This is a genomic window from Methylobacterium nodulans ORS 2060, assembly GCF_000022085.1.
Taxonomy (GTDB): Bacteria; Pseudomonadota; Alphaproteobacteria; order Rhizobiales; family Beijerinckiaceae; genus Methylobacterium; species Methylobacterium nodulans.
This window is the reverse complement of the sequence record NC_011894.1, coordinates 945,649-1,056,139: the sequence shown is the minus strand read 5'-3', so window position 1 is coordinate 1,056,139 and position 110,491 is coordinate 945,649. Positions and strand designations below refer to the sequence as shown.

108 protein-coding genes, 1 tRNA gene and 7 pseudogenes (2 of these 116 running past the window's edge) are annotated in these 110,491 nt (G+C 67.3%); 40 read left to right on the top strand and 76 right to left on the bottom strand.

What is annotated here, in order from left to right:
- From MNOD_RS46130 to MNOD_RS04735, 3 genes are all read right to left on the bottom strand, one after another.
- Window positions 1-301: the 5' portion of a hypothetical protein gene (locus tag MNOD_RS46130; protein WP_157091385.1), read on the bottom strand. It extends 5 nt beyond the left edge of the window; only the first 301 of its 306 coding nucleotides appear in the window; the start codon lies at window positions 299-301; its stop codon lies off the left edge, out of view.
- 590 nt (window positions 302-891) lie between these two features.
- Complete coding sequence (locus MNOD_RS46125; protein WP_157091384.1) at window positions 892-1,074, bottom strand: hypothetical protein; 183 nt, start codon at window positions 1,072-1,074, stop codon at window positions 892-894.
- 14 nt (window positions 1,075-1,088) lie between these two features.
- Window positions 1,089-1,487 carry a VOC family protein gene (locus MNOD_RS04735; RefSeq protein WP_015927693.1) on the bottom strand — a complete coding sequence of 133 codons (399 nt, stop codon included), beginning with the start codon at window positions 1,485-1,487 and terminating at the stop codon, window positions 1,089-1,091.
- A gap of 94 nt (window positions 1,488-1,581) precedes the next feature.
- Between MNOD_RS04735 and MNOD_RS04730 the strand changes: the two genes are divergently transcribed.
- The 6 genes from MNOD_RS04730 to MNOD_RS04705 all read left to right on the top strand — a co-directional run bounded on the left by MNOD_RS04730 (window position 1,582) and on the right by MNOD_RS04705 (window position 9,451).
- On the top strand, window positions 1,582-2,610 hold the full coding sequence (locus tag MNOD_RS04730; protein WP_015927692.1) for a Zn-dependent oxidoreductase: 1,029 nt from the start codon (window positions 1,582-1,584) through the stop codon (window positions 2,608-2,610).
- Window positions 2,611-2,693: 83 nt separating this feature from the next.
- A complete protein-coding gene (locus MNOD_RS04725) occupies window positions 2,694-3,713 on the top strand; it encodes a TRAP transporter substrate-binding protein (protein ID WP_015927691.1) in 1,020 nt (339 codons plus the stop codon).
- 74 nt (window positions 3,714-3,787) lie between these two features.
- Window positions 3,788-5,686 (top strand): TRAP transporter large permease, encoded by a 1,899-nt coding sequence (locus MNOD_RS04720; protein WP_015927690.1) that lies wholly within the window; start codon window positions 3,788-3,790, stop codon window positions 5,684-5,686.
- A 17-nt stretch (window positions 5,687-5,703) separates the two neighbouring features.
- Window positions 5,704-6,408 carry a GntR family transcriptional regulator gene (locus MNOD_RS04715; protein ID WP_015927689.1) on the top strand — a complete coding sequence of 235 codons (705 nt, stop codon included), beginning with the start codon at window positions 5,704-5,706 and terminating at the stop codon, window positions 6,406-6,408.
- 377 nt (window positions 6,409-6,785) lie between these two features.
- Entirely contained in the window at window positions 6,786-7,982 is a 1,197-nt protein-coding gene (uxuA, locus tag MNOD_RS04710) for a mannonate dehydratase (RefSeq protein ID WP_015927688.1), read from the top strand.
- Window positions 7,970-9,451: a mannitol dehydrogenase family protein gene (locus MNOD_RS04705; protein WP_015927687.1), complete on the top strand. Its 1,482-nt coding sequence runs from the start codon at window positions 7,970-7,972 to the stop codon at window positions 9,449-9,451. Before uxuA ends, MNOD_RS04705 begins: the two co-directional genes overlap by 13 nt.
- A gap of 224 nt (window positions 9,452-9,675) precedes the next feature.
- Here MNOD_RS04705 and MNOD_RS04700 read toward each other — a convergent pair whose 3' ends face one another.
- Entirely contained in the window at window positions 9,676-11,151 is a 1,476-nt protein-coding gene (locus MNOD_RS04700) for a LuxR C-terminal-related transcriptional regulator (protein ID WP_050783281.1), read from the bottom strand.
- A 384-nt stretch (window positions 11,152-11,535) separates the two neighbouring features.
- Between MNOD_RS04700 and MNOD_RS04695 the strand changes: the two genes are divergently transcribed.
- Together MNOD_RS04695 and MNOD_RS41260 are read left to right on the top strand one after the other, a co-directional pair.
- Complete coding sequence (locus MNOD_RS04695; RefSeq protein WP_015927685.1) at window positions 11,536-11,976, top strand: hypothetical protein; 441 nt, start codon at window positions 11,536-11,538, stop codon at window positions 11,974-11,976.
- Window positions 11,977-12,001: 25 nt separating this feature from the next.
- Window positions 12,002-12,412 carry a DUF3618 domain-containing protein gene (locus tag MNOD_RS41260; protein ID WP_015927684.1) on the top strand — a complete coding sequence of 137 codons (411 nt, stop codon included), beginning with the start codon at window positions 12,002-12,004 and terminating at the stop codon, window positions 12,410-12,412.
- 62 nt (window positions 12,413-12,474) lie between these two features.
- Here MNOD_RS41260 and MNOD_RS04685 read toward each other — a convergent pair whose 3' ends face one another.
- Window positions 12,475-13,551, bottom strand: coding sequence for a P1 family peptidase (locus tag MNOD_RS04685; RefSeq protein WP_015927683.1), 1,077 nt, complete (start codon window positions 13,549-13,551; stop codon window positions 12,475-12,477).
- 299 nt (window positions 13,552-13,850) lie between these two features.
- Here MNOD_RS04685 and MNOD_RS04680 point away from each other — a divergent pair, with 299 nt between their 5' ends.
- From MNOD_RS04680 to MNOD_RS04655, 6 genes are all read left to right on the top strand, one after another.
- Window positions 13,851-15,059, top strand: coding sequence for an efflux RND transporter periplasmic adaptor subunit (locus MNOD_RS04680; RefSeq protein ID WP_043748074.1), 1,209 nt, complete (start codon window positions 13,851-13,853; stop codon window positions 15,057-15,059).
- Window position 15,060: 1 nt separating this feature from the next.
- The gene (locus tag MNOD_RS04675; protein WP_015927681.1) at window positions 15,061-18,204 is read left to right on the top strand and encodes a multidrug efflux RND transporter permease subunit; all 3,144 of its coding nucleotides are present in this window, start codon (window positions 15,061-15,063) and stop codon (window positions 18,202-18,204) included.
- Window positions 18,205-18,591: 387 nt separating this feature from the next.
- Window positions 18,592-19,809 carry an ABC transporter substrate-binding protein gene (locus tag MNOD_RS04670; protein ID WP_015927680.1) on the top strand — a complete coding sequence of 406 codons (1,218 nt, stop codon included), beginning with the start codon at window positions 18,592-18,594 and terminating at the stop codon, window positions 19,807-19,809.
- A gap of 91 nt (window positions 19,810-19,900) precedes the next feature.
- Window positions 19,901-20,725: an aldo/keto reductase gene (locus MNOD_RS04665; protein ID WP_015927679.1), complete on the top strand. Its 825-nt coding sequence runs from the start codon at window positions 19,901-19,903 to the stop codon at window positions 20,723-20,725.
- A 176-nt stretch (window positions 20,726-20,901) separates the two neighbouring features.
- Window positions 20,902-21,168: a hypothetical protein gene (locus MNOD_RS04660; RefSeq protein WP_015927678.1), complete on the top strand. Its 267-nt coding sequence runs from the start codon at window positions 20,902-20,904 to the stop codon at window positions 21,166-21,168.
- An 88-nt stretch (window positions 21,169-21,256) separates the two neighbouring features.
- Window positions 21,257-21,694, top strand: a complete 438-nt coding sequence (locus tag MNOD_RS04655) for an acyl-CoA thioesterase (protein WP_015927677.1) — start codon at window positions 21,257-21,259, stop codon at window positions 21,692-21,694.
- Here MNOD_RS04655 and MNOD_RS04650 read toward each other — a convergent pair.
- The 8 genes from MNOD_RS04650 to MNOD_RS04615 all read right to left on the bottom strand — a co-directional run bounded on the left by MNOD_RS04650 (window position 21,650) and on the right by MNOD_RS04615 (window position 30,041).
- Entirely contained in the window at window positions 21,650-24,202 is a 2,553-nt protein-coding gene (locus tag MNOD_RS04650; RefSeq protein ID WP_015927676.1) for a sensor histidine kinase, read from the bottom strand. The genes MNOD_RS04655 and MNOD_RS04650 overlap by 45 nt on opposite strands.
- A gap of 6 nt (window positions 24,203-24,208) precedes the next feature.
- Window positions 24,209-24,502: an Rdx family protein gene (locus MNOD_RS04645; RefSeq protein WP_015927675.1), complete on the bottom strand. Its 294-nt coding sequence runs from the start codon at window positions 24,500-24,502 to the stop codon at window positions 24,209-24,211.
- Between the two features lie 53 nt (window positions 24,503-24,555).
- Complete coding sequence (gene crcB, locus MNOD_RS04640) at window positions 24,556-24,930, bottom strand: fluoride efflux transporter CrcB (RefSeq protein ID WP_015927674.1); 375 nt, start codon at window positions 24,928-24,930, stop codon at window positions 24,556-24,558.
- Between the two features lie 122 nt (window positions 24,931-25,052).
- Window positions 25,053-25,940 carry a methyltransferase domain-containing protein gene (locus tag MNOD_RS04635; protein WP_244424665.1) on the bottom strand — a complete coding sequence of 296 codons (888 nt, stop codon included), beginning with the start codon at window positions 25,938-25,940 and terminating at the stop codon, window positions 25,053-25,055.
- Window positions 25,937-27,013, bottom strand: coding sequence for a GNAT family N-acetyltransferase (locus MNOD_RS04630; protein WP_015927672.1), 1,077 nt, complete (start codon window positions 27,011-27,013; stop codon window positions 25,937-25,939). Before MNOD_RS04630 ends, MNOD_RS04635 begins: the two co-directional genes overlap by 4 nt.
- Window positions 26,949-28,031 (bottom strand): glycosyltransferase, encoded by a 1,083-nt coding sequence (locus tag MNOD_RS04625; RefSeq protein WP_015927671.1) that lies wholly within the window; start codon window positions 28,029-28,031, stop codon window positions 26,949-26,951. The genes MNOD_RS04630 and MNOD_RS04625 overlap by 65 nt, the downstream gene beginning before the upstream one ends.
- Window positions 28,032-28,136: 105 nt before the next feature.
- On the bottom strand, window positions 28,137-28,946 hold the full coding sequence (locus MNOD_RS04620) for a sugar phosphate nucleotidyltransferase (RefSeq protein ID WP_015927670.1): 810 nt from the start codon (window positions 28,944-28,946) through the stop codon (window positions 28,137-28,139).
- A gap of 3 nt (window positions 28,947-28,949) precedes the next feature.
- On the bottom strand, window positions 28,950-30,041 hold the full coding sequence (locus MNOD_RS04615) for a CgeB family protein (protein ID WP_015927669.1): 1,092 nt from the start codon (window positions 30,039-30,041) through the stop codon (window positions 28,950-28,952).
- 277 nt (window positions 30,042-30,318) lie between these two features.
- Between MNOD_RS04615 and MNOD_RS04610 the strand changes: the two genes are divergently transcribed.
- The 3 genes from MNOD_RS04610 to MNOD_RS04600 all read left to right on the top strand — a co-directional run bounded on the left by MNOD_RS04610 (window position 30,319) and on the right by MNOD_RS04600 (window position 32,301).
- Window positions 30,319-30,534 (top strand): hypothetical protein, encoded by a 216-nt coding sequence (locus MNOD_RS04610; protein ID WP_015927668.1) that lies wholly within the window; start codon window positions 30,319-30,321, stop codon window positions 30,532-30,534.
- Between the two features lie 130 nt (window positions 30,535-30,664).
- The gene (locus tag MNOD_RS04605) at window positions 30,665-31,579 is read left to right on the top strand and encodes a PhzF family phenazine biosynthesis protein (protein WP_015927667.1); all 915 of its coding nucleotides are present in this window, start codon (window positions 30,665-30,667) and stop codon (window positions 31,577-31,579) included.
- Window positions 31,576-32,301 carry an NUDIX hydrolase gene (locus MNOD_RS04600; RefSeq protein ID WP_015927666.1) on the top strand — a complete coding sequence of 242 codons (726 nt, stop codon included), beginning with the start codon at window positions 31,576-31,578 and terminating at the stop codon, window positions 32,299-32,301. The genes MNOD_RS04605 and MNOD_RS04600 overlap by 4 nt, the downstream gene beginning before the upstream one ends.
- Window positions 32,302-32,553: 252 nt before the next feature.
- Here the strand turns inward: MNOD_RS04600 and MNOD_RS04595 are convergent, their stop codons facing one another.
- Window positions 32,554-32,880 (bottom strand): hypothetical protein, encoded by a 327-nt coding sequence (locus MNOD_RS04595; RefSeq protein WP_015927665.1) that lies wholly within the window; start codon window positions 32,878-32,880, stop codon window positions 32,554-32,556.
- Between MNOD_RS04595 and MNOD_RS48605 the strand changes: the two genes are divergently transcribed.
- From MNOD_RS48605 to MNOD_RS46120, 4 genes are all read left to right on the top strand, one after another.
- On the top strand, window positions 32,879-33,175 hold the full coding sequence (locus MNOD_RS48605) for a hypothetical protein (protein WP_043748070.1): 297 nt from the start codon (window positions 32,879-32,881) through the stop codon (window positions 33,173-33,175). The genes MNOD_RS04595 and MNOD_RS48605 overlap by 2 nt on opposite strands.
- 111 nt (window positions 33,176-33,286) lie before the next feature.
- Entirely contained in the window at window positions 33,287-34,849 is a 1,563-nt protein-coding gene (locus tag MNOD_RS04585; protein WP_015927664.1) for a 2-isopropylmalate synthase, read from the top strand.
- Window positions 34,850-34,969: 120 nt separating this feature from the next.
- A tRNA-Lys gene (locus tag MNOD_RS04580) sits at window positions 34,970-35,045 on the top strand.
- A 298-nt stretch (window positions 35,046-35,343) separates the two neighbouring features.
- On the top strand, window positions 35,344-35,598 hold the full coding sequence (locus tag MNOD_RS46120; RefSeq protein WP_015927663.1) for a hypothetical protein: 255 nt from the start codon (window positions 35,344-35,346) through the stop codon (window positions 35,596-35,598).
- 75 nt (window positions 35,599-35,673) lie between these two features.
- Here the strand turns inward: MNOD_RS46120 and MNOD_RS50285 are convergent, their stop codons facing one another.
- Window positions 35,674-36,126: a CsbD family protein gene (locus MNOD_RS50285; RefSeq protein ID WP_341874482.1), complete on the bottom strand. Its 453-nt coding sequence runs from the start codon at window positions 36,124-36,126 to the stop codon at window positions 35,674-35,676.
- Window positions 36,127-36,397: 271 nt separating this feature from the next.
- On the opposite strand from MNOD_RS50285, the gene MNOD_RS04570 reads away from it, so the two are divergent.
- Entirely contained in the window at window positions 36,398-36,670 is a 273-nt protein-coding gene (locus MNOD_RS04570) for a hypothetical protein (protein ID WP_015927661.1), read from the top strand.
- A 175-nt stretch (window positions 36,671-36,845) separates the two neighbouring features.
- Window positions 36,846-38,141 carry a DUF1963 domain-containing protein gene (locus tag MNOD_RS04565; RefSeq protein ID WP_015927660.1) on the top strand — a complete coding sequence of 432 codons (1,296 nt, stop codon included), beginning with the start codon at window positions 36,846-36,848 and terminating at the stop codon, window positions 38,139-38,141.
- A 355-nt stretch (window positions 38,142-38,496) separates the two neighbouring features.
- On the opposite strand, the gene MNOD_RS04560 is transcribed toward MNOD_RS04565, so the two are convergent.
- A complete protein-coding gene (locus tag MNOD_RS04560) occupies window positions 38,497-39,387 on the bottom strand; it encodes a LysR substrate-binding domain-containing protein (protein ID WP_015927659.1) in 891 nt (296 codons plus the stop codon).
- A 368-nt stretch (window positions 39,388-39,755) separates the two neighbouring features.
- Between MNOD_RS04560 and MNOD_RS04555 the strand changes: the two genes are divergently transcribed.
- A complete protein-coding gene (locus MNOD_RS04555) occupies window positions 39,756-40,508 on the top strand; it encodes a sulfite exporter TauE/SafE family protein (RefSeq protein WP_015927658.1) in 753 nt (250 codons plus the stop codon).
- 175 nt (window positions 40,509-40,683) lie between these two features.
- Here MNOD_RS04555 and MNOD_RS04550 read toward each other — a convergent pair.
- Window positions 40,684-41,547 (bottom strand): annotated as a pseudogene (locus MNOD_RS04550) (transposase); the annotation flags it as partial.
- 110 nt (window positions 41,548-41,657) lie between these two features.
- Here MNOD_RS04550 and MNOD_RS50520 point away from each other — a divergent pair.
- Window positions 41,658-41,954: pseudogene (locus MNOD_RS50520) on the top strand (glycoside hydrolase family 15 protein); the annotation flags it as partial.
- Between the two features lie 326 nt (window positions 41,955-42,280).
- Here the strand turns inward: MNOD_RS50520 and MNOD_RS50515 are convergent.
- The 3 genes from MNOD_RS50515 to MNOD_RS04535 form a co-directional block, all read right to left on the bottom strand.
- A complete protein-coding gene (locus MNOD_RS50515; protein ID WP_425277496.1) occupies window positions 42,281-42,523 on the bottom strand; it encodes a Sir2 family NAD-dependent protein deacetylase in 243 nt (80 codons plus the stop codon).
- Window positions 42,520-42,969, bottom strand: a complete 450-nt coding sequence (locus MNOD_RS50510) for a Sir2 family NAD-dependent protein deacetylase (RefSeq protein WP_083786313.1) — start codon at window positions 42,967-42,969, stop codon at window positions 42,520-42,522. Before MNOD_RS50510 ends, MNOD_RS50515 begins: the two co-directional genes overlap by 4 nt.
- A 66-nt stretch (window positions 42,970-43,035) precedes the next feature.
- Window positions 43,036-43,764: a helix-turn-helix transcriptional regulator gene (locus MNOD_RS04535; protein WP_015927657.1), complete on the bottom strand. Its 729-nt coding sequence runs from the start codon at window positions 43,762-43,764 to the stop codon at window positions 43,036-43,038.
- 85 nt (window positions 43,765-43,849) lie between these two features.
- On the opposite strand from MNOD_RS04535, the gene MNOD_RS04530 reads away from it, so the two are divergent.
- Both MNOD_RS04530 and MNOD_RS04525 read left to right on the top strand, forming a co-directional pair.
- Window positions 43,850-44,707, top strand: coding sequence for an IS5-like element ISMno12 family transposase (locus tag MNOD_RS04530; protein ID WP_015927380.1), 858 nt, complete (start codon window positions 43,850-43,852; stop codon window positions 44,705-44,707).
- Between the two features lie 248 nt (window positions 44,708-44,955).
- Window positions 44,956-45,585: an acyl-homoserine-lactone synthase gene (locus tag MNOD_RS04525; protein ID WP_050783278.1), complete on the top strand. Its 630-nt coding sequence runs from the start codon at window positions 44,956-44,958 to the stop codon at window positions 45,583-45,585.
- Between the two features lie 19 nt (window positions 45,586-45,604).
- Here MNOD_RS04525 and MNOD_RS04520 read toward each other — a convergent pair whose 3' ends face one another.
- Entirely contained in the window at window positions 45,605-45,853 is a 249-nt protein-coding gene (locus MNOD_RS04520) for a hypothetical protein (RefSeq protein WP_015927655.1), read from the bottom strand.
- Here MNOD_RS04520 and MNOD_RS04515 point away from each other — a divergent pair.
- The gene (locus MNOD_RS04515) at window positions 45,847-46,149 is read left to right on the top strand and encodes a hypothetical protein (RefSeq protein ID WP_043748064.1); all 303 of its coding nucleotides are present in this window, start codon (window positions 45,847-45,849) and stop codon (window positions 46,147-46,149) included. The two genes, MNOD_RS04520 and MNOD_RS04515, sit on opposite strands and share 7 nt — an antisense overlap.
- 192 nt (window positions 46,150-46,341) lie before the next feature.
- Here MNOD_RS04515 and MNOD_RS50505 read toward each other — a convergent pair.
- The 5 genes and pseudogenes from MNOD_RS50505 to MNOD_RS49890 all read right to left on the bottom strand — a co-directional run.
- Window positions 46,342-46,536, bottom strand: a pseudogene (locus MNOD_RS50505) (helix-turn-helix domain-containing protein); the annotation flags it as partial.
- 87 nt (window positions 46,537-46,623) lie between these two features.
- Window positions 46,624-46,848 carry a hypothetical protein gene (locus MNOD_RS41245; protein ID WP_015927653.1) on the bottom strand — a complete coding sequence of 75 codons (225 nt, stop codon included), beginning with the start codon at window positions 46,846-46,848 and terminating at the stop codon, window positions 46,624-46,626.
- Between the two features lie 402 nt (window positions 46,849-47,250).
- Window positions 47,251-47,463, bottom strand: coding sequence for a LuxR C-terminal-related transcriptional regulator (locus MNOD_RS04500; RefSeq protein WP_015927652.1), 213 nt, complete (start codon window positions 47,461-47,463; stop codon window positions 47,251-47,253).
- A 430-nt stretch (window positions 47,464-47,893) separates the two neighbouring features.
- A pseudogene (locus tag MNOD_RS04495) lies at window positions 47,894-48,586 on the bottom strand (IS5 family transposase); the annotation flags it as partial.
- 74 nt (window positions 48,587-48,660) lie between these two features.
- Window positions 48,661-48,795: a hypothetical protein gene (locus MNOD_RS49890; protein WP_280113448.1), complete on the bottom strand. Its 135-nt coding sequence runs from the start codon at window positions 48,793-48,795 to the stop codon at window positions 48,661-48,663.
- Between the two features lie 300 nt (window positions 48,796-49,095).
- Here MNOD_RS49890 and MNOD_RS50500 point away from each other — a divergent pair, with 300 nt between their 5' ends.
- Complete coding sequence (locus tag MNOD_RS50500) at window positions 49,096-49,632, top strand: hypothetical protein (protein WP_015927649.1); 537 nt, start codon at window positions 49,096-49,098, stop codon at window positions 49,630-49,632.
- Between the two features lie 2 nt (window positions 49,633-49,634).
- Window positions 49,635-49,943: a hypothetical protein gene (locus MNOD_RS04485; RefSeq protein WP_015927648.1), complete on the top strand. Its 309-nt coding sequence runs from the start codon at window positions 49,635-49,637 to the stop codon at window positions 49,941-49,943.
- Between the two features lie 267 nt (window positions 49,944-50,210).
- Here MNOD_RS04485 and MNOD_RS04480 read toward each other — a convergent pair.
- Window positions 50,211-50,822 (bottom strand): annotated as a pseudogene (locus tag MNOD_RS04480) (potassium channel family protein); the annotation flags it as partial.
- Between the two features lie 166 nt (window positions 50,823-50,988).
- Here MNOD_RS04480 and MNOD_RS04475 point away from each other — a divergent pair.
- Complete coding sequence (locus tag MNOD_RS04475; RefSeq protein WP_015927380.1) at window positions 50,989-51,846, top strand: IS5-like element ISMno12 family transposase; 858 nt, start codon at window positions 50,989-50,991, stop codon at window positions 51,844-51,846.
- 268 nt (window positions 51,847-52,114) lie between these two features.
- Here MNOD_RS04475 and MNOD_RS04470 read toward each other — a convergent pair whose 3' ends face one another.
- The 15 genes from MNOD_RS04470 to MNOD_RS47910 all read right to left on the bottom strand — a co-directional run bounded on the left by MNOD_RS04470 (window position 52,115) and on the right by MNOD_RS47910 (window position 65,678).
- The gene (locus MNOD_RS04470; RefSeq protein ID WP_012631264.1) at window positions 52,115-53,497 is read right to left on the bottom strand and encodes an IS1182-like element ISMno9 family transposase; all 1,383 of its coding nucleotides are present in this window, start codon (window positions 53,495-53,497) and stop codon (window positions 52,115-52,117) included.
- Between the two features lie 221 nt (window positions 53,498-53,718).
- Window positions 53,719-54,222, bottom strand: coding sequence for a DUF2199 domain-containing protein (locus MNOD_RS04465; RefSeq protein ID WP_015927646.1), 504 nt, complete (start codon window positions 54,220-54,222; stop codon window positions 53,719-53,721).
- Window positions 54,222-54,890, bottom strand: coding sequence for a class I SAM-dependent methyltransferase (locus tag MNOD_RS04460; protein WP_015927645.1), 669 nt, complete (start codon window positions 54,888-54,890; stop codon window positions 54,222-54,224). Before MNOD_RS04460 ends, MNOD_RS04465 begins: the two co-directional genes overlap by 1 nt.
- A 55-nt stretch (window positions 54,891-54,945) precedes the next feature.
- Window positions 54,946-55,893, bottom strand: coding sequence for an HNH endonuclease (locus MNOD_RS04455; RefSeq protein WP_015927644.1), 948 nt, complete (start codon window positions 55,891-55,893; stop codon window positions 54,946-54,948).
- A complete protein-coding gene (locus MNOD_RS46110; protein ID WP_157091383.1) occupies window positions 55,890-56,447 on the bottom strand; it encodes a hypothetical protein in 558 nt (185 codons plus the stop codon). Before MNOD_RS46110 ends, MNOD_RS04455 begins: the two co-directional genes overlap by 4 nt.
- A gap of 699 nt (window positions 56,448-57,146) precedes the next feature.
- Entirely contained in the window at window positions 57,147-57,947 is an 801-nt protein-coding gene (locus MNOD_RS46105) for a hypothetical protein (RefSeq protein WP_157091382.1), read from the bottom strand.
- 296 nt (window positions 57,948-58,243) lie between these two features.
- On the bottom strand, window positions 58,244-58,387 hold the full coding sequence (locus tag MNOD_RS46100) for a hypothetical protein (protein WP_015927641.1): 144 nt from the start codon (window positions 58,385-58,387) through the stop codon (window positions 58,244-58,246).
- Window positions 58,388-58,577: 190 nt separating this feature from the next.
- Window positions 58,578-59,336, bottom strand: a complete 759-nt coding sequence (locus MNOD_RS04450) for a hypothetical protein (protein ID WP_015927639.1) — start codon at window positions 59,334-59,336, stop codon at window positions 58,578-58,580.
- A 45-nt stretch (window positions 59,337-59,381) separates the two neighbouring features.
- Entirely contained in the window at window positions 59,382-60,302 is a 921-nt protein-coding gene (locus MNOD_RS04445) for a site-specific integrase (protein ID WP_244424663.1), read from the bottom strand.
- 65 nt (window positions 60,303-60,367) lie between these two features.
- On the bottom strand, window positions 60,368-61,516 hold the full coding sequence (locus MNOD_RS41240; protein ID WP_015927637.1) for a hypothetical protein: 1,149 nt from the start codon (window positions 61,514-61,516) through the stop codon (window positions 60,368-60,370).
- 816 nt (window positions 61,517-62,332) lie between these two features.
- Window positions 62,333-63,613, bottom strand: a complete 1,281-nt coding sequence (locus MNOD_RS04435) for a reverse transcriptase family protein (protein ID WP_015927636.1) — start codon at window positions 63,611-63,613, stop codon at window positions 62,333-62,335.
- Window positions 63,614-63,642: 29 nt separating this feature from the next.
- On the bottom strand, window positions 63,643-63,900 hold the full coding sequence (locus MNOD_RS04430) for a helix-turn-helix transcriptional regulator (RefSeq protein WP_157091381.1): 258 nt from the start codon (window positions 63,898-63,900) through the stop codon (window positions 63,643-63,645).
- Between the two features lie 120 nt (window positions 63,901-64,020).
- Window positions 64,021-64,281, bottom strand: coding sequence for a helix-turn-helix transcriptional regulator (locus MNOD_RS41235; protein ID WP_015927634.1), 261 nt, complete (start codon window positions 64,279-64,281; stop codon window positions 64,021-64,023).
- Between the two features lie 247 nt (window positions 64,282-64,528).
- Complete coding sequence (locus tag MNOD_RS04420) at window positions 64,529-65,551, bottom strand: tyrosine-type recombinase/integrase (protein ID WP_198157581.1); 1,023 nt, start codon at window positions 65,549-65,551, stop codon at window positions 64,529-64,531.
- Window positions 65,523-65,678, bottom strand: a complete 156-nt coding sequence (locus MNOD_RS47910; protein WP_198157580.1) for a hypothetical protein — start codon at window positions 65,676-65,678, stop codon at window positions 65,523-65,525. Before MNOD_RS47910 ends, MNOD_RS04420 begins: the two co-directional genes overlap by 29 nt.
- Window positions 65,679-66,278: 600 nt before the next feature.
- Here MNOD_RS47910 and MNOD_RS45645 point away from each other — a divergent pair.
- The 3 genes from MNOD_RS45645 (at window position 66,279) to MNOD_RS04405 (ending at window position 67,558) form a co-directional block, all read left to right on the top strand.
- Window positions 66,279-66,587 carry a hypothetical protein gene (locus tag MNOD_RS45645; RefSeq protein WP_244424839.1) on the top strand — a complete coding sequence of 103 codons (309 nt, stop codon included), beginning with the start codon at window positions 66,279-66,281 and terminating at the stop codon, window positions 66,585-66,587.
- 25 nt (window positions 66,588-66,612) lie between these two features.
- A complete protein-coding gene (locus tag MNOD_RS47905; RefSeq protein ID WP_015927633.1) occupies window positions 66,613-67,173 on the top strand; it encodes a hypothetical protein in 561 nt (186 codons plus the stop codon).
- A 94-nt stretch (window positions 67,174-67,267) separates the two neighbouring features.
- Window positions 67,268-67,558, top strand: a complete 291-nt coding sequence (locus tag MNOD_RS04405) for a hypothetical protein (RefSeq protein ID WP_015927632.1) — start codon at window positions 67,268-67,270, stop codon at window positions 67,556-67,558.
- Window positions 67,559-67,679: 121 nt separating this feature from the next.
- Here the strand turns inward: MNOD_RS04405 and MNOD_RS04400 are convergent, their stop codons facing one another.
- Both MNOD_RS04400 and MNOD_RS04395 read right to left on the bottom strand, forming a co-directional pair.
- Window positions 67,680-68,021, bottom strand: coding sequence for a cupin domain-containing protein (locus MNOD_RS04400; RefSeq protein WP_244424661.1), 342 nt, complete (start codon window positions 68,019-68,021; stop codon window positions 67,680-67,682).
- A gap of 42 nt (window positions 68,022-68,063) precedes the next feature.
- A complete protein-coding gene (locus MNOD_RS04395) occupies window positions 68,064-69,446 on the bottom strand; it encodes an NAD(P)/FAD-dependent oxidoreductase (protein ID WP_015927630.1) in 1,383 nt (460 codons plus the stop codon).
- Between the two features lie 153 nt (window positions 69,447-69,599).
- On the opposite strand from MNOD_RS04395, the gene MNOD_RS04390 reads away from it, so the two are divergent.
- Window positions 69,600-71,060 carry a PucR family transcriptional regulator gene (locus tag MNOD_RS04390; RefSeq protein WP_015927629.1) on the top strand — a complete coding sequence of 487 codons (1,461 nt, stop codon included), beginning with the start codon at window positions 69,600-69,602 and terminating at the stop codon, window positions 71,058-71,060.
- A gap of 101 nt (window positions 71,061-71,161) precedes the next feature.
- Complete coding sequence (locus tag MNOD_RS04385; RefSeq protein WP_015927628.1) at window positions 71,162-72,568, top strand: amino acid permease; 1,407 nt, start codon at window positions 71,162-71,164, stop codon at window positions 72,566-72,568.
- A gap of 190 nt (window positions 72,569-72,758) precedes the next feature.
- On the opposite strand, the gene MNOD_RS04380 is transcribed toward MNOD_RS04385, so the two are convergent.
- A complete protein-coding gene (locus MNOD_RS04380; RefSeq protein ID WP_015927627.1) occupies window positions 72,759-73,109 on the bottom strand; it encodes a hypothetical protein in 351 nt (116 codons plus the stop codon).
- A gap of 2 nt (window positions 73,110-73,111) precedes the next feature.
- Window positions 73,112-73,365, bottom strand: a pseudogene (locus MNOD_RS04375) (hypothetical protein).
- Between the two features lie 93 nt (window positions 73,366-73,458).
- Between MNOD_RS04375 and MNOD_RS04370 the strand changes: the two are divergent.
- On the top strand, window positions 73,459-74,793 hold the full coding sequence (locus MNOD_RS04370) for an IS1182-like element ISMno8 family transposase (protein WP_012631188.1): 1,335 nt from the start codon (window positions 73,459-73,461) through the stop codon (window positions 74,791-74,793).
- Between the two features lie 824 nt (window positions 74,794-75,617).
- On the opposite strand, the gene MNOD_RS04365 is transcribed toward MNOD_RS04370, so the two are convergent.
- The 14 genes from MNOD_RS04365 to MNOD_RS04300 form a co-directional block, all read right to left on the bottom strand.
- A complete protein-coding gene (locus tag MNOD_RS04365) occupies window positions 75,618-76,385 on the bottom strand; it encodes a LamB/YcsF family protein (RefSeq protein ID WP_015927626.1) in 768 nt (255 codons plus the stop codon).
- An 81-nt stretch (window positions 76,386-76,466) separates the two neighbouring features.
- Window positions 76,467-76,868 carry an acetyl-CoA carboxylase biotin carboxyl carrier protein gene (locus MNOD_RS04360; RefSeq protein WP_015927625.1) on the bottom strand — a complete coding sequence of 134 codons (402 nt, stop codon included), beginning with the start codon at window positions 76,866-76,868 and terminating at the stop codon, window positions 76,467-76,469.
- A 41-nt stretch (window positions 76,869-76,909) separates the two neighbouring features.
- The gene (locus MNOD_RS04355; RefSeq protein WP_015927624.1) at window positions 76,910-77,899 is read right to left on the bottom strand and encodes a 5-oxoprolinase subunit C family protein; all 990 of its coding nucleotides are present in this window, start codon (window positions 77,897-77,899) and stop codon (window positions 76,910-76,912) included.
- Window positions 77,896-78,561, bottom strand: a complete 666-nt coding sequence (gene pxpB, locus MNOD_RS04350; RefSeq protein WP_015927623.1) for a 5-oxoprolinase subunit PxpB — start codon at window positions 78,559-78,561, stop codon at window positions 77,896-77,898. The genes MNOD_RS04355 and pxpB overlap by 4 nt, the downstream gene beginning before the upstream one ends.
- Entirely contained in the window at window positions 78,551-79,903 is a 1,353-nt protein-coding gene (accC, locus tag MNOD_RS04345; RefSeq protein ID WP_015927622.1) for an acetyl-CoA carboxylase biotin carboxylase subunit, read from the bottom strand. The genes pxpB and accC overlap by 11 nt, the downstream gene beginning before the upstream one ends.
- A gap of 32 nt (window positions 79,904-79,935) precedes the next feature.
- Window positions 79,936-80,361, bottom strand: coding sequence for an acetyl-CoA carboxylase biotin carboxyl carrier protein (locus MNOD_RS04340; RefSeq protein ID WP_015927621.1), 426 nt, complete (start codon window positions 80,359-80,361; stop codon window positions 79,936-79,938).
- Window positions 80,362-80,403: 42 nt separating this feature from the next.
- A complete protein-coding gene (locus tag MNOD_RS04335; protein ID WP_015927620.1) occupies window positions 80,404-81,792 on the bottom strand; it encodes an MFS transporter in 1,389 nt (462 codons plus the stop codon).
- A gap of 279 nt (window positions 81,793-82,071) precedes the next feature.
- Window positions 82,072-83,328: a Glu/Leu/Phe/Val family dehydrogenase gene (locus MNOD_RS04330; protein ID WP_015927619.1), complete on the bottom strand. Its 1,257-nt coding sequence runs from the start codon at window positions 83,326-83,328 to the stop codon at window positions 82,072-82,074.
- Window positions 83,329-83,395: 67 nt separating this feature from the next.
- Complete coding sequence (locus MNOD_RS04325; RefSeq protein WP_015927618.1) at window positions 83,396-84,124, bottom strand: amino acid ABC transporter ATP-binding protein; 729 nt, start codon at window positions 84,122-84,124, stop codon at window positions 83,396-83,398.
- Window positions 84,121-84,831 (bottom strand): amino acid ABC transporter permease, encoded by a 711-nt coding sequence (locus MNOD_RS04320; protein WP_015927617.1) that lies wholly within the window; start codon window positions 84,829-84,831, stop codon window positions 84,121-84,123. Before MNOD_RS04320 ends, MNOD_RS04325 begins: the two co-directional genes overlap by 4 nt.
- 2 nt (window positions 84,832-84,833) lie before the next feature.
- Complete coding sequence (locus MNOD_RS04315) at window positions 84,834-85,532, bottom strand: amino acid ABC transporter permease (protein ID WP_015927616.1); 699 nt, start codon at window positions 85,530-85,532, stop codon at window positions 84,834-84,836.
- A 151-nt stretch (window positions 85,533-85,683) separates the two neighbouring features.
- The gene (locus MNOD_RS04310; RefSeq protein ID WP_015927615.1) at window positions 85,684-86,487 is read right to left on the bottom strand and encodes an ABC transporter substrate-binding protein; all 804 of its coding nucleotides are present in this window, start codon (window positions 86,485-86,487) and stop codon (window positions 85,684-85,686) included.
- A 26-nt stretch (window positions 86,488-86,513) separates the two neighbouring features.
- On the bottom strand, window positions 86,514-87,722 hold the full coding sequence (locus MNOD_RS04305; RefSeq protein ID WP_015927614.1) for an aminotransferase class I/II-fold pyridoxal phosphate-dependent enzyme: 1,209 nt from the start codon (window positions 87,720-87,722) through the stop codon (window positions 86,514-86,516).
- 17 nt (window positions 87,723-87,739) lie between these two features.
- On the bottom strand, window positions 87,740-88,411 hold the full coding sequence (locus MNOD_RS04300; RefSeq protein WP_015927613.1) for an RraA family protein: 672 nt from the start codon (window positions 88,409-88,411) through the stop codon (window positions 87,740-87,742).
- Window positions 88,412-88,524: 113 nt separating this feature from the next.
- On the opposite strand from MNOD_RS04300, the gene MNOD_RS04295 reads away from it, so the two are divergent.
- A complete protein-coding gene (locus tag MNOD_RS04295) occupies window positions 88,525-89,427 on the top strand; it encodes a LysR family transcriptional regulator (RefSeq protein ID WP_015927612.1) in 903 nt (300 codons plus the stop codon).
- 108 nt (window positions 89,428-89,535) lie between these two features.
- Here MNOD_RS04295 and MNOD_RS04290 read toward each other — a convergent pair whose 3' ends face one another.
- The 8 genes and pseudogenes from MNOD_RS04290 to MNOD_RS04260 form a co-directional block, all read right to left on the bottom strand.
- The gene (locus tag MNOD_RS04290; protein ID WP_015927611.1) at window positions 89,536-90,255 is read right to left on the bottom strand and encodes a maleate cis-trans isomerase family protein; all 720 of its coding nucleotides are present in this window, start codon (window positions 90,253-90,255) and stop codon (window positions 89,536-89,538) included.
- Window positions 90,256-90,265: 10 nt separating this feature from the next.
- Window positions 90,266-91,516 carry an MFS transporter gene (locus MNOD_RS04285; RefSeq protein WP_244424764.1) on the bottom strand — a complete coding sequence of 417 codons (1,251 nt, stop codon included), beginning with the start codon at window positions 91,514-91,516 and terminating at the stop codon, window positions 90,266-90,268.
- A 761-nt stretch (window positions 91,517-92,277) separates the two neighbouring features.
- Complete coding sequence (locus tag MNOD_RS04280; protein WP_015927609.1) at window positions 92,278-93,486, bottom strand: IS91-like element ISMno23 family transposase; 1,209 nt, start codon at window positions 93,484-93,486, stop codon at window positions 92,278-92,280.
- A gap of 12 nt (window positions 93,487-93,498) precedes the next feature.
- A pseudogene (locus MNOD_RS50495) lies at window positions 93,499-94,375 on the bottom strand (tyrosine-type recombinase/integrase).
- A gap of 210 nt (window positions 94,376-94,585) precedes the next feature.
- Window positions 94,586-94,762, bottom strand: a complete 177-nt coding sequence (locus MNOD_RS49885) for a hypothetical protein (RefSeq protein ID WP_280113447.1) — start codon at window positions 94,760-94,762, stop codon at window positions 94,586-94,588.
- A complete protein-coding gene (locus tag MNOD_RS04270; RefSeq protein ID WP_015927608.1) occupies window positions 94,704-95,495 on the bottom strand; it encodes a hypothetical protein in 792 nt (263 codons plus the stop codon). Before MNOD_RS04270 ends, MNOD_RS49885 begins: the two co-directional genes overlap by 59 nt.
- Window positions 95,496-95,502: 7 nt before the next feature.
- Window positions 95,503-96,072, bottom strand: coding sequence for a hypothetical protein (locus MNOD_RS46085; protein WP_157091379.1), 570 nt, complete (start codon window positions 96,070-96,072; stop codon window positions 95,503-95,505).
- A complete protein-coding gene (locus MNOD_RS04260) occupies window positions 96,069-97,034 on the bottom strand; it encodes a DUF927 domain-containing protein (RefSeq protein WP_198157579.1) in 966 nt (321 codons plus the stop codon). The genes MNOD_RS46085 and MNOD_RS04260 overlap by 4 nt, the downstream gene beginning before the upstream one ends.
- 162 nt (window positions 97,035-97,196) lie before the next feature.
- Here MNOD_RS04260 and MNOD_RS04255 point away from each other — a divergent pair, with 162 nt between their 5' ends.
- Window positions 97,197-98,243, top strand: a complete 1,047-nt coding sequence (locus tag MNOD_RS04255; RefSeq protein WP_012631168.1) for an IS110-like element ISMno22 family transposase — start codon at window positions 97,197-97,199, stop codon at window positions 98,241-98,243.
- Window positions 98,244-98,415: 172 nt separating this feature from the next.
- On the opposite strand, the gene MNOD_RS04250 is transcribed toward MNOD_RS04255, so the two are convergent.
- Window positions 98,416-98,946 carry a DUF5681 domain-containing protein gene (locus tag MNOD_RS04250; protein ID WP_015927606.1) on the bottom strand — a complete coding sequence of 177 codons (531 nt, stop codon included), beginning with the start codon at window positions 98,944-98,946 and terminating at the stop codon, window positions 98,416-98,418.
- 102 nt (window positions 98,947-99,048) lie between these two features.
- Window positions 99,049-100,443, bottom strand: coding sequence for a site-specific DNA-methyltransferase (locus tag MNOD_RS04245; RefSeq protein ID WP_015927605.1), 1,395 nt, complete (start codon window positions 100,441-100,443; stop codon window positions 99,049-99,051).
- Window positions 100,444-101,384: 941 nt separating this feature from the next.
- Between MNOD_RS04245 and MNOD_RS04240 the strand changes: the two genes are divergently transcribed.
- Window positions 101,385-102,296, top strand: a complete 912-nt coding sequence (locus tag MNOD_RS04240) for an IS110 family transposase (protein ID WP_015927603.1) — start codon at window positions 101,385-101,387, stop codon at window positions 102,294-102,296.
- Window positions 102,297-102,547: 251 nt separating this feature from the next.
- Here the strand turns inward: MNOD_RS04240 and MNOD_RS04235 are convergent, their stop codons facing one another.
- The 6 genes from MNOD_RS04235 to MNOD_RS41230 form a co-directional block, all read right to left on the bottom strand.
- On the bottom strand, window positions 102,548-103,984 hold the full coding sequence (locus MNOD_RS04235; RefSeq protein WP_015927602.1) for a mannose-1-phosphate guanylyltransferase/mannose-6-phosphate isomerase: 1,437 nt from the start codon (window positions 103,982-103,984) through the stop codon (window positions 102,548-102,550).
- Window positions 103,985-104,218: 234 nt separating this feature from the next.
- Window positions 104,219-105,319: a DegT/DnrJ/EryC1/StrS family aminotransferase gene (locus MNOD_RS04230; protein WP_015927601.1), complete on the bottom strand. Its 1,101-nt coding sequence runs from the start codon at window positions 105,317-105,319 to the stop codon at window positions 104,219-104,221.
- Window positions 105,283-106,242, bottom strand: coding sequence for an NAD-dependent epimerase/dehydratase family protein (locus MNOD_RS04225; RefSeq protein WP_015927600.1), 960 nt, complete (start codon window positions 106,240-106,242; stop codon window positions 105,283-105,285). Before MNOD_RS04225 ends, MNOD_RS04230 begins: the two co-directional genes overlap by 37 nt.
- A gap of 871 nt (window positions 106,243-107,113) precedes the next feature.
- Entirely contained in the window at window positions 107,114-107,791 is a 678-nt protein-coding gene (locus MNOD_RS04220; protein ID WP_015927585.1) for a sugar transferase, read from the bottom strand.
- Between the two features lie 492 nt (window positions 107,792-108,283).
- The gene (locus MNOD_RS04215; RefSeq protein ID WP_157091377.1) at window positions 108,284-109,483 is read right to left on the bottom strand and encodes a glycosyltransferase family 4 protein; all 1,200 of its coding nucleotides are present in this window, start codon (window positions 109,481-109,483) and stop codon (window positions 108,284-108,286) included.
- Between the two features lie 114 nt (window positions 109,484-109,597).
- Window positions 109,598-110,491 carry the end of an acyltransferase family protein gene (locus MNOD_RS41230; protein ID WP_015927598.1) on the bottom strand. It continues 1,194 nt past the right edge of the window, so 894 of the gene's 2,088 nt are visible here — the last part of the coding sequence; its start codon lies beyond the right edge, outside the window; it ends in the stop codon at window positions 109,598-109,600.

Sequence of the window (110,491 nt, the reverse complement as noted above, 5' to 3'; positions counted from 1 at the left end):
TCGGACGAATAGGGTCCTGAGCCGGCTGCTGTGGAGATGTCGAGGGCGTTGGCCAGGTCGTATCTCTGCTTAAACCGCCTGGGCAGGATGTGAATGCTGCATCTTGCTCTTTTTTGTTGGCGATTTCATCATCAATTTTCTTGATCTCCCATTGAGCGAGATATGCTTGCATTCTAATCAGTGCGCGCTCCGAACTGTCCCGGGGGATAATCTGACCGGACTCGGCTTTTGCCAGAAAATCAGCCAGTTCTGCTCGTCGTTCTTCAGGCGTCTTGGTGCTGCACACACGCTTGAGCCGCATGTCATTCTCAGATGTCTCAGCCACGGCCGAACCCCCCAAACCGGAAAGCCCCGATACTGCCCCGGCTTGTGCCGTGGGACGGTCCAGAGGTGCTTCGTCAGGTACAGGCAGCTTACGCCTGTCCGACAACGCATGCGCGGTGCAGTCATTAAGATCGGGGGCCGCGGTTTGGTCTGCGGTCCTCGCGGATCACTCAAGCGCTGATCAGGGGCTCAGGAACCCTGCCTTGGGCCAAAGTACCACCGCTGCCATCGGCTCATGAGCCAATGCCAGAGAAAGCCGGCCACCGCGCCCGCAACCATCCAGATCGTAACGGCTGCTGCATCCAGTGGGGCAGACCACCACAACATCGCCGCTGTCCACAGTACGGCGAAGGCAAACGAGATCAATCTTAGTCGGGCTTGATCACTCATCTCGCCACTCCGCAAATCGTGGGAGCTTACGGAGAAGGGCCGCTTGCGCTGTGTGGCGGAGCACATTCGCTCGCCAGCGGTTGGGATGGCCGGCGACAGGCCGGCGACCTGCGGCTCCATGCGAGGACGGTGGGGGAGGGGGCGTCGAGGGTGGGTGAGTCGGACATGGCGGGACGCTTACCCACGGGCGAGCCTGCGCTCCAACTCCCGCTGATCGTCGTCCACTACGCCGGCCAGGTCGTTGCGGTGCATCCGCCAGTTGTGCGCTGCCGATTGCCGCACGAAATTATCCGCCATTCTGCTTCGCTCTTCGAGCTTCGCAGGATTGGCGTGCTTCTTCCCGCGAAGCAGATTGAGCACGGGGGCGACCCGCCTCAGGCGGGAAGGGTGGAGGCCTCGTATTGCGCGGCGAACTCCGCCGTGGGCGGGATCGGCCTGATCACGTCGATGAGCACGCCGTTCGGGTCCCTGGTGATGAAATGCCGCTGGCCGAAGGGCTCGTCGCGCAAGGGCACGAGGATCGGCAGCCCCGCCTCCTGGACGTCCCGATAGACCGCATCGGGCTCCTCGACCTCGAAATTGAGGATGAGCCCGGCGACGCGGCCCCGGCCGGTCTCGGGAATGGTCTCGTGGCGGCCGTCGAGATCCGATTCACCGGAACGGATCCCGCTCCAGGGTCTCGATTTTTCGCATGGTCTGCGACGAGCCGGTGTCCACTGCGTCGGGCAATGCCCTGACGCACCGACATCGCCTTTCCGCGAAGCGGCCCCCATGTGGGCCTGCGTGGCATCACCGGGCCGGCAATCCTCATTGACGGATGGCACGCCGGCCGGTACTTGTCGACTAGTCAACAAGAATCACGGGGGGATGGGCTTGGTCGCGATCTCGGTTCAGGCACCGCATGTCCTCGTCGTCGCCGAGGCGCCGCTTCCCGGCAGGCCGGGGCCGGGGGAGGTGCTGTTGAGGGTGGAGCGCGCCGGCATCTGCGGCTCGGACATCCATATCCTCCACGGCTCGAATCCCTTCGCCCGCTACCCGCGCGTGATCGGGCACGAATTCGCCGGCACGATCGAGGCGGTCGGCGCCGATGTCTCGGGGCTGGCGGTCGGCCAGCGGGTCGTCGTCGACCCGGTCGTGGCCTGCGGCCACTGCTATCCCTGCCGCGCCCGGCGCCCCAATGTCTGCGCCAATCTCCAGGTATTCGGCGTCCACCTGGACGGCGGCTTCCGCGATCGCCTGATAGTGCCCGCCGCCAACTGCGTGGCCGTGCCGGAGGGGCTGAATGCGGACGTCGCCGCCCTCGCGGAGCCGCTCTCGATCGCCGCCAACGTGCTGTCGCGGACCGGGATCACGGCGGACGACACGGTGCTGATCTATGGCGCCGGCACGGTGGGCATCACCGTGCTCCAGGTCGCCAAGCTGCACGGGGCACGCTGCATCGTCGCTGATATCGACGAGGCGCGTCTCGCCGGGGCCGAGCGGTTCGGGGCCGACGCCGTCATCCAGTCGGCCCGCGAGAGCGTCGCCGAGCGGGTGGCCGCCGAGAACGACGGCCTCGGGCCGAGCGTCGTCATCGACGGGGCCGGCGTGCCGGCGCTGCTGGCGGAGGCCTGCCGGGTCGCGAGCCCGGCCGGGCGAATCGGGCTGCTCGGCTTCTCGCCGTCACCCTGCCCGGTCAGCCAGCAGGAGATCGTCAAGAAGGAACTGACCCTGGTCGGATCCCGGCTGAACCGGCGGCTTCTGCCGGCCGTGGTCGGCTGGCTCGCCAGCGGCCGCCTGTCGCCCGCCGCCATGATCACGCAGACCTTCCCGGCGCGCGAGGCGCGGGCGGCCTTCGATCTGATCGAACGGCATCCGGAGCGCACCCTCAAGGTGCAGCTCGACTTCACGGATTGATGCGACCGGCGGCACGGCTCGGCGCATGGGAAGATCTCGGCACTGCCGCGGGAGGCGGCGGGCCACACGAACGGGAGGAGCGGATGGTGACGCAAGGAGGGATCTCGCGCCGTGGGGTCACGGCCGGGCTGCTGGCGGCTGGCCTCATCGGGGGCGGGGCCTTACCCGTCAGGGCGCAGCGGGCCAAGTACCGGCTGCGCTACGGCACGGCCTTCCCGGCCGATCATCCGGGCGCCGTCCGCATCCGCGAGGCAGCCGAGGCGATCGCCACGGCCACGAACGGCGAAGTCAACCTCCAGGTCTATCCGAACAGCCAGCTCGGCGGCGAGGCCGACATGTTCTCGCAGGTGCGCTCCGGCGCCCTCGACTTCATGTCGACCTCGGGCGTGAACCAGACCGTGCTCCCGGTCGGCGGCATCAACGCGGTCGCCTTCGCCTTCGACGACTACGCCAAGGTCTGGGCCGCCATGGACGGGGACCTCGGCGCCTATGTGCGGGCGCAATTCGCCAAGATCGGCCTGCACGTCTTCGACAAGATGCTGGACAATGGCTACCGCAACATCACGACGGCGGCAAAGCCCATCGCCGGGCCCGACGACCTGAAGGGGCTCAAGATCCGCGTCCCGGGCAACCAGCTCTGGGTGACGATGTTCGACGCCCTCGGAGCCGCCCCGACGCCGATCAATTTCGGCGAGCTCTACGCGGCCCTGCAGACGCACATCGTCGACGGGCAGGAGAACCCGCTCGCCCTGATCTCCAGCGCCAAGCTCTACGAGGTGCAGAAGCACATCGCGCTGACCGGCCACATCTGGGACGGCCACCACGTCTTCACCAATGCCCGCCGGTGGGCGGCGATGCCGGAGGCGATCCGGGCGAGCATCACCAAGGGCCTGACCGAGGCCGCCCTGAAGGAGCGCGAGGACATCCTGCGCCTCAACGAGGAGCTCATCGCCTCCATCACCAAGGCCGGCGTCACCTTCAGCAAGCCGGACAAGCAGCCCTTCCGCGAGGTGCTGAAGAAGGCCGGCTTCTACGCCGACTGGAAGGGCCGATTCGGCGCCGAGCCGTGGGCGCTCCTGGAGAAATACGCCGGCCCGCTCTGAGCGGGTCGCCCTCAAGCGCCGCTCGGCCGCCGGCGTCGTCCGGCGGCCGTTTTCAGGTCCGGACTGGAACGCCCATGCAGAGCGAGATCTCCGAATTCGGCAAGGCCGATAGCGCTGCGGACCAGGAGTCGAGGCCCGTCCATCCCGGCACGCGCCTCTTCCAGGCCGTCGACACGGGCCTTGCCCGGCTCACCGAGGCGGCGGCCGCCCTCCTGGTGCTGGCCGAGGTGCTGCTGCTCGGCACCAGCACGGCGGCCCGCTACCTGTTCGCCCGCCCCTTCGCGTGGTCGGACGAGCTCGCCTCCATGCTGTTCCTGTGGCTCGCCATGCTCGGCGCCGTGATCGCGCTGCGGCGCGGCGAGCATATGCGGCTCACCGCCTTCGTCCGCGGCATGCGGCCCGAGCACCGGGCCTGGCTCGATGCCCTCGCGCTGATGCTGGTCTCGGCGCTGCTGCTCGCGCTCGTGATGCCGAGCTTTGAGCATTACGAGGAGCGGGCCGTCGGCCTCACCCCCGTCCTGCAGATCGGCGAGGGCTGGCGGAGCGGCGCGATGCTGGTCGGCGCGGTGCTGATGCTGTTCACCGCCGTCGACACGCTCATCCGGCACGCGACCTGGACGCAGATCGGGCTCGCCCTGGTGGGGGTCGCGGCCGCCTTCGGGGCCCTCCTGTGGCTGGCGCCGGTATTCGAGGATCTCGGCAATCTCAGCCTGCTCGTCTTCTTCCTGCTGTTCGTCGTCGTCTCGATGGCGACCGGCATGCCGATCGCCTTCGCGTTCCTGATCGGAACCGTGAGCTACATCGCCTTCGCCACCACGATCCCGCTTTCGATCGTGCCGAGCCGGATGGAGGAGGGCATGAGCCATCTCATCCTGCTCGCCGTGCCGCTCTTCGTGCTCCTCGGCGCCCTGATGGAGATCTCGGGCCTCGCTCAGGGCATGATCGCGTTCCTGGTCTCGCTGATCGGGCACCTGCGCGGCGGGCTGCAATACGTGCTCCTCGGCGCGATGTACCTCGTCTCCGGCATCTCGGGCGCGAAGGCGGCCGACATGGCGGCCGTGGCGCCGGCCCTGTTTCCGGAGATGAGGAAGCGCGGCAACCACGACGGCGACCTCACCTCGCTCCTCTCGGCCTCCGCGGTGATGTCGGAGACGATCCCGCCCTCGATCGTGCTGATCACGGTCGGCTCGGTCACCGGCGTATCGATCGCGGCTTTGTTCACCGGCGGCCTGATGCCGGCCTTCGTGGGGATGCTGGCCCTCTGCGTCGTGGTCTGGTGGCAGAGCCGCAGCGAGGATCTGTCCTCGGCGCGCCGCTTCACCTGGGGCGAGAAGGGCCGGCTCCTGCTGATCGCGCTTCCGGGCCTCGGCCTGCCGGTGCTGATCCGCACCGCCGTCGTCGAGGGCGTGGCGACCGCCACCGAGGTCTCGACCATCGGCGTCCTCTACTCGGTCCTAGTCGGGGTCCTGGTCTACCGCCGGTTCGACTGGCGCCGGATCTACCCGATCCTGATCGACACCGCCTCCCTGTCCGGCGCGATCCTGCTTGTGGTCGGGGCCGCCACTGCGATGGCCTGGGCGCTGACCCAGTCCGGATTCTCGCAGCAGCTCGTCGCGCTCATGGCGCTGGTGCCGGGCGGCCAGGTCGGCTTCCTCCTCGTCTCGGCCCTCGCCTTCATCGTGCTGGGCAGCGTGCTGGAGGGGGTGCCGGCGATCGTGCTGTTCGGCCCCTTGCTTTTCCCGATCGCCCGCCAGATGGGGGTCAACGAGGTCCACTACGCCATGATCGCGGTCTTCGCGATGGGCTTCGGCCTGTTCACTCCGCCCTTCGGGGTCGGCTTCTATCTCGCCTGTGCCATCGGGCGCGTCTCGCCCGACGTGGCGATCAAGCGGGCCTGGCCGCACTTGGCGGCGCTCCTCGTGGCGCTGATCCTCATCGTGCTGATACCCTGGATCTCGATCGGGTTCCTGTGAGACGGGGGCTCTCAACGATGCGTGCGACCTATCGATCGGCGCCGGAGCGGGACGAGGCCATCGTCCCGCCGGACCGGCGCACGATCCATGAGATCCTCCGGCGGGACATCGTCGCGCTTCGCCTGCGCCCGGGCGAAAGGCTGTCGGAGAACGAACTCGCGGCCCGGTTCGGGACGAGCCGCGGTCCCGTCCGCGAGGCCCTGATCCGGCTGGTCGAGGACGGCCTGATCGAGGTTCTGCCGCAGCGCGGCAGCTTCGTCAGCCGGATCGCGCTGAGCGCCATGGAGCGCGCGCGCTTCGTCCGCGAGGCCCTGGAGGTCGCGATCGTGCGGCGGGCGGCCGAGCGCGGCATCCCGCCCGCGACCCGCGCCCTCGCCGAAGTTCTCCTCGACGAGCAGGCGGAGTGCCGCGACGATCCCGAGCGCTTCACCGAATCCGACGATCGTTTCCACCGTGCTTTCGCGGAGGGTACGGGCCTCGCCAGCGTCTGGGCGATCATCGAACGCGAGAAGGCGCAGTTCGACCGCATCCGCTATCTCAGCCTGCCGGCGGTGACGCCGGTTGATATCCTCATCGGACAGCACCGTGCCATCCTGGCTGCCGTTCTGGCCCGCGACCCGGCGGCGGCCGAGGAGGCCATGCGCGGCCACATGGCTGAGGTGCTCAAGGTGGCCCACGACCTCGCGCGGCGTCATCCCGATCTCATCCAGGCCGACCTCTAGAGCATGTCCGGGCGAAGTGGACAGCGGCTCTCTGGATACAGCTTTCGGTTGATCCGTTCGGAGACAAGAGGGCGCGGGAAGCGCGGGATCCCCTCTCCCGTGCGGGAGAGGGGTAGGGGTGAGGGTCCCGGACGGTCCAGACATCAAGCGGGACGCGTGGTGCTGGCAGCGCGCCGGTTCAGTCTTCTTGCTGAACCACCTGGGCCCTCCCGCGCGATCTTCGATCGCCTGCCCCTCTCCCGCACGGGAGAGGGGTTCCCCGCGCATCCTTGTCCCAGAAGGAATCAACCGGAAACCGTGTGATTCTCCTGCATTCTGCGCCGGACCGAGGTCTGCTCCGCCGCAGAATGCTCTCAAAGCGGAGCGCGAAAGGCTTCATGGAACAGACTTGGCGTTGGTTCGGCCCCGACGATTGCGTCCGCCTCGCGGATGCCCGTCAGGCCGGTGCGACCGGCATCGTCACGGCCCTGCATCACATCCCCTACGGCGAGGTCTGGAGCATCGCGGAGATCGAGCGGCGCAAGGCCGAGATCGGCGCCGATCCGAGCCTCGGGCTGCGCTGGAGCGTGGTCGAGAGCCTGCCCGTCCACGAGCGCATCAAGCTCGGCGAAGGCGATCTCGAGCCCCTGTTTGCGGCCTACCGCGCCTCCTTGCGCAACCTGGCGGCCTGCGGGATCACCACAATCTGCTACAACTTCATGCCGGTTCTCGACTGGACGCGGACGGAGCTGGCCCATCCGCTCCCGGGCGGCGGCACGGCCCTGCGCTTCAACGCGCATGAATTCGCGGCCTTCGACTGCTTCATGCTCGCCCGTCCCGGGGCCGAGGCCGACCATCCGCCGGAGGCACTCGCCCGGGGCAGGGCCTGGTTTACGCGCAGCAGCGAGGCGGACCGGGCAAAACTTCTCGCCACCATCATGGCCGGCCTGCCCGGCGCCTTCGACCGCTACGACATCGCGGGCCTGCGGCGCATGCTCGACCGCTATCGCGGCATCGACACGAACACCCTACGGGGCAACCTCGCGGCCTTCCTGCGCGCGGTGATCCCCACCGCCGCGGAGGTCGGCATCCGCATGGCGATCCACCCGGACGACCCGCCGCGGCCGCTGATGGGCCTGCCCCGCATCGTCTCGAACGCCGACGACCTCGCTTTCATCACGGGAGCGGTCGATGCGGAGGCGAACGGCATCACGCTCTGCTCGGGCTCGCTCGGGGCCGGCCCGGCGAACGACGTGCCCGCCCTGGCGCGCCGCTTCGCACACCGCATCCACTTCGCGCATCTGCGCAACGTCGCCAAGGAGCCCGACGGCTCGTTCATGGAGGCTGACCATCTCGGCGGCGACACCGACATGGTGGCGCTGATCGACGCCCTGCTCGCCGAGCAGGAGCGCCGCCGCGCGGCGGGCGATCCGCGCTGGCGCATCCCGATGCGCCCGGACCACGGCCATGCCCTCCTGAGCGACATCGGCCAGGGGGCTTTCCCGGGCTACACCGCGGTCGGCCGCCTGAAGGGCCTGGCCGAGCTGCGCGGCGTGATGACGGCGCTCGCGAGCCTGCGGGGATGGGAACTGTGACGGCGCCGCGTCTGTCGCGGGCGACGCTCGATCGCCTGCCCGCTTGCTGCGGCCGGCCGGGCTACGATGTCGGCAGTGTCGGGATCGGGATCGTCCATCTCGGGATCGGGGCCTTCCACCGCGCCCACCAGGCCGTCTATGTCGACGACCGCCTCGCCGCGGGCGAGACCGGCTGGGGCATCTGCGGCGTGAGCCTGCGCTCCCCCGATACCGCGGAAGCCCTGGTGCCGCAGGACGGGCTCTACACCGTCGCGACCCGCTCCGGCGAGGGCGAGCGGCTGCGGGTCGTGGGCTCGGTCCGGCGGGTCCTGGTTGCTCCCCGCGAGCCCGCGACCGTGATCGCGGCCCTGACCGATCCGGGCGTCCGGATCGTCAGCCTCACGGTGACGGAGAAGGGGTATTGCCACGACCCCGCCACCGGACTGCTCCAGGCGGATCATCCCGACATCGCGGCCGACCTCGCCGCCCCGCATCACCCGAAGAGCCTGCCCGGCCTCCTCGTCGAGGCGCTCGACCGGCGCCGCCGCGCCGGGACCGAGCCGTTCACGGTGCTGTGCTGCGACAACCTGCCGAAGAACGGCCACACCGTCGCGGGCGTCCTGTCCGGCTTCGCCCGCCTGCGGGATCCGGGCCTCGCGGCCTTCATCGAGGATCGCGTCGCCTGCCCCTCGACCGTGGTCGACCGCATCGTCCCGGCCACCACCGAGGCCGACCGCGCGGAGGTCGCGGCGGCCCTCGGGCTGCGCGACGCCTGGCCGGTGATGGCCGAACCGTTTTCGCAATGGGTGATCGAGGAAAACTTCGCCCTGGGGCGTCCGCGCTTCGAGGAGGCGGGAGCGCAACTCGTCGCCGACGTGGCCCCGTTCGAGCTGATGAAGCTCAGGCTCCTCAATGCGAGCCATTCGGCCCTCGCTTATCTCGGCTATCTCGCCGGGTTCGAGACGATTTCCGACGTGATGGCGGAGCCCGATTGCGCGCGCTTCGCCACGGCGCTGATGCGCGAGGAGGTGCGGCCGACGTTGCGCATGCCCGCCGGGGTGGATCTGCCGGCCTACGAGCGCTCGCTGCTCGCGCGCTTCGCCAACCCGGCCCTCCGGCACCGCACCTGGCAGATCGCGATGGACGGGTCCCAGAAGCTGCCGCAGCGCCTGCTCGGCACGGTCCGTGACCGCCTCGCCGCCGGGGCGCCGTTCCCGCGCCTCGCGCTCGCGGTCGCGGCCTGGATGCGCTACGTCACCGGCCAGGACGAGCACGGGCGGGCGATCGACGTCCGCGATCCTCTCAGCCAACGCCTTCGCCGGCTGGCCGACGATGCGGGTCCCGTCGCGGACCGGCTGGCACCGGCGCTTCTCGGGGTGCGGGAGGTGTTCGGCGATGACCTGCCGGTTCATCCGGTCTTCGTGAGAGCGGTCACGGATGCACTCGATGCACTCTTCCGGCACGGTGCCCGCGCCGCCCTTGCGGCGTGAGGGTCGCGTCCGATCCTCCGCGTCGGGGCGCGGCCCGAGACGATGATACCAACGGTCATTTTCAATGACCGTTGGGACGGAATCCTTCACCGGATTGTGGGACACCTCGGCGAAGGATGCTGAGAGCCATTCCCGGCCTGATTGCATCAGGCCAGCAGCTCTAAGCTCTTGATTTGACCCGCTCCCTTGCGCCGAACCGGCCTCCTCTTCGGCGGGAGGCGCCCCTAGGCAACGCTCTTTCCTGACACGATCGGCACGGCCGGCACGGCGGCGGCTGGGCTCGCAGGCTGCATGCCGGCCGCCGCTGCGATGAGGATCGCTTCCGACAGGGTCTGGGCGCCGAGCGCTTCCATCACATGGGCCCGGTGGATCTCCACCGTGCGCGGGCTCAGACTCAGCGCCCGGCCGATCGTCTTGTTGGTCCCTCCTGCGAGGAGCCCCTCCAGCACCTCGCGCTCGCGGGCGGACAGGCCGGCGATCCGGGCCCTGGCCGCGTCGCGCAGGCGCCCACGCTCGGCATCGGCGCGGATCTCCGCCAGGGCGGTCGCGACCGCGGCCAGCAGCGCATCCGACGCATAGGGCTTCTCCAGGTAGTCGATCGCCCCGGCCTTCATGGCGGAGACCCCGAATCCGACATCGCCGCCGCTGGCGCCGAGGACGACCACGGGCAGGTTGATCCGCTTCGCCTTCAACTCCTTGGGCACCGTGAAGCCGTCGGCGTGGCGGTCCACATCGAGAACGACGCAGCCCGGCATGAGCGAGGAGGCGATATCCAGACAGGCCTGCCCGCTCGAGAAGACCTGGATTTCGTAGCCTGCGGGCTGGAGGTGCCCGACCAGGGCGCGCCGGGAGCCGTCATCGGCGGCGATGACGTAGACGCGCGACCCCGTATCGCCCGTGACGTCCTGAGCGATTCCGCCGGCCCGCCGGATGCGCCCGTCTCCGCTCGGGATCGGAAAGAAGGTGTCGCGGATCCGGCGCACCGCGCCGTCCGAGGAGCGGACGATGCGGTATTCCATGACCAGGGTCTCGCCGTGGCCGACCCTCTCCAGAGCCCTGCGCGCCTTGTCGCGATCGTCCGGATGGACGGCTCCGAGCCAGTGCTCGATGTCCGGCAGCATCTCCGTCGGCCTTTCCCACACCTGCACGAAAGCAGGGCTGAGGTATTCCAGCCGCATGGTCTCCAGATCGGCCAGCCAGAGGACATTGGCCGAGTGCTCGGCGAAGCGGCGGAAACGCTCCTCACTCTCGCGCAGCGCATCTTCGGCCCGCTTGCGCGCCGTGGTCTCGATCAGGATGACCAATATGCCCGCGATCGTTCCCGTCTCGTCGCGCAGAGGGCTGTAGGAGAGGGTGAACCACACGTCCTCGAGACGGCCGGAGCGGGTGAGCGGATAGAGCCTGTTCTCGTAGGTCAGCGTCTCGCCCGCCCACACCCGGTCGTAGATGGGTTTGTTGATGTGCCAGACCTCGGGCCAGCAGTCGCGGGTCGGCTGACCCAAGCCCGCCGGGTGCTTGAGGCCCATCAGGTCGCGGTAGCCGTCGTTGTAGATCTGGATGAGGAGAGGCCCCCAGAGCGCGATCATGGGAAAGCCGCTGGGAAGCAGGAGATCGACCGTACTCTTCAGGCTCTGCGGCCAGCGCCCGATCGGACCGAGCGGCGTCGCGGCCCAGTCATGGGCGCGGAGGCGCTCGGCCATCTCGCCGTTGCCGGGCGGCCAAGATGCCGTCTCTGATGCTGCCCCGGTCATCAGCCGAAACTACGACAGACGCGACTATGAGGCACTCCGAATCGGAGAGGCAGATTGTGCATGGCGCGCAAGAAGACAACGCCGGCGGGATGATTCGGCAGAACTCGCCCGGTCGCGGCGCTCCGATGAGAGCCCATCGGCGATCGGGCTCGCGGGATCGGTATCGTGGTCCTGAAGTCTGCGACAGGGTCCGAAGCGCTCCCCGCCGAAGTGGATACCGGTTCGGCGAAGAGCGCTCTAGTGAAGTCTCGCATCCAGACACCCCGCGGAACCGCCGCGGGCGCCTGCGGTTTGTCCGAGGCCGCGCTCGCGCCGGGTCGAGGAGAAGCCGCGATGCTCAACGATGAGGGCTTGGGTGGAGGTCCCGGGGGACAGGACCGGGATTGGGACGGCAGCTTCGCCGGGCGCATCGTCGAGCAGGCGCATGGTTACGTCGCGAAGCGCAAGGCCGACGCGGTCAGGGCCGTCTCGGACGTCGCTGCCGCCATCCGGGACAGCGGGTCGGGCCTCGGCCACTCGCCCCACCTGAGGGCCCTGTTCGACAACGCCGCCGACGGGGTGGACGAGTTCGCCGAGGGCATCGCCCGGCGCACGCTCGGCGAGATCTACGACGAGGTCGACGCGGCCGCTCGCCGGCGTCCCGGCATCACGCTCGCCGTGGCGGCTCTGGCGGGCTTCGCCCTGTTCCGCCTCCTCCAAGCCGCCGGCACCCGGCCGATCCCGCGCTCGCGCGCGCTCGTGCCGACCGGGGTGTCTCCTGCCTCGGACACCTGAACCCGAACCACGGAGCGGGCACCGGATGAGCAACTCGACCGAGAAGATGGAGCGCGAGGTCGAGGAGACCCGCGCACGGCTGGACCGCACCCTCGATACCCTGCAGTCCCGCCTGACCGTGCCCGGCCTTGCCGAGGACCTTGTCGGCACGCCTGCGCCCGCCAGGGCGATGAACGCGAACGCGCAGCGCCTGCTCGACACCGTGAAGGAGAACGTGCTGCCCGCCCTCCTGATCGGTGCCGGTCTCGGCCTCCTTCTCTACGATGCCCTGCGGCAGGAAGCGGAGCGGCGCCGGCTGCGCGTCGCCTCGTCGGAATCCGCCCCGGACGCCCACCTGCCCGAGAACCGTCCGGCCCGGACGGACGAGCGGCTCGACGATGCGCTGGAGGAGAGCTTCCCCGGCAGCGATCCGGTCTCGGTGCGCATCACCCGGTAGGCCGCTGAGGCCACGGCCGCCCTCCGGCGGGGCCGCGCCACGAGATCCGATCCGGCGCTCGCTTATCGGTTGGCCGGATGTCCGGACGGAGAACCGGCTGCCGGAGAACCGGCGCCCACCTCTCCCGGACATCCTGTCGGTCCGAGCCCCCCGAAACGATCGCGCCAGGCCGGCAGGGCGCCGGGGAAGGGGAGGGCGGTGGCGGCATGGACGCCGATCGCCACCGCGCGGGCGAGGGTTCGCGCGGCGGCCTCTCCGAGCCGGGCGAGGTCGCCCACCGGCTCCGCAAGGGGCACCCGGCCGGTCGCGACGGCGAAGACCACGTCGCCATCAAGGGGCGTGTGCACCGGCAGGATCGCCCGGGCGAGGCCGTCCTGGGCCATCACGGCGAGACGGCGCGCCGCCGCCTTGGTCAGGACCGCATCGGTCGCGACGACGGCGAGCGTGGTGTTGGCGCCCGGAAGCCCCGGGGCGGGCCAGGCGAAGGCCTCGGGCGGCACGCGCGGCGCCGGCCCGTAGCCGCCGAACTCGTCCCCGATCTCGAAGGGCCCCGCCCAGAAATGCGGGCCGTCCCCCACCGTGACGCGCCCGAAGGCATTGACCACCACGAGGGCCGCCACCCGGGCGCCCGTGCCCTCGACGCGAGAAGAGGCCGAGCCGAGGCCGCCCTTGAGGTTGGCGGTGCGGGCGCCGAAGCCCGCCCCCACCGAGCCGAGGGCGACCGGCTCGGCCGTGGCGGCGGCGGCGGCGGAAAAGCCGAGCTCGCGATAGGGCGGGTAGCGGCCCCAATCCTTGTCGCCGCCGTTCAGGAGGTCGAACAGGATCGCCCCCGGCACGATCGGCACGCGCACGGGCCCGACGGCAAAGCCCCGCCCCGCCTCGGCGAGCCAAGCCGTGACGCCCGACGCCGCGTCGAGGCCGAAGGCCGAGCCGCCCGAGAGGACGAGGGCGTCGACCCCCGGCACGGTCCGCTCCGGATCGAGGAGATCGGTCTCCCGCGTGCCCGGCCCGCCGCCGCGCACGTCGACTGCGGCCGTGGCGGGCGCATCGAACAGGAGGGCGGTCACGCCGCTTGCGATCCGCGGATCCTGCGCGTGCCCGACGCGGATGCCCGCGATATCGGTGAGGCTGTTCCTCATGGCCCGCTGCGCCCCATGATCGCCTGCGACATCGATCCCATGCCCCGACCGGAACGGCCCGTGGCCCGCGCCGTTCCTGAAGTTGTCGCGTGACAAGCCGACCACATTGCGGGACGATCGATCAGGCGTGACCGCACGGCTGCCGGACACGCCGTGCATAGCTCGGCCAACAAAGCAGAAACAGTGGGGGCTTAGAAGGCCCCACCATGCGGCACGTTCCGGACTCTGTTTCCCTGCCTCCGAGAGCCGAGGGCACGATGCGTCGGCCGGCGGCCCCTCAGGAGGATCATGCGCGTGCGATGACAGGAGGACAGGGCGGCTCCCCTCGCGGATCCCGGCGCGGCTGGATGATCCTCGCTCTCCTCGTCCTCGCGGGGGCGGGCGGGACCTATGCGTGGCAGCGCGAGCGCGCCGCGACCCCGCCGGCCCGCGAGGTGAAGGCGCCGGCGCCCGTGCCGGTGGCGCTCGCGCGGGTGGAGCGGGGGCCCTTCCCGGTGGTGCTTGGGAGCCTCGGCACGGCGCAGGCCTACAACACGGTCCAGGTGCGCAGCCGCGTCGACGGCGAGATCCTGAGAGTCGCCTTCAAGGAGGGGCAGGTCGTGCACAAGGGCGACCTCCTGGTCCAGGTCGATCCGCGCCCCTTCCAGGCGACCCTCGATCAGGCGAAGGCGAAGAAGGCGCAGGACGAGGCGAACCTGCGCAATGCCAAGGCCGACCTGGAGCGTTACACCAAGCTCGGCGCCTACGCGTCGCGCCAGCAGACCGAGACGCAGGCCGCCCTGGTGGCGCAGCTCACCGCCCAGGTCGCCTCCGACCAGGCTGCCATCGACAATGCCGAGACCCAGCTCGGCTACACCACGATCCGCGCGCCCCTCGACGGCGTGACCGGCTTCCGGCAGGTCGACCTCGGCAACATCGTCAACGCGTCGACCCAGACCGGCATCGTCACCATCACCCAGGTCGAGCCGATCTCCGTCGTCTACACCTCCCCCGAGGAGGAGCTTCAGCCGATCGCCAAGGCCTTCGCGGCCGGCCCGGTGCCGGTCGAGGCCTGGACCAGCGACGGGCAGACGAAGCTCTCCGAGGGCACGCTCAGCGTCATCAACAATCAGGTCGACACGGCGACCGGCACCATCCGGCTCAAGGCCACCTTCGCCAATGCGGACCACGCCCTCTGGCCGGGCCTGTCGGTCTCGACCCGGATGCGGGTGGGCGTGGTGCAGGACGCGGTCACGATCCCGGACGACGCCGTCCAGCACGGGCCGAAGGGCCTCTACGCGTTCGTGGTCGACGATGCGCACAGGGCGCACCAGCAGGCGATCGCGGTCGGGCCCTCCCATGCGGGCCGCACCCTGGTGCGCACGGGCCTCTCGCCGGGGCAGATTGTGATTGGGCAAGGCCAGTCCCGCGTGCAGGACGGAAGCCTCGTGGCCGAGAACCGGCCGGCCGAGCCTGGGCAGGCCTGGCTGGAGGAGCAGGCCCGGACGGCGACGGCGGAGGCGCCCTGACATGAAGGGTGGCATCTCGGCCTATTTCATCCGCTTCCCCGTCGCGACCTCGCTCGTCATGGCGGGGATCCTGTTCGTCGGGATCGTGGCCTATCCGCTGCTCGGCGTCGCGCCGCTGCCGCAGGTCGATTTCCCGACCATCCAGGTGACGGCGCAGCTCCCCGGCGCGAGCCCCGAGACCATGGCCTCCTCGGTGGCCCAGCCCCTGGAGCGCCAGTTCGCGCAGATCCCCGGCCTCAGCCAGATGACGTCGACGAGCTCGCTCGGCGTCTCGATCGTCTCGGTGCAGTTCGACCTCAACCGCAACATCGATGCGGCGGCGAACGACATCCAGGCGGCGATCAACGCGGCGGGCGGGCAATTGCCGAAGAACCTGCCGAACCCGCCCACCTACCGGAAGGTGAACCCGGCCGATTCGCCGATCCTGATCCTCTCGGCGAGCTCCGACACGCTGCCCCTCACCGAGGTCAACGACGCCATCGACGTGCAGCTCGCGCAGCGCATCAGCCAGATCTCGGGCGTGGCGCAGGTGCTGATCGGCGGCCAGCAGAAGCCGGCCGTGCGCATCCAGGTCGATCCGGCCAAGCTCGTCGCCAAGAACCTGTCGCTCGAAGACATCCGCATCCCGCTCTCGATCACCACGGTCAACAGCCCGAAGGGCAACTTCGACGGCGCGACGCGCAGCTTCACGGTCTATGCCAACGACCAGCTCACCGAGGCCAAGGACTGGAACAACGTCATCGTCGCCTACCGCAACGGCGCCCCCTTGCGGGTGCGCGACATCGGCCAGGCGGTGGCGGGGCCGGAGGACGCCAAGCAGGCGGCCTGGACCAACGGCCAGCGCGGGGTGTTCCTGGTCATCTTCAAGCAGCCCGGCGCCAACGTCATCGACACCGTCGACCGGATCAAGGCGGAGCTGCCGCGCCTGCGCGCGGCACTGCCGGCCGGCATCAAGGTCGACCTGATGAGCGACCGCACCACGACGATCCGCGCCTCCGTCGAGGACGTGCAGTTCACCCTCATGCTGACGATCGGCCTCGTCGTGATGGTGATCTTCATCTTCCTGCGCAGCCTGTGGGCGACGGTGATCCCGAGCGTCACGGTGCCGCTCTCGCTGCTCGGCGCCTGCGCGCTGATGTGGATGATGGGCTACACCCTCGACAACCTCTCGCTGATGGCGCTGACCATCTCGGTCGGCTTCGTGGTCGACGACGCCATCGTGGTGCTGGAGAACATCTCCCGCTACATCGAGAAGGGCATGAAGCCCCGCGAGGCGGCGTTCAAGGGGGCGGGCGAGATCGGCTTCACCATCGTGTCGATCAGCGTCTCGCTGGTGGCGGTGCTGATCCCGCTGCTGCTCATGGGCGGCATCATCGGGCGCCTTTTTCGCGAATTCGCCGTGACGCTGTCGATGGCGATCGGGGTCTCGGCCTTCGTGTCGCTCTCGCTCACGCCGATGATGGCCTCGCGCTTCCTGAAAGACCATGCCGAGGAGCGGCACGGGCGCCTCTACCGGTTCAGCGAGCGCATCTTCAAGGGCATGGTCGACGCCTATGCCCGCCTCCTCGATGTGGCCCTGCGCCACCGCTTCCTGACGCTCCTCAGCTTCCTCGGCACCGTGGCGCTCACGGTCCACCTGTTCATGATCATCCCGAAGGGGTTTTTTCCGCAGCAGGATACGGGCCTCATCACCGGCATCACGGAAGCCGGCCAGGACATTTCCTTTGCGGCCATGAAGCAGCGCCAGGAGGAGGTCGGCCGGGTGATCCAGGCCGATCCGGACGTGGCGAGCATCGCCATGGCGGTCGGCGGCGGCGGCCAGGCGCTCAACATCGGGCGCATGTACATCACGCTCAAGCCCCGGGACGAGCGCCGGGCCGATGCCTTCCAGATCATCAACCGGCTGCGCCCGCAGCTCGACAAGCTGATGGGCGTCAAGGTCTTCCTGCAGGCCGCGCAGGACGTGCGCATGGGCGCGCGCGCCTCGCGGACGCAGTTCGAGTACACCCTGCAGGACCCGAACCTCGATGAGCTCAACACCTGGTCGCCGCGGGTCCTGGAGAAGCTGAAGACCTTGCCGGAGCTGCGCGACGTCGCCACCGACCAGCAGACCAGCGGCACGACGCTGGTGCTGAAGATCGACCGCGACGCCGCCTCCCGCTACGGCATCACGCCCCAGCTCATCGACGACACCCTCTACGACGCGATCGGCCAGCGCCAGATCGCCCAGTATTTCACGCAGCTCAACAGCTACCACGTGATCCTGGAGATCCTGCCGGCCCTCCAGGGCACGCCCGACACCTTGCGCAATATCTACGTGAAGTCGCCGACGACGGGCGGGCAGGTGCCGCTCGCGGCCTTCGCCTCCTGGAGCACGGACCCGGTCCGGCCGCTCTCGATCAGCCATCAGGGCCAGTTCCCGGCGGTGACGATCAGCTTCAACCTCGCGCCGAACGTGGCGCTGGGGCAGGCGACCGCAGCGATCCAGCAGGCGAGCCGGGAACTCAACGTGCCGGCGACCCTGGTCGGCGGCTTCCAGGGCACCGCCCAGGCCTTCCAGCAATCGCTCGGCACCGTACCGCTCCTGATCGTGGCGGCCCTGATCGTGGTCTACCTGATCCTCGGCGTGCTCTACGAGAGCTACATCCACCCGCTGACGATCCTCTCGACGCTGCCCTCAGCGGGGGTGGGCGCGCTCGCCATGCTGCTCGGCTTCGGCTTCGACTTCAGCCTGATCGGGCTGATCGGGATCATCCTGCTGATCGGCATCGTGAAGAAGAACGGGATCATGATGGTGGACTTCGCCATCGTGGCGGAGCGGGCCGAGCACCTCTCCTCCGAGGAGGCGATCCGCCGGGCGGCACTGCTGCGCTTCCGCCCGATCCTGATGACCACAATGGCGGCGCTCCTCGGCGGCCTCCCGCTGATGTTCGGCACGGGCACCGGCGCGGAGATCCGCCAGCCGCTCGGCTACGCCATGGTCGGCGGCCTCGCGGTGAGCCAGGTGCTCACCCTGTTCACGACGCCGGTGATCTACGTCTATCTCGACCGGCTGGCGAATTTCCTCGCGCGCAGGACCCCGCCCAAGGCCGAGGAGGCGGAGGATCCCTACCGCCGGCGGCGGAAGCTGCAGGCGGCGGAGTGATGCCAGCGGGCAGGGTTTCGACCGCAGGCCGCGTGAGCACATCGGTCCTCGATCGAAGCTGACATGCGTGGAGGCGACCACCTCATCTCCCAAGATGCTGTGGATGGGATCACCGGTCCGGGGTGCGTGCCGGCTGATGCCGGCCAAAGGCTGCGGCTGCGCCGCAGCTCAGTATGAGGACGGGGCGGCTTCTACGCACCGCGGTTTCGATTGAGGAGCGGTGTGGTCTCCAGGATCGTTGGATCCATGTCCCGGCGGAGCCGGGACGGAGGCGGCGGCGCACCGGAACGACCCTCCAGCCCCGCGAAATCCGTCGACGCTCCGGCGGCGTCCTGACATACGGTGCCTTGCCGCGCTCGCGCGGTCCCCTCGCCTTGGAGATGCCCGATGTCGTTTCGTCCGTTGCGTCAGGCCCTTGAGGCCGGCTTCGCGTGCCTGCTGGCCCTAACGGCGCCCGCCCTCGCGCAGGACGCGGCCACTCCCGTCAAGGTCGGTGTGCTCAGCGACATGAGCGGACCCTTCGCGGATCAGGCGGGCGCCGGCTCCGTGGTCGCGGCCCAGCTCGCCGCGGAGGACTTCGCCAAGGAGGCGGGCGAGATCAAGGTCGAGGTCGTCTCGGCCGACCACCAGAACAAGCCCGATACCGGGCTCGCCATCGCCCGCAAGTGGCTCGACCAGGAGGGCGTCTCGACCATCGTCGACCTGCCGAACTCCGCTGTCGCCCTCGCGGTCGCCAATCTCATGCGCGAGCGCCACCGGGTGGCGCTGGCATCGAGCTCGATGACCTCGGACCTCACCGGCAAGGCCTGCGCGCCGACCACCGTGCAATGGGTCTCCGATACCTGGGCTCAAGGCTCCGCCACCGCCCACGCCATCGCCGAGCGCGGCCTGAAATCCTGGTACTTCCTCACCGTCGATTATGCGCTCGGCCAAGCCCTGGAGCGCGACGCCACGACGGCACTCAAGGCGATCGGCGGCACGGTCAAGGGCTCGACCAAGCACCCGCTCAATGCCGGCGATTTCGCCTCGCCGCTGCTCGCCGCGCAGGGCTCGGGCGCGCAGGTGCTGGCGCTCGCCAATACGGGCGCCGACATGATCAACGCGGTCAAGCAGGCGGCCGAGTTCGGGCTGATGCCCGACATGCGCATCGCCGCCCTGTTCCTGCAGATCTCGGACATCCATGCGCTCGGCCTCAAGGCCGCGCAGGGTCTGCAATTCACCAGCGCCTTCTACTGGGATCGCACGGATGGGACGCGCGCCTTCGCCAAGCGCTTCGCCGAGCGCATGAACGGCCGCATGCCGACCGAGAACCATGCGGGCGTCTATTCGGCGACGCTCGCCTATCTGCGCGGCGTGCGCGCCGCCGCCACGATCGAGGGCGAGAAGGTGCTTGCCGCGCTGCGCGAGAAGCCAATCGACGACCCGCTCTTCGGCACCGTGACCATCCGTCAGGACGGCCGCGCGGTCCACGACGTCTTCCTGTTCGAGGTGAAGTCGCCGGCCGAGTCGAAGGGCCCGTGGGACTACTACAAGCTCCTCGCCACCGTGCCGGGCAACAAGGCGTTCCGGCCCATGGCCGAGGGCGGCTGCCCGCTGGTGAAGTAGGCCGCACGCCTCGACAGACAAAAAGGGCGCTCCCAGATCAGGCGGGAGCGGCGCCCCGATCTAGCGCCGCGACCGCACGAGGACCGCCCCGATGATGCAGCCGACCCTGACGCTCAACGACGGGAAGCGCATCCCGCAGCTCGGCTTCGGCGTCTGGAAGCTTGCCGACGAGAAGGCCCCGGAGATCGTCGGCCTCGCCCTCGAGGTCGGCTACCGCTCCATCGACACGGCGGCGGCCTACGGCAACGAGGCCGGCGTCGGCCGCGCCATCGCTGCGAGCGGGATTCCCCGCGAGGAGATCGTCGTCACCACGAAGCTCTGGAACGATGCCCACGGCTACGACGAGGCGCTGCGCGCCTTCGACGCCTCGCTCAAGCGCCTCCGCCTCGACGAGGTCGATCTCTACCTCGTGCACTGGCCGGTGCCGCAGCAAAACGCCTATGTGGAGACATGGCGGGCGCTGATGCGCCTGCGCGAGGAGGGCCGCGCGCGCTCGATTGGCGTCTCGAACTTCACGGTCGCGCAGCTGAGGCGCATCATCGACGAGACCGGCTCGACGCCTTCCGTCAACCAGATCGAGCTGCATCCCCGCTTCCAGCAGCGGGAGCTGCGGGCCTTCCACGCGCAGGCCGGCATCGTGACGGAAGCCTGGAGCCCGCTCGGCCAGGGCGCGGCCCTGCAGGACCCCGTGATCCAGGCGATCGCCGGCAAGCACGGCCGCACGCCCGCGCAGGTCGTCCTCCGCTGGCACCTCGACCTCGGCCATGTCGTCATCCCCAAATCCGAGACCCCGGCCCGCATCCGCGAGAACGCCGACATCTTCGGCTTCGCCCTCGACGACGACGACCGCGCGGCGATCGCGGGCCTCGACGCGCTAGGCGGCCGCATCGGCCCGGACCCGGAAACCTTCGGCTAGAGCATTGTCCGACGAAGTGGATCCCGGTTCGTCGCAGACAACGCGGCAAACTCAGGGACTTAGGGCGACATCCGTTCACGGCGGAACGGATGTCGCCCTAAGGGCCGAACCACCTCCCGCCTCGCGCGTTCCTGCCCCTCACCGCAACCTGCGACGATGACGGGAGAGGATTCGTCATGCGAACCTACGCGCTCGCCTTCACCGACGTGCTCTTCGCCTGCGTGCCCGACGACCACGACATCGATAGGGTGATCGAGGAGGAGGGATGCGTCGGCTGCGCAGAGATCGATCCGGGCGAGGTGCAGGTGGTGCGGGGCCTCGTCCTGACCGGCCGGCCCACCGAAGCGGACGAGGTCGTCTGGTGCGCCGGGCCGGATGGCGAGCTGATCGACGAACGAGGGCAGCCCTTCGCCTATGCGGTGCGGCGCCGGCTCGCCCGTTGACACGCGGCTGCGGCCGCGCTCCGGTGGGCCGCGTCCTCCTGATCGCCCTGCCGATGCATCCCAGCCCGACCCTGCGCCCGAGGCCCGCATGACGGACCGGCCACCCCCCGAGACCCGCGCCGCCTATCGGCGCTTCGTGCCGATCCTCACCCGCTGGGGCGACAACGACGTCTACGGCCACGTCAACAACGTGGTCTACTACGCCTTCTTCGACACCGCCGTGAACCAGGTGCTGATCGAGGAGGGCGCCCTCGACATCGCCGCGAGCCCGGTGATCGGCCTCGTGGTCGAGACGGGGTGCCGCTACTTCCGCTCCATCACCTTTCCGGACCGGGTGACGGCCGGGATCCGGGTGGCGCATCAGGGGCGCTCCAGCGTGCGCTACGAGGTCGGGCTGTTCCGCGAGGACGAGGACGCCGCCGCCGCGCAGGGCCATTTCGTGCACGTCTATGTCGACCGCGCGAGCCAGCGTCCGGTGCCGCTACCCGACATGCTCCGGGCGGTCCTGGCGCCGCTCAGCGTGTGAGGCGGGGGGCTGCGCCTCCTCCGCCTCCGCCCCGGAGGGCTCCTCACTCTGCGCGCCCGCCTCCCCGAGGGGCGCGCGGATCGTGCAGATCACGCCCTCCGGCGCGTAGTCGAGCGTCACCGACCCGGCGAGCTCGCGCGCAAGGCTCTGGCCGATCAGGCGCGAACCGAAGCCTGTCCGCTCCGGCGGCGTCACCGGCGGCCCGTCGCTCTCGCGCCAGCACAGGGTCAGCTCTCCGTCGGCAACGGACCACGTGATCGAGACCTGCCCCTGGATGATCGAGAGGGCGCCATACTTCACCGCGTTGGTGCCGAGTTCGTGCAGCGCCATCGCGATCGACAGCGCCATGCGGGGCGGCAGCCGCAGGGGAGGGCCCGAGATGCTGAAACGGGCGCGCCGGCCCCGCGGCCCCTCCAGGGGCGCGACCGCCCCGGCCACCACCTCGGCGAGCTCCGCCCCCTCCCAGCTCTCGCGGGTGAGCACGTCATGCGCGCGGGCGAGTGCGACCAACCGGGCGACGAAGGCCTCCCGCGCATCCTCCGCCTCCTTGCCGCGCAGCCGCCGCAGGCTCTGCATGGCGATCGACTGCACGGTGGCGAGCGTGTTCTTCACCCGGTGATTCAGCTCGTGGAGCAGCAGCCTCAGGTGGTCCTCGGCGCGCTTGCGCTCGGTCACGTCCTGGTGGATCCCGATGACCCGGCGCGGCCGGCCCGCGGCGTCCCGCTGCACCACGGCCTCGGCGCTGACCCACCGCACCGAGCCGTCCGCCGTCCGCACCCGGAACTCCGTGCGGTACTCGCCCTCGCCCGCCACCAGCGCCGCGAAGGCGGCATCGAGCGCCGGCCGGTCGGCCGGATCGACCGTGTCGATCCAGCCCTCGCGCGCGGGCGTCAGCGCCATGATCTCCGCCGAGCGGGCCGAGAGCCGGTTCTGGCCGGTCGCGAGATCGACCTCCCAGGTGCCGAGCTGGCCGGCCGCCAGGGCGAGGCGAAGCCGCTCCTCGCTCTCGCGCAGGGCGGCCTCGGCGAGCTTCGCCTCGGTGATGTCGACGTTGCACCCCGTATAGCCGAGGAAGCGCTGCCGGTCGTCGAGCCGCGGCACGCCCTCGCAGAGCAGCCAGCGGATGGCCCCGTGCTTGTCGAACACCCGCGTCTCGGCCCGGAACGGCCGGCGCGCCGCGAAGGCCGCCTGGAAGATCGCCTCGAACCCGGTGATGTCCTCCGGATGGACGATCTCCCTCCAGCGCTCACCCACGAGCGCCTCCGCCCGGCGGCCGAACATGTACTCGTAGTGCATGTTGACGAAGGTCGTCTCGCCGGTCTCGTCGGTCATCCAGATCAGGGCGGGAGCGGAATCCGCCATGTGGCGGAAGCGCGCCTCGCTCTCGCGCAGGGCGGCGAGGCCGCGGCTCTGCTCCTCCAGTGCCTGGTCGCGCTCGGCGATGCGGCTGCGCAGGCTGTGCGAGGCATCCGCCAGCACGTCGGCGAGCTGGCGGATCTCCCGGATCGGCGTCGAGACCCGCGGCACGGGCTGGCCGAGCGCCAGGGCGTCGCCCGCCGCCGCGAGCTGGCGCAGGGGCTCGGCCACCCGCGACCACAGCCGCACGGCGAGCACCGAGGAGACCGCGAGCGCGAGCAGGCCGAAGCCGGAGAAAGCCATCACCCAGCGCCGCACGGACGCCTCGACCATCGCCATCGGGATGCTGGCGGAGGCCGTCCAGCCGGTGATGCGGGTGCGCGTCTCCACGAACAGCACCGGGCGGCGCTGGCGGTCGGTCCCCTCCCACAGGCCCGGCATGCCCGTCTCGCGCCCGCGCAGGGCCTCCAGCATCGGCCGGCCGGCCAATTCCGCGTGATCCTGCGAATGCGCGAGCAGAAGGCCGCTCCGGTCGATGATGCTGGTGGTCCAGCCGGCGGTCAGGTCGCGCAGCAGGATCTGGTGCAGGCGCTCGACCGGGACCATCATGCTCAGCACGAAGGCCGCTCTGCCGTCGATCATCACCGGCACCGCGACCGCGTAGGTCGGCGGCCGGCCCGGCGCGCCCGGCTGCACCCCGGTCACCAGCGGACGCTGAGCCGTGAGCACGTCCGCGTCGTAGGGCTCGCGGCCCTGCGGCAGCGGCGCCCCCGGCGGCAGCGCGGTGTTGACCACCTGCGTGCCGTCCGGCCGGCGCAGCGACAGCATCAGGTGGAGCGCCTCGCTCACCGCCCGCGCCTCGCCCTCGAAGCTCGCGACCTCCTGGCCGCGCAGGCGCGGCGAGGTGGCGAGCGTCTGCAGCACCGAGATCAGGCCGGCCGTGTCGCGGTCGATGGTCAGCGCGATGCCGCGCACGGTCTCGCGGGCATCCTGCTCGAAGCGCGCCCGCTCCAGGCCGGCATAGCGGCCGAGCAGGATCGCCGTGAACAGGAGGCCCGGCCCGATCAGCGCGATGGCGAGCGCCACGAGATAGACCTGCGTGGACAGCCCGCGCTCGCGCAGGCGGTTCACCCGCTCGCGGATGCCGCCCACGCCGCCTCAGCCCCGGTCGACATGGCCGAGATCGCGACCCGGCTCGACGACGTCGCGCACCCGCTGCTTGAGCGTCTTGACGTCCGGAAATCCGCCATCGCGGACGCGCTCCCAGATCAGCACGTCTCCGCAGGTGATGGAGAAGGCCCCGCCGGTGGCGGGAATGAGGGCGACCTCGCCGAGGCCGTCCTTGAAGGTCGAGAGCAGCTCCTGCGCCATCCAGCCGGCCCGCAGGAGCCAGCCGCACTGCGTGCAGTAGGTGATGGCGACCCGGGGCTTGCCGGCGGAGGCATTGGTCATGGCGTCCGCGACTCCGGCCCGATCGGGCCGGCTTGTCAACAGCGCAGCGCCGGTCAGCCGAATTGCCGGATCACCGCGAGGCTTGCGCCGACGCCCGCGATGCCCGCCGCCACCGAGCCCAGCACGTAGAGGGCCGCCGCCGCGAAGGCCCCGCGCTCCATCAGCAGGAAGGCTTCGAGCGAGAAGGTCGAGAAGGTGGTGAAGCCGCCGAGGATGCCCGTGGTGAGGAACAGGCGCCATGCCTGCGGCATGCCGCCCCGCACCGCGAACCAGCCGGTGAGAAGGCCCATCGCGAGCGAGCCCGCGATGTTGATGATCATGGTGCCGGCCGGGAAGGAGCCGCCGAGGCGGGCGGCGGCGAGGTTGACCCCGTGCCGCAGCGCGCCGCCGAGGCCGGCGCCCACGAAGACCACCAATGTGTTCAGCATCGTCCATCCGTCGCGTCGGGAGCCGGGCCACCATCCCGATGCGCAGGCCCGCCGTGAAGCCCTTCCGGGACACGATACCCAACGAACCGGCGATGCGCCGCGCAGGCCGCGCCGCGGGCGCGTCAGCCGAGACGGCGCAGGTGGAAGCTCCGCCCGTCCCAGGTCGCGAAATCCGCCGTGCCGTCGCGCTTGAGCGCAAAGCCGTGCTCCCGCGACAGCCGCGCCGCGTCCCGGCGGTCGCGGGCGAGGTCGCCCCGGTAGGAGAAGTTGAGGATGACGAAATCGCCGCGCGGGCGCAGGACGCGGGCGGCCTCGCGGACGTAGCCGCGCAGAACCGCCTCCCCGGCCTGCACGAGGTAGGGGAGGCAGTCGACGGCGAGCAGGAGATCCGCGGAGCCGGTGGCGACCGGCGCGAGGTCGCGTCCGGTGCCGAGATGGAAGGCGACGTTCGGCAGCCCCGCACAGCGCGCGCGGGCCGCCGCGATCATCGCCGGCGCGATGTCGAGGCCGACGACCTGCGCCACGCGCGGGGCCAGCGCGGCGGCGATGCGCCCGATTCCGCAGCCGAGATCGACCACCCGCCTGCCGGGGCCGAGCAGCCCCCAGGCGTCGAGCCGCGCCACGATCTCCTGCGTCGCCGCGCGCAGGAGGTCGGCATTGCCGAGGGCGTAGAGGGCGACGCTGCCCTCCGGCGAAATCTGCGCCGCCCGGTCGAAGGCGCGGGCCAGCGCCGCCACCACATCGGTGCCGTCCTCGCCCGAGAGGCCGTGGTCGATCCCGCCGAGCACTGCCTGCACCGTGCCCCAGGCCTGCGGGCTGGCACGCCAGACGGCGAGGGCTTCGGCGATCCGTTCGCGGCCTGCGCCCTCCGCCCGATCGGCGGCGCCGGCCAGCGCCGCCTCGACCGCTCCGGCGCTCTCGGCCGCCGCCGCGATATGCATCAGGGCGACGGAGGCGGGCACCTCGCCGCCGGCGAGCCGCGCGAGCCAGCTTCCGGGATCGCGGCTCACGGCGCCCACCGCAGGCTCCGGCGCCGGTTCCAGATGTCCACGGCGCCCCATTCGTACTTGTAGGGCTCCTGGCCCCGCAGGAAGTGGAAGGAGCGCGCCCCGTCGCGGCGCGCCCCGTCGAGGGCGGCGGCCATCACGCTCACGCCGGGGCTCTCGAACCGGAAGGCCGGATCGAAGCCGCTGAGATAGGCATAGACCCGGTGGCGATCGCGCAGGGCGTAGAGCACCGCGGCGGTCCCGCCCGCGAGGCGCACCGCGTGAAAGCGCACCAGGCCCGCGGCCGCAAGCCGCGGCACCGCCGCCCGGTGGAAGTCCCGCACCGCCTCCTCGGCGAGCACGCCCGGCTCGCCCTGGCTCTCCCAGCGGGCCGCATGGAGCGCGACGAGCCGCTCGAACAGGGCGGTGGCGCCGGCCGCATCGGTCGCATCGAGCGACTCGAACCCACCCCGACGGGCGGAGCGGTTTCGCGCGAGGCTGATCTTCCGGCGTTTGACCGTGGGGCAGAGATCCGCGAGGCTCCCTGCCCCCGGCGGCAGCGGCAGCACCGGGCAGGCGACCTGGTCGGCGACCGTCTCGCGGGCTCCCGCCGGCACCGGGAGGCGCCAGGCGGCGGCATCGGGCGCCAGATCCTCCAGCTCCCAGACGGCGAAGGCCGCCCGCTCCGCGGCGACGCCCGCCGCCAGCGCCGCGGCCGCGCCTGCCGCAGCCGGATCGAGGAGGATGTCGAGGTGGTCGCTCGCGCCGATCCCGAGCGGCAGCAGGCGCCGGCCGCCGGCCCCGTCCTCGATATAGGCCGGGGCGAGCCCGACGAGCCGGCCGTCGCCCGCCCGGACCGCGACCGTGAGCAGCCGGCCGGGCCGGAAGCCGCACCACCACGGGATCAGCCAGGCGGGCGACTGGAAGGGTGTGGCCGAGGGGGTCCGCCGATAGAGATCCCACCAGGCGGGTTCGAGCCGCAGCAGATCTGCCGTCTCGCGCAGCACCGAGATCGCGAACCCGCCCGGCCCGTCACGCGGCGCCGGCAAGGCCTGAGACGGGAAGCGGCCGGTCTCCGCCGCGGGCAAGCTGGTCATAGGCAGCGAGATATCCCTCGATCATGGGCCTAAGCCCGAAGCGTGATGCCGCGGTCCGGCGGCAGGTTTCGGGGTCGATCCGGTCGGCCGCGCGGATCGCCTCGGCCATGGCGGCGGGCGTCTCGACGAGGAATCCGGTGCGTCCCGGCTCCACGACCTCGGCGAGCGCCCCGGCCGGATAGGCGATCACCGGCGCGCCGCAGGCCATCGCCTCGCGGGCGACGAGCGAGCTCGTCTCGGGCAGGCGCGCGGGCAGGAGCAGGCAGCGCGCCGCATTGAGGAGCCGGCGCTTGCGGCGGAAGCCGGCCGGGCCGAGATAGCGCCGCTGCCGGTCGAGGCGCGGTGCGACGGCCCGGGCGAAGAAATCCTGATGGGCCGGATAGGGGAAGAGCTCGCCTGCCACCGCGAGCGCGCAGCCGGCCCGGTGGGCGGCGTCGAGCGCGAGATCGACCCCCTTTTCCGGCGCGATCCGGCCGAGGAACAGGGCGAAGCGCCCCCGCGGGCCGGTCGTCGCGCGCAGGGCCTCGACCGGCACCCCGTTCGGGATCGGATCGAGGAGGGGCAGGCCCGGGGGGGCGCTCCGGTGCTGGTGGGCGGAGACGCAAGTCAGGACGGTGCGCGGCCGGGCCGGGTGGAGCGCGGCCGGCGCGTACCAGGAGAAGGGCGCGTGCAGGGTCGCGAGGACCGGCGGCCCCGGCGGCGGCAGATAGGCGTGAAAATCGATGCCGTGCATGTGGACGACGTCGATTTCCGGATGGTCCCGCAGGGCCGCCGCCACGGCCTCGGCGTGGCGAAGCCGGGCGGCGGCGATCGCCGCCTCGTCGAGCACGCCCGTCTCCCGCGGCACCACGATCAGCTCGCCCGCCGGGCGCGAGCCCGCGCAGGCGACGACCAGGGAGCGGTGGCCCGCCGCCACGAGGGCGGCGTCGAGGGCGGTCAGCACCTGCTCGGCCCCGCCCGCCGCATCCGGCCCCACCGGGGCGAGCGGATAGGCGACGTGGAGGATGGTGAGCGGCATCGGCGAGAGCATTTTCCGACGAAGTGGATGCCGGTTCGTCGCAGACAATGCGACAGACCCGAAAGAGCGAGAGCAGAAGCCGTTCACGGTGGAACGGCTTCTGCTCTAGTCGCGCGCGAGGGCGTGGAGCGCCGGATGGCCGCCCGGCCAGCCGAGGCCGACGCGCGCGCCGCCGTCGGGGCCGGTCTGCCGCGCGGCGGCCTCGGCGAGGAGCCCGATCGCCGCCCGGTAGCCGTGCAGGGTCCCGACATCCACATAGGCCGCGCCCGCCCGCAGGCCGATCGCCCGCCCGCCCGCCGCCAGATAGGCATTGACGAGGGTGCCGATATACTCGTCGCGGCGTTCCCGCTGCAGCCAGAGGCGATGGAGGTCGTGCAGGGTGCGGCCCGGCATCTTGAACGCGCCCCAGATCCAGGACGAGGCGGCATCCGCCCGCTTCACCTGGATCTCCCGCACGGCATCGCCGTCGAGCACCACGGCATCGAAGAATTCCGGCCGCTCGACCGGGAAGAGCAGGAAGGACAGCACATCGTCGGGCAGCTGCGCCAGCGCATCGGCCGGGAACCACACCGTGTCCGGCAGGCCCACGATCACGGGCTCGGCCGAAGCCACCAGCGGCACGGCGCGGAAGATCGCATCGCAGAGGCCCGCCGCGCCGGGCTGGACCATGTAGGCGATCGGCGCGTCGGCATAGGTGGCGCCGTAATATTCGAGGATGTCGGACTTGCCGGGCGAGATCACGAAGCAGAGCTTGTCGGCCCCGCCCCGGATCATCCGCTCGACGAGGTATTCGCTGACCGCGCAGGGGCGCTCGACGCCGTGGTCGAGGCGGCTGCCGACGGGAAGCAGCTCCTTCGAGAAGGCGAGCGGCTGGATGCGGCTGCCGCGGCCCGCCGCCGGAACGATGCCCCACATAGGTCAGACCTCCGCCGAGAGGGCGCCGCGCGCGGGCGCCGAGCTTTCCAGGGCCGCGATCAGCGTTCCGGCCCGCCGGGCCGAGCTGTGCTCGTCGAGGGTGCGCTCGCGGGCGGCCTTCGCGAGGGCGAGCCGGGTGCCCTCGTCCATGTCGAGGGCAGCGACCGCCTCCGCGGTGGTCCGGGCCACCACGATCTCGCGGCCGGGGGTGAAGAAGGCGTCGAGCCCCTCCCAGGCATCGGTGATCAGGGGCGTGCCGCAGGCGGCGGCCTCGAACAGGCGGCCGGACGGGCACCAGCCCATCGCCGCCATCGCCTGCCGGGTGACGTTGAGCGTGAACCGCGACGAGGAGAAGAAGGCCGGGTGCTCCGAGGGCGGCAGGTGACGCACGAAGAAGATGTTGCGCGCCCAGGGAAAATCCGCCGGGTACTGCGCCCCGCCGATGAGGAAGCGCTGCGCCGGCCGCTGCCGGGCCGGCTCCACGAGCAGGCGCTCCACCCCGGCCTGCCGGTCGGCCGCGTAGGTGCCGAGATAGGAGAGATCGCTGGCGTAATGGGGCGCCGGCAGGGTCGGCCGGTGCGCGTCCGGGTCGACATGGCCGTAGAGGGGCAGCACCCGCGCCGCCCCGAGCCGCGTGCGCAGCGCCTCGAGGGCGCCGCCGCCCGTGTAGCTGAGCACGAGGTCGAAGTCGGAGAGGCCCCGCGGCCCGAGATACGGCACGGTCTCGCCGGCCGCGAGCCGGGCGAGCGTCACCGGCGTGTCGAGGTCGTAGAAGACGCGCATCGCCGCGCCCTGCACGAGCTCGGTCGCCGCCACCGCGTCGGGGCAGTAGGAGGTGACGATCGCGGCGTCGCTCTTCCGGACGGCCCGCTCGGCCTGCGCCCGCAACTCGGGCGTCCAGTCCGGGTAGAGGACGAGCTCGCCGCCCGGCAAGGTGTGGAGGTCCCGGTTCTCGGCATAGTAGGGGACGTCGCGCTCGAAGAAGACGACGCGGTGGCCCCGGTCCGCGAGCGCGCGGCACAACCCCCGCCAGAGCGTCGCGTGGCCATTGCCCCAGGACGACGAGACGGTGAGTCCGAACACGACGATCCGCATCAGGCCTCCGCCTCCGCGCCGGGATCGCGTCCCGCCCGGGACCCAACCCACATACTTCAGGTGAGTTCCTGCCCGAGGTGAGTTCCCGAACGGGCAAGCCCCTGGAGCGCTCCCCGCCGAAGTGGAGGCCGGTTCGGCGTCAGGGAGCGCGTCACATCAAGGCTTGAGAGCCGCCGACCTGATGCAATCAGGTCGGGAACGGCTCTAACCGCGCGATGGCGGTTGCCTCCGGGCGGGTTTTGGCCGAGAGCGCTGGGATCGATCGGAGGACAAAGCCGTGTGGGAAGCCGAGGTGATGGACGGGCCGGAAACGGCCGAGGGACTGATCTGGGTCCGGGCTCCGCGGGATTTCCCGAACGGCCTCGACGAACTCGTCGGTGGCCCCGTCTCGATCGGCGGCGCCGACCGGAGCATCCTGGACGTGGTGGAGCCCGAGGACGGGCGCATGCTCCGCAAGGGCGACAGGCTCGGGCTGATCCTGGATCCGGCCTGAGGGCGGGGATCCGGGACGGGCGGCGCCAACGCGCCTGCACGCCGAAGGCGCGTGTGCGTTTTTTGCCCGCACCCCTTGCGCATGGACGCAGCTGCGTATTGCGTCGCAGCATGCTTTGGGAGATCGCGCGATGACCGCACGCCGCTTCGTGACCCTCGATGTCTTCACCGAGCGCCCGCTCGCCGGCAATCCGCTCGCCGTGGTGCTCGACGCGGAGGGGCTCGACGCCGCCGCCATGCAGGCCATCGCCCGCGAGTTCAACCTGTCCGAGACGGTCTTCGTGCTGCCCCCGCGGGATGCCCGCCACCGGGCGCATCTGCGCATCTTCACCCCCGCGCAGGAACTGCCCTTCGCCGGGCATCCGACGGTCGGCACCGCCGTGCTGCTCGGCCTGCACGACCGGCGCGCCGGGGTCGCGGACGCGGTCGCGTTCGGGCTGGAGGAGAAGGTCGGCGTCGTGCCCTGCGTGGTCGAGCCCGGCGAGGGCCGGGGCCGCGCGCGCTTCCGGCTGCCGCGCCTGCCCGAGATCTGGGGCGAGGCCGAGGGGCTCGGGCCCGAGCCGGCGCCGGTGGCGTCTAGCCTCGGCCTCGAGGTCCAGGACATCGGCTTCGCGCGCCACTGGCCGAGCCGGCACAGCGCGGGCACGCCGTTCGACCTCGTGCCGGTGCGCTCCCTCGACGCCTTGGGGCGGGCCCGGCCGAATGCCGAGGCGCTGGACCGGGCCTTCGGCCCGGGCGCGAAGGTCTTCCTCTATACGGGCGATACGGGAGATTCCGGCCATTCCTTCCGGGCGCGTATGTTCGCGCCCTCCGTCGGCGTCGCGGAGGATCCGGCGACGGGCAGCGCGGTGGCGGCCTTCGCGGGCGCGCTGATGCAGTTCGAGCCCCTGGGGGAGGGCACGCACGACTTCGTCATCGCGCAAGGGCACGAGATGGGACGTCCGAGCGAGATCGCGCTCCAGATGGTGATCGCCGAGGGGGCGCTGCGCGCCGCGGAGGTCGGCGGCAGCGCCGTGGTGGTGACCGAGGGCGAGATCCGGGTGTGAGAAACGGGGTCAGCCTGACGCGGGCAGAGCGCGTCTCGGCCGCGCTTCGCCCCTACGACTGGGCCTGGGCGCGGGAGAACCGGGCGCGGATCGCGGCGCATTGGGCGGAGCGCCTCGTCGCCAAGCCCGCCATGTTCAACGGGCGCGTGATGCTGGCGAGCGCCGTGACAATCCGCGACGGGACGGCCGAGGCCCGGCTGTTCGAATCGGACTTCGCCACCCTGATGGCCTTCCGGGATTTCGGCTTCCCCGATCCGTCCGTGGCCAACATCTTCGCGGCGGTGGCGCCGCGAAGCCGCGACGGCGCCTATCTGCTCGGCCGCATGAACGGGCACACGGCCAATGCGGGGCAGGTCTACTTCGCCTGCGGCACGCCGGATCCCTCGGACGTGCGGGACCACGGTATCGTCGATCTGGAGGCGAGCGCGCTGCGGGAGCTGGAGGAGGAGACGGGCCTCGTGCCGCCGCAGGGGGCGGACGAGGGCTGGATCCTCGTGCGCGACAGGGGCTATCTGGCTTTCATCCGGCCGATGGCGATGGCGGAGGAGGCAGGCCCGCTGATCGCCCGGGCGCAGGCCCACCTCGCCGGGGAGGCGGTGCCGGAACTCTCCGGCATCGTGGCGGTGCACGGCCCGCAGGACATCGATCCCGCGGTGATGCCGGTCTACGCGCAGGTCTTCCTGCACGACGCCTTCCGGCAAGGGGCGGTTGCCCCCGGCTGACGCCTCTCCGGCCCGTTCGGGGGCGCGTCAGATCGCGGATGTCGGGCCCGCCGCGAGGGGCTCGGGCCCGAGCCGGCGCCACATGGCACGACGCTGCGCATCTAGGCTGGGTGTCGGTCTCGCCGAGCGCCGCCGGAAAGGCCCCGGCGCGAGGCGGCCGGCCCGCCGGCCGCCATCAGACAGGAGTCGGGCCGAGGCGGGGAATGCATCCCTCCGAATGCATCCCTCCAAGCTGGAAGGCCACGGCCGGCCTCACGGGTAGCCGTAGCGGGCCCGGGCGGCGGCGTGCAGGTGCAGGGCCTCGGCCTCGCGCCCGGCCGAGCAGGCGGCAGCGGCGCGGGCGAGATCGGCCGAGAAGCGCTTTCCGACGGGTTCGTTGAGATTGCCGGTGGCGACGTCGCTGTCGACGATGGCCTGGGTGCGGGCGATGGCCGGGCCGCAGCCGGCGCCGCCGGGTGGAATCGCGGGTGCCGCCGCGACGGGCGCCACGGAGGCGGCGGGCGGCGGCGTGTTCGGCTTGCAGGCGGCGAGGCTCAGCGCGAGCAGCAGGGCGGCGGCGAGGCCGGATTGCGGGGACATGGACGCTCTCCTGGCGGCAGGTCTGCGGCCGAGCTTGTGGCAAGGCGGGTACGGGGGTCAATGGACAGCCGCGGCTCCGGCCGAACCGGGGGCGCTCCGGCGGGTCGGCGGCGCGCCCCGGCGGCTTGCCATCCCGGCGCCCCGCCGGTACACAGGGCCGGATCAGGCGACCTGCCTTGAGGAGACCCGAGCCGTGGCGCATGCCGGCTCCCCGCTGCTGCCGACGAAGACCGCCCTGCGGGCGGCGCGGTCGCGCGCGCTCCTCCTTCCCGGTCTTCTCCTTACCCGCCCCTGAGGGCCGTCCGGGCGTGCGCCTGGGCCTTCAGGGGGCGCGCGATCATCCCGATATTCCCTGCGACCGCGCCGCCCGAGGGCCGCGCTGGGTCATCCAAGGACGGATTCCATCATGACCGAGACTGCCGCCTCCTCCGCCGAGCGCGTCCTGATCTTCGACACCACCTTGCGCGACGGCGAGCAGTGCCCCGGCGCCACCATGACCTTCGAGGAGAAGCTCGCGGTGGCCGAGATGCTCGACGGCATGGGCGTCGACATCATCGAGGCGGGCTTCCCGATCGCCTCGAACGGCGACTTCGACGCGGTGGCCGAGATCGCCCGGCGCACGAAAACCTCGGTGGTCGCGGGTCTCGCCCGGGCGATTTCCGCCGACATCGCCCGGGCCGGCGAGGCGGTGCGGCTGGCCAAGCGCGGACGCATCCACACCTTCGTGTCGACCTCGCCCATCCACCTCGCCCACCAGATGCGCAAGAGCGAGGAGGAGGTTCTGGAGATCATCCAGAAGACCGTGGCCCAGGCCCGCGACCTCGTGGAGGACGTGGAATGGTCGGCCATGGACGCGACGCGCACGCCGATCGACTATCTCTGCCGGTGCGTCGAGATGGCGATCAAGATGGGAGCGACGACCATCAACCTGCCGGACACGGTGGGCTACGCCACGCCCGACGAGTACCGCGCGATGTTCCGCAGCGTGCGCGAGCGGGTGCCGAACGCCGACAGGGCGATCTTCTCGGTCCACTGCCACAACGACCTCGGGCTGGCGATCGCGAACTCGCTCGCCGGCATCGAGGGCGGGGCGCGTCAGGTCGAGTGCACCATCAACGGCATCGGCGAGCGGGCGGGGAACGCGGCGTTGGAGGAGGTGGTGATGGCGCTGCGCACCCGCGCGGACGTACTGCCCTACACGACCGGCATCGACACGACGCAGATCATGCGGGCCTCGAAGCTGGTCGCCGCCGCGACGCACTTCCCCGTGCAGTACAACAAGGCGGTCGTCGGCCGGAACGCCTTCGCGCATGAGAGCGGCATCCACCAGGACGGGATGCTCAAGAATCAGTCCACCTACGAGATCATGACGCCGGAATCGGTCGGCGTGCAGAAGACCTCGCTGGTGATGGGCAAGCATTCGGGCCGGGCGGCTTTCCGCTCGAAGCTGGAGGAACTGGGATATCGCCTGTCCGACAACCAGTTCCAGGACGCGTTCGAGCGGTTCAAAGCGCTCGCCGACCGCAAGAAGAATGTCTACGACGAGGATATCGAGGCGCTGGTCGACGAGAACCTGGCGACCGCGCACGACCGCATCCGCCTTTTGTCGCTGACTGTGATCGCCGGGACGCGGGGACCGCAACGGGCGACGATGCGGCTCGATATCGACGGGCGCCAAGCGACCGAGGAGGCGGACGGCAACGGCCCGGTGGACGCGGTCTTCAACGCGATCCACGCCCTGGTGCCGCACGAGGCGAAGCTCGAACTCTACGACGTGCATGCGGTCACGGAGGGCACGGACGCGCAGGCCGAGGTCTCGGTGCGCCTGCGCCAGGGTGAGCGCAGCGTGACGGCGCGGGGTGCCGATCCGGACACGCTGGTCGCCTCGGCCAAGGCCTATCTCGCTGCGCTCAACAAGCTCCTGGCTGGCGCGAACCGCCTGCATGCCCAGCATGCGGCGGCCGAATAGCCGCCAAAAAACCGCGTCGCGGGTCGGATCCGGGGCTGGACAGGTCGGATCTGACCCGCTACATCCCCGCTCGCGATCGGGACGGTTGGTGGCCGCCCGGCGCCGCTTCCCGGAAGCGATGGGTGCATAGCTCAGTTGGTAGAGCAGCTGACTCTTAATCAGCGGGTCCTAGGTTCGAGCCCTAGTGCACCCACCAATCAAATCAAACACTTAGCGGGAAGATCGGCTTAGCCTCTCAGGCCGTGTCCGCACTGTGTCCGCAATCAGCGCCGTTTGCGCGAGCCCGCGCACCTGCCCATACTGGGGCCATGTCACGCGCGCGATCCCCCGCACCCTCAGCTGACCTGTTCGGCTACGTGAGGTCTGGTCCCGCAACGCGGAAGCCGGGGCTGGCTCGCAGCTCTGTCCCTGCCAGTCCGCAGCAGGTGGGCGAGTTGTCTGATGCCGAGCTTGCACGCTGGGCAGTGGCTCTCATTGTGGAGCTGGAGCGGCGGATGTCAGGAGGGAAAGGGCAGGGGGCCCGACCTGAGCTCGACAAAGCTCTTGAGCGACTGGCTCCGACCCTGAAGCGTCTCACGCCGCGCAAGGCCGGGTCGCCGGTCGGGGTGGATGAGCCCATGGCGCTCCTGAACGGCAAGCGCAACGCGATCCGGGCGGCGCTCGCGGCAGGCGTGAAGCCGACCCAAGTGGCCAAGCATTTCGGCCTCTCGCTGGCCCAGGTGCGCAAGGTCGCGTCCGACCCTGGTTAAGGGCGAAGGCGGCCGGGATCACGAGAGGCCGTGTGACGAATGCGGGAGATGCCTCTTGGGCCGGGAGCCTCCGAGTCAGCGACCTCGGAGCGTGTCTTTGATGCCGCCTACCGTGCTCTGAGCCTTGCCCTCCGCCTTGTCGAGCTTGCCTTCCGCCTGCAGCTTGGCATCGCCGAGCACGTTGCCGACGCCCTCCTTCAGAGAGCCTTTGGCCTGCTCAGCCGACCCTGCGATCCGGTCCCGGTCCACGCCGGGCGCTGAGGTCCGCGTCGAACGATTCCGGGCAAAGCCGAAGTACCAGGCGGCTCCGCCGAGCACGATGAGGAGCAGCACGATCCAGAGCCAGGTCATGCTGCCGCCCGATGAAGCCGGCGCGGTGTCTTGGGCGAGGGAAGGGGAGGCCGCCAGCATCGATAGGGCGGCGGGCACGAGGAGAAAGAACGACCGCATGGCGAGCTCCGTTTGAGATCCTGAGGAGGTGAGCCTCTCGCCAGCAACAATGCTCAAGTTGGCAGCGGGTTCGGCCAACCCGGTCGCGCACCCGAGCGCTGCCTCCTGGTCAGCTCACGAAGCTTGGCCGTTGTGCAATTGATTGCAACGGTAAAGCTCAGCCGTACGGCCTCACTCAAGACCCACCGCCCTCTCAGCCGCCGTCTTCTCGCTGGACGGACGAGCGTCTGCAATGCGCAGAGCAACGAACGCGGAGTGGTGCGCATCGGGCGCGCTCCCCACGTGCAAGAGCATGACATGCGAACAGACCCCTGATTCCAAATGCGCGTGCGGTCCCGAGGAGCGCGCAATGCGCGCGGAGATCGCCTATTGCCTGCTGGAGCGCGCCTACCAGACTTTGGCGCTTGCCTTCGAGCGCGCGGCGCCAGGCCGGTTCGCATGCCTGAATCGGGCGGTCATGCGCGACGTTGCGGCCGACCTGCGTGAGATCCAACAAACACTCCCTAATGGATTTGGGGCCGAGACTGCGCTCGCGGACATCGCGGCTGACTTACGCGAGACGCTTCTCGCTGCTGAGGCGATCGTCTGCGTGCCGCAGGACCGAGATGGGAAGGCATCGTAGTTGCCGAAGGTCTGCCAACGTCTTGAGAGGCAGACCCTCCGCAAGACGGACGTTGAACTTCTGGACAGCGCGCGCCGCCGAACGTGCGCCCATGGCAACCCCTCGGCTCACCGCGCGACCCATCAAAAAACTAACGGTCTCGCGTCAGCTTAGTGGCGACGCTTCGAGACTGCCCATGCCTGATCGGCTTCGCCCGCTCATCCTGTCCCGCCGCCCGCGCGAGATTGGCCTGCCTTGGGTCCGCTACCCGAGCTGGTTCGGCGGCAAGCCGCGCCTTGGTGACCGCCCCTGGCCGCGCTGCGCTACCTCTGGCCGGCCGATGTACTTTCTCGCTCAGATCGATCTGGAAGAGATCGCGGGCTGCATCGGGTCCTCCGCTTTGCCGGCAGCCGGTGCGCTTGCCTTCTTCATCGGCGAGGCGCCCAGTGGACCGGAAGCGGGCGTGATCTATGTGCCCCATCCACGGGTGGCCGCCCCGACGGAGCCGCCCCCTGACGCACCCGCCGTCTTCGATCTGGGCGGAGACATCTTCCCCGAAAACGCGGCCCCATCCGCACCGCGCCTCTTCCCCCACTGGCCCCTCGAAATCTCGGCGCTACCCTTGGACGAAGATGGGTCGATTGATGCCGATGCGGTGACGGCGCGATGGCAGCGTCGGCAGTACTTCTTCACCGCTCGCGAAGCCTGGACAGTGCTCGGCGAGGCTGCCGCCCACCCCGCTTGGTGGCATACTGCGCAACTCTTCGCAGCGCACCTGCGTGCAGCGCACCATCATTGGCCCTCGAGAGTGGAGCGGCAACGCGCTTCCGTAGTCAGGGCCCGTGCCGACCTGGAAAAGGTCCGGCCCAAGCCGACCTTCAGCGCGGTTCTGGGCCGCATCTTCGGGCGGCGATCAGCTCTACCGAGCCCTGATGTTGAGAAGGCCGAGAAGGAGCTTGCCCGCTGCGAGAAGCGGCTCGCCGGGTTCGAGCAACTCACGCCTGCCTTTGAGCGCTTCGTCGCGGATGTCTCCGCCTGGGCGGGAGAGCACAGGCCCTGGCAGTCCATGTCGGCCGAGGCTGTCATGCAGCTGAAGACCTCCTTTGATCGCTCACGAAAAGAGTTCGACGAGGTCACGCGCTATCGGGTGCCCCACTCCGTCGCAGACCTCGCGACGCAGACCCTGCTGGCGCTGATGGTCGCCGAGGATGAGCGCGACTTTGCCCTGCTGCCGGGTGCCATACGCACGCTCATCAACGAGAAGTACCGTCTTCCGACGGACGCCTGGCACCAGATGTTCGGCCAGGGCGTCAGCATCCAGGATAATGCCAGGCTCGAGAACGAGGGCAGCGTGCTGCTGCTGCAGCTGGTGTACGACGACATGATGGCGTGGCGCTTTGGCGACATGGGCGCCTACCAGTTCTGGATTCCCCCGCAGGACCTTGCGACGGGAAACTGGCGAGCTACACGTCTCACTTTCGAGTGTCACTGAGGCACGTCGACTGTAAGAGGGACGCACTGGATGACGTTTCGTGCAGGTGTCCTCTCTCCCACGGGCGCTCAGATACTTCATCACTGGCAAGCAGGCGAACAAGCCGAACGCGAACTCGTGACCCCTTTCAGACGTTCGCGGAGTGCGTGAGGAATGTCCGGTTGCGAGCGTTTTCCGGACATTTGATTTCCTGACACAGATGGCTGAGGGGCTGGAGTGCCGCGCAGGACGCAATCCGCCTGGAAGGTTTTCCGTCGTTTTCTTTACATAGATGCGAGGGCGGTTTGGACCGGGGTTCCGGACCAGGCCACCGGCTGAAACAGCGACCGCCCAGCAGCGCTCCAGAAGCCGTGAATTATGCACCGCTGCGGGTCAGGTGCCGCACAAGTTGCTGGGCGTGCGCCGGCAGTGCCGAGACGCTGCGGGCACAAAGGGTCAGGTGCCGGAGCGCCCACGCATCGCTGAGCGGAACCGACCGGATTGCTCCCCGCTCGCCGGATCGTTGCGCGGCCGCTTCGGGGACGACCGCCACGCCCACCCCGCTCTCGACCATCCGGCACACCGCCTCGAACCCGCCCACGCGCACCCGGAACTTGAGCGCGTGTCCGGCCCTGGCCGCGTGGCTGGCAAGATGGGCCTGGAGCGCGCTGCCGTGCCCCAAGCCCACGAAGGGCTCGTCCAGCACCTCCCGGAACGCAATCTTGCTGCGGCCGGCAAGGGCGTGACCGGCCGGCACCACGAGGACAAGCTGATCGGTTCGGAACGGCAAAACCTCCAAGGCGCCAAGATCAACCGTGTCGGCGACGATGCCGAAGTCGGCGAGCCCGCCCGCGATGGCAGCGACGATCTCGCGGCTCGGCCGCTCCTCCAGATCGACGTCGAGCTCGGGGTGGTCCGCGAGGAAGGAGGCCAAGGCATCGGGCAGGAACTCGGCCAAGGCGGCGGTGTTCGACAGCACCCGCACGTGGCCGCGCAGGCCTTTGGCGTACTGCCCCAGTTCGCCCCGCATCTGCTCAAGCTGGCCCAGCACAACGCGGGCATGGTGGGCGACCGCTTGGCCCGCCGGCGTCGGTCGCACCCCGCGGGGCCGGCGTTCCAACAAGGGCACGCCTCCGGTCATCTCCATGCCGCGGATGCGCTCGCTCGCGGAGCCGAGTGCCATCCCGGCCCGCTCGGCCCCACGCGTGATGCTCTCCGCTTCGACCACATGCAGGAACAGACGCAGGTCGGTAAGATCGAAGCGCATCCCTGATTGTCCAGCCTCAGCAGCGCGAGGGCAAGTGCCTTCGGCTCAGCCGAAGGCAGGCCCTGCTCACTTCCGCATTGTCGTATGCCAGCCCTCCTCTCAAAGTGGGTTCATGGCACAGGACACACGAGCGACGATCATCGGCGGAGGGGGCCTTCTTGAGGCAGCTGCCGTCGCACTGGCGGGACTGACCGCTCTCGCCGCGCTGGCTGAGCACAGGACCGACCGGACCTCTTGCTCCGCTCCGATCCCTGCAAATTTCGAGCAGCGAACGGCTCCCGTCGAGCGCCCGCCCGGCGTGGACGCAATGCTCCGGGATATGCGCCTCCACGACTGATCTCTCATTACCTTCGCCAGCACGTCTAGCCATGCTTTTCAGCTTTGAGTTTTCCCCCATCGCCGTTGCAACGCTCACGTTCCTGCTCGCCGGCTTCGTCAAGGGCGTGATCGGGCTCGGCCTGCCGACCGTCGCAATGGGGCTGCTCAGCACCGTGATGGCACCGGCCCAGGCGGCCTCGCTCCTGATCGTGCCCTCGTTCGTCACCAACGTCTGGCAGCTCGCGACCGGGCCGCGCTTCGGCGCGCTGGCGCGCCGGCTCTGGCCCATGATGGCCGGCGTCGTCGTGGGCACGCTGGCCGGGACTGGGTTCATGCAGGGCAGCCACGCCGGACAGGCTGCCATCGCGCTTGGCGTGGCGCTGATGGCTTACGCCGTGCTCGGCCTCACCGCCATGCGCTTCGCGGTGCCGCCACGGGCGGAGCGGTGGCTGGGTCCGGTGATCGGCGCTGTGACCGGGCTGATGACAGCCGCCACGGGCGTGTTCGTGATCCCGGCGGTGCCCTACCTCGGGGCGCTCGGGCTGCCGAAGGACGAGCTGATCCAGGCGCTCGGGCTGTCGTTCACGGTGTCCACTGTGGCGCTCGCCGCTGCTCTCGCGGGAGGTGGCTCGTTCGAGACCGGCACGGCTGGCGCTTCGGCGCTCGCACTCGCGCCGGCACTCATCGGCATGTCCGTGGGCGGATGGATGCGGGGCCGGGTCAGCGAGCGGATGTTCCGGCGGTGCTTCTTCCTCGGCCTGCTCGCGCTCGGTGCCCATCTGGCCTCGCGGGCGCTGATCTGAACACGGCTTTGCTGCCGTGCAGGCAACAGTCCGAGCCTCTGCCGCTTCCGGTGCGAGCGTTCATCCTAGGATGGCGGTGCGAAGGACTGCTGAGGGTCGAGGCTGTGTGAGAACGCGGCTTTTGTCGGGGCGGGCCGCAGAGGGGTAGTCGTGTAACGCCTCGCGAGCGTGGCGGTCAGATCCGGATCGCCGTCATCAGCGGTCCGACCCCGAAGATCTGGATCATCCGCTTCATGTTGTAGGCCAGAACCTGAAGGCTCATCTCGGTCCTGACCTTCGCCAGTGTTCGGGTCAGGAAGTGAGTGGCTCCCATCCAGGCCTCGATGGTGCCGAACGGGTGCTCCACGGTCTGGCGACGGATCTTCATCGCATCCGGCATTCGGTCGAGCCTGTCCTGCATCGCGTCAAGCACACCCTCGTGCACCCACCGCTTGATCCGCCGCGCCGGGTCTGCGGTGCAGCGGGGTTTGAGCGCGCAGGTGGGGCAGGCCGTCAGGTTGCGGTAGTGATCAATCTCATCCCGGCGATCGGATCGGGCGGGACCTCTGGTCAGGTGCTGACCGGCAGGACACGTGGAGTGGTCCTTCTCGGCATCGTAGACGAAGTCCTGCCCGGTGAAGAGACCGCGTTTGGCGTTGCCGGAGGTCAACGTCTTGGGCACGCACGGCAGCACACCGGTGCCTTCACAAGCCAGCACCTGATCGCCGTTGAGGTAGCCCCGATCGGCCAGCGCCGTGAGCGTGCTGCATCCGGTCGCCTCCTGTGCCATGAGGCCCATCGGCGCGAGCTGAGCCCGGTCGCTCCCGAGGTTGGTCACGGCATGAGCCACGATCAGGTGGTGCTCGGCATCCACTGCCGCTTGAACGTTGTAGCCGACGATACCTGTGCCCTTGCCGCTGGTGGCCATCGAGCGCGCATCGGGATCGGTCAGCGAGACCTGCTGGTCGGGCGCAGCCTCGACCCGCTGACGAATCGCCTGCAGAGCCTGCATCTGCTCGCGCAGGCTTGCGATCTTCTCGTTGAGCCGCGCGGTACGCGCTCATGCGCCTAGTTTTACAGTTGCAGGCGGCTTTTTGCCCGGTCAGTGTGACGTCAGCCCCGTGAGGCCACCGCCCTCAACGCCCAACGAAAACACCGCCTGCAACTGTAGTGCTAGGCTACACGGACGCGGCGACGGCCTTCATCGCCTGGGTCGAGAAGCGGGCGCGCGAGCAGAAGCAGGGCGAACGGCTGCAGGTCCTCTACGCTCTCGATGGCAACCATGATGCGGCCGAGGAGGAGCTCGACCATCTCGCTGGGTATCGTGGGTCGCGGCCCATGCGGATCGGCAACGCCGCCGCCGAGCAACTCCAGCTCGACATCTACGGCGAACTGACGGATGCGGTTTATCTCGCCGACAAGTACGGCGTGCCGGCCAGCATCGACACTTGGCACGGCGTGGCGCGTGCCCTCGACTGGGTCTGCCAGAACTGGGACCAACCGGACGAGGGCATCTGGGAGGTGCACCGTCCTCAAGATGATGGGCGTCTGATCCCGTCGTTACAGGGCGTGGGTAATTACTTGGACCGGAAAGACTCTTCCAAGGGATACGTTCCTGGGAACGTCTGGTGGGTTCACAAAGACATCAACGCCTCCAAGCAGAATTCACGATCGAGCACTTCGTTTTCCTATGCTCTAAAGTCGCGGGCCTTTCTCGTCCCGAGACCCCAGTCCCATAAGATCGACCGCCTTCTCTTCGATCGCCCCCACCATCTCAGAGGCGCGGCCGTGCATCACGAGGTTGACTGGCGGTCCTCGATCACCGGGGACCCGGGCATGGAGGCCCGCGTCTCGCTTTTGAGGTTCGAGAGGATCGCGAACACCTTCGTCATCGCCGCATACGACCCGATGTCGATCACCTGTCCGGAGGTGCCCATCACGAGGAGCACATCGTTCTCAGTGAGCCGCATCAGGGCCTTGTTCATCGTCCGGTAGGCGGGCGCGTTCTCGTGGAAGAAGACGACGTTCGGCTTCACGCCCCGCTTCGAGCGACAGCGCTCGACCGGGCAGGTGTCGACCTCCGGGTCCCAGGCCGGGTAGCCCGATTTCGAACCGCTGGCCGCAGGCGAGGCAGTGCATGCTGGTGAGATGGCCGTGAACGTGGAGCACGTCCTCGCATCCACCCCCGCTCCAGCAGGTCATCGATGTTCAGCGTGATCTGCGTCATCCGCTTGCCGAAGTAGGATTGGAGACGCGCCAGCATGCGGTGGGCAGCGTTCGGTTCAACCTCGGCCAGTTGCGCCCGCTGGGCATTGTAAAAGCGGTGGACGACCTCGAAGTTCTTCTTGAAGGCCAAGATGTTTGCGGCCTGGTCGACATTGTGGTTCTCCCACAATCCGTCGCTGTCGCGAAAAGTCTGGATCCAGGAACAGGATGAGATGTCGGCGTCTGTAAAGACAACGAGCTTGGGTAAAGTGGACATCGCAATGCATCTTCAAAGGATGTACTGATTATACCGCTCCTCTGGCCTACTCGGCGAATTCTAACTTCATTTTATCAGACCCAGATGGAAAGCTGTCTTGACCGTGTGAGTTATATTCTTGGCGCCAAGCCGCTTACGCGCCATGTTGAGGTGATGGATGACCGTCCGGTGCGTGAGCCCGAGTTCGTGGGCCGCAACCTTCATCGGCTCGCCATTCGCGACCGCCTGGAGGCAGCGCGCCTGGACGTCGGTGAGGAGCTTCGGACGGGTCTCGGCCGAGAACCGGGGCGCCGTGATAAGCAGGCGCGCGTGGAACTGAAGCGCCATCATCGTCATCATGCTGGTGAGATAGTCGGTCTGCCGCGCGAGCGCTTCCGTCTCCGACTCGTCGGTGGCCATGGTGAAGGCCGACCAGCGCCCGCTCGGCCCGAGGATCGGGATAGTGATTCCCGCCCGGATGCCGTAGGAGCGCGCGTCATCGTAGAGCCGCAAAACATTCTCCGGTATCTCGATCGGCGGCCCCAGTGACCCCCACCGAAATGGTTGAGATTGTTCACGGGATGCTAAGACACACGGATCAATTTGCTCATAATTATTCGCAAAATAGTGTTCTACCCACGGCGGCGCATATGTGCTCGTGATCTCGTGCTCCTGTGCATCGGTCATGCTGAGATAGGCTATCCAACGATAGCCCATGCGGTCGGCCATACGGCTTGCCGCACCGACAAGTCCACCCTCGTCGGAGGCCGCATGGATTTCGTCAACGAACCTCTGGAAACCGAACCTGTCTTCCATCTCCCATCCCCAGCCTACCCCTCAAGCTTAGGGCTTAGAGTCCGTTGGGAAAGGGTGGCCAAGAGAAAATGCGGGATGATAGAGCATGTCTGCTCGTCTCGAATGGATGAATGGCCCCTCCTTGGTCTGGACCGCTGCAAATCGGCCGCGCTATGATCGTCGCAGCCAGAGATACCCGAGTGATATGACGAACGACGAGTGGCTCACCCTGGAGCCACTGCTTCCTGTCGCGGAGGGGATCGGGCGGCCCCGGACCTATCCTATTCGGGACATCATGAACGGCATCCGCTACGTGCAGCGGTACGGCATTCCCTGGGATGCCATGCCAAAGGATCTGCCGCCCGCCAGTCTCTGCTACGATTACTGGCGGTTGCTCACCGATGGCGGCCACATGGACCGGATCAACCATCATCTCGTGATGAGGGATCGTGAGAAGTCCGGGAAAGAAGCCAGTCCAACGCTGGCGATTGTGGATGCCCAGGCGGTGAAGTGTGACGCCCCGCAAGGCGAGCGCGGGTACGATGCGGCGAAACAAGTGCTGGGGCGCAAGCGGCATCTGGCGGTCGACAGCGACGGACGCCTGCTTGCGGTGATGATCACTCCGGCCAACGTTCAGGATCAAGAGGGCGGGATCCCGCTCGTCAAGCGCTTGGTTCGTCTCTGTCCCTGGATCAAGACAATCGTGGTGGACGGTGGGTACAAGGCCCGTTTCATTGAGGCGGTTCAGGCTGGCACGAGCCGTGTCGTGGAAGTGGTCGTACGGCCGCAATTTGGGAAGGGCTTTGTGCTTCTGCCGAAACGATGGCGGATTGAGCAAAGCATCGGCGCTCTCACGGTGTCGCGCCGTCTCAAGCTGGATTACGATACGCTGCTTCACATCTCGGCGGCGGCTATGCTTTTCGCCTCTATAACTCGGCTTCTCGCGTCAATCACTATGAAATGACCCTTTCCCAACGGACTCTTAGAGCAACTTCCCCCCTTCAGTACACGAAAAGCACTGCTAGACAAGCCAGCCTCCATCGAGTCAACAATTTGACGCATTCCGAAGCAGGGACGGTTTAAGAAGCGTGCTGATCTACAGCAGCAGCTCGGACTGTCAAATTTGACAACTTCCCGACTAGGATTCTTTCGGGTAATAGACTGACTCTGTTGCAGGGCAGTAAACCCTAAAAGGCACCAACCATGCACGCAATGGCTCTCACGCGCCACGCGTTTGGCGCGAACTTTGATCTCGTGACGGAGATGCATCGTCTTCGCGCAAGAATTTTCAAGGGCCGTCTAGACTGGGATGTTGCCGTCGCGGGCGATATGGAGATCGACCGCTATGATGCCCTTGAAGCGACCTACCTTCTGCTCCTGACGCCCGCGCGGAAGATTGCCGGGCACGTTCGATTCCTTCCGACAACGGGCCCGAACATGCTCGCCGACACGTTCCCGGACCTTCTCGACGGGGGTCCGGCGCCCAAGGCGGACGAAATTGTCGAGAGTTCGCGGTTCTGTATCGACGGCGAACTCGCCTCGCCCTGTGGCGAGAATGGGATTGCCCCAGAGACGCCCGCGCTGTTCGCCTTGATGCTCGAATGGAGCCTCATGCACCGCAAGCGATATGTCGCCACGGTCACGGATGCCGCGGTGGAGCGCATTCTGCGGCGTTGTGGCTGGCCTCTAGAGCGTCTCGGTGGTGTGCACAAGATCGGCAACTCCCGGGCCTTGGCGGGCCTCCTGCCGGTCACTGCGGGGCATCTGGCTGCCGTGCGCAAGGCGGCAGGGCTGACCGGTCCGTTGCTGCTGTCCGAGAACGACCACGCGCAGGCAGCCTAAGCACTGGGCACTCGGGCGGCTAATCGGCCGCCCGCGCCCCCACGAACTCCAGATGGAAGGCGAGCGCCGTCAGCCAGTGCGTGAAGCCATAGATCATGCCCCGACGCTGCTTAGAGGAGTTGTGGATCGCGTCCCAGCGTCCGGGCAGATCCTGCTTGGCCAGGAACCGCCGGATACCGCTCGCCTCGAACGCCTCCCAGTCCTGCCCTTCGATCTCCACGAAGTGTTGCAGGTCGGTAATGCGGATACCCTGGTCGCGGTATGCCATTAGCCCTCGCAGTCGAACCGGAGCCCGAAGGCGAACAGGGTCAGCGGCGGATCCTGCGGATGTTCGTGCCGAAGGAGGAGGTCTCGAAGCTCGCCCGGATCGAGACGGCCTTCGCGGCGGCCAAGCGCGGGTTTGAGATCCGGGACGTCGTCGCCAAGGGCTCCAGGGACGCGCTGCGGACCATCCAGGGCCTTGTCTACCGTTTCCCGTCCGAGGACGCCTCAGCGGTGAAGACCCAATCATACGCCATGGGGTTGTCGATCCATTCGCCCTCGATCTGGTGCCGTTTCTGGTAGGAGGCGGCGATGGACCGTGCCCAGGAACTCGTCCCAGGCTTCCCGATCGTCCTGGAACGCTGCGACCCAGGTCACGTTCTGGACGTGATCCAGGAGGGTGTGTCCGATCTCGTGGTTGAGTAGGTGCTGGTTGTTCCGGAACCGGTCTCGGACAACGATCTCACCAGTCTTGCGGTGAATTCTGCCGCCGAGGAGGATCTGGACCAGGTCGACCAGCCGCCAGCGCACGACGCCGTGGATGGCGGGCGTTGGCCCCTGCTCGACCAAGGCCCGAAGCGCCGCGCGCTGATCGGCGCTCAGGCGGGGACGGGCACCGGGAGCCTTGCCGTCAATCAGCCCGTCCGGGCCCTGCGCGTTGAAGGCCATGACCCAGTCGCGTACCGTCCTCTCCCTCACATTCATCCGAGACACGGTGATCATCACCGTCTCCCCCTACGCAAGCTCCATCGGCCGCGCTCGATCCGGCTGTCGAACCTACTCCGGATCGGACTCGACTGGCGCTTCGACGCTCTCCCTCAGGCCGCTCTTGCGCATCAGGGTGAGCATCGCCTCAAGCTCGCCCTTGGTGACGATCGCGTAGCCCTGGTCGTTGAGGAAGTCGAGGAGCGCCTGAGGCTCTTCGAGGTTCGGAATCTTGAACTGGTCGGGCAACTCGGCCCAGGGGCGCAGCAGCGGGTGGGTGCGCGCGGTGATCGACATCTCTGGCCCGTAGAGCCGCCCTGTTCGAAGCGGGCCTGCATCCAGGCTTCGTGCTGGCGCTTGGCCCAGGCGGTGCAGAGTTCGAGATAGCGGGCCTTCTCGATCTCGACGCTCGGGGCCTCGTCGGGCTCCGGCGCGTGGAGGGCGGAGATCTCGACCTCGAAGTCGTCCTCGGGGTTGACCTTCATGAAGGCGGAGACGACCGCCTCGGCCTCTTCGAGATCCCAGGTGAGCGGGATCATGTAGAGGTGGCGCTCGCCCATCTCGCGATGCACGAGGCAGATGGTCTGGGGCACGCGCGAGTTGCTGAACGAGGCCCACGACGACGACGTGATCTTCAATCAGGCCCGGGATTGATCGACAGCAGAAGCGGAGGACGATCTCCTCCGCTTCTTTTTGCACTCACGCGATCAAGCGTTTGCGCAGCGCATTGGCCACCGCGTGCGTTCGATCCGCCGCCTTAAGCTTCTCCTTCGCAGAGCCCAACATCGACTCAACTTGCGCGAAGTCGAGTTCGAGGTCGGCGGCGATCTCCTCGTCAGTCATGCCGTTGCATGCCCGCTGGAGCACCGCGACCTCCGGCTTGGTCAGATTGCCTTCGTGGCTCTGCGCCATTCTGGATCCTCCCGAACGCAAGCGACGTCGTGGCTATCGGAACATCGTCGAATGGCAATACGCCCGACGATCACGGCGTTTGTGTGTCATGATCTACGAAGCAGTCATTCGTTTTAGTTTCGAGGCGAGAGCAGGTTCGTGGCATAAATTTCAAGTATTCGTGGTGAGATTGCGAGATAACGGATCGCACCGGCATTCATACTTGAGGAGTTTACCCATTTGTCTGACGTGAACAACACCATCGATGTGGCCGAGGACGCCCCGGCCAAGCCCGAGACCTCTCTGTCCCTCACCGACATCGCCAACGCCGTGCAGGTCATCGACTTCGCGGCCGACGCGGGTGCCTTTCGTGGTTGGAGGAGCCTTTCCCTTATGCCACACGACAGAAGACAGCCGAGAAAGGACTTGACGAGCAAGGGCGCGATCAAACAACAACCCATCTGCGCGGCAGAACCGCGAAGCCTGTGGCGGTGTCGGATCGCTTGATGATCGCGATGGTCCAGACGCCCTGGCCCTGAAGCGCCGCGCGCAGCTTGTCACCCGCATAGCCGCCATCGGCGAAGATCTGGCGCAGCCAGGGACAGCGGTGACGGATCGCCGTCAGCAGGAGCGGTGCTCCGTCGCGATCCTGCACGTCGGCCCCATGAACGAGGACGACGAGCATCAGCCCGAGCGTGTCGGTCACGATGTGGCGCTTACGGCCCTTGATCGTCTTGCCCACATCGAAACCCGCCAGCCCTCCGCTCTCGCGGGTCTTCACACTCTGGCTGTCGATGACGCCCGCGGTGGGGCTGGCTTCCCGCCCTTCCAACTCCCGCGTGCTCAGGACCAAAAGGTGGTTGATCGTCTCCCAGAGACGGCTGTCCCGCCAGCTTTAGAAGTAGCCCTGCACCGTGGATCGGGGCGGAAAATCCTTGGGCAGCATCCGCCATTGGCAGCCGCCGGAGGCGATGTAGAGAATGGCGTCCATCACCGCCCGGAGATCGGTCTTGCGCGGCCGCCCTCCCGGCTTGGGTGGGGGCAGAAGAGGGGCGATCACCGCCCATTCCCGATCCGTCATGTCACTCGGATAACGGGCCGACGAACGCCGATGGTGGTGGCGTGCTGCATCATCCCAGGCCATCCGATCCTCCGCCTTCCGATCGGGCGGAGGAATCACAACCCATTGAGATCACTCAACTCCTTTTCGGCCCGGCTCTAAGACGCCTCGATCGGTCCCGTGTGCTGCGCGAGGCGTTTGCCGACGTGCAGCAGCGCAATCTCGATCAGCGTCACCGCCTCCTTATCATTCTCCTCGCGCGCGAACCCGTGCGCGAGGATCAGCGTTTCCACCAACCCGTCCAGACTGTCTGGAACGGTTGTGGGAGTCATCGTTCTGGTTGTAATCGGACCAAGAGATCCTCGGAAGGTTGCATTCATTGCACCTACTCACCCCCAGTTGCTACGCAGTAAGTACGTACCAGGATCGAATAGCGGTCAACACTGTGCGGGGGTGCTCAGGGTTGTCATTTTTGACACTCACCCGGCCCCGTATCAAAGTGAATACAGTCAAGACAGTGCGGGGGGGCGCTCAGGGTTGTCATTTTTGACACTCCCCCGGGTCCCAGTTCGAAGCGAATAGCAGTCAAGACCGTGCGGGGGTATCCGGGGGTTGTCATTTTTGACACTCATCCGGCCCGCTTCCAAGAGAATTTGCCTGCATCGGCCCCGCGGTTCAGTCGCCGCTGCCATGTCACGCCGACGAGCGCGTCCTGGCTGAACCTGGTCGAGTGCTGGTTCGCGCTGCTGAGCCGGCGCCGTCTGGAGCGGGGCGTGTTCACCAGTACGGCGGACCTGGAGACGGCGATCCAGGGCTACATCGCCGAGACGAACGCTCATCCCAAGCCGTTCGTGTGGACCAAAACCGCCGACGAGGTTCTGGCCAACGTGGCGCGTTTCACCGAGACCCTGATCCGCGAACACCCGGACCTCTACGCGGCCTACAAGGCAACCGGGACAGGCGGCATGCCCAAGATCGGCGTGAAGGCCCGGAACGAGGCCGACATCATCCGGATCGTCGGCGAGACCGAGGTCAGCCGGATGGGGCTTCGCGAGTGGGAGATAGTGAGCCAGGAGGAAGGCTGGCGGAAGGTCGAGAGGATCCCAATCCCCGTCCTGACAGAGGAGTGATCATGATGCGCATCTTCGTGACCTGCAACGACCAGCCGCTACGGTTCGAGCCCCCGGACGAGCGGCCCCAGAACGAGTTCGAAGGGCGAATGGAGACGATGGCGGCCGAGGGCTTTGAGGACCTCGCCCAGGCCATGGCCTACGCCCACATGCACGTGGGCTACGCGATCGGGGGCAGCGACATCCCGGTGCACCTGAACCTCGATCAGTCCGATTTCGTCTCGCCGCCGAACGTCTCCTTCCAAGAGAGTGGAGAGGGGATCTGGGAGATGAAGATCGGGCCGCTGCTGTACGTCGCCAAGCTGCGGTAGGCCGACCATGCCGGATGAAGTTCGAGAACACCTCGTCACCGAGTTCGGAACGGCCACCGTCGTCGACGCCAGCCACGTTACTGGCCCCGAGCGGCATCCAGACGCGGTTGGTCAGGCGTGGGCGATCAGCCACGCCCAAGGCGAGGACCGTCCCTGGCGGTGTCGTCGCTTTGAGATCATGCCTACGGGAAACGTGCGGATGACACGCTTCGGCGAGTACCGCACCCGCCGCCTTGTCCTGGCGGCCTACAACCGGCTCGCCCAGGCGCAAATCATCACTACGACCGAGATCAGCCGGCCGCCCGTGCCCTTCAGGGTAACGTCGCCGTAGCCTGTGGTCGTGAGCGACGTCACCGTGAAGTAGAGCGCGTCGATGTAGTTGCCGATGGCCGGGTTGGTCCGGTGCTGGCTCGCGTAGACGATGCCCGTCATGATGAAGATGAACACGACGAGGTTCACGAGCGCGATGATCACCTCCTCATTGCGGCGGAAGTACGCGAAGTCGGCGCGCAGCCGGTCGAGCAACTGGTAGGTGCGCAGCGTGCGCAGGATGCGCAGGATGCGCAGGAAGCCCACACCCTCGCCGACGATCGGCGCCAGGAAGGATGTGATCGCCGCGATGTCCGCCTAGGTCGTGGGCCGCAGGAACTCGCGCCAGCGATGCTGGCTGATCGCCAGGCGTGAGAGGAAGTCGGCGAGGACAGCGACGCCGATCACCACGTCCAGCCCCTCCACCAGCGGCTGACGCGGCAGGAACGAGGACACGACGATGAACAGCAGGGTGGCAAGGTCGAAGACCAGCAGGGCGTAGCGGAAGCGGTGCGCCTGATCCGTGTCGCCCTCGTAGAGTTCCTTGAGGCGTGCGGTCAGCGGGCTCATGCGTCCAGGTGCACCTAAGCGTTGCCGTGGCTGAGTGCCTTTTCCAGTAACGCAAACGGCTGAGCCAGCGCTCCCTTCGCATCAGATGCGGAGGCCTGGGCGGCTCAGTCCACACTTAGAGTCCGTTGGGAAAGGGTGGCCAAGAGAAAATGCGGGATGATAGAGCATGTCTGCTCGTCTCGAATGGATGAATGGCCCCTCCTTGGTCTGGACCGCTGCAAATCGGCCGCGCTATGATCGTCGCAGCCAGAGATACCCGAGTGATATGACGAACGACGAGTGGCTCACCCTGGAGCCACTGCTTCCTGTCGCGGAGGGGATCGGGCGGCCCCGGACCTATCCTATTCGGGACATCATGAACGGCATCCGCTACGTGCAGCGGTACGGCATTCCCTGGGATGCCATGCCAAAGGATCTGCCGCCCGCCAGTCTCTGCTACGATTACTGGCGGTTGCTCACCGATGGCGGCCACATGGACCGGATCAACCATCATCTCGTGATGAGGGATCGTGAGAAGTCCGGGAAAGAAGCCAGTCCAACGCTGGCGATTGTGGATGCCCAGGCGGTGAAGTGTGACGCCCCGCAAGGCGAGCGCGGGTACGATGCGGCGAAACAAGTGCTGGGGCGCAAGCGGCATCTGGCGGTCGACAGCGACGGACGCCTGCTTGCGGTGATGATCACTCCGGCCAACGTTCAGGATCAAGAGGGCGGGATCCCGCTCGTCAAGCGCTTGGTTCGTCTCTGTCCCTGGATCAAGACAATCGTGGTGGACGGTGGGTACAAGGCCCGTTTCATTGAGGCGGTTCAGGCTGGCACGAGCCGTGTCGTGGAAGTGGTCGTACGGCCGCAATTTGGGAAGGGCTTTGTGCTTCTGCCGAAACGATGGCGGATTGAGCAAAGCATCGGCGCTCTCACGGTGTCGCGCCGTCTCAAGCTGGATTACGATACGCTGCTTCACATCTCGGCGGCGGCTATGCTTTTCGCCTCTATAACTCGGCTTCTCGCGTCAATCACTATGAAATGACCCTTTCCCAACGGACTCTTAGAGCCGTGCCCGTTTCGGTTGAAACGGAGGCTCTGGTTCCAGAAGCCCACCTTATGCGAATGGCCGAGGGCCCGACGCGAAGTGCGCGGGTCCTCGAAAGGTCAGCTATCGGGTGACGAGCGGCCCCTACGGCGGCCCCGACCGAAGGTCCGGAAGTGGCGGATTTCGTTGAAAAACTCGCGGGCGATCTGGATCGAGCACCGATCGGCTGAGCGAGCCGATCCAACATGAGGGGGATCCCGGCCGATCAGGCCGGGCTCAGCTGCTGTAGCGGGATCAGCTGGGCGAGCTTCCTGAGGTTCTGGGCCGCTGCGGCGAGGTGGAACTCGTCCCGGGCCCCGTTCGGACCCCGCAGCCGCAGCCGATCCAGCTTCAGGATTCGCTTGAGGTGGGCGAACAACATCTCGACCTTCTTGCGCTCGCGCCGCGAGGTGCGGCCCTCCTCCGAGGCGCAGATGTCGCGCGCCATCTGCCGGGCGCCTTCGTGGATCGAGCGCGGGATCTTGCGGGCGGGTGTGGTGGGGCAGCATCGTGGCTTCAGCGCGCAGGCGTCGCAGTCGCGCTTGCTGGCCCGGTAGCGCATCATGCCATCGTCGTCGACGAGCGGGAACGGCGTCCGATAGACCTTCTGGCGTGGCCGCAATGGGTGGCCGGCCGGGCAGGTGTAGGCATCGGCTGCAGGGTCGTAGGTGAAGGCTGACCGGCTGAAGGTGCCATCGCGGCGCTCGGACTTGTCGAAGACGGGGATGTGCGGCTCGATCCCGCGCTCGTGCACGAGCCAAGCGAGCTGCTCGGCCGACCCGTAGGCACTGTCGGCCGCAAGCCGGGCCGGCCACAGCCCGAAGCGGTCCTGCGCGCGCGCGATCATGGTGCGGGCTGCCCCGACCTCCGCCTGCCGGATGGCGCGGCTGGCCTCGACATCGACGATCACGGCGTGGTCGAGGTCGATCAGGTAGTTGGTGGCGTAGGCGAAGAAGGCATGGCCCTTCAGCGCGCCCGTCCACTGCGCCGCCGGGTCGGAGCGGGAGACGAACTTCGGCTGGACCTCGCTCGCTGCTCCCCAGGCGGCTTCGTCGAGGGTGTCGAGGTACTCGCGCACCGACCGGCGGATCCGGGCGAGATCGTTCCAGTCGACGGCCTCGGAGGCGTCTGCGGAGCGCTGCTTGTTGGCATCGGCCCGGATCAGGCTGGCATCGACCGCGAAGCCCTCGCCACCGACCAGCCCCTCCTCGATGCAGCGCTGCACGGTGGTCTCGAACACCTCGCGCAGCAGGTCGCTGTCACGGAAACGACCGTGTCGGTTCTTGGAGAAGGTCGAGTGGTCGGGCACCGCGCCATCCAACCCGAGCCGGCAGAACCAGCGGTAGGCGAGGTTGAGATGCACCTCCTCGCACAGACGGCGCTCGGAGCGGATGCCGAAGCAGTAGCCGACGAGCAGCATGCGAACCATCAGCTCGGGATCGACCGAAGGCCGACCCGTGGTGCTGTAGAAGGGACGCAGGTGCGCGCGTAGGCCCGACAGGTCGACGAAGCGGTCGATGGCGCGCAGGAGATGGTCGGCGGGTACGTGGGTATCGAGCGAGAACTCGTAAAACAGGGCGCCCTGCTCGACTTGCCGAGGTCCCATCATCTGCTTCGATCTCCGTCTTTCGACAGGAGTGAATCACCCCGCGACTACCGCCGCAACAGCGGAGTTTTTCAACAGAATCGGCGCGAAGCGGCCCCTAATCCCAACAGCAGCCCTGCGGTGCGGCCATCCGGCGGCTCGTCGGCTCTACACGTTTGTGGATGGAAAGGGGCGCAACACGAGCAAAGATAGCTCCGAGCCCCACCTGCTCCGCAGAGGGAGGATCAGTGGCGATGCATGAGTGTCGCCACGATCTCCTGCACGCGGTTCATACTGATGCCCTCGCGCTGCTCGCGGGCGAGTGGGTGGTCACTGGGCTCCAACTCGACCAAAGGCCTGAGCCCACCTGCCCGGAAATGCACCGCAGCCTTGAGTTCGAGGCTGCGCGGGTATGGGCGAACGTTGGTGCTGAGCCAGCCAAAGCGCGGCGGTTCGTCCTCGATCACCTCCGCATCCCACAGCTCCGCGGCTCGCCGCATGCTCGCTTCGGAGAAGGACACCCACACACCAAAGACCAGGCGCTCGCTTCTGCCGTGGATCGGCAGCTCAAGGCAGCCGCGGATGAAGTGGTACTCGCCCGCAATCGTGCACAGGTCCGCGGTAAGGACCCCGCTTGTGCGCTCCTCGGCCGACAGGCCGTACCAGTAGTCGGGCGCATCCGCCGCGAAATCCAGAGGCAAAGTGCTGTATTGTTCCCCACAGCAGGCGCAGGTCCAAGCGTGCTGCATCAGCCTGCTCCCTCCGCTCGCTGGATGCGGTCGTTCTCGCGATTCTCACCCGACGCTGCTACGGCGGAGGGTCGAACTGCAATGGCATTGAGCCAGCGTTCCGCGGCACGGCCGGGACGCACATCCTCAGAGGTCCAGACCTCCTCAATCTGAACGGGCGCACTCCTGAGAGCACACCGGAGCGTCTCCTCAGTGTGGTCCACGAAGAGGCGGCCATCGGCCCTCCGCTCCCCGACACCCAACTTGAACGACATGTACCAGGTTCCGCCGGGTCGCAGAGCTTCGGCAAGGCGCGACGCTACTTCCGCGAAATCACTGGAGGGCACGTGCAGCAGTGATGCACAAGCCCAGATCCCGTCAAACTCGTCGCGCCAGAAGATCCCCTCGAAGCGCATTGCGTAGACCGCTGCTCGATCGGCCACCCGCTTACGAGCTAGGGCCACCATCTCCTCAGACGCATCGAGGGCGATCACCTCGTAACCGCGCTGTGCGAAGGCGATGGTGTCACGCCCCGGTCCGCAGCCGGCATCCAGGATGCGTCCGCCTGGCCGGATGCGGCGCAAGAACCGGTCGTACAGGGGAGAGAGATCAAGCTCAGCCGTCTGGCCCGCGAAGGCCGCCGCATGCCGGTCGTAGTAGGCGATCGTGTGCGCAACGGGATCAGCCATGAGCGTCGACCTCCTCTGGCTGCCACTCATGCACCAGAGCATCCGAAGCGATGCGCTATCGGGCCTGGAGAAAGGAGGTGCGCGCCTCGGCATCCACACCGGTCTGTAGGATGATCGTCTCGCGTAGTGGATGGTGGCTGTCCACCAGCCAATTGTTGCGCTCGCGCAGCCGCTCGACCAGAGCTGGGGCCGGAACTGCAGCAAACTTGCCCTGCTCGCCGCGGTTGCAGCATCGGCAGGCCAGGACGAGGTTCCAGATCCCGTCCGCATCCGGCATCTTGCCGCGAGCCTTTAGGATCCAGGGAAAGAAGTGGTCCACTTCAGCGGTATCGAGTGTCATCTCGGACCTGCAATAGAAGCACCGCCCACGCTGGTAGCCGTTCAGGGCAGCCCGCACACCCGTTAGGTTCACACGCCGCACACGCTCGACGTAGAGCATGTTCTGAGCGGGATCGGCTTGCACCGCGACACCTGCCCGGGGCAGGTCGAGCGACCAAGCGGTCTCCACCAGCCGCCAACGCGCCTCTGCCTCGGCAGCCAAATCCTCTCGATGAATGGTCGCGGTCAATCGGCGCAACTCATCCGTGAGCCGGATTGCGCCTCCGCCTCGCTGCGACTTCCGTTCGTCCTTGAAGAAAGCCACGGGGATCGCACCCGTGCCAACGACATGAAAGGCGTCAAGCACGTTGTTGAAGCCGAGGCGGATGGTGGTCTCGATGAGCTTGTCTTCGGCCAGATCGCCACGGTTGAAGGCTCGGCACGCGTCGAGAAACTTGCTCGATGGAGATGTGGCCTGCTTGTCGACTTGGCGCAGATGCTCGCACAGATGCCGCGCATAGGGAGGGGCAAGGTCCTCGATCAGCACTCCATCGCTTGAGCGGTCGGCCAATTCCAGCAGGGTCTTGGCCAGAGCGAACTTGTACGAGGCGACGTTGCGCCCGAATAGCACCACCGCACGCCAGTTGGCGTCGAGCGTCGGCGCCTTGACGAGGAAATCGGTCATACCGGCTCGGCTCCGATCGTCAGTGCTGGCGTGCATGCACTGTATTGAGCTGCCGGCGCGCGGCCAGTTCGCCAGAAATGCCAGCCGAGGAGGTCGCTCTCGAGTTCGCGCAAAACGTGCTTCGGCGTGTTCTCTGGCAGGAATAAGTAAGCCAGCCACGGCTCTGGTGTGGGCCAAAGTGCAGCAGCGTGTGCTGCGGCTCTCGCAGCCAGAGCCGACGTTTCTCCGATATAGAGCGGCTCCTCAGCCGTGCGGGCATAGATGCAGTACACGGCTGGCCCGGTTGGCAGGGAGATGGCCTTCGTGAGCCGGCGCCGCTCCCACCAAGCTGACTCCAAAGGACCGGCCGTGCCCTGTAGAGCAGGATGATCGACCGAGAAACCGTTGGTTGCGCTGCCCGGAACAGGGACTGCCCTGCGCCCCGGCGTACGCACGCCAGAGCTGCCTCTACGAACGATCCAGCGGTTCGTTGGGCGTTCGTAGCCGGGGTAGAAGCGGCCGTAGTTGGCCTCGACGGATGTTCCTGTTTCGACGCGGTGCCGCCAGAGCAGCATGTCCTCAGTGCCCCGACGAACTTGCACATCGCCCTCGACCACGGCGCAGGAGCACTCAAACCGAGCGCCGTCCATCGTTCGCAGTAGCCAGAGATGGGGGGCCGCTGTATGAGGATCGTTGAAGGGACATACGGTAGCGTTCACTCCCCCTGCAAGCGACAGCAGTCGCTCCCGCAAGCTTCGTCCGGTCTGCCCGACATAGACGAGCCGAAGTGGGTCCCCACCCTGGTACCGGACGCGGTAAACCCCCGGCAGCGCCGGGGCGGTGCTGCGAATAGGCGAGCGTTCCAGCGCAGCCCAAGGTGTCCAGGCCAGACCGCACCATCTCTCATTTAGGAGCCCGCACGACATCCCGGTTCCGGTAGACACCTGAAGAGGAATTGGACAGGACGCAAGGTTGAGAAATCCCCTCCACCCCAGCCGCATAGCACACCCGGCAGGTAGGTAGCAGAAAGCGGCAATCTATAGGAAGTCCCCGGCTTGAGGCCAAAGCTCGTTGCCGCTCTCCTGTGGAGCTGGAGCGAGCCTCTCCCGGCGGGAGGTGTTGTTCGAGCGTCTCGAGACGATATTCCATGATGGCTGTCGCTGGCGTTCCGGCAATCCAGCGCATTCAGGAGAGAGCACTAATCTGCATGAAGGGCTGCTCTCATCCGGGACTGCCTCATTATAGGCGCTGCATCGTCAAGAACATTGGTGAGATCAGCACCCCTTCGAGCCGATGGAACGATTGATAGAGGCTGGAAGTGCGTGCAGATTGGAAAGAGAGCCAATCACCTCCGGTGCAATCTTCATCGTCCACCCGCACTTCACTGGGATCACATGGTCGATGTCGTAACCACGCCCTCGGAGGAGTTGCACACTAGGCTTAACAGGCGTCAGCGACTGCCTCGTCAGGCTCCGAGCGGCGCGGGCATAACCCTGGAAGTCTTTGAAATGTCGGAAGCGCTGCCAGGCGAGGAATTGGCCGGCTCCCGCACCCCCAAGAATTGCACCGAATGTGATCCCAGCGAGTTTGCCAGCCTCAACAGCACTTTCTATTGCTGAGCGTCCTGCAAATCGCTCGTACCCTGCCTTGACCAAGTCCGTTCCACTCTGAGCCGCGAACGTTGCGCATGCGCCTGAGGCGAGAGCCATCAGCACAGGCCCACCAGGCGTAACGACGACGGCGCATCCGAAACTCGCCCAGCCAACAATCGCACCAACGCCGGTGGCCGTGATCGCGAAGTCGGCCCACCAGCGCTGGTCGTCTGATAGGGAGGTCCAGCCATTACGGATTGCCGCGCGCAGGTCGACTACGCTGCCTGGAGCAAGGTTCGCCTCACGTAGCCATCCAGTGAGGGATGGCAGCGATGGCGAGCGGTCACGAAGGTCGGACAGCGAAGGCAGGCTCAGCGGCAGAGATTGTACGCGCGAGAAATCCAGCGAAAGGGATTGCGTTGTTGAGGCGTAATTAGAAACGTTGCTGGCGTGTGAGTGCACCCATTCAGCAGAAGCGCGCATGGCACCTCGAGAGATTATCCATATGCGGTATGATGAATGGTCCTTTGCGTCAGTTGCGCGAGCTGGAATTTCTGAGATCGATATATTTGCTTCTGCTGACGATTGCCCGCTGCTTGGTTCTAGTGCTAGCGCTGAAGACCATGATAGCGCAACAATACTTGCGAGTAGTGCCGATCGCATCCCCATCCCCTCTTGGCCCCGACCTAGAATTTACAGCTAGCGGCGCGAACTTGGTTTGCAAGGGCGAGATCGACATATGAACAGCGGGGGTGCAGAAGAGCGTGCGGGTGCTCTCATCAGTACATCCTGACCGTGCTTTTCGTGATCTCCGAGGCGATGAGGCGCAGCTTCGTCCAGCCGGTCCGCTCAAGCCGCTCGGAGTCTACGCCCAGGTTCTGGAACGTCTCGGCGACCCGCACGAGGTCGTAGGCCTTCCGCATGTGGATCGCGCCGGATGTGATGACCTCCCTGAAGTGGGCCGGGTCCGTCTAGTGCAGCTCGTGCAGGCTCAGGGCGAGCTCGTAGAAGCGTTGCCGGGGCTGCTGGGCCAGCTGGATGATACGGGCGACCAGATCCTCTTCAGCCATGGTTTCCCTCACCCCGCTCGGTCTGCTCAGTCAAAGTCAGAGGTCACCGGCTTTGGCTCCTGATAGCTTCAGCATGCTCATCGACAAGCGCTTGGAAAGCCTCAAAGGCCAGGTAGCAACGGTCTCGCTGGGTGGCGAGCAGATCGGCGACAGCAACTAAATCCAAAGGTGGTTGGCTGCCATAAATGTAGCGAACACGGCCGTCATCAAGCACCTGCCGCGAAACGAGCTGGGATATTCCCACGACAAAGTGAGGCTCCAGACGGTGCGTGTAGACGTTCCGAAAATCTCCCGTGCCCTGCCGAAAATCCTTAGCGTTTATGCGTTCGAGCCGTTGCTTCAGCGGGCGGTAGCGCCGCCAAGGCTTGCCGCATCTATCAGCGTGGGACTGGTCGAGCTCGCCATCCAGCGGAAGGTCATCAGTCCAGGGGTCGGTCTTGAGCTGGTTGGCTTGGTGACAGAGGTGCGCGACCGCGAACGCGAAGCGGCAGCGAATGACGTAAGGAAGTCCAACAGCCACCGTCGCCACCGCATCAATGAATTCGCGCGTGGTGGCCAGCTTCTGGGCGTCCGACAGCGGCGCGATCACCATTGCCCAGGCGCGCAGTCGCCACTCTTTGTCCGTAAGATCGTTGATCACATTGGCGAGCCCCCGCGAGAATTCCTCGAGCATGTCAGCATAAGGCAGCCACTGAGTGTCGATCTGCCGAGGGAGGGGGCTCCACCCGTACGGCATGAGCCGTCCGGTGGACGGTAGCGCCTTCAGCGCGCGGCGATACTGGCGGTAGAGAGAGATGGTCATAGAGCGTTACGATTTCAGCTCATCCTGCGATGAGGCAGCAGCCGTTCACAATAAGGCCAGGGCCGCATTCCCCAGGAACAGTTCGGCATCGCGGATGTAGCGGCCCAGCATGGCGTCACTGGCGTGGCCGGTCTGGGCCCGGATCTTCACGGACGAGACTCCCACCTGGGCCGCGCTCGTCGCGAACCCCGCCCGGAGGGAGTGGCCGGAGTACGGGGCCGGGTCGTACCCCGCGGCCTGCACCCGCTCCTTGACGATCACCGACACGGCCTCCCCGGAGAGCCGGCCGGCGAGCAGCTGGCCGTGGCGGTTGAGGCCCCGGAACAGTGGGCCCTGGGTGATCCCGGAGCGGGAGAGCCACAGCTCGACGGCGGCCACAGGGCAGTGGCGGGTGCGGCCGTGCGGGATGCCGACCTTGCGCCCCGCCCCGAGCGGGTCGGTTTTGGAGCGGCGGAGATGGACGATCAGGCCCTGCCGCACGGGCTCGAGGTCGTCGGTGTCGAGCCCCACCAGCTCGGAGCGGCGGAAGGCCCCCGCGAACCCGAGCAGCAGCAGGGCGCGGTCGCGGACGTCCTTGAGCCCGTCCCCCAGGCCGTTGAGCACCTGGACCAGGTCGTCCCGCAGCAGGGGAGCGGCCTGGTCCTGGGCCGTGCCCTTCCGCCGCTTGATGCCCCGCAGGGTGGCCCGGACGAGTTCGCTGCTGGTCGGGCTCGGCAGGCCCGCGGCGCGGTGGGCCTTGGCCAGGGAGGCGAGCCAGCGGGTCAGGGTGGCGACGCTGTGGCTCTCGGCGTGGTGGGCGAGGTAGGTGGCAAGGGTGCGGTCGGAGGCCGGGATGGTGCCGCCCCAGGCCGTGAACTGGGCGAGGTCGGAGCGGTAGGCCCGCAGACTGCTGTCCGCCAGGCTGTCGCGCAGATACCCGATCACGGGCTCGGGCAGCTCCGGATTGCAATCAATTGGAATGGCCAAGGTGGCTTCGGAGGGGGCGCCGCTAGGCTCCGATAAGCGCGCATTACCAGAGGCTAGGACCGGGCTCATCGGGCGTCTCCCACCATGGTCTGCCGACAGTCGCATGGTCCCGGCCGCGGCTCCCGAGAACCCACCTGGGCGCGGATCCGGTTCAAGAGGGGCAGGTCGCCCCGCAGCAGAGCGATGACCTCGGCGCCCTCCGGGCAGTGCGGGCCCTGGGACTCGTGCTCCGCCAGCCGGCGGACCTCCGCTCCGGTCGGCCAATCCAGCCGGGAGCTGAGAAGGCCGCCCTCGGCGGCGAACAGCAGGTTGCCGAGGACCTCGGCGTGCTGAGTGGGAGGCACGTGGCGGCGGATCCAGCGGGCCGTGGCGCTGTCCTGCTGGAGAAAGACCCTCATCGCTTGCCGTCCCTCGCGGACGAACATGTCGTAGGCCCAGCTCGGCACGCCCCCAACGGGGAGTTCGGGGGGCAGCTCGTCGTCGGTGAGGTGGGCGGGCTCGGTCATTCGCATCGGGGTGAGCAGGGAGACGAGGGGACAGAGGATCAGTCCCAGCTTGCGCAGGCCTTCCCGGCAGACCTCGACCGCCGTGTCCGGCAGGCCTGCGTCGCAGAGGGTGTCGAAGACAGCGTCGGGCTCCCCGCATCGGAGGGGCAGGTGGTCGGACGGGCAGCGCACCGTCCCGATCGCCAGCCAGAGCGCCAGGGCCCGTTCCAGCAGGGGCGCGGAGCCGGTGGCGAGGTGGACGAGCTCCCGGGTGGTGAGTTCCATCAGCTCGTCCCGCGCTTGTCGCAGGCCGGGGTGATGCTGGACCACCATCACGAGGTCGTCGGCGGCCCGGCACTTCGGGGCCTCCGCCATCCTGCTGATGAGGGTGCGGGCGACCGCCCACTCGCCCCCGAGCTTCGCCCGGTGCGACTTGCCCGTCAGGGCTGCCGTCGTGAGGGAGAGTGTCTCCAGATCGGCGACGCCCACGTCCTCGAACGCGATGATGCCCAGACGGCGCCAGAGGCGGTCAGGAGCGTCCGTCAGGAGGGTTGCCGCGGCTCGAAGCGCCAGCTCCGTCCGGCCTCTGCGGATCGCCTTCTGCAGCAGGCTCATGGCGAGCCAGGGGGACACCTCGAGAGCGGGTGGAAGGGGTTCGGTACTGGGGTTGGCGAGAACGGCTTCAGTGAGCCGTTCACGGGCCTGGGAGAGGATCTCGTCGCCGTTCATGGTCTCCTCCTGAGATCGGGGGAGAGTTGGCGGTACATCCCACGACAGATCGTATTCTTCCCCCGGCGTCTTGCCAGGGAATTCCGGATCTTTCGGGGACAAATTCGCCGGAGATCGGCCGGCGAAGCGGCTGATCCTGCTGGCGGAATGCGGGTCGAGAGCGAAATTCCGGGGCTCGGCCACCCTGAGGTCATTCAGGATCGCAGTGGGCTTCCTCAGCGATGATCCTCGGAGCTGTCCTCTGCTCCCGTGGTCTCCCCCCGAGAGCTGCGGCTGCGCTGGTGAGGGCGGGAGGCTGAACCGGGGTCGAAGGAGGGATGCCCCCGGTCTACTGGGGTCTGACTGCTCCAGCAGCCCTTATTCCCTCCTGGTGTCTCTCAACCGGCTTTTGACCGTCCGCGTGTCTCCCCGAGACAGGGAGACCGAGCAGAGCTTTCAGGAGCCCGAGTTCGCGCGCTTGCCAGTTGATCAGCCATTCGGAAGGGGCGCCACGGCTCGCGCTCCTGGATCACAGCAGCCGCTCCGTATCCGACAGCGCACCGATCCTGACATTTTCGACCCTGCGGCGGCCGGGGGTGAGCCATTCAGGTTTCTCCGGCCTGCGTATCGCAAGCCGTCTGCAACCCAGCGGACATCTGGCGGATAGGTTTCCAGGTTGGGAGCGCCGGGTCGCGATGCGCATGCCGCCGTGCCCACACCACTGCTGCCGTGCTCCGTGTAAGCGCGGTGGCCGCGGCGGCCAGAGCCTCATGGATCTCATTACCGATTGAGAATGAGCATTTGTCCGAACGTCGTCATGGAACACAAGGAGGGTCGTCACTTCCAACCTCCTGGTCTCCGGCCGCGCAGAAGGCGCGCCCATTTCGCGGGCGCCTCCTGCCTGACGAGTTCCTCCATCCGGTTCGCCAAAAGCTGCTTCGATAGAGGATTCCACTCCCAGCGCGGAAAGGCCCCCATCCAATTCCGCCTGTAGGCGCCGATGTCCTTCACCGCGTTCGCGACCGACCTCGTTTGCACCGTCGCGATGACCCGCCTCTCATAACGGTAGTAGCACACCGCGGCGGGGCGTCGCTTGATCGCGCCCGTAAAAGGGTCCCGGCGATGCCGGTACTTCAGGAAGTCGAACCCATCGAAGATATTGGCCACCTCGCAGCGTTTGAGTCGGAACGGTCCGGCAGGATGATGCTTGAGAATACCGTCCAGGGCTGTTTGCAGCGCCTTCGCTCCTTCCTCGTCATGAGCCGCGATCGCGATATCGTCGCCGTGGACGATGATGCGATCTCCTGAGGTCATTGCCCTCAGTTCAGGTCCGAGCAGCAGGCTCATGACGAGGTTGGAGCAGCGCGAGCCCTGCGGTACGCCTTGCCGGACCGCTCCGTCAAACGCGTCAGGGAGAGTAGTCCCTGTAGGGGTGTAAGGGAGTATCTCCACCTCCGGTCCTATCAGCAGACAGGTTGTGATGACCTTCTGTGGTAGGCCCAATCGGTGTTTCAAACTCCCGTGCTGCACGGACCTGAAACAGTTTTCGATGTCGGCGAGGACGAAGTGGGTGAAGCCCTCTTCGACCAGGCTGTTGATGCGGTCGGAGGCGATGTCCGCCCCCCGGCCTTTGGATAGGTAGTTGGTGGGCTCCACCCCGTGCATGGCCGCGAGGATGTCCCCCGCCAGGGTCTGCAAGGCTGTGCGGGCGGGCCCGAACTTGCACATCGGTCGCCACCCCTGGCCGGATGACTTCGGCTTGGCCCACGCCCGCACCGGCTCGCCGGGGTCCTCGTAGGCGCTCAGCCTTTCCGCTTCCTCAAGGATCCACTCCCGCGTCATGCCGGGTCCCTTCTCCACCGACCGAACGAGACACACGACCTTTCCGGCGTGGGATTTCAGGGCCGTGTCGACGGCTCCGCGGATCTTGCGCGGGTTGCCGTCCTCCACGGCCTTGGCAAGGCGCTTGAGGTTCGCCTCGTGCTTCTCCGCGAACATCCGGATCTCCTTCTCGAACTTCCGGATCTCCTTCTCGAACGTCTGGATCTCCTCGAACGTCCGGGTCTCCTCCGTGGAGTCCGGGCCGAGCAGATGACGGACGCGGTGAATCGCGGACATGATACGGGCCTCATGCATCCCGGTGGTCCCTACTTGTTGCGAGCTTCGATCCACGCCTCGGCGTGGGCCCGGCGGTACGTCTTCTGACGGCTTCGCTTGACACGTTCGGGGCCCTGTCCCGCCGCGTGCCAGCGCCGGACCTGCCGGACCGAAACGCCGGCCATCGCGGCAAAGTCCTGGATGCTGATCAAGTCATTCGCCCGCATCCACTCCCGGGCGGCGCAGTCGCCCTCGTCGGAAGCGAGGACCAGAGAGAAGGCCTGATCAGGCTGGCGGTCGCGAGGCATGTCACACTTCATGCAATTGACTTCATCTCGTTCTTGCTGCTGGCGAGGGCTCAAGGTGGTCCGCTCGTGTCCAGCGCAGAGCGCGTGCTGAGAATTTCTCTCTGCCGTGGACTGTACGATTCAGCGTCTGGACCGGAGCCGTTCGGCTGGGGTGGGCTGCCGTGTCCGCACGTCGGTCGCCTCGTGATCGGCCAACCAGCGCTTGATGGAACTCAGTCGGTACCGGATCTTCCGTCCGATCTCGATGCGCGGTGGCCCGCTCCGCAGGAGATGCCAGCGGTCGAGTGTCCGCGGGGAGACGTCGAGCAGCCTGGCAGCCGCATCCCGCGTCAGCAGATCGTCGACGAGCGTTGCGCGTTTACCCACCGTATCCGTTGCCATCACAGTCCGTCCACGTGCCCGAAACCTGGACACCATCGAACCGTGGGCACAGGAGGCCGGTCCGATGGCCGCGACCATCGCACCCTAGACCTCCTTGTCATTGGGTAGCCGTACACTGTGCCGAATCTTCGCTCATGTCAACAGTCTTGCCATTGTGACCGCAGGTTGACGTCCCTTTGCATGCAGCTCATCGCAGGTGGCAGATTAAGCTTGGCCGTAAAGGATCAAGGATATACCCACGGGTCTGTTACGGCCCGCGGCCGGCGCTTAGGACAGTACTCACGTGCTCTGTCGCGCGCCGAAGCGCGTCATCGAGCAGGTGCGCATAGCGCTGCGTCGTCTGCGCTTGGCTGTGTCCAAGCAGGGCGCCAATGGTTGGGAGAGAGTGGCCCGCCGAAGCGAGATAGGAGGCGTAGCTGTGTCGCAGATCGTGCAACCGAAGGTCCTCCAATCCGGCCCGTCGGCAGATGCTCGCCCAGGCCTTCTTGATGTCGCCGAGAGGCCGGCCCTCCGCCTTCCCGGGAAAGAGATACGCGCTTGAGGCTTCGGCCCGCATTGCCTGGAGCAGCGCTACGGCGGCAACCGACAAGGGAACGCGGTGCTCACGCGCCTGCTTCACCGAAGCGGCGGGCTTGGTCCAAACGCCGCTCTCCAGGTTGAATTGATCCCAGCGGGCCGCGAGCACCTCACTGCGACGTGCTCCGGTGAGCAGCAGCAGACGGATGGCGTTGGCGACTTGCTGGCTGGAGTAGGTGTCCAAGGCCGCCTGGAGCCGCGCCAGCTCGTCCGCATCAAGGTAGCGGGTGCGCATCCGCTCCGGGTTGCGCTCGATGCCCTTGGCCGGGTTCTCCGTCGTCAGTCCCCAGTTGATCCCGAGGGAGAACAGCTTCGAGAAGAGCGCCACGAGCCGGTTGGCGCGGTACGGGGCGTGAGCAGAGATCTCGCGGTGGAGGGCCTCGATGTCCCCGTGCCGCATGGCCGTGACCTTCTCGGGTCCGAACCTCGGGAGGATGAGGGTGCGGATGAAGACGCGGTCGTCGCGCTGCGAGCTGGGGCGCTTCTTCGGCAGGTGCCGCTCGATGTAGAGGGCACACAGGTCGGCCATGGTCGGGGTCTGGCGTGTCTCCTGACGCCGTCCTAACGGGTCCTCGCCACGGTCGATCCGGCGCTTCAGGCTCTCCGCCTCCTTGCGGGCCGCAGCGGCCGACCACTCGGGATGGCTCCCGATGGTGAAGCGGCGCTCACGCCCATCCACTCGGTAATTGAGCAAAGGCCTTGGCCCCGGCCGCTGTGACACGCACGCCAAAGCCCTTGAGGTCGGTATCGTAGGTGATGCGGTTGCCCCGAGCAGGGGAGGGGAGGGACTTGACCAGGGTCTCGGTAATGCGCGCTGCCATGGCATGCGTGTCCGTACTGTGTCCGCGCACAGGATGGCATTATCCGAGCACATATGTACGCGCATGTCCACTAATGGCTTCTTGTAAGTGATTGGTACAGAAAGCATACCAAGCTAAGTGGTTGAGTTTTTTCGGATCACAAAATCTAGAACTACTTCCTCTTAATCAGCGGGTCCTAGGTTCGAGCCCTAGTGCACCCACCAATCAAATCAAAGACTTAGCTTAGATTGGCGAACCCCGCACTCGCACCGGGGTAACGATACGGGTAACAGCGCTACCCAGCACCTCTGCGCCTGAGCTGCCGCTCCCGCGACATTCTGCTCCCCATGCCCGGTCCCATATCGGTCCTCCGCTGACCTCGTGAACGTAAGCTCTGGTCTGAGGTGGGCGGCTGTCAGGCAGTGATCGTGCTGAGCAGGGTGGCGAAGGGGCTCGCCTTGGACTGGAAGGCGGCGGTGGCGACCACCGTGCGCACGTCCGCTTCGCCCTGGGCTGACTGACGTACCTGGCGAGCGCGAAGGCCGTCTCCAGCTACAGCTTGAGCCGCAGCGCCACCGGCTCGCCGCCCGCCTCCAGCGCCTAGGCGGCGTCGCGGGCCAGATGCGCCAGGCAGGTCTGCTGGCGGTCCGCATGGCCCTGCTGGGCCGAGTAACGGTCGGACACTGGACCGCCGCGATGCCGGCGATCGTCACGCTGGCGATCCTCACCGCCTGGGCGCTGCTGACCAGCGCGCTCTACTTCATCCAGGGCGAGATCCCCGAGCGCGTCTACCAGCTCTTGAGCCAAGCCTATGGCGCGGCCAACCTCGCGCTGGGCACCGCCATCGCCTTCTGGCTCGGCTCCTCGCGCTCGAGCCAGCAGAAGGATGCCCAGCTCAGCGCCATCCTGCCGAGCGTGGTCAAGCGCTGATGCAACCGGCAGCCCGGAGGCGGCCATGCGGATCCCCCCACGGCACTGCTGGCTGGCATATGTCGCGCCTTGGCACGGAAGCGCCATGATCCAGTACGACTCCGACCCGGCCATCAACGAGCGCATCCGCAGAGCCGTCCGCTACGGCCAGACCCGCTGGGCCGAGGTGTGGCTCTCCCTCATCATGATCACGCTCGGGGGGGTGCTGCTCCTCCCCGAGCCCACCTTCGTCGGCCCGGAATGGCGCGTGATCGCGTCCTGCGTGACCGAGCGCACGGCCGGAACGATCTCCGTCTCGGTGGGCGGGGCCCGCCTCCTCGCCCTCTGGATCAATGGCCGCCGCGGCCGGGAGACGTCGCTGATCCGGACGCTCGGGTGCATGTCAGGCTTTGCGTTCTGGCTCGTGACCGCGGCCGGCGTCGCGGCGGCCTATCCACCGCTCTCAACCGGCATCGCGGTCTACAGCGTATTGGCATTTGCCGAGCTGCACTCCTCCGGACGCGCTGCGTCAGACATGGCGGCCGAGGACACCTTCGGCCTGCGCAAGAGGAGGCGAGCTGGTGGCCGACTCGAGCGTATCCTTTGACAGCTAGCCGGCGATCGTCGTCGGGATCACCGCCGCGGCCGCCGGCCTCCTCGTCCCGCTGCACGGCTTCATCAAGACCCTGCTCGACTACCGGTTGGAGGCGAAGAAGGCCGAAGCGCTCCAGACAGAGACTGCGAAGGACGTCGCCGCCGTGGCTGGCACTGCAGTGCTCGACTCGATTGCGATCGCCGATCTGACGGATGCCGTGAAGGAGCTGGCCCTGGCCATCCGCGAGGACACCGCGTCGGACAAGGCCCGGCACAATGACCAGCTGAGAAGCGTCTTGGAGCGTCTCACCGACCGCCTCGAAGAGCTGGAGGAAGGCGGTCGTGGGCCTCACCAAGGCCAGCCTCGCGGCTCCCGCCGCGACCCGCACCACCGCTGACCAGCCATCGATCCTGGCCAACCAAGCATGCCCGTCCCTGCTGTGGCGGGCTTCTCTCTTGAGTGGAACGTGTCATGCGGTTCGATCGCGCCCCTCTGCGGACGCTGATGGGTCGGAGCGTTCAGTAGATGGCGTAGACCTTGCGAACGGTTTCGGTGACGTCCCAACGGCCGGTCCAGCCCCGGGGCAGGACGACGAGGTCTCCCGCCATGATGGTGTGGGCCGTGCCGGTGGTGGCGTCGGTGATGGTGGCGGTGCCCGACAGGATGAACGTCACCTCGGTGTCGGGACGATTGTTGACGGGCCATCCTCCGGGCTGACATTCCCAGATGCCGATGTTGCCGCTTGCGTTCGGAGCGATCCTCAGCAGGCCGAGCTGCGGGTCGCCTTTGTCCGCGCCGGGCCGTTGACCAGCGGGGGGCAGATGGCCGGACATAACTTCAGCGCTCTTGATAACGGTCATAGCAGTCATTTGGATCTCCTTTGAGCTCTGGGGGCAATGTTGTCAGTGTGCGCCGGTCAATGACTCCAGCACGTGAGCGACTCGGGAGGGGCGCTTTGCGAGGCGCTCCTCAGCGTCTCCGATGGCTGCGGCGCAGAGTCCGAGGTTCACGCCGAGCCAGCGGAAGGGCTCCGGCTCCCACTGTGGCGAGCGGTGGTTGACGATGGGCAGACGGTTGATCTCCTCATCCCGCTCGAGGATGAGGTTGCGGAGGATGCGTCCCGCAAGATTGCTTGTCGCGACACCGTCTCCGACATACTGACCTGCCCATGCCAGCCCCGAGGCGCGATCCAGTCCGACGGAGGGATGCCAGTCACGTGGAACTCCAAGCGCACCGCCCCATCGATGAGTCATCCGGATTCCGCTCAGGGCGGGGAAGAACTCGGTCATCGTGGCCTGGATCTTCTCATGGACATCATCGACGATGTCGTACTCAGAGGAGACCTTCGACCCGAAGTGATAGGGCGCGCCTCTGCCTCCGAAAACCAGGCGGCCGTCGGCGGTCACCTGGGCATAGACACGCAGATGGCGCATATCGTTGAAGGCGATGCGGTGGTCGAGGTTCAACTCAGTTCGCAGGTGCTGCGGCAGAGGCTCGGTGGCGAGCACCAGCGAGTACAGCGGGATGAGGGTGCGACGATACTCCTTGAACTGGGTCGTGAATCCCTCGGTCGCGCGAACAATGACGGGGGCGCGAACCTTGCCGCCGGGGGTGATGACGCTGCCGCTATGGAAACTTGTTGCCGGAGTTTTCTCGTAGATGCGGGCACCTAGAGCCTCGACGGTGTGCGCGAGGCCGCGGACGAGGCGGCCGGGGTGGACCAACGCGCAATGCTCGGTGTACAGCCCGCCAACGACTCCCTTGGCAGCCACCATGGCCGAGGCGTCTCGCGCAGCCAGAAACCGCCACTGGTCTGGCAGGCCGAACGCTGCGAACGCCCGGACGGTGGCGTGGGCGCGGCTGAGGTGCGCGGAGGACCTCGCCAGCGACAGAAATCCCTGTTTGACGTAGTTGGCGTCGATGCCCTCGTCACGAAGAACACGCCCGATCTCGTCGACGGTGTCGTTCATGGCCGCCTGAAGCGCGAGCGCAGCAGCGTGCGAGGAGGACTTGGCGACGTGCTGCAGCGAGATCGGGAAGATTGCGGACGCCCAACCCCCGTTGCGCCCCGAGGCGCCGTATCCGGCATATTCTCGCTCGATGACCACCACGCGCAGGGTCGGGTCGGCCTTCAACAGGTAGTATGCGGTCCACAGGCCTGTGTAACCTGCGCCGACAATCGCGACGTCGGCGTCGATATCGGAGTCCAACGCCTTCCGGCGCTCGGCATCTTCATGCCAAAGTGGAACATTGGGCAGTGCAGCCAGGGTCCGGGTAACTGACATATCGGGCGTCCGAATGTGGAGGTGTTCGATATTTTCACAGGACGTAAAGGCAGTGGCACCGGCGCGTCCATGACGCAGTTCCACAAGTGACGACGAGGCTGTCGTACGATTGTCTGAACAGCGTCGTGGATTCTCGGAGGTTGCGAACGTCAGATGATCACCGTGAACGGCCTCGTCGCCATCGATACCCTCGGGCTGGCTTTCCGGGCCGGCGCTGCGGGGGGCGACCGTCTCGTGACATGGGCGCACGCCTGCGACCTGCCGGACCCGTGGCGATGGGTCGCCGCAGGCAATCTGGTGATGACGACGGGCGCCGGCATTCCGGAGGATCCAGTCGCGCAGGCCGACTGGCTCAATCGTCTGGCCGAGGTCAACGTCAGTGCGCTTGTGGTGGCTGCGCGGGCTGACGCCCCCCAGATCTCGGACAAAATGCTGGCCGCCGCGGACGCACGCAAGTTCCCCGTGCTCGTGGCAAGCTTCGAACTCGAATTCGTCAAGCTTGCACGCAGAGTGATCGAGAGCGCGCTGCAATCGCAGCGAGACCGGCTGGAGGCGAGCCAACGGCTATTTCAGTCGTATACCTCGGCACTACGCGATGGCACGAGTTTCGAGAGCCGGCTGGCGACCCTCGGCAGACGAGAGGAGTGGCACATGGAGATCCAGGATCTGGCGAGCGGCCGCCCCATCGCCTCATCCGGCCCGCCACCGGCTGGCGGCGGTCGGCCGGAAACCGCGGATATCCCGGGACGCGGGCGCGCCGTCCTGACGGTGCGGCACCGCAAGGAGCACACGATCATTGATCCGCTGCTGGTCCACTATCTGGCCGGCTTGGTGGGTGTCGAGCTTGAGCAGCAGGCGATCGAGCGAGATAATCGCCGCGCCGAAGGGGAAACCCTCTTGCGCGATTTCCTCAACGGGGCGGTCGATTTCGCTGCCGCTCGCGCGGTGCTGGAGCGGCGGGGCCTGCACGGTTCGCTGGTCAGTCTTGCCATCGCCCCGTCCGGACCGGCGGCGTGGGGGCCGCAAGAGATCCACCATGCGCCGGAATTGCGTTCGATCAGCCCCTTGTTGCTGCAAGGCGATATCATGATCGCAGTCATGCCAGATCGAGAAGATCTCATCCTGACCATGATGAGTTCCTTGGGTACGGAGTCGAAAGCAGGGGTCAGTCGACCGATCGTCGGCGCCGATTTTTTGGAAAGCGTCCATCAGGCCCGGCTCTCCCTCGCCCAGGCGCGCGAAAGCCAGGTGCGGCTGGTCAGATACGGAACGGGGGAGACCTCCTCCGCCCTGGCACCCAAGACGCTCGCCGAGGCGCGAGGGCTGGTCGATCGATACCTGGGCCCGCTGATCGAGTACGACCGCGACCACGACACGTCACTGCTGCGCACGCTCGCCACGTTTCTTGCCAACGACGGCGGCTGGAAGGTGACAGCTTCCAAGTTGAGCATTCACCGGCAGACGCTCGTCTACCGGCTGCGCATGATTGAGCAGCTGACGGGGCTGAAGCCAGCTTCGACCTCGGGGACGGCGGCCTTTTGGCTTGCGCTGCAAGCCGGCTACGCGGCGGGCATCCTACCGAGTGATGGCAAGGCCCCTCATACCGTTGTATGAGGGATCACGCTGAACCTATAGCAACAGCGAATATCCAGCCTGTCTGGCGCTCCCATAGTCTGCGGTTTGTCAAGAACCACAGCCTGCTCTGGGAGGGGCCCATGCCGTTACAGACCGAGCACGATCCTCGGCTCAAAAGATCTTTGAAGACGCGCCACCTTACCATGATCTCACTCGGCGGTGTGATCGGTGCGGGGCTGTTCGTGGGGTCAAGCGCCATCATCAACTCTGCTGGACCTGGCGCTTTCATTACTTATGCGATTACCGGCGTGCTCGTCATGTTGATCATGCGCATGCTTGGCGAGATGGCCTCAGCCCGGCCTACGACCGGTTCGTTCACCGACTATTCCCGGATGGCGCTGGGAAACTGGGCCGGATTCTCAACCGGGTGGATGTATTGGTACTTCTGGGTCATCGTCGTCGGCTTTGAAGCTGTCGTCGGCGGTCAGATCATCAACGGCTGGTTTCCCATAGTCCCGGTATGGGCGATCTCGTTGGCGCTGATGGTCGTCATGACTGTGGTGAACCTGCTGTCCGTGGGATCGTTCGGTGAGGCGGAGTACTGGTTTGCGGGCATCAAGGTCGTAGCTATCGTGGTGTTCCTGGCCATCGCGGGAATGTACATTTCCGGATTCTGGCCCGACTCGAAAGCTTCATTCAGCAATCTCACCGCACATGGTGGTTTCTTTCCCAACGGGATCGCCACCCTCTTCTCCGGCGTCGTGGTGGTCATCTTCTCGATGACCGGAGTGGAAGTCGCGACCATTGCGGCCGCCGAGTCCGCCGAACCGGTCCACAACGTGCGGCGTGCCGTCAACACAGTCATGTTCCGCATCATGACCTTCTTCGTGCTGTCCGTATTCCTCATCGCTGTCATTCAGCCTTGGAACACGGTCGTACCAGGAAAATCCCCCTTCGTGACGACCCTGGACACCATCGGCATCCCCGGTTCCGGCACCATGCTGACCGGCATTATCCTGGTCGCCGTGCTGTCCGTGCTGAATGCTGGCCTTTACACCTCGTCCCGCTTGCTGTTCGTGCTTAGTTCGAACGGCGAGGCACCCCGATGGATCGCTCAGGTCAACCGGCGCGGCGTACCGGTTAGAGGGGTCCTTGCCTCCACTGTCGTCGGATACGTGTGCGTTGTTATCGCTGCGCTGTGGCCGGATACGGTCTTCCAGTTCCTTATCAACTCCTCCGGGGCTGTGATATTGTTCGTCTACCTGATGATCTGCGTCTCGCAGATCAGACTCCGGCGCTACTGGGAGCAAGAGGGTCTGCTTAAGTTCAGGATGTGGGGCCATCCTTGGTTGCCGCTACTCGTCACCGGAGCGCTCGCCGCAGTGCTGATAAGCATGGCAGTCGACCCCTCGACCCGGGCAAGCCTGCTGCAGAGCCTGTTCGCGGTGGCGGTGATCCTGGCAGCGTTCGGAGTTCTCCGCTTCGTCAGAAGCGGGTCCCTTAGGGGAGCCCATGTGCCAGCCGGCGAGCGCAAGCTGGTGTCCTGACGACAAACACGGCCCGGCGAACGACGCCCGATCGCGCGCCGGGCCGCATACGCCAAAAAGCACCGCGGCGGCCCACGCGTGAGAGGGAGGAAGATCCCGCGAGAGTTCGCAGGCCTCCGAGCCCTCCTCGTCGGGCAGAAACTACAACCGACCAACCCCGCCTGGCCCTGCCACGGCGGGGCTTTTCTCTTCAGCCTTCCTCATCCGGCCACGGCACGTCCCGGCCGACTACCTCGTAATGCGCCGGCAGCGGGCCGGACGCCCTCATGCCCCATCCGGTCTCGGCGTGGATCTGAGCAGAGTGGGCGAGCATGTCCCGGCGGACCTCCGGTCGGCGCGCACCGCAGCGGGAGCAGCGCAGGCGGAAGGCAAAGTGATCCGAGGGCAGATCATCCGGGAATCGATCTGTCGCGATGACGGCGCGGTGCCCGCAGCCTAAGCGTCGGCAGCAGACCTCGACTGTGGTGATGCCCTCGGCGCGCAACTCGGCGGTGGTGGAGGGCGAACCGCTCTCGTCGTCTCGGTCGCGGCCGCGGCGCATGGCTACCCGCCCGCGACCATCTCGGCGAAGTCCTCCGGCACCTCGCCGAAGCGGCCGAGGATCACGACGCTCTCCAACTCGCCGGTCTCGTTGTTGGCCCGGATCTGGAGAGCCGCGGCGCCCGGCTTGCGGGTCGCAATCGCCTCGGCCCGCTTGAGCGCGCCGCTCCCGGTTGGCGCCACATCGCGCGCGCCCGGCACGAGACGCTTTGCTTAATCTCGAACGTCTGGATCAGGTAGGTGGTCGCCGTCGCCATGGCTCGCCTCCGCGCTACCCGGCGTTGTCACGGCTAGGAGCCTGTCCGAGTAAGCGTCTCGACGGCGGGGCGCGGAGGTGATTCACTCGGCCCATGGCCAAGGTGTTTCGCTCCTGGGATGTCGATCAAGGCTGGCTGCTGCCGCCCTCGTTGCATGAGTTCGTGCCGCCCGGGCATATGGCGCATTTCGTGCGCGACACGGTGCGCGAGGCGCTCGATCTGTCAGCCATCCTCGACACCTATACCGAGGAGCGCGGCTATCCACCCTACCATCCCGGCATGATGGTGGCGCTCCTGCTCTACGGCTACAGCCGCGGCCTGTACTCCTCGCGCCAACTCGCCCGCGCCTGCGAGGAGCGGGTCGACGTTATGGCGGTGACCGGCCTGAACCGGCCCGACTTCCGCACCATCGCCGAGTTCCGCAAGCGTCATCTCGCGGCGCTGTCGGACCTGTTCGTGCAGGTGCTGCGGCTGTGCCAGGCGGCCGGGCTGGTGGGCTTTGCTCATGTGGCGGTGGACGGGACCAAGCTGAAGGCCAATGCCTCGCGCCACAAAGCGATGAGCTACGGCCGGATGAAGACGACCGAAGCGGCCTTGGCGGCCGAGGTCGAGGCGTGGCTTGCCCAAGCTGCCGAGATGGATGCCGCTGAGGACCGCGCGCACGGAATGGATCGGCGCGGCGACGAGACGCCGGACTGGATGGCCGACAAGCAGCGGCGGCTTGCTGCGATCCGCGCCGCCAAGGCCGCCCTGGAAGCCGAGGCCGCCGATCCGCCCGCCCCTGAGGACGAGAGCGGGCCGGGCGCCTCGTCGGGCATGCGTTGGCAGGGGCGGCCCCTGCGCGGCGAGGACGGCGGCCCACCCGACCGGGCACAGCGCAACTTCACCGAGCCGGACAGCCGGATCCTGCCCACCCGCGACGGGTTCGTGCAGGGCTACAATGGCCAGATCGCGGTCGATGCGGCGCATCAGGTGATCGTGGCGCAGCGGCTCGTGACCAACGCAGCCGACTATCGTGCCCTGGTGCCGCTGATCGACGACGTCTCTGCTCATCTCGGACGCAAGCCGCGCGAGGTCTCGGGCGATGCCGGTTTTGCCACCGAGGCGAACCTGACGGCGCTCCAGGCGCGTCGGATCCGGGGCTACCTGCCGCCCGGCCGAGCGCGTCACGGCGAGGCCCATGCGGCTGGACGGCGCAAGCTGACGAAGATGCCGCTGATGAGCGCGATGGCTCAGCGGCTGAAGCGGGCTGGGCGCCGGAGCCGCTACCGCCTGAGAAAGCAGGTGGTCGAGCCGGTCTTCGGGCAGATGAAGCAGGCCAGAGGTTTTCGGCAGTTCCTGCTGCGCGGTCTTGAGCAGGTCCGAGGCGAGTGGGCGATGATCTGCACCGCCCATAACCTCCTGAAGCTGGCGCAGGCCGCGCGCTAAGCCTGTGGCGCGGAATCCATCCGCCCAGATCTCAACCTCAATCCCAACGCATCAACCCGTTACTCGGACGGGCTCCTAGTTGTTGACACGGGCGCCCTAAGAATCTGTACGCGAAATAATTACTTTCACACCCATGCTGATGACTGCCGCAGCATTGCGATCCGCCGATAAGTATTCTCGGCATCTCGAATCATTTCTTTACCGCTACAGCCTGGACTTCAACCTCCCGGTCAACGTCCATCGGCCCCTTCGAGCCTAACTTATTGATCTTTCAGCAAATTTATTTGCGTACAGCTTCTTAGCTGGCTGGCTTAACCCTTAGCCGCATCAGGTCTCCTGGCTGCTTTCCAGTGCTGAACGGGAGAAGATGACCCGATATTGTTGAAAAACTCGTTTCGGCGCTCGTTAGCGGATCTCAAACTACAAAGGATTGGGTCTGCGCGTCGCGATAGCCGCTACATATAGAGGCATTGAAGGGCATCAGAGACTTTTTCAACAAAATCGGCCGAGATCGGACTGCGTGGCACGTTTCACGCAATAGAAAAGCCCGCCCTAGTGCTTGCCGGGCGGGTTCGGGATAGTCGACGGCGCGGCGACAGGTTCACGTTCGGGGTCCGATCGCGAAACAGCTTCGCGATTAGACGCAGTTCGGTTACCTCCTTGGCGTCGTGCTCACTCCCAATCCTCCTGCGCCTTCCGACGCCCCGGAGAGCCGGTCGCGACGAGCGGCTTGCTGGTGTGGCCGATCTGACCGGGACCGACGGGGATCCTCGATGACACCGCTCGACCCGCCCGCTGGCCGTATCCGCGCGCAGAGATCCGGCCTATGCAGCCTGCGACAGCGGCACGATCTCGGCGCCGGCCTCCCTGATCGCCTGGACCACGATCCGTGCGAGCGTGACGGCGCCTGGCGTGTCGCTGTGCACCAGGATCGAGCTCGCATCGAGCCGGATCGTCCCTCCGTCGATCGTCTCGACGGTGCCGTCCTGCAGGAGCCGCGTGATGCGGGCCGCGATACGGTCCGGGTCGCGCACGACGGCCCCGGGCACGGCGCGCGGAACGAGGAGCCCTCTCGAGTCGTAGGCCCGATCCGCCAGGAAGGAGCGGATCACGCGCAGCCCGTGGCGCTCTGCGGCGCGCTCGGCCTCGGTATTCGGGAGTGCCAGGAAGATCAGGTCTCGGTCGAAGGTGCGGACCGCGCGCAGGAGCGCGTCGGCCACGTCCGCATCGACGAAGGACAGATTGCCGAGCGCCCCGTGGAAGTTCGCATGGGTGAGCCGCTGTCCCGCCGCGTCAGCGATCGCCTGAAGCGCCCCGAGCTGGTAGAGCGTCATCAACTCCAGTTCCCGGTGGTCGACGGCGATGTGGCGGCGCCCGAAGCCCTGCCGGTCGGCGTAACCGACATGCGCGCCGATTTCGACCCCCCGTGCCAGGGCCAGGCGCACGGTCCGGTCCATGACGACCGGATCGCCCGCATGGAACCCGCAGGCGATATTGGCGGATGAGACGAGGTCGAGCAGCGCCTCGTCATCCGCCGCCTTATAGGGGCCAAAGCCCTCGCCCAGGTCCGAATTGACGTCGATCTGCTTCATCGCGTGGGTCCCGTTGGCTGATGCACCGCAGGAGCGGCGGAGTATCGAGTGGTGCTGCCGGTGCGTCGGCCGGCGCGCGGCTTATGCGGAGGGCTGCGTGATTTCGAAGGCGACGAGGGGATCGCCGAAGCCGACCCGCGTTCCGTCGCGGATGAGCGTCTGGCCGATGCGGCCCGCGGCCGGGGCGACGACGGGAATGAGCAGGGGGCCCGCCACCACGAAGGCAACAACGCGTCCGCGGCTCACGGCTTCGCCCACCGCAATCTCCGGCTCGGCCCGGGCCGGATGGCGGGCATGGAAGGTGCCGCAGGCCGGCGAGACGATCGGCTGATCCGCCGGATCTGCCGGTCGGTCCGCCGATGGTGCCGCCGGCCGCGCCGCCAGCCGCAACACGAGGCGCAGGCCATCCGCCTCCCATTCCACCATTCTGATCCCCGCGCCGGCAGCGTGCTCGGCCAGGTCGCGGATCTCGTTCGCGTCCATTCACCACTCCGTTGCGCATCACAGGATGCCCATAGGGCTTGTCACACGACCTGGGTCGCCAGCTTCGCGAGGCGCGCGATGCGCGCGACATAGGCGGATTCCCGATGCAGCGCCGCCACCGCTTCCTCCTGGGTGGCACGCACGAACCGGAGCGTGCCGCCCAGCCGGAGCTGCGCGAGGCGCCGCAGATCCGCGGAAATCACCACGCCCATCTTCGGGTAGCCGCCGGCCGTATTCGCGTCGCTCATCTGGATCACCGGCTGCCCGGATGGCGGGACCTGGACCACGCCCGGCACGATCCCGTGCGACAGGAGCTCCCGCGCCTCTCGGGCGGCGAGGGTCGGGCCGGTGAGTCGGTAGCCGATGCGGTTGCTGTCCGGGTGGACCTGCCACGCCGCGCTCCAGAACGCCTCCTGCGCCTCGGGCATGAAGATGCCGTACTCCGCCGCCGGGATCACCCGCACGGCAGTTTCCGCTGCATCCAGCCCGTCACTCAGGACCAGCTCGGGCGGCAGGACGCCGAAACCGGCGGGCGGGAACCGCGCGGCCCGGCCGGCCTCCGGTTCCGGCGCCAGGCAGGGGATCCGGTCGCCCGGTGTGAGCTGGCGGCCTTGGTGGCCGCCGAAGCCGGCCTTGAGGTCGGTGCTGCGCGAGCCGAGCACCGCCGCGACATCGAGCCCGCCGGCGACCGCCAGATAGGCGCGCATGCCGGTGTGGGCCGGACCGGCGGCGAGGAGCTGCCCGGCCTCGGCCCGTCCGCACCACCAGGGCGGCAGGGGGATACCGTCGAGGGTCGCCCCGCAATCGGCGCCCGTCAGGGCGAAAGCCATGGCCTGCTCGAACCGCACCTGGAATGCACCGAGCGTGAACTCGATTCCCGCGCTTCCCGCATCGTTGCCGAGCAGGAGGTTGCCCACCAACAGGGCGAGCCGGTCCATCGCGCCGGACACCCCGACGCCGATCGCCCGGTGACCCCTCCGGCCGAGATCCTGGACGCTCGCCAGGGGGCCGGGCGCGACGATCTCGATCATGGCGCCGGCTCCTGCGCGACGAAGCGCACCCGGTCGCCGGGCGCAAGCAGGGTGGGAGGCTGTCCGGCCGGGTCAAACAGCGCGAGGGGGGTGCGGCCGATGATGTGCCAGCCCGATGGGGCGGTGCAGGGCATCACCCCGGCCTGGACGCCGCCGACGATGACCGAACCGGCCTCGACGGCCGTCCGCGGCGTGGGGCGCCGTGGCACGGCGAGCGCCGGATCAAGGCCGGCCAGATAGGCGAAGCCCGGCATGCTGCCGAGTGCGAACACGACGTAGGTCGCTGCGGCATGGCGGCGGACGTATTCCTCGGGCGAGAGGCCCGTGGCCGCGGCGACGGCGGAAAGATCCAGGCCGCCCGGGCCGCCATACACAACCGGGATCTCCACGAGCGCGCCGCAGGCGCGACCGGGCGGCGCGACCGCCCAGAGTGAGACGAGCGCCTCCTCCAGCGCCCCGGGTTCGGTGCCGAGCGCGTCGTAGAGGACCAGAAGGTTGTTCATGCCGACGACGGTCTCGGTGACGCCGGGCCGGGCCCGCACCGCCTCGGCAAGTTCCCAGAACCGCTCCTGGATCGCCTGGTCCAGCGGTCCGTCCACCTGACAGAGGAGCGCGCCGTCTCCCATCGCGCTGACACGCAGCCTCGGATCGTCAGCCGTCATCGGAATGCCTGTCGAGCCAGTCTTCGAGGTAGTGGATCCCGACCCCGCCCGCCGTGAAGCCCGGGTCGTCCATGATGGCGCGGTGCAGCGGCAGGTTCGTCGCGATCCCCTCCGCCACCACCTGGCGCAGCGCGCCGCGCATCCGGTGCAGCGCCTCGGCCCGGTCGGCCCCGTGGGCCAGCACCTTGGCGATCATCGAGTCGTAATGCGCCGGCACGGTGTAGCCGCTCTCCACATGGGTCTCGACGCGGATCCCGGGCCCGCCGGGCGCTCGCCAGCGCAGGATGCGGCCGGGAGAGGGGCGGAAGTCGAACGGGGTCTCGGCGTTGATGCGGCACTCGAGGGCGTGCCCGCGGCAGGCGATATTCTCTTGCCGGAAAGCCAGGGGCTCGCCAGCGGCGATGCGCAGCTGCGCCTCGACGATGTCGATGCCGGTGACGAGCTCCGTGACCGGATGCTCGACCTGCACCCGCGTGTTCATCTCGATGAAGAAGAGCTCGCCCGCCTCGTACAGGAACTCGAAGGTGCCCGCGCCGCGGTAGCCGATACGGCGGCACGCCTCGGCGCAGCGCGCGCCGACCGCGGCGATGAGGTCCCGCGGCACGCCCGGCGCCGGCGCCTCCTCGACCACCTTCTGATGCCGGCGCTGGAGCGAGCAGTCGCGCTCGCCGAGCCAGACGGCGTCGCCATGCGCGTCGGCAAGCACCTGGATCTCCACGTGCCGCGGCGCCTGGAGGAACTTCTCCATGTAGACGGTGGGGTTGCCGAAGGCCCGTCCTGCTTCCTCGCGCGTCGTGGCAACGGCTTCGGCGAGATCCTGCGCGGCCCGGACGACGCGCATGCCGCGTCCCCCGCCGCCGCCCGCCGCCTTGACGATCACCGGATAGCCGATGTCCTCGGCGAGCGCGCGGCAGGCGGCATCGTCCGGCAGCGGGCCGTCGCCGCCCGGCACGCAGGGCACGCCGGCCTCCCGCATCGCCCGCTTCGCCGCCACTTTGTCGCCCATCAGCCGGATGGCCGATGCGGGCGGGCCGACGAAGATCAAGCCCGCCGCCGCGACCGCCTCGGCGAAGGCGGCGCTCTCGGACAGGAAGCCGTAGCCGGGATGGATCGCCTCGGCCCCCGTCGCCTCCGCGGCCAGCAGCAGCCGCGGGATGCTCAAATAGCTGTCCCGCGAGGCAGCCGGCCCGATGCAGACGGCCTCGTCCGCCGTGTCGAGATAGGGCGCTCCCCGGTCGCCTTCCGAGTAGACCTGGACGCTTCTCACTCCGAGCAGGCGGCAGGCCCGCTGGATGCGCAGGGCGATCTCGCCACGGTTGGCGATCAGGAGCGTTTCGAACATCCTGGCCCGACCTCCGGTCTCTGCGCCGGCGCTCATGCGGCGAACGCGAACAGGGGATCGCCCGCCTGCACGCTCGTCGCGTTGTCGACGAACACACGGGCCACCACGCCGGCGCGATCCGCCGTGACCGGCGTCAGGGTCTTCATCGCCTCTACGAGCGCCAGGGTCCGTCCGGCCTCGACCGTCTCGCCGACGGTCACGAAGGGCGGTGCGCCCGGGGAGACCGACAGATAGACCGTTCCGGGCATCGGAGAAGTGACGATATGCTCCAGCGGGGCCACCGGCTCGGGCGGGGCCGCCGGGGACGGACTCTCCTGGGGGGCGGGGGAACCCGCTGCCGTGGGAGCGTCAGGACCCTTGACCAGGCGCAGACGTGTGCCAGGCTCCGACAGTTCGAGCTCGGCGATCGGCGACGCGGCCATGACGTCGATGAGGGCCTTGATCCTGGTGAGGTCCATCCCGTCTCTCACTCCTTTGCGGCGATCCGTACGCCGGCCCGGCTACGATGTGGGCCGCGCCATGGCGGCCGTGTCGGGGGCTGCGGCCGCGTCTGACGCGATCTCCTCGAGGCTCCGGCGGTTGGTCTCGACGCCGATCACGGCCATTGCGGCGGCCTGGAGCAGCAGGAGCAGGGCCACGACGGTCACGACCGCGAGCATGCCGCCGGCCTGCACGAGGAAGACGACGAGGAAGGGCGTCGCGATCGAGGTCAGGCGGCCGGCGGTTACCGCGAGGCTGGTGAGGCGCATGCGCACCTGCGTCGGGAACAGCTCCGGCAGGTAGCCGGCCTGAATCACCGAGACGAGGAAGTAGACGAGCGAGAACATCACGAAACCCAGCCCGGTGGCGAGCGCCTGCGAGCCGGCGAGCGCGAACAGCGGGCCGACGATGGCTGCCAGGACCGAGCCGCCGATGATGGCAGCCTTGCGGCCAATCCGGTCGCTCAGCAGGAAGGCCAGAAGGGCGCCGACCGGACCGCCGAACGACATCAGCACGGACTGCCCCAGCGACTGGTTGATCGGGATACCCTGCTGGAGCAGGAAGGTCGGCACCCAAGCGACGAAGCCGTAGATCGCCGCGCTCTGCACGATCTGCGTGAGGGCGCCGAGGGCGAGCGGCCGGCGAAAGCGGCGCTCGAACGGGCGGACCGGCCCAGCGACGGCCGGCGAGGCCGGCCCGGCGGGAGTGGGCGCGACGGCCGGGCTCGCGCCCGCCTCCGCTTCGATCGCCCGGACGATTGCTTCCGCTTCGGCCGTCCGGCCCTGCTCCTCCAGCCAGCGCGGCGACTCGGGGATGTTCTTGCGCATAACGAAGACGACGAGGCCGCCGATGCCGGCGATGACGAACATGGCGCGCCAGCCGAGCGTCGGGATGACAACCCAGCTCGTCAGCGTCGCGGCGAAGAGACCGAACTGCGCCATGCAGGACAGGAGGGCGGCCCAGCGCCCGCGATGCGACGGCGGAACAAACTCGCTCAGGAGACCGTAGCCGATGACGAGTTCGGCGCCGAGCCCGACCCCGGTCAGGAAGCGCGCGCCGATGAGCCAGGTGATGGACGGCGCGGCCGCGCAGGCCAGCGACGCGAGGCCGAACAGCGCGAGGTTGAACTGGTAGGTGAACTTTCGGCCGTAGCGGTCGCCGAGCACGCCGGCAAGGACGGAACCCAGCAGCATGCCGAAGGCCGTCGCGGACAGAAAGGTTGCGTTCTGGCCGATGCTCGACCAGCCGGTCTGGACCAGTGCGCCCAAGACCGAGTTGGCGAGGTAGATATCGAAGGCATCGAAGAAGAGCCCCGCCCCCACGAGCACCAGAAGGCGCTTGTGGAACGACCCGACCGGCAGGCGGTCGAGGCGCGTGGACGACGCGGGTGGACGATGTGGCAGGGACATGGGTGACCGTCTCCATCAAGGGGGCTGGTCCGCGGCGTGGCGTAGCGGGCCGGCAGGCAGGTCGCGGGCCTCAAGGCTCCGGACGGCTCGCGGCCCCGTTCATGCCCGGCCACAGTGCTGGCAGCGAGCGAGCAGCGATCCGTGAAGCATGTCACGGATTCCAGCAAGAATAAAACGACTTAATCTCATAATTTTTTATTCCGTCTGGGAATGCCAAGTCGCTGCCGCCCTTGGACGGCCTTCCGCTTAAGCCAGGCTCCGGCGGGTGCCGGCTTTCGGTTACGGGAAGAGGCCGCGCTTGCGCTTGCCGTCCCGGACCTTCTCGACGCCGATCGCCATCGCGGCCATGCGATGCGAGACGCCGTCCCGTTCGACGCGCTCCAGCACCTGGTGGAAGGCGCGGTCGAGGATTTGGTTCGCGCGGCGCTTGACCTCGTCTTCCTCCCAGAACAGCCGCTGGATGTCCTGCACCCACTCGAAGTAGCTGACGATCACGCCGCCCGAGTTGCACAGGATGTCCGGCAGCACGAACACGTCGCCCCGCGCATCCAGCACACCGTCCGCCTCCGGCGTCGTCGGCCCGTTGGCGCCCTCCGCCAGGATGCGGCACTTCAGCCGCGCCGCGACCTCGGCGTCGATGACGCGCTCCACGGCGGCGGGGATGAGGATGTCGCAGGGCTGGACCAGCAGCTCGGCGGGGTCGAAGGCCGCCTCGGTCGAGTAGCCGACGAGCACCCCGCGCCGGGCCACGTGCTCCTCGATCGCTGCAAGGTCGAGACCCTTGGGGTCGAAGTAGCAGGCGGTGTGGTCGCTCACGCCGAGGATCTTCACGCCCATCTCGGCGAGCGTCAGGGCCGAGACCGAGCCGACATTGCCGTAGCCCTGCACGATGGCTGTGGCGCCTTGCGGGCTGATCCCGAGACGCTCCAGGCTGCGCCCGACGAGATGGGCCACCCCGCGTCCGGTCGCCTCGCGGCGGCCCACGGTGCCGCCCACCGAGACCGGCTTGCCCGTGACCACCTCGGTGACGGTCTTGCCCTGGTACATCGAGTAGGTGTCCATGAACCACGCCATGACCTGCTCGTTGGTACCCATGTCGGGCGCCGGCACGTCGGTGTGGGGGCCGACGAACGGGATCATCTCCTGCATGTAGCGACGCGAGAGAGCTTCGAGCTCGCGCTTGGACAGGGAGTAGGGGTCGACCGCGATGCCGCCCTTGGCGCCGCCATAGGGTAGACCGGCGAGCGCGCATTTCCAGCTCATCCAGATCGCGAGCGCGGCGATCTCGCCGAGGTCGACGTTGGCAGCGTAGCGGGTGCCGCCCTTGGTGGGTCCGAAGGTCAGGTGGTGCTGCACCCGGTAGCCCTCGAAGACGGCGACCGTGCCGTCGTCGCGGTGGATCGGGCAGGCCACGGTGACGGCGCGCTTCGGCATCAGAATGCGCGGCCGCTCATGATGCGGGATCTCGATGTAGTCGGGGATGGTTTCGAACTGGCGATGAGCCATCTCGAACACAGGACCGCTGTAAGTAGACATAACGCTTCGCTCCCGATGCTGTTAATCAGGCCACACGATCAGGGATTTGATCGGTTTAGACCGAAGGTTAGTGCCGAATTTCCGCGAGGAACTTCTTTGCACGATTGGATTGAGGGGCCGTGAAGAAGCCCGTAGGCGTGCCAGTTTCTATGATCTCGCCATGATCCATGAACCAGATCTCGCTGCCTACGTCGCGGGCAAAGCCCATTTCGTGGGTTACGCAGACCATCGTCATTCCTTCGGCGGCCAGATCCTTCATGACCTGGAGCACCTCGCCAACCATCTCCGGATCGAGCGCGGATGTTGGCTCGTCGAACAACATGACCGGCGGTCGCATCGCGAGTGCCCGAGCGATGGCGACACGCTGCTGCTGCCCTCCCGAGAGGTGATGCGGGTAGCGGTCGATGCGCGCCCCGAGACCGACCCGTGTCAGGAGGCTCCTCGCCCGCTCTCGCGCTTCATCCCAAGACTGGCCGAGCACCCTGACCGGCGCCACGGCCACGTTGTCGAGTACGCTGAGGTGCGGAAATAAGTTGAACTGCTGGAATACGAAGCCGATGCGGCTGCGGATTTGGTTGACAGCCTTGCCGTGCGCGGCGTGAACATCGATGTCACCAACCATAATCCTTCCGTCGTTGATCGGCTCGAGCCGGTTGATCGTTCGGATGAGGGTCGATTTCCCGGAGCCTGATGGTCCGCAGACAACTACAACCGATCCTGCGGATACCTTGGCGTCGACATTCTTCAAGGCATGGTATGTGCCATACCACTTGTTGACCTTCTCGATCGTGATCATGCTGCCTCCATTGCCAGAACTGGAGCATTCCGCAGCTTCGTGGTGCGTCGCTCCAGAAGACGAGCGCCCGAAGTCAGGGTGGAGCATACGGCGAAGTAAATGACCGCCAATAGCATGAAAACTTCGAAAGGCCGTGTCAGAAGCTGACTGTTTAGTTGATTTGTGGCGAACGTCAGCTCCTGCACAGCGATGATGTAGCCCAGCGAAGTTTCCTTGATCGTGGAGACGAACTGGCTGACCATGCTGGGCAGCATGGTGTAGTAGACCTGCGGCAGCACGATATCGCGGGTGGTCTGCAGATAACCCATGCCGAGCGCCCGTGAGGCTTCGAACTGTCCCTTTGGCAAGGCCCGGATGCCAGCGCGCAGGATCTCGGAGAGATAGGCACTCTCGTAAAGGATCAGAGCGGCCAGGAGGGTCCAGAACCCAGGGATCGGCCGACCGATTAGCGCAGGCAGGGCGAAGTAGGCCCAGAACACCGCCATGACCGGTGGGAGGCCACGCACGACGTAAACCAGGACGGTGGCTGGCCACTGGAGAACCGCGTGGCCGCTCGTCCGCGCCAGAGCGATCAGGGTCCCGATAACGAAGGCTGCGGCGATGGCCGACACAGCGAGGATCAACGTCATCGCCAGGCCGCCGAGGGGGCCGTTCGGAAACTGTCCGATAAGCAGCAGCTGCCAGTTTGAGCGGGCAATGTCCAACATGATCAGCGCCTCGCAATGTCCAGGCGCCGGCCGAGAAGCGAGCCGACTGCCATGATGGTGAAGGACAGGATGAGGTACAGCGCCGTCGCGATCGCGAAGGCCTCGAACGTCCGGAACGTCGCGCTCTCGATTTCTCGCGTCCGGTAAGTCAGCTCCGCCACCCCGATCGCCATGGCGAGACTGGTGTTCTTGAAGAGCAGCAGGGTCTGGTTGACCAACGCGGGCAGCGAGACGCGCATCGCTTGCGGCAGCACAATCACCCGCATCGTCTCGGCATAGCCAAAGCCCAGGGACTGCGACGCTTCGTACTGACCCTTGGGAATGGCACGCAAACCGCTGCGTAGATCTTCGGAGATGTAGGCCGCCATACACAGTCCGATGGCGATGGCGGCGAACAAGAATTCGCTGTTGTGGTCGTTAACCCAATCGGCAATGGCATCCGGCAACAGTGCCGCGACGCCGAAGTACCAGAACAGGATGTGGACGAGCATCGGCACGTTGCGCTGGAACTCGACATAGGCCGCAATTGCCCATTCGACCCAGCGGTTGCCCGCGACCCGCACGACAGCCAGGAGTGTGCCGATGCCGAAGGCAATGCTGCCAGCCAGCAGTGTCAAGGCGAGGGAGAGCAGAAGGCCCCGCCAAATCCACGCCCCGCCATCGGCAGTGAGAACCCTCGAGAAATCAAGCGCGTAGCCCATACCCTCACCTCCCTTCCTCGCAGCCGCCCATCGTGTCCGCCAGCTCTACTAGAGCTGACGCCAACAGAAGGCACACCGTGCAGCGCGATTTCTTTTGTTTATACAGCAACTTAGCGAACGACCGCGTGGTGCGTTCGTCGGCGTCTGTGCACTAGCTGCGCGGCTCGATCTTGAATTCGCGGGTGAGATGGTAGGGCGAGTCCGCGCCGAGCCATTTCGTGAAGATGGCGGCAGCCTTGCCCGAGGCTTCGAGGTCTAAGAGCGCCTTGTTCACGGCGGCGAGCAGCGACTTCTCGCCCTTGCGCACGCCGATGCCCCAGGGCTCGCGCATCAGCGACGGCTCAAGGATCTCGAGGCCGGTCCCAGCCTGGCTGCGGAACTTCACCAGCATGATCTCGGAGGCCGCGAAGGCGGCAACCTTGCGCTGCTGCATCGCCAGAAAAGCGGCGGGAGCGTCCTGGAAGGTCACGGTCTGCGCGCTCGGGATGCTGTTCTTGACCGCCAATTCCGAGGTCGAGCCCTTGATCGCGCTGACGCGCTTGCCGCCGAGGTCGGAGGCGGCCTTGAACCCCTCAGCGTCCCGGGCGAGCAGCTTCTGCTGGCTCACGTAGTAGAAGTCGCTGTAGTCGATCTGCTCAGCGCGTTCGGGGGTGTAACCGAGATTGGCCGCCACCACGTCGACGCGTCCTTGGGACAGCTCAGGAATGCGGGCCTCGACGGCGACGAGCTTCAGCTCGAGCTTGACGCCAAGGGCATCAGCGATCGCCTTGCAGAAGTCGACGTCGTAGCCGGCGGTCTGGCGCGTCGTCAGATCCTGGAAGCTGAACGGCTCCGTGGTGCCGAGGGTGGCGCAGACCAACGTCCCGCGCTTCTTGATGTCATCGAGCTGGTCGGCCCGGGCCGAGACGGCTCCGAGCGAGAGGAGTGCCACAAGGCTGAGCGTCAGGGTCTTCATGATAGGGTCTCCCGAGGAGCGTGAGATCAGGCAAGGCTCTCGACAGCGCGCCGGAACTGCGCGCAACCGGCATCAATGGTGTCGAGCGAGGTGGCAAACGAGATGCGGATGTACGGGCTCAGGCCGTAGGAGCTGCCGTCGATCACCGCGACGCCGGCCTCCTGCAGGAGGAACAGCGACACATCGAGATCCGAATTGAGGGTAGTGCCATCCGACGTCCGCTTACCGAGCAGGCCGCTGACGTTCGGATAGACGTAGAAAGCGCCGGCAGGACGGGCGCAGGTGATGCCTGGAATGGCGTCGAGCAGGCCGACGATGCGATCCCGCCGGGTCTCGTAGATGGCGTTGGCCTCCCGAACGAAGCTCTGGTCACCGTTCAGGGCGGCGACCGCGGCGGCCTGACTCACCGAGGAGGGGCAGGTGGTGCTCTGGGAGAGCAGGAGGGTGATGGTTTCAATGAGCTTCAACGGGCCCGCGGCGTAGCCGATGCGCCAGCCCGTCATCGCGTAGGCTTTCGAGACGCCGTTGATGACGAGCGTCCGGCCGGCGAGCTGCGGCGCAACCCGGGTGAACGCCGCCGCGGTCTGACCGTCGTAGACGAAATGCTCATAGATCTCGTCGGTCATGAGCATCACCTGAGGGTGCTGCTCGAGCACGGCCGCGAGGGAGGCGATCTCCTCCGGCGTGTAGACGGCGCCTGAGGGGTTGTTGGGCGAATTGAGGACGAGCCACTTCGCCCTCGGTGTGATCGCTGATCCGAGCAGCGCGGGGGTAAGCTTGAACCCAGTCTCCTCACCAACCGGGACGATGACCGGGACGCCGCCGTTCACCACCGCCATATCAGGATAGGACACCCAGTAAGGCGTCGGAACGATCACTTCGTCACCTTCGTCAAGGGTGGCGGCGAAGGCAGCGTGGATCAGCTGCTTGGCGCCGCAGCCGACGACGACTTGGGCCTCCGTGAAATCGATCCCGTTCTCGCGGGCGAACTTGCCGACGATGGCCGCACGCAGCGCCTTCGTGCCGTTCGAGCTGGTGTAGCGGGTCTCGCCGCTCCGGGCTGCTTGGTAGGCAGCCTCGACGATGTGGGGCGGGGTATCGAAGTCGGACTCGCCGAGCGTGAAATCGATGATCTCGCGTCCCTCGGCGCGCAACTGAGTGACTAGCGCCCGGGCAGCGATGCTGGGCGACGGCTTGATGCTGGCCGGACGGCGAGCAATGACGATGTCGGTCATGATCTGCTTACCCCATGTCAAACCTGGATGCCCATGCCGTCGAGCAGTCCGTGCAGCCAGCTCTGGTGCGGTGCGCCTGCCTCGATCTCGGCCATGATGGCCTGCTCGGCGCGAAGCTTGGCGTTTGCGCCTGCGATAAGCGCGGGCAGCCGGTCTGGAGCGACGATGACGAGCCCGTCCTCGTCGCCGACGACCACATCGCCCGGATTGACGACCTGCCCGCCGATCGTGACCGGCACGTTGATGTGGGCCGGGCCTGACTTGTAGGGTCCGCGATGGACGGCACCCCGGGCGTAGCAGGGGAAGTCGCCGGCCACGAACGCCGCCACGTCCCGGATGGCGCCATCGATGACGAAGCCGGCACAGCCGCGCGAGACTGCGTAGGCCCGCATCAGGTCGCCGGCCAGCGCATTGTTCCGATCGCCACCGCCGTCGACGACGAGCACGTGGCCTGCCTGCATCAGGGTCATGGCCACATACATGCCGAGATTGTCACCTGGGCGGGTCTTGACGGTCAGCGCCGTGCCGACAAGCTTACCCCGCCCGTTGTAGCGAAGCAGGCCGGTAACCCCGACCAGACGATCCAAATTGTCGCTGAGAAGGGGTGTGGCCAACTCCCGAAGAGCCCTGTCATCGGACTTTGATAGGACGGGTGGAATGGCGCTGGAAACCAGCACTGGATTGGGCATCGCGCTAACCTCCGATGCCGTAGACATCTCATGTCGGACTTGTGGAAAAAAAGGGATTTAATTTACAATTTTGATATAAAAAAAACGAATAGCTCGTTGGAGGAGAGGCGGATATGCCGACGGTGAAGCAACTCGAGGCGCTGCGCTGGATTGCCGTGCTGGGAAGCTACGAGAAGGCGGCCGAGCGGCTGAATGCGACGCAATCGGCGGTGACGAAGCGGATCCAGGAGCTCGAAGCATCCCTGGGGACTGCTGTGTTCGACCGCAACCGGCGCGGCGCGCGCCTGACCGTCAAGGGGGAGGCGGTCTTCGCCCTGGCCGAAGAGTTGCTGAGCCTGCGAGACCAGATCGTCGCCGTTGGGTCGAGCCAAGCCGCTCCGATCCGTCAGCTCCGGTTCGGCGTAACGGAGCTGACGGCGTTGACGTGGCTGCCGGCCTTTGTCGCCGAGATCCGCGCGGCTTATCCGAACATCGTGCTGGAGCCGGAAGTCGAGCAGAGCTCTGATCTGTTTCAGCGCCTCCGGAACGGGACGGTGGATTTCATCGTCGTCCCGGACAGCCTGTGGCAACCGGGATTCAAGAGCGTGCCGCTGGCGAGCGTCCAGAATGCATGGATGTGCAGCCCCGCCCTGCTCCACGACCGCGGAATCGTACCGCTCAGTGAGCTCGGCCGGTTCAACATCCTGACGCAGGGCAACCGGTCGGGGTCCGGGCTCGTCTTCGGCAAATGGCTGGAAGAGTGCGGGGTCAAGTTTCCGCGCCTGCTCACCAGCAACAGCCTGATCGCGATGGTCGGGCTGACGATTGCGGAAATCGGGATTAGCTATCTGCCGCTTCGCTGCTTCGGGGGCCTGATCGAGCAGGGCAAGCTGCGGGTGATCGAGACCGACCCCCCGCTTCCTCCTGTCACCTACGTGGCAATGTTCCGCGGCGATGAGGCCGCTAACGTCATCAACGTCATCTCAAACATTAGCCGCGCGACCTGCGACTTCACCCGTCCGATCCGCTGGGCCTGAGGCGGTTGTACGAGGCCGGAACGTGAGGATGCTTTGGCACGCTGTTTCGCCACGGCGTGCGCGTGTCGTCGAAAGGCAGATTTGCAGAGGAGGTAGGCCCAGGCGCTCTCAGGTCGCGAACAAGCGACCTCCATTACGGATGTGGCCGCCGAAGCCAACGGCCTGGAGAGCTGCCCATACCGTGGCCTGGTTCGAGCTGATCACGGGACGCCGAAGACGCTTCTCTAGTTCCGGCACCGCCTCGAATGACCGCCAGGCCGTGCAGGAGCAAAAGAGGACATCCGCCTCAGGTGCGCAATGCCTCTCGCCGAAGGCGACGATGTTCTCAGGGTCCTGGTCATTGATGAAGCTGTGTCCGCCGGCGGCAGCAGACGGATCCCCGGCAACGCCCAGAATATTGAATCCCTCCGACGTGAAGTAATCCCTCAGGCGTCTGTTGGTCCATTCCGGATAGGGCGTGACCACCGAGATCGCCCGTCCGCCGACATGCCTCAGCGCCGCCGATACGGCTGGGCTCGTCGCCACCGCCGGCAGCCCTTTCCGCTCGATGCGCGTGATGACATCCGTATCCCAGCCCGCCCCCTTGTAGAAGCTACCCGAGGTGCAGGCATAGACCATCGCGTCGACATGCGCGGATGCCAAAGATTCAATGGCCTCGTCGAGATCCTGGTTCATGCGATCAAGGACGTCTTCGCCCATGACGCCATCCGGGATATGAAGCCTCTGTCCGTGGACGGACACGCCTGGCAGGTTCAACCGCTGGAAGTCGGCTTCGACGGCCGTGTTTGTGGAAGGGATGAGCAATCCGATCCGCTTGGTCCTGGGCATCGACGGTCTCCTATCGCGACATGTTGGGGGTCCGGGCCGTGCCCCCCGTCGTCGGCTTCGGGACGATGAACATCAACACGGCTCCGACCATCATGAAGACGCTGATAGCGAGCATGCCGATATTGGTGCTCTGGGTCGTCTCCCGGATCCAGCCGATCGCGAAGGGGCTGAGAAACCCGGCGAGGGAACCGAACGAATTTATGACGGCGATTCCCGCCGCAGCGCCGACCCCGGTCAGAAACAATGGCGGGAGGCTCCAGACGAGGGCCGACACGGTGTAGCACCCGGCCGCAGCGATGCAGAGCGCCACCATGGAGGCTGGAACGTTCCCGGTCAGGAACGTGCTCGCCGAAAGGCCGACACCGCCCACCAAGAATGCGATCGCGAGATGCCAGCGGCGCTCGTTCGTCCTATCCGAGTTCCAGGCACTCAGCAGCATGCACACAATGGCAACGCTGAATGGCACCGCGCTCAGCAGGCCGACGGTGAGAGGGTCCTTGGCACCGGCCTGAGCAATCAGAGTGGGCAGCCAGAACGACAGGCCGTACTGGCCCATGGCCTGACAAAAAACGACGATCGATAGAAGAACCACAATGCCGGACAGCACGCCCGCCCAGCCAGCGCGGCGCGGCGTCAGAGATTGGTCCTCATCCAAGTCGCGCTGGATGGCGGCCTTTTCTTCCACGGACAGCCAGGAGGATTTGTTCGGCGTGTCGTCAAGGTATGCGAGCACGAGCAGGCCAAGGGCCAATGAGGGGAGGGCCTCAACGAGGAAGAGCCACTGCCAGCCATGCAGTGAGAGGCTGCCATGGAGTGACGAGAGGATCCAGCCCGACAAGGGTCCGCCGAGCAACCCGGACAGCGGGATCGCGCAGATGAACAAAGCGATTACGCGTGCACGCCGGGCTGATGGGAACCAGTAAGTTAGGTATAGGATGACACCGGGATAGAACCCTGCTTCCGCTGCGCCAAGCAGGAAACGGAGAGTATAGAATTGCCACTCAGCTTGCACGAAGGCGAACGCACCTGAGATAAACGCCCAGAGTATCATAATACGCGAGAGCGTGGCACGCGCGCCAATTCGGTGCATCAGTACGTTACTTGGAGTCTCAAAGAGAAAATATCCGACGAAAAAAAGTCCTGCACCGAAGCCGTAGGCAGCCTCACCGATTCCGAGATCGTGAAGCATTGTCAGCTTCGCGAAGCCGACATTTACACGATCAAGGAATGCAGCAACATAGCACAACATCAAGAACGGCACGAGCCGCAAGCTTACTCTTCGGTAGGGGTCGGGCACGCTTGTCGGTGGAAAATTTGCAGCGGTATCAACGTTTCTAGCATGCATGTCGATCCCCTGAGCAGAATTCAATGGCGCCGTGATTTTAGCCCCTGCCTCCTGCATTCTTCCAGGGACTTAAATTGATAGCGTCTCATGACTTTTTTCGATCAGGCGGACCAGTAGTGATGGTCCCGATCAGCCAAAGTGGCGCTTCGCGTACCTTCGTGAATTCGGCTATGCGAACGCGATACCACTCCGCGGCGGCTGCCGGTCTGAGCTGGAGCGGGTGCGAGCTCGTAGACTGTGATCCATCGCGGCGTAGAAGGTCCGGTATCACAGGACGAGCAGTCACTCTCGGCGCGATCAGGGAATGTCGGCTTGTGTGGAGGGTTTCGGATGCCGGCCCGAGCGGGACCGGTCTGACGTGGCTGAGGGCCGGCGTCCGAAAGCCTCCAAGGAAGGAAACCGCGGAACACCAGGCTGCGCCCGCCGAACGAGCTATGGGGATTGAACGCGCTGTCCAGGCCGTCGGCGACGGCGGGCATGAGGCTGAAGCGGTGCCCGCAGCCTGCTGAATCGTGCTCGGGACTGACAGACAGCGGTCCCATCGCCTTCTCCGGGCGCCCCGCACAAAGCTCCCCGCGCCGGATCGGGCACGGCGGCACGAGCCAGGGCTTGTGCGTCCAAGCTGGGGAGGCGCACCGCAGGGCGGTCCAGCATCAGGCTCGCGTCCGGATGGGGGCTCATGAGGTGTCAATCCTGACCGCGCGGAGCGGAGGCAAGCGCGGGGTCTCGCCGCGGCGGAAGCGCTCGACGATGGACAGGCAGCCGCCGCAGCGGGGACAAGCCGGAGGAGCCGGCGGGGCGCGGGCAGGTTCGGGCTTGACCGGATCGTGAGACGTCCCCGAAGCGAGCAGAGCCCGGATCGTGGCGATGGCCCCAGCCCGCGTCCCGCGGGCGAACAGGCCGTCGTGGCGGATGCGGTGGAAGCCATCGGGCAGCACGTGCAGCAGGAAGCGGCGGATGAACTCGTCGGCCGACAGCGTCATACGCTTGATCCACTCACGCCCCCTCGCCCCAGCCCGGACGCGGTCATCCGTCCAGCGGACCGTGACCCCGTGCTCGTCCAGCCTCAGCAGCCGGCTGTTGGCGATCGCCACGCGATGCGTGTAGCCCGACAGGTAGGTGAGCACCGCCTCGGGGCCGGCCAGCGGCGGCTTGGCGTAGACCACCCATTCCGCGCGACGCAGCGGGGCCAGTAGGGCCGCGAAGGCCATCGGCTCGGCCAGACGAGACAGCTCAGCCCCGAAGGTGAGCCGGCCGGCGCGATGCGCTTGGCTCAGCCGGTCGAGGAACAGCCCGCGGAACAGGCGCGAGAGCACACGGACGGGCAGGAAGAAGCCGGGCCGGCAGGCGATCCAGCGCGCCCCGTCCGGGGACAGCCCGCCGCCGGGGACGATGACGGGCACGTGCGGATGATGGGTCATCGCCGAGCCCCAGGTGTGGAGCACGGCGGTCAACCCAATCCTCGCCCCGAGGTGCTTGGGGTCGGCCGCGAGGGTGAGCAGCGTGTCGGCGGCGGTCCGCAGCAGCAGGTGGTAGACCACGGCCTTGTTCTGGAACGCCACCCTGGCGATCGGCGCCGGCCGGCTGAAGACGACGTGGAAGTAGGCCACCGGCAGCAGGTCGGCCTGCTGCCGTTCCAGCCACGCCCGCGCGGTCTGCCCCTGACACTTCGGGCAGTGCCGGTTGCGGCAGGAGTTGGAGGAGACCTGGATCTGATCGCAGGCCTGGCAGCGTGCGACATGGCCGCCGAGCGCCGCGGTACGGCAGGCCCGGATCGCCGCAATGACCTTGCGCTGGCCGCGACTGAGGTGTCCGGCATGGGCCCGCAGGGAGGCCTCGCCATGCTGGTTGAGGACGTCGGCGAGTTCCAGGGCGGGGCGCGGCACGCGCCCCCCTCCTCAGACCGGCGGCACGTCCCTGGGCCGCAGCTGGCTCAGCGGGCTCGCGACGGCGCGCAGCGTCCTCGTGCCACGCGGGTGTAGAGCGCCGTGGTGTCGAGCTTCCTGTGGCCGAGCAGCACCTGGATGAGGCGGATGTCGATCTTCTGCTCCAGGAGATGCGTGGCGAAGCTGTGCCGCAAGGTGTGCATCGAGACGCGATCGAGACGCGCTTGTCGAGCCGGGCGCTGGCGGCGGCCGCATGGCAGGCGCGGTTGAGCTGGCGGACCGTGATCGGCTGACCGGGCTCCCGCCCCGGGAACAGCCAGCCGCGGGAGCGCGTCAGCTTCCACCAGTGCCGCAGCAGATCGAGCAGGTCGGGGGCGAGCATGACGAAGCGGTCCTTGCGGCCCTTACCCTGCTCGACCCGGATCAGCATGCGGGCGCTGTCGATGTCCGTGACCTTCAGGTTGGCGATCTCCGAGACGCGTAGGCCGCAGCCATAGGCGATACTGAGGGCGGCGCGGTCCTTCAGCCCCGGTGCGCAGCCGAGCAGGAGCGCCACCTCTTCGGGGCTGAGCACCACCGGCAGCCGCTCGGGCGAGCGGACGGTGGCGAGCCGGTCGCCGAAGCCGACCCAGCCGAGGGTGATGCCAAAGAAGAAGCGCAGGGCTGAGACGGCGGCGTTCATCGTGGCCGGGGATGCGCCCGGGGCGGCCCTGTGCAGCTGGAAGCGACGCAGGTCTTCTGGCTCGGCCTGATCGGGTGACTGACCGAGAAAGGCTGCGAAGGTTCTCACGGCGCGGATGGGGTCGGCCTGCGTCTTGGCACTGAAGTGCCGGATGGTCATGTCCTCGATCATGCGGCGGCGCAGCGGGCTGACGGCTTGGTTGCTCATGAGGGGCTCCTGTCCGAGACCAGGGGGGCCCCACGATCTTCAGACAAGCCTCTCCGGGCCGATCACGTCATCGGCATTGCCAAGCGCCCCTACCGCGGAAGCGGTTCAGTTCGCTGGCGCATAGCCGAACAGGCTGAGCTGATTACCCGCTCCCCTGGTCAAGGCGGATGCGCCCTTACCGGAGACTCACGGAGGCGGGTTCAACAGCATTCAGGTCAGGTCTGCGAGCGTCGCTCGAGCGTCCCGCATAAGCTGCCGGATCCAACGCCGAAGCGCCGTCACTTCCTTCGTCCTCAAGCCGTGCCGGAAGCGGCCATTCGCGCTGCCGCTAGGCGCGCCGCTTCCGACTGCGCCTCCGTGCATGCGGCATCGCGTCCGCCCCTTCACGGCCGGTGACCGGCAGGCCAACCCTTGTCTCGTCCGGGCACCGCATCGAGGCGCCAGGCGCATGGGCGAGGGCTCTTGGATCCGTTGCATGGGCTTGATGCTCCATTTCGATTGCCCCCCGCCCCCCTGGCGTTGCCGACACCGCCCCGACGATGGCCTGACCGCCGGCATAAACGTGCACGTGCTCGACGCGCACGGTCTGCTCTCCACCTCGGCGCAGCTTCGCGAGCGCCTCGGCCTGAGCGATTAGCGTACGCTGAAGCTTGGTCGCCAGCGTGCCAAAACGCTCCATCACGGCCGGGTCGGCTGCGCTCCTCGCCTGCCCGAGCATTGACATAGCGGCCTCGTTCGTCGCGACCATCTGGACGGCCAACATCGCCTCGACTTCGTCGCGCGGGCTGATGCCCGCGACTGCGGCCAGGCCGGCGTTGAGCTGCTGCGGCGTGGGGGCGCTCTTGCCCGGCTCGCGAACGGCTGCGCCGAGCCACCCGAGCATGTGGCGTGCAAAATTGTCCGACGCTGTGCCGAAAGTGTCGATCAAGCGGAGATACTGCCCGGCTTCGTCGGCATGGGGCGCGCCGAGCGATAGCTCGTTGCCCGGCTTGATTTCCAGCTCATAGGCGAGCGGTGCCGGACGCGCCTGGTGCCGCTTCCGGGCTCGCTCGATCGCCTGCTTCTCGTGCTTGGTGGGCTGCCGTGGAGAGGCTGGCTCGGTAGGGAGCTGCTTCGACATTGTGTGATCACCTCTGCCAATGTGAGGGCGCCAACCCGTCGCCGGCCGGCAGGGGCTCGTTCGGTCGGATCTCGGCCCAGGCCAGCGCCTCGGCCTCGCCCCTGGAAAGGCCGCCGTCGTGCTCCGCGATGGCGGCACGCTCCTCGAATTGCGCCCGCTCGTCGTCGCGGAGCACGAGCGCGAGGGGAGAGAGCGCCAGCAGGGGCGACAGATTTCCCGTTTTTCCTTCTATTTCCCGTTTTTGAGAGAGAGAACGGGAACGGTAAGTCTCTGCTTCTGCTGGCTTTTCCCGGAGTTCCCGGAGTTCCCGGACCTCATCATATGAGCCTCGCGCCCGCCCGCCCGCATGCACGCCTGCGCGCGCGTGCGCGCTCGCCAGAGCAGCTTCTTCTCTATTGAAACCCATGCCCTCCGTTTGGCCGCGGGAAATGCGGGAAGAGCGGGAAATTCCTTCTGTATCAGGCACTTCACCGTTCCCGGAGCCGTCCGGGTGTCCGGGAACTCCGGGAAGTGCGCGTTCCTGTCGAGGACTTAGCTCAGCCTGCAGGGCGCCGAACAGAGCGGAGAGGTCGATCACTGTCGCCTTCCATCGATGACGGCGAGCGCAGGTTCTTCCCTGGATTTCGACCTGAATTCGGAGCGAGGGAGCGCGTATGCCTTGAGCCTTCCGACGCGCGGCACGAAGTTCGTGAAGAAGCAATCTCGGGCCTTACGCTTGGCGATCAGGCCCCGCTGATCCAGAGCACGGCCGATCTCTATTTCCTTGAGCCCCCCGCCGCACGCCTCGACGATGCGCGTTGCCGGGATGTAGATCATGTGGTCATCAAACCAGGCGATCGCGTCCCGAGACCAGTTTTTGACCACATCCCCAGCGCTTCCCGGATCGGTCGGGTGAATGCCGGACCCCCATTTCTCGGCTATCCAATGCCGCAGGCTCTCGATCGCCCGCTCCTCCGGGTCGAGCGCTGTCGCGTCAGGCGAGCCCTGGAAGCGGTCCCACGCCCACCGGATCACGCGCCCCACGTCGAGGCTGTCCGGCAGAATCCCGAAGCTCTTCGCCAACGTTCCGGCCGTGCTCAGGATCGCGAACGGCAAGGCTGCCCTCACGCGCATCCCATCGGCGCCCGGGCCAGCAATCGCAGCGGCAGTCCTGTTGATGCCTTCGCGCAGCTCAGACGCCTGCCGGTGAAGCCCTTCGGCGACCATTGCCTCCACGAACGCGGGACCGGCATGTCCGAAATGTTGATTGATGCCATTGATCTCTGCCAAGGTGCGCTGGTCAACCATTCGGTTGACGCTGCTCACGTCGACGTCGGCTATTCGCACCGCCACGCCGCCTGGCGCTTCACCGCCATCTGCACGGATCCGCTCCTCGATCGACTTCTCCGAGCTGAGCAACACAAATGTCGACCAGGAACGAGTCTTCCGGATCGAGCCGTCGGCAGCCATTCGGAGCTTTCCGGCGCCTGATGCGAGGCCGTAGATAATCCTACTCAGCTCCTTGCCGCTGACATGTCCCAGCTCGTCGAGTGCGAGCACCGTGCCGCTCGCGCGCGGCAACCCCCTCCGTTGCGTTCGCGGTCGCGCGAGCACTCTGAAACAGATGGGGTGATTGGGGTCTTAGCCGAGGGTGGCTGCTCCGTTCGGGATGTTGGAACGTGGTCCGTGTTGAGCGGCCACAAGCATCGGGAAGGAGCAGCCGTGAAGTATTATGCCGGACTGGACGTTTCGCTGGAAGAGACCGCGATCTGCGTTGTCGACGATACGGGTCGGATCGTGCGGGAGGCGCGGGCGGCGAGTGAGCCTGGCGCGCTGGTGCAGGCGCTGAACCAGATCGGCCTGCCCCTGGAGCGCATCGGCCTGGAAGCGTGCTCGCTGACGGCCTGGCTGCACGACGGCCTGCGCGAGGCGGGCTTGCCGGCGATCTGCATCGAGACGCGCCAGGCCAATGCCGCGATGAAGACGATGCCCAACAAGACCGACCGCAACGACGCACGCGCCCTGGCGCAGATCATGCGGACGGGCTGGTTCCGGCAGGTCCATGTCAAGAGCCGTCAGTGCCGGCCGTGGCGTTCGCTGCTGGTGGCGCGCCGCACGGTGCTCAACGAGATGCGTTCGATCGAGAACGTGGTGCGGGGGATCCTGCGCGAAGCCGGGCTCAAGCTCGGCACGCCTGGCCGTGCAGCCTTCGCCGGCCGCGTACGCGAACTGGCCGAGGGCGTGCCCCTGATGACGCAGCTCGTCGAACCGCTCCTGGAGGTGCTGGCCAGCATGCTGACCGCACTCGCCGGCTTGACGAAGCAGGTCATGGATCTCGTCAAGAAAGAGGCGGTCTGCCAGCGGCTGATGAGCGTGCCGGGCGTCGGCCCCATCACCGCGCTTGCCTTCCGGGCGACGATCGACCGGCCCGACCGGTTCAGGCGCTCGCGCGACGTCGGCGCCCATCTCGGTCTGACGCCGGCGCGCTACCAGTCCGGCGAGACCGACATCCAGGGCAAGATCAGCCGTTGCGGCGACGAACTCGCGCGCACCGCGCTCTACGAGGCGGCGCATACGCTGCTGGTGCGGAGCCAGAAATGGTCGAGCCTGCGCGCCTGGGGGATGAAGATCGCCAGGCGTCGCGGCATGGCCCGCGCCCGCGTCGCGGTCGCCCGCAAGCTCGCCGTCATCCTCCATCGCATGTGGAGCGACGGCACCGCGTTCCGCTGGGGTAAGGAGCCCGCAGAGGGTGCCACGCTCGCAGGATGACGCCGTCACCGCGAAACAGGAGGGCAAAACACCACGCATGAACCCGAAAGGGTGAACCGGATCGTTCCCGTGGGGACGATGGGCCTGGCGATCTCGTTGAGAGTCCAGAACCTGCGGGTGCAAACCCGCAAGGTCGTGAAACAGATTGAGACGCCTCGCCCTCCTGACCCCATCATGCGGCGGCCAAGCGCCGACCGCGAAGAGAAGCGTGTGACCCACGGGGCGACACAAGCCGGAGAAACCACAACGAGCAGCTTGACCTAAACGACCCCAATCGGATTCTCAGACGCTTTGCCTTCGCCTGCGCCTGTTCGAAGGTCATGTTGTCGAGGAACACTGCTGTCAGCAGTTGGTCCGCCGCCTTCCTGTGTTCGCGCTGAACCTGCATGTACAGCTCGGCCGCCTGGCGCTGCGAGCGCGAGTTGCCCTTGACGGCCGAGACGATGGTGCTGCGCAGCACCGCCTCGAAGGCGGTGACTTTGATCGGCTTGCCGTTCTCGTTCATGGTCAGCTCCCGCTCGAACTCCGCCAGGACCATCTCGCGGAAATCGGCGATGGGGCGCATCTTACGCCGGCGCCCGTTGGGATTGCCGCTCTGGCCCTTCTGGAACGGCCGACCCGGGCCGCGGCGGCGCGGAGCTGTGGTGCCGGAGGTGTCGGTCTGTGTCGCGGCCTCGGTGGCCTGTGCTGTCTTGCGGGTCATAGCTTGGCTTTCCAGTGTGGAAGTGTCGGGTGTTCGGTGGTGCGCCAGGTGCAATCAGGCCGGCGCCGGATCGCGCCGGCCGGAGGTCACGTAGGAGGGGGACTACGCCGCGCTGCGCAGATGCGTGGGCTGTTCGGCCACTTCGGGCAGCCGCTCGGCCTCGACCTCCTCGAAGATCTGCCCCGTCGCGGAGAGCACGGCCTGGCGCCCCGTCTGTGCCTGCCAACGCCGGATCGCCACGTCGCAGTAGGCCGGCGAGAGCTCCAGCACCCGCGCCACCCGCCCGGTCTTCTCGGCCGCCACCAGCGTCGTGCCCGAGCCCGAGAACGGGTCCAGCACCACCCCACGCCGCTTCGAGCAGTCCTTGATCGCGTCCGCCACCAGGGCCACCGGCTTCACCGTCGGGTGGAGGCTCAGCTCCTCCATCCGTCCGCGCCGGAAGCTGTTCACGCCCGCGTACTGCCAGAGCGTCGTGCGGTTGCGCCCGTGCCGGCCCAGCTCGACGTTGTTCACGTGCGGCGCCTCGCCGTTCTTGAGCACGTGCACGAACTCGCATTGCTGGCGGTACAGAGAGCCCATGCCGCCGTTGCTCTTGGCCCAGACGCAGGTGGTCTTGAGCGAGAGCCCGACCTGGCGAACGGCGGTGAGCAGCTCGAGGGCGTGGGCGGCGTCCATGCAGACGTAGTGGATGGAGCCGTCGCGGGAGTGCGCTCGCGCGAGATCGAGGAAGCGGGCGAGAAAGGCGGTAAACTCGGCCTCGTTCATCTCGCCGGAGGCCATAGCGAAATCGCGATGCTTGGTGGCGCCCAGGCCCGAGACGTGGCCCTCGATCGGCACGTTGTACGGGGGATCAGTGAACACGAGGTCGGCGAGGTCCCCCTGCAACAGGGCGGCGTAGCTCTCAAGCGCGAGGGCGTCGCCGCACAGCAGACGGTGGGGCCCGAGCCGCCAGAGATCGCCCTCTCGGGTCACGGCTGGCTCATCGCCGGGCTCGACCACGGCGTCCTCCGGCCCGGGCGGCTCCGGCGCCTTCTCGCCGGCGGCCTCGAAGGCGAGATCGATCTCGGCGGTGGAGAACGCGGTGAGCTCGAGGCTAAACTCGAGCTCCTGGAGCGCCTTGAGCTCGCCGGCGAGGAGGTCCTGGTTCCAGCCTGCGTTCAGTGCGAGCTTGTTGTCGGCCAGCACGTAGGCGCGTCGCTGGGCGGGCGAGAGGTGGGACAGGCGAAGCGTGGGCACCTGCTGCAGGCCCAGGAGCTTGGCGGCCTCGACGTGGCCGTGTCCGGCGATGATCTCGTGCTCGTCGCTGATCAGGACGGGGTTATTGAACCCGAACTCCTGGATGGAGCTGGCGATCTGCCGGACCTGCTTCTTGGAGTGGGTTCGCGCGTTGCGCGCGTAGGGCCGCAGATCCTCGACGCGGCGCAGCTCGACGCCGTGCTGGAGGCTCGGGGCAGTGGTCGTGGTGGTCTTCGACTTCGACGTGGTTCGCGAGCCCATGAGGGACGCCTTCTCGTGGAGAGAGGTGCCGGTGCGCGGATCGCTGTGAGAGACGAGCGAGCGCCAGCACCCCTCGGGATTGCTCCTGAGGGTTGGTGCTGCCGTCGGTTCGCCCCGTCCTGTCCGGGCATATGGGCGTCGCGCGGTCGGAGCCGGCTAGCCTCTGCGGGTCGTGCGATCCTCAGATCTCCCTCCGGCGGGGAGCTCTTGGCAACGGTGCAGCACCTGCTCGCGGATTGGATTTTGCGTCAGCTCTGTTCCGAGGGCACCGCCCTGTGAGTCGCTTGCTGATCGCACTGCCGTCGCGCCGGCCCGCTGCACGCGAGGTGTGTGGCGGAGGTTGAGCCGCAAGGGAAGGGGTCGTGTTCGTGCTTTGTTCGAGTGCAAAGATCGTTTGGAGGCGTGTCGCAAATGTGCACCACGCCCGCACCCGGCGGCCGGGCTGCACCACCTACGGAGCTTGGATCAATGCCACCGGGATTGCGGCTCGTCACGTTGCAGCGGACCTCTCGAAAGCCCGCTGACCTCCGACCCTCACCCCTTTCGCATAAGCGGCGCATACGGAACGCACTCAACCATAAGGTGGTGGACACTGTCGTGATCGCCAATTGGCTGGCGAATCAGGCGTTGGAGGCGTTCGTTCAAGTCCAGGCTGCGGTCACGCCTGCCCCATCAGCGATCTAACGGCGAAAGGGGTCCAGTTTTCCGTGACGCCAAGGGTCCAGTTCCGGATGTCGCTTGAAAGGTGGAGTAAGGTGGCGTTGTTCCGCTGAGGAATGCCCCACCCTGGACGGCCATCCAGGGTGGGGCGGCCGGTCGACGGATCGTCGGCACCCCAGCCTTGTGGGCTGCTGCTGAGCCTGATCGCGACCGGCCTTCGTCCTCGGACCCGGATGGTTGCCGGAACCCAGGGTTCGCTTCGCAAGGCAGGGTCGACGACGATGGCACACGCTACCACACCCAGCGCCAGTCTCGATATCGGCAAGGACAGCCTCGATCTCGCCCTCACCGGCCAGCCCGCCTCCTGGCGCTTCGCCAACACCCCGGACGGCCACGCCGCCCTGATCACGCACTTGGCCGAGCACGCGGTCCGCCGCATCGGCCTGGAGGCTTCCGGCGGCTATGAGCGCGCCGTCTGCGCGGTTCTGCACCGGGCCGGCTTCGACCTGGTGCTGTTCCAGCCCCGGCAAGTGCGCGCCTATGCCACCGATCGCCTGCGCCGGGCCAAGACCGACCGGCTCGACGCCCACCTGATCGCCGCCTGCACCGCCGCGCACGAGGGGCCGGTGCGCACCCCGCCCGACCCGCGCCTGGCGGCTCTGGCCGAGCCGCTGCGCCTGCTGCAGCAGATCGAGCTCGATCTGGCCCGCCTCAAGACCCGCCGTGCGGCCTCCCGTGACGCGGCCATCCAGGCGCGGCTGGCCGAGGAGATCGCCCGCCTGCGGGTATGGCGAGCCCAGGCGTTCACGGAGCTGCTGGCGCGGCTGCGGGCGGAGCCGGACCTGGCGGCGCGCCTGGAGCTGGTGCTGAGCATCCCGGGCCTGGGCGCCCGCACGGCGGTGACGCTGCTGGTGAGCCTGCCGGAGCTGGGCCGCCTGAGCCGGGCGCAGGCGGCCAGCCTGGCCGGGCTGGCGCCGTTCGACCACTCCTCGGGCAAGCACCAGGGCGCGCGGCGGATCGCCGGCGGGCGCGCGGGGGTGCGCACGGCGCTCTACGCGGCGGCCCTGCCGGCGGCCTGGCGCTGGAACCCGGCCCTGGTGGCCTGCGCGCGCAAGCTGCTGATCTATGCCAACACGGTGCTGGCGCGCGGCACCCCCTGGCGGCACACGCCCGAGCCGGAGGCGGCCGCCTGAGCGCCGCTGCGCCGCAGCCCTCAGACGAGCAGGCCAAGCCTGCGGCGCCTGCTGCTGGGGGCGGCTGCGGGCAAGGCGCAGCCTTGTCCCCGCCGTCCCCAGCCGCGCCCCATCCCGCTGGCCACAAAATTTCCCTCAGCCCTCAAGCTAATGGTTGCTCAGCATGAGGGCTGCTGAGGGCTCCACGCACGTCATCCGGGATCGGCCAGGTCCACCGCCCGGCTCTCCCGGTGCCCTCCCGGCCGCGGCCCCTACCCGCCGCGGCCGTAGACGTCCTCGATGCGGACGATATCGTCCTCGCCGGTGTAGCTGCCGACCTGGACCTCGATCAGCTCCAGCGGGATCTTGCCGGGATTGACCAGGCGGTGCACGCAGCCGATCGGCAGGTAGATCGCCTCGTTCTCGTGCACCAGCGTCACCCGCTCGTCCACCGTCACCTCCGCCGTGCCGCGCACCACCACCCAGTGCTCCGCCCGGTGATAGTGCTTCTGCAGCGACAGCCGCCCGCCCGGCTTGACGGTGATCCGCTTCACCTGGAAGCGCTGGCCGAGGTCGATGCGCTGGTAGGAGCCCCAGGGCCGGTACATCAGCCGGTGCGCGTCCGCTTCCGGCTCGCCGCGGGCGCGCAGGTCTTCCACCAGCGCCTTCACCGCCCCGCCCCCGTCCCGCGTCGTCACCAGCACGGCATCCGGCGTCGTCACCACCACCACGTCCTCGAGCCCGACCACCGCCGTCAGGACGTCGCCGGCGCTGTGCACGAGGCTGTTGCGGGTCTCCCGCACCGCCACCCGGCCGCGCAGGGCGTTCCCGGCCGCGTCCCGGGCCGACACCTCCCACAGCGCCCCCCAGGTGCCGATGTCCGACCACGGGAAGCGCACCGGCAGCACGCCCGAGCGGCGGGTCTGCTCCATCACCGCGTAGTCGATCGAGATCTGCGGCGCGCGCGCGAAGGCGGCCGGATCGAGGCGCACGAAGTCGAGATCGCGGCTGGCTTGGTCGAGGGCGTGCTCCGCGGCCTCCAGCACGGCCGGGGCGTGGGCGCGCAGCTCGTCGAGCATCACGTCGGCCCGGAACAGGAAGTAGCCGCTGTTCCACAGCGCGCCCTCGGCGATCAGGCCGGCCGCGCGGGCGGCGTCCGGCTTCTCCAGGAAGCGCGCGACGGCGTAGGCCCCCTCCGCCCCGGCCCGGCCCGGCAGCGGATCCCCGGGCTGGATGTAGCCGTAGGCGGTGGCGGGGCCGGTCGGCGTGATGCCGAGCGTCATGATGTGGCCGTCGCGGGCCGCGACCGCGGCGGTGCGGGCCGCCGCCACGAAGGCCTCCGTGTCGCCCACCACGTGGTCGGCCGCCAGGATCAGCACCAGAGCCTCGCGGTCGGACCGCGCGGCGTAGAGCGCCGCCACCGCGACGGCGGCGGCCGAGTCGCGGCGCTGCGGCTCGAGCAGGATGTCCGCCCTGACGCCCACCGCCGCGAGCTGCTCGCCCACGATGAAGCGCGCGTCCTGCGCCGTGATGACGGTCGGGCGCGCGAAGACGCCCGCATCCGCCAAGCGCAGGGCGGTGGCCTGGAAGGACGACCGGTCCGTCTCCGCGAGCGGGATGAACTGCTTGGGGTGACACTCGCGCGAGGCGGGCCACAGCCGGGTGCCCGATCCACCGCACAGGATCACGGGATGGATGAGATCGCCCATGGTGTCTCCATCGTCTCGGGTTGGTGGATCGGCCGGCTTCCCCGAGAAAGGAGCGGTCCAGCCGGATCGGGAGCGCGTCCCTGCGTGGCCCGCTCGGACAGGCAACTCTGCCATCCGCACAACATCGAGCGCTTCAATCGGCTTAAAGACGCGATTGCGCGCTCGTAAGCCCTTCCCGCCGGGCGAACACAAAGCGTGGCCTCTGGGCTCCGTGCGAGACAGCCGGAAGCGAGATCAGGCGTGGGCAGCGGCAGGTTCACAGGCGAGAGCGCCAAAGACGGCTGCCGCCACTTCGCCGAGATCGGCAATCGAGAGCGATGCACTGGTGGGAAGCCACAGCGCGGTCCCGCTCAGCCATCGGGCGACCGGGTAGTGCCCTTGCGCGAAGGCCCGGAACGCCGGCTGATCAGGAACGGCCGGCCAGATCGCGCGCGCATCGATCCCCGCGGCCGCGCAGGCGTCCAGGATCTCGGTGCGGCGCTCGGAGGCGATCGTGTAGAGCCACGTCGCCTCCTCGGCCCAGTCCGCCACGGGCCGGCGCGTCACCGGCGTGCCCGCGAGCGCCGCATCGTAGAACCGCGCGACCTCCGCGCGCGCTGCGATCAACTCGTCCCATCGCTCCGTCTGGGCGAGGCCGACCGCCGCCACGAGGTTGGACATGCGGTGATTGTGACCCGGGACTTCGTGCCAGTATCGGAGTGCGGGACTCATCCCGAAATTTCCAAGGCAGCGCGCGCGCTCGGCGAGGAGCGGATCGTTGGTCGCCACGCAGCCTCCCTCGCCCGTCGCGATCACCTTGTTCGCGTGAAAGCTCAGGATCGCGATGTCCCCCAGAGATCCGACCGGGCGGCCTTTGTAGCGGGCACCGGCGGCCTCGGCGGCATCCTCGATGATCGGCAGGTCCAGCGCTGCGAGAGCGTCGTAGTCGGACGGATGCCCGAAGACGTCGACGGCGATGATGGCCTTCGTGCGCCGGGTGCGATGGCGTCGGGCCTCGACCGGGTCGATGGTCCATGTCGCTTCGCTCACGTCGACGAGGATGGGCGTTGCTCCGACGAGAAGCACGGCCGCAACAGGCGACGCGAAGGTCAGCGCCGGGACGAGCACCTCGTCGCCCGGCCCGACCGCGAGCGCACGCAACGCAAGTTCGAGTGCGCAGGTTCCGGATGAGGTTGCCACCACATGAGCGACCTCGAGACGGCTGGCGAGCGCAGCCTCGAAGGCCCGCACCGCTGGCCCGGCCGACGAGATCATCGAACTCTCCATCGCTTCGCGTACGTAGAGATGTTCGCGCTCGCTCAGGCTGACCGTCGACAGCGGTACTCGAATGGCCATATCTGGTTCTCCTGTCCAAGACTGCGGCACACCCTGTCGAAGATTATGGGCAAAGCGCGATCGAAATCGACAGTCCACCAGTAACCCATGGCCTCAATCTTTTCAGAAGACACCCTGTAATCACGCTGATCTGGATCGAAATTTTGTGCGTCCATATTGATTTCAAAAGGAACGAAACGGCGGATGCTCTCGGCAAGCTGGAGCTTGGTCAGAGCCGGGGCGGTACACGCGACGTTGAAGATCGAGCCGCTCAAGCGCGGGAACTGCTCCAGGCTGAACAACAGGGCCCTTGCCGCATCATGAACGTGCAGCAGCGGGCGGTAGGCCCCAGGATCGAAAAGATCGAGACGCTCCCCTCGCGCGGCGAGCCGCAGGAAGGTGTGCAGCAACAAATCCCATCGGAACCGCGGCGAGACGCCGTAGAGGGTGACGAAGCGCAGAGCGACTCCGCCCCGTTCCGTCACCAGACGCTCCGCAACGGCTTTGGTCTCCGCGTAGAGCGAGAGGGGGGAAGTCGGTTCCTCCTCCGTGCAGATCGCCGCGCGGACCCGTCCGTACACGCTGCAGGTGCTGGCCACGACGAGCGGGATGTCCCTGGGGGCTGCCGCGACGAGAGAGCGTGTGCCGTCGATGTTGAGCCGCCGCGCCTGCTCGGGATCCGCGTCGCACGCGGGCGCCCCGACGAGGGCAGCGAGGTGAACGATGCCATCGCAGCTTCTGGCGAGCCTAGCGACCAGATCGCCGTCCAGCACCGAGCCAACCACGGCTTCGATATTCGTCGCGTTGGGCTCCGGGAAGTCGAGCAGGGCCGGAAGTTCGTGGGCATGCGGGTCGAGACAGACCGCCTCGTGACCCTGGTGGAGCAGATGGGTGATCAAGCTCGTTCCGATGTAACCCGCGCCACCTGTGATCAATACGCGCATCCCATGCCTCCTCATCACGGCGCCTCTGCTGCCGAAAAGCTCCTTGAGCGATCAGGGATGCTCGACACCCGCAGTGTCGTGCGCCGCGGCGGTCGTGGCGCGATCATCCGACTCCCTACAATGAACTCGACCAACTTCGTGTCGGCAGATCCATGAGCGCAAACATTGCTAGCGCCAAATGGCTCGCCGGCCATGATTTCATTTGGCGCATATACAAGGGTCTCGCAGTCGCATCGGCTGCTCGCGAAACGTCATGCTGGCGAATTGCGCCTAAGTCTACATGCCTTCAGTGAAGGCTTCTGTCTACCGAAGAGCTTTGGCTCGGCCCAGGTCGAATGTCAGGATTTTCCGTACAGAGCTCGAAAGCGACTGAGATGACATTTGTTGGCCGGACGGCGATGGCCAGCCGGTCGTGTATTCGGTCGGCTGGCCCTGGCCGCCGCTCGATGATGCGGCGCAGGGTTGGCCATGAGGCGTCCGGTCGCGAGGTCCCTCAGGCCGATCACATTGCCCCGCCACCGTCCGCGCGATCGACGAACGGTCCCGGCCGCGGCGGCCGCGCGAGGTTGCCGTCATGCTCCCTCCAAACTGCAACGGTGAGCGGGCGAGCGACGGATCGCCCCCGCGATCAATGAAGATCGGATTGGCGATCCGTGAGTGGCCGAGTCGCGTTCCGGATTTTGCCGCCCGGTCTTCGTACCGAGATGCGCGCTGCGAAGCGCGCCCGCACGCACACAATCCATGCTGCCGCGGATCATCTGTGGTCCTGCCTGGAGCATTTTCCGACGACGAGGATGCCGGTTCGTCGCAGACAACGCGGCAAGCTCAAACGCCTGGAGCCGAAGCCGGTCCACTCTGACTGGCTTCTGCTCTAGTAGACCCCACGCGAGCTGATCACGGCCGGGATGGTCCGCAAGATGATCCGAATGTCCTGCATCAGGGACCATGTCCGGACGTAGGCTCGATCCAGCTTCACCCGCTGCTCGTAGCTGACGTCATTCCGTCCGCTGCATTGCCACAAGCCGGTCAGGCCCGGCCTGACGGATTTGTAGTCGGCGAAAGCGGCACCATAGCGCGGAATTTCTTCGGCCACGATGGGGCGTGGACCGACAAGGCTCATCTCGCCGCGAAGGATGTTGATGAGTTGGGGAAGCTCGTCGAGACTGGTCTCGCGCAAGACGCGCCCGAGCGGGGTCACGCGGGGATCGCGCGTGAGCTTGCGCCGGGCGTGCCATTCGCACAGAGCGGCTGGGTCCTCGGCGAGATGGCGCGTCAGAACCTCGTCCGCGTTCACCACCATGGTGCGAAACTTCAGGCACGCAAAGCGGGCGCCGTTGCGGCCAATGCGCTGGTGCCGGATGAGGATCGGTCGCCCTTCCAGGATCAGGATGGCCAGGGCGGTCATCGCGAGCAGGACGCTCAACAGGACCAGGGCGAGCGTCGCCGCCACGACGTCGACCGCCCGTTTCAGGCGGTGAGCCGCAGGCGTGGCCGCGGAGCGCGGCAGCCCCGCCGCTTCGACAGCCGAAGACTCGGGCATGCTTTTCATGAGCAGACAGTCCTCCACGCCGAATGGCCGGTACCCCCCGCCCGGCAGAGCCCGAGGCCTGATCCGAAACGAGCCGCGCAGCCGGCCGGACCGGCGCTGCGGTTCAGGTGTTGGTTTCCCGGTCGGGCAGGCTTCACGCGCTGTGTTGTGCGTTAGCAACAAATTAACTATCAAAGGGGGAGATTGTTGCCCAGCCTATTTCGGGGTTCTTGGTGTAAGGTTAGATTGGTCAATCTGTCGGGGTTTTCCTGACGGCGTCGGAAGATGGGCAGCGGACGAAGGCGAAGTCTGCTCCTGTGCGGAGCGCCGATCGAATGGCCCTTGGACGGTAGCGAGCAGGACGTCGCCCGAAGGGTTGGCCAAGGCCGGCGGTGGGGTCACGAGACGGCGCAGCCGCTTCCGCACCGGATTGCGCAGGGATGATGCCGGACGGCGGTCGGGTGCGAAGCCGCCCGGCCACGCGAAGAACGACCAAGAGGCGGCCACGCGCTGCTACGAGCGCCTCGTCGCTCCCGCTTCCGAAAAACCCCTTCCGTCGCTCGAGAGCGCCTTGTCGATCGCACGACGATAGAGGGCATCGTACTCTTGGCGCACGCGGTGGATCGTAAGCTTTCCGGCTGCCGTGAGGGCTTGGCTGCGCCGGCTGGCCATCTCGGCGGGATCCGACATCAGCCGGCTCAGCGCGGCGGCGAGGGCGTCGGGCCGGCCGGGCGGCACGAGCACGCCATGGGCGCCGCCGCCGAGAAGCTCGGGCGTGCCGCCGACCGCGGTCGCGACCGTTGCGCACCCGGCGAACAGCGCCTCCGCCAAGGCGAGGCTGCACGGATCGGCGTAGGAGGCCAGCACGAAGATGTCGGTCTGCCGCAGGATCGCTTTCGGCCGCGGGATGCTCCCGAGGAACCGGACCTTGCCATCCAATCCCAGCTCGCTCGCCAACTGCTCTAGATCCTCCCTGTCGGGGCCTTCGCCCACGATGTTCAGCGTCCAGTCCGCGCTGGTCGCGCAGGCTTCCTTGAAGGCCCTGAGAAGATCAGGAACGCCTTTCCTCCGATGGAGGCCACAAACCGTGGCGATGCAGGGGCGCCGAACGTCGGGAGCGGACGGCATCTCCTCCAACCACTCTTCGCGTGGAGACAGATTCGGCCCGTTGAGGACGACCTCGACCCGGTCGGCCTTGAACCCGCGGGCGATAAGCGAGCGCCGCTCGGCTTCGCTCACGGCCACCACGCGGTCGCCGAGCCGCATCAACAAGGAATGCGGATCGAAAGAATTGTGAACGGTTGTGATAAGTGTTGTTCTGTACAGCCGTGAGGCAATATAGCCAATAGCCGCGCCGGTCATCATGTGTGCGTGCAGGATGTCCGGTCTAAATCTCTGACATAAGCGAATCAGCTTAAGCAGGTTGAGGGCTATGACGGCCGGATTGTGAGATTTTTGGGTAATATGGACGACTTTAACGCCCTTTGATTTGAGCAGACCTTCGTAGTCGCCGCCCGCGCTCGCATAGACCACGTCGCAACCGTTCTCGGCTTGCGCGCAGGCCAAGTCGATCGCGACGTGTGCGTTGCCGTGCCCATGATTGCAATGGTTGAGAATGTGGATGATGCGCACGGCCGGCTCCTGCACCGCGAGAGTTTCTCTCATGCGAAATCCGATAGATCGCTCGGCGACGTGGATTTCGGCTTCGCTCAAGTACCGCGCGGGTTTTCGATCGGTCTTCCGAATGGGTCATGCGGAAAACGTATCAAATTGAGCCTCGCGGTCATGAGAATTGCTTGTCCGTTCCGAAATATGCCCGCTCCGGACTCACTTCATCGCCCCGATATTGCTCGACAGGCCCGTCCTTGGAGGGAGTTCGCGTCCGGCGAGGGCAGCGGAGAGGGCGCCCTCGAGGAGGAGCGATGAGGCCACCGAGAGGTGGTTCGAGTCGCGGTAGCTCGACCGGCCGCCATCGGTGATCGGGCACGACAGTCCTTCGCATAAGATCAAAGACGGATCGACGACCTCCGCGCCGTATTCCCGGGCCACTTCCTCGAGCAGGAAACGCGCGTGGCCGAAGGCCTGCCGGTAGCCCTCCTGGGAGAGGCGCTCGCCTCCCGTCCAGCCCAGCGCCGCCGCGCGTGCGACGTAGGGTGCGACCGCCTTGCTGAAGGTGGGGAAGGGCAGGATGATCACGATGCGCTTGCCGGTGCGACGGATTGGGCCGAGCGACGCGCCGAAAGCCTCCCGAAACAGCCGAAGCCTCTCCTCGAGCGACCGCGTCGATGTGCAGGCCCCCGGCCAGGAGCAGAGATTGTTGTCGCCGTGACGGGCGGACCATCCGTCGATCCATCCCGTCCAGGACGCGCCAAGCACGACGGTCTCCACATCCGCCTCGAGCGCGCGCTGCAGGACAGAACGGTTGAACTCTCCGCAATGAAAGCCGGGCGTGCGCGAGTTCAAGCCGAGCAGGGGAGGGCAGCCCCCATAGGTCGCCATGATCACCTGCCGGCCGCCGGGCGGGTCGGCGGCGTTCCATCTCTGAAAGACCGGGTAGAGTTGCTCCAGGTTGGAGTCGCCCCAGGCGAGGATGAGCCCTCGTTTCGGCAGGTCGGGTGGGCTGTTCGCGCCCGCCCATGACATTGCGGAGACGCCGGGCCGGCAGTACCGGATCGGACCACCCGCCGCGAAAGCACTGAGCGAATAGTTGCCGCAGGCCGC

What these genes read in the sequence shown, in the direction of transcription:
- MNOD_RS04320 (WP_015927617.1), bottom strand. Translation starts at nt 84,831, where the DNA reads ATGTTGGACATTGCCCGCTCAAACTGGCAGCTGCTGCTTATCGGACAG.
- MNOD_RS04365 (WP_015927626.1), bottom strand. Translation starts at nt 76,385, where the DNA reads ATGAAGCAGATCGACGTCAATTCGGACCTGGGCGAGGGCTTTGGCCCC.
- MNOD_RS04720 (WP_015927690.1), top strand. Translation starts at nt 3,788, where the DNA reads ATGCAGAGCGAGATCTCCGAATTCGGCAAGGCCGATAGCGCTGCGGAC.
- MNOD_RS04400 (WP_244424661.1), bottom strand. Translation starts at nt 68,021, where the DNA reads ATGACCGTTATCAAGAGCGCTGAAGTTATGTCCGGCCATCTGCCCCCC.
- MNOD_RS48605 (WP_043748070.1), top strand. Translation starts at nt 32,879, where the DNA reads ATGGACGCTCTCCTGGCGGCAGGTCTGCGGCCGAGCTTGTGGCAAGGC.
- MNOD_RS04685 (WP_015927683.1), bottom strand. Translation starts at nt 13,551, where the DNA reads ATGAGGAACAGCCTCACCGATATCGCGGGCATCCGCGTCGGGCACGCG.
- MNOD_RS47905 (WP_015927633.1), top strand. Translation starts at nt 66,613, where the DNA reads ATGCGGATCCCCCCACGGCACTGCTGGCTGGCATATGTCGCGCCTTGG.
- MNOD_RS04220 (WP_015927585.1), bottom strand. Translation starts at nt 107,791, where the DNA reads ATGAAAAGCATGCCCGAGTCTTCGGCTGTCGAAGCGGCGGGGCTGCCG.
- MNOD_RS41235 (WP_015927634.1), bottom strand. Translation starts at nt 64,281, where the DNA reads ATGGCAACGGATACGGTGGGTAAACGCGCAACGCTCGTCGACGATCTG.
- MNOD_RS04450 (WP_015927639.1), bottom strand. Translation starts at nt 59,336, where the DNA reads ATGACCATCTCTCTCTACCGCCAGTATCGCCGCGCGCTGAAGGCGCTA.
- MNOD_RS04435 (WP_015927636.1), bottom strand. Translation starts at nt 63,613, where the DNA reads ATGTCCGCGATTCACCGCGTCCGTCATCTGCTCGGCCCGGACTCCACG.
- MNOD_RS04625 (WP_015927671.1), bottom strand. Translation starts at nt 28,031, where the DNA reads ATGCCGCTCACCATCCTCCACGTCGCCTATCCGCTCGCCCCGGTGGGG.
- MNOD_RS04675 (WP_015927681.1), top strand. Translation starts at nt 15,061, where the DNA reads ATGAAGGGTGGCATCTCGGCCTATTTCATCCGCTTCCCCGTCGCGACC.
- crcB (WP_015927674.1), bottom strand. Translation starts at nt 24,930, where the DNA reads ATGCTGAACACATTGGTGGTCTTCGTGGGCGCCGGCCTCGGCGGCGCG.
- MNOD_RS41240 (WP_015927637.1), bottom strand. Translation starts at nt 61,516, where the DNA reads ATGAACGGCGACGAGATCCTCTCCCAGGCCCGTGAACGGCTCACTGAA.
- MNOD_RS04680 (WP_043748074.1), top strand. Translation starts at nt 13,851, where the DNA reads ATGACAGGAGGACAGGGCGGCTCCCCTCGCGGATCCCGGCGCGGCTGG.
- MNOD_RS50510 (WP_083786313.1), bottom strand. Translation starts at nt 42,969, where the DNA reads ATGTCCACTTTACCCAAGCTCGTTGTCTTTACAGACGCCGACATCTCA.
- MNOD_RS04620 (WP_015927670.1), bottom strand. Translation starts at nt 28,946, where the DNA reads ATGTGGGGCATCGTTCCGGCGGCGGGCCGCGGCAGCCGCATCCAGCCG.
- MNOD_RS04385 (WP_015927628.1), top strand. Translation starts at nt 71,162, where the DNA reads ATGCCGTTACAGACCGAGCACGATCCTCGGCTCAAAAGATCTTTGAAG.
- MNOD_RS04605 (WP_015927667.1), top strand. Translation starts at nt 30,665, where the DNA reads ATGACCGCACGCCGCTTCGTGACCCTCGATGTCTTCACCGAGCGCCCG.
- MNOD_RS04455 (WP_015927644.1), bottom strand. Translation starts at nt 55,893, where the DNA reads ATGACCGATTTCCTCGTCAAGGCGCCGACGCTCGACGCCAACTGGCGT.
- MNOD_RS46105 (WP_157091382.1), bottom strand. Translation starts at nt 57,947, where the DNA reads ATGCGCGCTTCTGCTGAATGGGTGCACTCACACGCCAGCAACGTTTCT.
- MNOD_RS46120 (WP_015927663.1), top strand. Translation starts at nt 35,344, where the DNA reads ATGTCAGGAGGGAAAGGGCAGGGGGCCCGACCTGAGCTCGACAAAGCT.
- MNOD_RS04560 (WP_015927659.1), bottom strand. Translation starts at nt 39,387, where the DNA reads ATGCGCTTCGATCTTACCGACCTGCGTCTGTTCCTGCATGTGGTCGAA.
- MNOD_RS04430 (WP_157091381.1), bottom strand. Translation starts at nt 63,900, where the DNA reads ATGCCTCGCGACCGCCAGCCTGATCAGGCCTTCTCTCTGGTCCTCGCT.
- MNOD_RS04515 (WP_043748064.1), top strand. Translation starts at nt 45,847, where the DNA reads ATGCCATTAGCCCTCGCAGTCGAACCGGAGCCCGAAGGCGAACAGGGT.
- MNOD_RS04695 (WP_015927685.1), top strand. Translation starts at nt 11,536, where the DNA reads ATGCTCAACGATGAGGGCTTGGGTGGAGGTCCCGGGGGACAGGACCGG.
- MNOD_RS04615 (WP_015927669.1), bottom strand. Translation starts at nt 30,041, where the DNA reads ATGCGGATCGTCGTGTTCGGACTCACCGTCTCGTCGTCCTGGGGCAAT.
- MNOD_RS04305 (WP_015927614.1), bottom strand. Translation starts at nt 87,722, where the DNA reads ATGACCGACATCGTCATTGCTCGCCGTCCGGCCAGCATCAAGCCGTCG.
- MNOD_RS04270 (WP_015927608.1), bottom strand. Translation starts at nt 95,495, where the DNA reads ATGTCGAAGCAGCTCCCTACCGAGCCAGCCTCTCCACGGCAGCCCACC.
- MNOD_RS04485 (WP_015927648.1), top strand. Translation starts at nt 49,635, where the DNA reads ATGATGCGCATCTTCGTGACCTGCAACGACCAGCCGCTACGGTTCGAG.
- MNOD_RS04325 (WP_015927618.1), bottom strand. Translation starts at nt 84,124, where the DNA reads ATGATCACGATCGAGAAGGTCAACAAGTGGTATGGCACATACCATGCC.
- MNOD_RS04525 (WP_050783278.1), top strand. Translation starts at nt 44,956, where the DNA reads ATGGCTCTCACGCGCCACGCGTTTGGCGCGAACTTTGATCTCGTGACG.
- MNOD_RS04390 (WP_015927629.1), top strand. Translation starts at nt 69,600, where the DNA reads ATGATCACCGTGAACGGCCTCGTCGCCATCGATACCCTCGGGCTGGCT.
- MNOD_RS04665 (WP_015927679.1), top strand. Translation starts at nt 19,901, where the DNA reads ATGATGCAGCCGACCCTGACGCTCAACGACGGGAAGCGCATCCCGCAG.
- MNOD_RS04500 (WP_015927652.1), bottom strand. Translation starts at nt 47,463, where the DNA reads ATGGCGCAGAGCCACGAAGGCAATCTGACCAAGCCGGAGGTCGCGGTG.
- pxpB (WP_015927623.1), bottom strand. Translation starts at nt 78,561, where the DNA reads ATGACGGCTGACGATCCGAGGCTGCGTGTCAGCGCGATGGGAGACGGC.
- MNOD_RS04380 (WP_015927627.1), bottom strand. Translation starts at nt 73,109, where the DNA reads ATGCGCCGCGGCCGCGACCGAGACGACGAGAGCGGTTCGCCCTCCACC.
- MNOD_RS04225 (WP_015927600.1), bottom strand. Translation starts at nt 106,242, where the DNA reads ATGCGCGTATTGATCACAGGTGGCGCGGGTTACATCGGAACGAGCTTG.
- MNOD_RS41260 (WP_015927684.1), top strand. Translation starts at nt 12,002, where the DNA reads ATGAGCAACTCGACCGAGAAGATGGAGCGCGAGGTCGAGGAGACCCGC.
- MNOD_RS04240 (WP_015927603.1), top strand. Translation starts at nt 101,385, where the DNA reads ATGGCACACGCTACCACACCCAGCGCCAGTCTCGATATCGGCAAGGAC.
- MNOD_RS04355 (WP_015927624.1), bottom strand. Translation starts at nt 77,899, where the DNA reads ATGATCGAGATCGTCGCGCCCGGCCCCCTGGCGAGCGTCCAGGATCTC.
- MNOD_RS04465 (WP_015927646.1), bottom strand. Translation starts at nt 54,222, where the DNA reads ATGCAGCACGCTTGGACCTGCGCCTGCTGTGGGGAACAATACAGCACT.
- MNOD_RS04360 (WP_015927625.1), bottom strand. Translation starts at nt 76,868, where the DNA reads ATGGACGCGAACGAGATCCGCGACCTGGCCGAGCACGCTGCCGGCGCG.
- MNOD_RS04335 (WP_015927620.1), bottom strand. Translation starts at nt 81,792, where the DNA reads ATGTCCCTGCCACATCGTCCACCCGCGTCGTCCACGCGCCTCGACCGC.
- MNOD_RS04300 (WP_015927613.1), bottom strand. Translation starts at nt 88,411, where the DNA reads ATGCCCAATCCAGTGCTGGTTTCCAGCGCCATTCCACCCGTCCTATCA.
- MNOD_RS04230 (WP_015927601.1), bottom strand. Translation starts at nt 105,319, where the DNA reads ATGGCCATTCGAGTACCGCTGTCGACGGTCAGCCTGAGCGAGCGCGAA.
- MNOD_RS04460 (WP_015927645.1), bottom strand. Translation starts at nt 54,890, where the DNA reads ATGGCTGATCCCGTTGCGCACACGATCGCCTACTACGACCGGCATGCG.
- MNOD_RS04630 (WP_015927672.1), bottom strand. Translation starts at nt 27,013, where the DNA reads ATGACCAGCTTGCCCGCGGCGGAGACCGGCCGCTTCCCGTCTCAGGCC.
- MNOD_RS04310 (WP_015927615.1), bottom strand. Translation starts at nt 86,487, where the DNA reads ATGAAGACCCTGACGCTCAGCCTTGTGGCACTCCTCTCGCTCGGAGCC.
- MNOD_RS04595 (WP_015927665.1), bottom strand. Translation starts at nt 32,880, where the DNA reads ATGTCCCCGCAATCCGGCCTCGCCGCCGCCCTGCTGCTCGCGCTGAGC.
- MNOD_RS04520 (WP_015927655.1), bottom strand. Translation starts at nt 45,853, where the DNA reads ATGGCATACCGCGACCAGGGTATCCGCATTACCGACCTGCAACACTTC.
- MNOD_RS04245 (WP_015927605.1), bottom strand. Translation starts at nt 100,443, where the DNA reads ATGGGCTCGCGAACCACGTCGAAGTCGAAGACCACCACGACCACTGCC.
- MNOD_RS04730 (WP_015927692.1), top strand. Translation starts at nt 1,582, where the DNA reads ATGGGCTTGGTCGCGATCTCGGTTCAGGCACCGCATGTCCTCGTCGTC.
- MNOD_RS04295 (WP_015927612.1), top strand. Translation starts at nt 88,525, where the DNA reads ATGCCGACGGTGAAGCAACTCGAGGCGCTGCGCTGGATTGCCGTGCTG.
- MNOD_RS04735 (WP_015927693.1), bottom strand. Translation starts at nt 1,487, where the DNA reads ATGGGGGCCGCTTCGCGGAAAGGCGATGTCGGTGCGTCAGGGCATTGC.
- MNOD_RS04315 (WP_015927616.1), bottom strand. Translation starts at nt 85,532, where the DNA reads ATGGGCTACGCGCTTGATTTCTCGAGGGTTCTCACTGCCGATGGCGGG.
- MNOD_RS41245 (WP_015927653.1), bottom strand. Translation starts at nt 46,848, where the DNA reads ATGTCGATCACCGCGCGCACCCACCCGCTGCTGCGCCCCTGGGCCGAG.
- MNOD_RS04290 (WP_015927611.1), bottom strand. Translation starts at nt 90,255, where the DNA reads ATGCCCAGGACCAAGCGGATCGGATTGCTCATCCCTTCCACAAACACG.
- MNOD_RS04250 (WP_015927606.1), bottom strand. Translation starts at nt 98,946, where the DNA reads ATGACCCGCAAGACAGCACAGGCCACCGAGGCCGCGACACAGACCGAC.
- MNOD_RS04565 (WP_015927660.1), top strand. Translation starts at nt 36,846, where the DNA reads ATGCCTGATCGGCTTCGCCCGCTCATCCTGTCCCGCCGCCCGCGCGAG.
- MNOD_RS04645 (WP_015927675.1), bottom strand. Translation starts at nt 24,502, where the DNA reads ATGACCAATGCCTCCGCCGGCAAGCCCCGGGTCGCCATCACCTACTGC.
- MNOD_RS04570 (WP_015927661.1), top strand. Translation starts at nt 36,398, where the DNA reads ATGCGCGCGGAGATCGCCTATTGCCTGCTGGAGCGCGCCTACCAGACT.
- MNOD_RS04475 (WP_015927380.1), top strand. Translation starts at nt 50,989, where the DNA reads ATGTCTGCTCGTCTCGAATGGATGAATGGCCCCTCCTTGGTCTGGACC.
- MNOD_RS04660 (WP_015927678.1), top strand. Translation starts at nt 20,902, where the DNA reads ATGCGAACCTACGCGCTCGCCTTCACCGACGTGCTCTTCGCCTGCGTG.
- MNOD_RS04705 (WP_015927687.1), top strand. Translation starts at nt 7,970, where the DNA reads ATGGGAACTGTGACGGCGCCGCGTCTGTCGCGGGCGACGCTCGATCGC.
- MNOD_RS04725 (WP_015927691.1), top strand. Translation starts at nt 2,694, where the DNA reads ATGGTGACGCAAGGAGGGATCTCGCGCCGTGGGGTCACGGCCGGGCTG.
- MNOD_RS47910 (WP_198157580.1), bottom strand. Translation starts at nt 65,678, where the DNA reads ATGGCAGCGCGCATTACCGAGACCCTGGTCAAGTCCCTCCCCTCCCCT.
- MNOD_RS46110 (WP_157091383.1), bottom strand. Translation starts at nt 56,447, where the DNA reads ATGCTGCTCTGGCGGCACCGCGTCGAAACAGGAACATCCGTCGAGGCC.
- MNOD_RS04235 (WP_015927602.1), bottom strand. Translation starts at nt 103,984, where the DNA reads ATGGGCGATCTCATCCATCCCGTGATCCTGTGCGGTGGATCGGGCACC.
- MNOD_RS04340 (WP_015927621.1), bottom strand. Translation starts at nt 80,361, where the DNA reads ATGGACCTCACCAGGATCAAGGCCCTCATCGACGTCATGGCCGCGTCG.
- MNOD_RS04370 (WP_012631188.1), top strand. Translation starts at nt 73,459, where the DNA reads ATGGCCAAGGTGTTTCGCTCCTGGGATGTCGATCAAGGCTGGCTGCTG.
- MNOD_RS45645 (WP_244424839.1), top strand. Translation starts at nt 66,279, where the DNA reads ATGCGCCAGGCAGGTCTGCTGGCGGTCCGCATGGCCCTGCTGGGCCGA.
- MNOD_RS04670 (WP_015927680.1), top strand. Translation starts at nt 18,592, where the DNA reads ATGTCGTTTCGTCCGTTGCGTCAGGCCCTTGAGGCCGGCTTCGCGTGC.
- accC (WP_015927622.1), bottom strand. Translation starts at nt 79,903, where the DNA reads ATGTTCGAAACGCTCCTGATCGCCAACCGTGGCGAGATCGCCCTGCGC.
- MNOD_RS04330 (WP_015927619.1), bottom strand. Translation starts at nt 83,328, where the DNA reads ATGTCTACTTACAGCGGTCCTGTGTTCGAGATGGCTCATCGCCAGTTC.
- MNOD_RS04655 (WP_015927677.1), top strand. Translation starts at nt 21,257, where the DNA reads ATGACGGACCGGCCACCCCCCGAGACCCGCGCCGCCTATCGGCGCTTC.
- MNOD_RS04555 (WP_015927658.1), top strand. Translation starts at nt 39,756, where the DNA reads ATGCTTTTCAGCTTTGAGTTTTCCCCCATCGCCGTTGCAACGCTCACG.
- MNOD_RS04395 (WP_015927630.1), bottom strand. Translation starts at nt 69,446, where the DNA reads ATGTCAGTTACCCGGACCCTGGCTGCACTGCCCAATGTTCCACTTTGG.
- uxuA (WP_015927688.1), top strand. Translation starts at nt 6,786, where the DNA reads ATGGAACAGACTTGGCGTTGGTTCGGCCCCGACGATTGCGTCCGCCTC.
- MNOD_RS04535 (WP_015927657.1), bottom strand. Translation starts at nt 43,764, where the DNA reads ATGGAAGACAGGTTCGGTTTCCAGAGGTTCGTTGACGAAATCCATGCG.
- MNOD_RS46100 (WP_015927641.1), bottom strand. Translation starts at nt 58,387, where the DNA reads ATGCGGAAGGCCTACGACCTCGTGCGGGTCGCCGAGACGTTCCAGAAC.
- MNOD_RS04585 (WP_015927664.1), top strand. Translation starts at nt 33,287, where the DNA reads ATGACCGAGACTGCCGCCTCCTCCGCCGAGCGCGTCCTGATCTTCGAC.
- MNOD_RS04715 (WP_015927689.1), top strand. Translation starts at nt 5,704, where the DNA reads ATGCGTGCGACCTATCGATCGGCGCCGGAGCGGGACGAGGCCATCGTC.
- MNOD_RS04470 (WP_012631264.1), bottom strand. Translation starts at nt 53,497, where the DNA reads ATGATGGGACCTCGGCAAGTCGAGCAGGGCGCCCTGTTTTACGAGTTC.
- MNOD_RS04700 (WP_050783281.1), bottom strand. Translation starts at nt 11,151, where the DNA reads ATGGCCGAGCGCCTCCGCGCCCATGACTGGGCCGCGACGCCGCTCGGT.
- MNOD_RS04530 (WP_015927380.1), top strand. Translation starts at nt 43,850, where the DNA reads ATGTCTGCTCGTCTCGAATGGATGAATGGCCCCTCCTTGGTCTGGACC.